This is a genomic window from Achromobacter anxifer, from assembly GCF_903652925.1.
GTDB lineage: Bacteria > Pseudomonadota > Gammaproteobacteria > Burkholderiales > Burkholderiaceae_B > Achromobacter > Achromobacter anxifer.
In genome coordinates, this window is sequence record NZ_CAHLAR010000004.1 from 165,356 (window position 1) to 277,641 (window position 112,286).

The 112,286-nt window shown below is 66.6% G+C and carries 103 protein-coding genes and 2 pseudogenes (2 of these 105 running past the window's edge); 68 read left to right on the top strand and 37 right to left on the bottom strand.

What is annotated here, in order from left to right; all coding sequences use genetic code 11:
* The 7 genes from HWY37_RS13825 to HWY37_RS13855 all read left to right on the top strand — a co-directional run.
* Positions 1–1,210, top strand: the 3' portion of a protein-coding gene (locus tag HWY37_RS13825; RefSeq protein WP_175205540.1) for an ABC-F family ATPase. Its footprint begins 395 nt before the window's first position; 1,210 of the gene's 1,605 nt are visible here — the last part of the coding sequence; its start codon lies off the left edge, out of view; its stop codon occupies positions 1,208–1,210.
* A gap of 157 nt (positions 1,211–1,367) precedes the next feature.
* Entirely contained in the window at positions 1,368–2,594 is a 1,227-nt protein-coding gene (locus HWY37_RS13830; RefSeq protein ID WP_176088869.1) for an MFS transporter, read from the top strand.
* 104 nt (positions 2,595–2,698) lie between these two features.
* The gene (locus HWY37_RS13835; RefSeq protein ID WP_176088870.1) at positions 2,699–3,469 is read left to right on the top strand and encodes an ABC transporter ATP-binding protein; all 771 of its coding nucleotides are present in this window, start codon (positions 2,699–2,701) and stop codon (positions 3,467–3,469) included.
* 62 nt (positions 3,470–3,531) lie between these two features.
* Entirely contained in the window at positions 3,532–4,530 is a 999-nt protein-coding gene (locus HWY37_RS13840) for an ABC transporter substrate-binding protein (RefSeq protein WP_176088871.1), read from the top strand.
* A complete protein-coding gene (locus HWY37_RS13845; RefSeq protein ID WP_175205544.1) occupies positions 4,527–5,300 on the top strand; it encodes an ABC transporter permease in 774 nt (257 codons plus the stop codon). Before HWY37_RS13840 ends, HWY37_RS13845 begins: the two co-directional genes overlap by 4 nt.
* A gap of 18 nt (positions 5,301–5,318) precedes the next feature.
* Positions 5,319–6,215: a substrate-binding periplasmic protein gene (locus tag HWY37_RS13850; protein WP_246302293.1), complete on the top strand. Its 897-nt coding sequence runs from the start codon at positions 5,319–5,321 to the stop codon at positions 6,213–6,215.
* 74 nt (positions 6,216–6,289) lie between these two features.
* On the top strand, positions 6,290–6,883 hold the full coding sequence (locus tag HWY37_RS13855) for an IMPACT family protein (protein ID WP_175205545.1): 594 nt from the start codon (positions 6,290–6,292) through the stop codon (positions 6,881–6,883).
* Between the two features lie 72 nt (positions 6,884–6,955).
* On the opposite strand, the gene HWY37_RS13860 is transcribed toward HWY37_RS13855, so the two are convergent.
* From HWY37_RS13860 to HWY37_RS13870, 3 genes are all read right to left on the bottom strand, one after another.
* Positions 6,956–7,330: a thioredoxin family protein gene (locus HWY37_RS13860; protein ID WP_175205546.1), complete on the bottom strand. Its 375-nt coding sequence runs from the start codon at positions 7,328–7,330 to the stop codon at positions 6,956–6,958.
* A gap of 171 nt (positions 7,331–7,501) precedes the next feature.
* A complete protein-coding gene (locus tag HWY37_RS13865) occupies positions 7,502–8,518 on the bottom strand; it encodes an LLM class flavin-dependent oxidoreductase (RefSeq protein ID WP_175205547.1) in 1,017 nt (338 codons plus the stop codon).
* Positions 8,519–8,727: 209 nt separating this feature from the next.
* Positions 8,728–10,020 carry an NCS2 family permease gene (locus HWY37_RS13870; RefSeq protein ID WP_175205548.1) on the bottom strand — a complete coding sequence of 431 codons (1,293 nt, stop codon included), beginning with the start codon at positions 10,018–10,020 and terminating at the stop codon, positions 8,728–8,730.
* 110 nt (positions 10,021–10,130) lie between these two features.
* Between HWY37_RS13870 and tsaD the strand changes: the two genes are divergently transcribed.
* Positions 10,131–11,162 carry a tRNA (adenosine(37)-N6)-threonylcarbamoyltransferase complex transferase subunit TsaD gene (gene tsaD, locus HWY37_RS13875; RefSeq protein ID WP_175205549.1) on the top strand — a complete coding sequence of 344 codons (1,032 nt, stop codon included), beginning with the start codon at positions 10,131–10,133 and terminating at the stop codon, positions 11,160–11,162.
* Positions 11,163–11,219: 57 nt separating this feature from the next.
* On the opposite strand, the gene plsY is transcribed toward tsaD, so the two are convergent.
* Entirely contained in the window at positions 11,220–11,861 is a 642-nt protein-coding gene (gene plsY / locus HWY37_RS13880; protein ID WP_175205550.1) for a glycerol-3-phosphate 1-O-acyltransferase PlsY, read from the bottom strand.
* A gap of 189 nt (positions 11,862–12,050) precedes the next feature.
* Here plsY and surE point away from each other — a divergent pair, with 189 nt between their 5' ends.
* The 9 genes and pseudogenes from surE (at position 12,051) to rlmD (ending at position 19,876) form a co-directional block, all read left to right on the top strand.
* Positions 12,051–12,809, top strand: coding sequence for a 5'/3'-nucleotidase SurE (surE, locus tag HWY37_RS13885; RefSeq protein WP_175205551.1), 759 nt, complete (start codon positions 12,051–12,053; stop codon positions 12,807–12,809).
* The gene (locus tag HWY37_RS13890; protein WP_246302294.1) at positions 12,794–13,618 is read left to right on the top strand and encodes a protein-L-isoaspartate(D-aspartate) O-methyltransferase; all 825 of its coding nucleotides are present in this window, start codon (positions 12,794–12,796) and stop codon (positions 13,616–13,618) included. The genes surE and HWY37_RS13890 overlap by 16 nt, the downstream gene beginning before the upstream one ends.
* 17 nt (positions 13,619–13,635) lie before the next feature.
* Positions 13,636–14,490 carry a peptidoglycan DD-metalloendopeptidase family protein gene (locus tag HWY37_RS13895; protein WP_176088872.1) on the top strand — a complete coding sequence of 285 codons (855 nt, stop codon included), beginning with the start codon at positions 13,636–13,638 and terminating at the stop codon, positions 14,488–14,490.
* Positions 14,487–15,266, top strand: coding sequence for a 3'-5' exonuclease (locus HWY37_RS13900; protein ID WP_175205553.1), 780 nt, complete (start codon positions 14,487–14,489; stop codon positions 15,264–15,266). Before HWY37_RS13895 ends, HWY37_RS13900 begins: the two co-directional genes overlap by 4 nt.
* 178 nt (positions 15,267–15,444) lie before the next feature.
* Positions 15,445–16,053 carry a hypothetical protein gene (locus tag HWY37_RS13905; protein WP_175205554.1) on the top strand — a complete coding sequence of 203 codons (609 nt, stop codon included), beginning with the start codon at positions 15,445–15,447 and terminating at the stop codon, positions 16,051–16,053.
* Positions 16,054–16,459: 406 nt separating this feature from the next.
* Positions 16,460–17,212, top strand: coding sequence for a TorF family putative porin (locus HWY37_RS13910; protein ID WP_176088873.1), 753 nt, complete (start codon positions 16,460–16,462; stop codon positions 17,210–17,212).
* Between the two features lie 146 nt (positions 17,213–17,358).
* Positions 17,359–17,484, top strand: a pseudogene (locus HWY37_RS34650) (LysR family transcriptional regulator); the annotation flags it as partial.
* Between the two features lie 184 nt (positions 17,485–17,668).
* Positions 17,669–18,283, top strand: coding sequence for a LysR family substrate-binding domain-containing protein (locus HWY37_RS13915; RefSeq protein WP_246302295.1), 615 nt, complete (start codon positions 17,669–17,671; stop codon positions 18,281–18,283).
* 105 nt (positions 18,284–18,388) lie between these two features.
* On the top strand, positions 18,389–19,876 hold the full coding sequence (gene rlmD, locus HWY37_RS13920) for a 23S rRNA (uracil(1939)-C(5))-methyltransferase RlmD (protein WP_175205556.1): 1,488 nt from the start codon (positions 18,389–18,391) through the stop codon (positions 19,874–19,876).
* A 125-nt stretch (positions 19,877–20,001) separates the two neighbouring features.
* On the opposite strand, the gene cueR is transcribed toward rlmD, so the two are convergent.
* A complete protein-coding gene (gene cueR / locus HWY37_RS13925; protein WP_175205557.1) occupies positions 20,002–20,394 on the bottom strand; it encodes a Cu(I)-responsive transcriptional regulator in 393 nt (130 codons plus the stop codon).
* A gap of 124 nt (positions 20,395–20,518) precedes the next feature.
* Here cueR and HWY37_RS13930 point away from each other — a divergent pair, with 124 nt between their 5' ends.
* From HWY37_RS13930 to HWY37_RS13940, 3 genes are all read left to right on the top strand, one after another.
* On the top strand, positions 20,519–20,719 hold the full coding sequence (locus HWY37_RS13930) for a heavy-metal-associated domain-containing protein (RefSeq protein ID WP_176088874.1): 201 nt from the start codon (positions 20,519–20,521) through the stop codon (positions 20,717–20,719).
* Positions 20,720–20,894: 175 nt separating this feature from the next.
* A complete protein-coding gene (locus HWY37_RS13935; protein ID WP_176088875.1) occupies positions 20,895–21,623 on the top strand; it encodes a glutathione peroxidase in 729 nt (242 codons plus the stop codon).
* Between the two features lie 250 nt (positions 21,624–21,873).
* Positions 21,874–23,310: a dihydrolipoyl dehydrogenase gene (locus HWY37_RS13940; RefSeq protein WP_175205560.1), complete on the top strand. Its 1,437-nt coding sequence runs from the start codon at positions 21,874–21,876 to the stop codon at positions 23,308–23,310.
* Between the two features lie 126 nt (positions 23,311–23,436).
* Here the strand turns inward: HWY37_RS13940 and HWY37_RS13945 are convergent, their stop codons facing one another.
* From HWY37_RS13945 to HWY37_RS13955, 3 genes are all read right to left on the bottom strand, one after another.
* Entirely contained in the window at positions 23,437–24,327 is an 891-nt protein-coding gene (locus HWY37_RS13945) for a 23S rRNA (adenine(2030)-N(6))-methyltransferase RlmJ (RefSeq protein ID WP_175205561.1), read from the bottom strand.
* A 12-nt stretch (positions 24,328–24,339) separates the two neighbouring features.
* Entirely contained in the window at positions 24,340–25,089 is a 750-nt protein-coding gene (ugpQ, locus tag HWY37_RS13950) for a glycerophosphodiester phosphodiesterase (RefSeq protein WP_175205562.1), read from the bottom strand.
* Positions 25,090–25,262: 173 nt separating this feature from the next.
* Positions 25,263–26,555 (bottom strand): M20/M25/M40 family metallo-hydrolase, encoded by a 1,293-nt coding sequence (locus HWY37_RS13955; protein WP_175205563.1) that lies wholly within the window; start codon positions 26,553–26,555, stop codon positions 25,263–25,265.
* Positions 26,556–26,900: 345 nt separating this feature from the next.
* On the opposite strand from HWY37_RS13955, the gene HWY37_RS13960 reads away from it, so the two are divergent.
* Positions 26,901–28,862, top strand: coding sequence for a SurA N-terminal domain-containing protein (locus HWY37_RS13960; protein ID WP_175205564.1), 1,962 nt, complete (start codon positions 26,901–26,903; stop codon positions 28,860–28,862).
* Positions 28,863–28,872: 10 nt separating this feature from the next.
* On the opposite strand, the gene HWY37_RS13965 is transcribed toward HWY37_RS13960, so the two are convergent.
* Positions 28,873–29,520, bottom strand: coding sequence for an arylesterase (locus tag HWY37_RS13965; protein ID WP_175205565.1), 648 nt, complete (start codon positions 29,518–29,520; stop codon positions 28,873–28,875).
* On the opposite strand from HWY37_RS13965, the gene HWY37_RS13970 reads away from it, so the two are divergent.
* Positions 29,519–30,196 (top strand): ABC transporter ATP-binding protein, encoded by a 678-nt coding sequence (locus HWY37_RS13970; RefSeq protein ID WP_175205566.1) that lies wholly within the window; start codon positions 29,519–29,521, stop codon positions 30,194–30,196. The two genes, HWY37_RS13965 and HWY37_RS13970, sit on opposite strands and share 2 nt — an antisense overlap.
* A 157-nt stretch (positions 30,197–30,353) precedes the next feature.
* Here the strand turns inward: HWY37_RS13970 and HWY37_RS13975 are convergent, their stop codons facing one another.
* The 3 genes from HWY37_RS13975 to HWY37_RS13985 are packed head-to-tail and all read right to left on the bottom strand — an operon-like array spanning position 30,354 to position 34,096.
* Complete coding sequence (locus HWY37_RS13975) at positions 30,354–31,337, bottom strand: ABC transporter substrate-binding protein (RefSeq protein WP_175205567.1); 984 nt, start codon at positions 31,335–31,337, stop codon at positions 30,354–30,356.
* 22 nt (positions 31,338–31,359) lie between these two features.
* Positions 31,360–33,006: an ABC transporter permease gene (locus HWY37_RS13980; protein ID WP_175205568.1), complete on the bottom strand. Its 1,647-nt coding sequence runs from the start codon at positions 33,004–33,006 to the stop codon at positions 31,360–31,362.
* Positions 33,007–33,019: 13 nt separating this feature from the next.
* A complete protein-coding gene (locus HWY37_RS13985; RefSeq protein WP_175205569.1) occupies positions 33,020–34,096 on the bottom strand; it encodes an ABC transporter ATP-binding protein in 1,077 nt (358 codons plus the stop codon).
* A 241-nt stretch (positions 34,097–34,337) separates the two neighbouring features.
* Between HWY37_RS13985 and HWY37_RS13990 the strand changes: the two genes are divergently transcribed.
* Positions 34,338–35,246: a LysR substrate-binding domain-containing protein gene (locus HWY37_RS13990; RefSeq protein WP_175205570.1), complete on the top strand. Its 909-nt coding sequence runs from the start codon at positions 34,338–34,340 to the stop codon at positions 35,244–35,246.
* A 13-nt stretch (positions 35,247–35,259) separates the two neighbouring features.
* Positions 35,260–35,973 carry a phosphoserine phosphatase SerB gene (serB, locus tag HWY37_RS13995; protein WP_175205571.1) on the top strand — a complete coding sequence of 238 codons (714 nt, stop codon included), beginning with the start codon at positions 35,260–35,262 and terminating at the stop codon, positions 35,971–35,973.
* Positions 35,974–35,981: 8 nt separating this feature from the next.
* On the opposite strand, the gene fabV is transcribed toward serB, so the two are convergent.
* On the bottom strand, positions 35,982–37,172 hold the full coding sequence (gene fabV / locus HWY37_RS14000) for an enoyl-ACP reductase FabV (protein WP_175205572.1): 1,191 nt from the start codon (positions 37,170–37,172) through the stop codon (positions 35,982–35,984).
* Between the two features lie 97 nt (positions 37,173–37,269).
* On the bottom strand, positions 37,270–38,229 hold the full coding sequence (locus tag HWY37_RS14005) for a DMT family transporter (protein ID WP_176088876.1): 960 nt from the start codon (positions 38,227–38,229) through the stop codon (positions 37,270–37,272).
* A gap of 85 nt (positions 38,230–38,314) precedes the next feature.
* On the opposite strand from HWY37_RS14005, the gene HWY37_RS14010 reads away from it, so the two are divergent.
* From HWY37_RS14010 to HWY37_RS14070, 13 genes are all read left to right on the top strand, one after another.
* A complete protein-coding gene (locus HWY37_RS14010; RefSeq protein ID WP_175205574.1) occupies positions 38,315–39,220 on the top strand; it encodes a LysR family transcriptional regulator in 906 nt (301 codons plus the stop codon).
* 422 nt (positions 39,221–39,642) lie between these two features.
* Positions 39,643–40,689: a TRAP transporter substrate-binding protein gene (locus HWY37_RS14015; protein WP_175205575.1), complete on the top strand. Its 1,047-nt coding sequence runs from the start codon at positions 39,643–39,645 to the stop codon at positions 40,687–40,689.
* 315 nt (positions 40,690–41,004) lie between these two features.
* On the top strand, positions 41,005–41,625 hold the full coding sequence (locus HWY37_RS14020; RefSeq protein WP_175205576.1) for a TRAP transporter small permease subunit: 621 nt from the start codon (positions 41,005–41,007) through the stop codon (positions 41,623–41,625).
* Positions 41,622–42,905, top strand: a complete 1,284-nt coding sequence (locus HWY37_RS14025; RefSeq protein ID WP_175205577.1) for a TRAP transporter large permease — start codon at positions 41,622–41,624, stop codon at positions 42,903–42,905. Before HWY37_RS14020 ends, HWY37_RS14025 begins: the two co-directional genes overlap by 4 nt.
* Before the next feature lie 71 nt (positions 42,906–42,976).
* On the top strand, positions 42,977–43,660 hold the full coding sequence (locus HWY37_RS14030; protein WP_175205578.1) for a DUF2848 domain-containing protein: 684 nt from the start codon (positions 42,977–42,979) through the stop codon (positions 43,658–43,660).
* Positions 43,661–43,744: 84 nt separating this feature from the next.
* Positions 43,745–45,088, top strand: coding sequence for an amidase (locus HWY37_RS14035; RefSeq protein WP_176088877.1), 1,344 nt, complete (start codon positions 43,745–43,747; stop codon positions 45,086–45,088).
* A gap of 84 nt (positions 45,089–45,172) precedes the next feature.
* Positions 45,173–46,078 carry a LysR family transcriptional regulator gene (locus HWY37_RS14040; RefSeq protein ID WP_176089083.1) on the top strand — a complete coding sequence of 302 codons (906 nt, stop codon included), beginning with the start codon at positions 45,173–45,175 and terminating at the stop codon, positions 46,076–46,078.
* Positions 46,079–46,185: 107 nt separating this feature from the next.
* Positions 46,186–46,992, top strand: coding sequence for a putative hydro-lyase (locus HWY37_RS14045; RefSeq protein ID WP_176088878.1), 807 nt, complete (start codon positions 46,186–46,188; stop codon positions 46,990–46,992).
* 263 nt (positions 46,993–47,255) lie between these two features.
* Positions 47,256–48,503, top strand: a complete 1,248-nt coding sequence (locus tag HWY37_RS14050) for an ABC transporter substrate-binding protein (RefSeq protein WP_175205581.1) — start codon at positions 47,256–47,258, stop codon at positions 48,501–48,503.
* Between the two features lie 48 nt (positions 48,504–48,551).
* Positions 48,552–49,403: a branched-chain amino acid ABC transporter permease gene (locus HWY37_RS14055; RefSeq protein WP_175205582.1), complete on the top strand. Its 852-nt coding sequence runs from the start codon at positions 48,552–48,554 to the stop codon at positions 49,401–49,403.
* A gap of 1 nt (position 49,404) precedes the next feature.
* The gene (locus HWY37_RS14060) at positions 49,405–50,394 is read left to right on the top strand and encodes a branched-chain amino acid ABC transporter permease (protein ID WP_176088879.1); all 990 of its coding nucleotides are present in this window, start codon (positions 49,405–49,407) and stop codon (positions 50,392–50,394) included.
* On the top strand, positions 50,375–51,097 hold the full coding sequence (locus HWY37_RS14065; protein ID WP_175205584.1) for an ABC transporter ATP-binding protein: 723 nt from the start codon (positions 50,375–50,377) through the stop codon (positions 51,095–51,097). Before HWY37_RS14060 ends, HWY37_RS14065 begins: the two co-directional genes overlap by 20 nt.
* Positions 51,098–51,101: 4 nt before the next feature.
* Positions 51,102–51,809 carry an ABC transporter ATP-binding protein gene (locus tag HWY37_RS14070; RefSeq protein ID WP_175205723.1) on the top strand — a complete coding sequence of 236 codons (708 nt, stop codon included), beginning with the start codon at positions 51,102–51,104 and terminating at the stop codon, positions 51,807–51,809.
* 44 nt (positions 51,810–51,853) lie between these two features.
* Here HWY37_RS14070 and HWY37_RS14075 read toward each other — a convergent pair whose 3' ends face one another.
* From HWY37_RS14075 to HWY37_RS14090, 4 genes are all read right to left on the bottom strand, one after another.
* Complete coding sequence (locus tag HWY37_RS14075; RefSeq protein WP_175205585.1) at positions 51,854–52,924, bottom strand: porin; 1,071 nt, start codon at positions 52,922–52,924, stop codon at positions 51,854–51,856.
* 340 nt (positions 52,925–53,264) lie between these two features.
* Complete coding sequence (locus HWY37_RS14080; RefSeq protein WP_175205586.1) at positions 53,265–54,566, bottom strand: TRAP transporter large permease; 1,302 nt, start codon at positions 54,564–54,566, stop codon at positions 53,265–53,267.
* Positions 54,559–55,059 carry a TRAP transporter small permease gene (locus HWY37_RS14085; RefSeq protein ID WP_175205587.1) on the bottom strand — a complete coding sequence of 167 codons (501 nt, stop codon included), beginning with the start codon at positions 55,057–55,059 and terminating at the stop codon, positions 54,559–54,561. The genes HWY37_RS14080 and HWY37_RS14085 overlap by 8 nt, the downstream gene beginning before the upstream one ends.
* Positions 55,060–55,066: 7 nt before the next feature.
* Positions 55,067–56,041, bottom strand: coding sequence for a TRAP transporter substrate-binding protein (locus HWY37_RS14090; protein WP_175205588.1), 975 nt, complete (start codon positions 56,039–56,041; stop codon positions 55,067–55,069).
* A 281-nt stretch (positions 56,042–56,322) separates the two neighbouring features.
* Here HWY37_RS14090 and nudC point away from each other — a divergent pair, with 281 nt between their 5' ends.
* From nudC to HWY37_RS14105, 3 genes are all read left to right on the top strand, one after another.
* The gene (nudC, locus tag HWY37_RS14095; protein WP_175205589.1) at positions 56,323–57,093 is read left to right on the top strand and encodes an NAD(+) diphosphatase; all 771 of its coding nucleotides are present in this window, start codon (positions 56,323–56,325) and stop codon (positions 57,091–57,093) included.
* 136 nt (positions 57,094–57,229) lie between these two features.
* On the top strand, positions 57,230–57,739 hold the full coding sequence (locus HWY37_RS14100) for a winged helix DNA-binding protein (RefSeq protein WP_175205590.1): 510 nt from the start codon (positions 57,230–57,232) through the stop codon (positions 57,737–57,739).
* Positions 57,740–57,799: 60 nt separating this feature from the next.
* Positions 57,800–61,423 (top strand): hydantoinase B/oxoprolinase family protein, encoded by a 3,624-nt coding sequence (locus tag HWY37_RS14105; RefSeq protein ID WP_176088880.1) that lies wholly within the window; start codon positions 57,800–57,802, stop codon positions 61,421–61,423.
* Positions 61,424–61,560: 137 nt separating this feature from the next.
* On the opposite strand, the gene HWY37_RS14110 is transcribed toward HWY37_RS14105, so the two are convergent.
* A complete protein-coding gene (locus HWY37_RS14110) occupies positions 61,561–62,595 on the bottom strand; it encodes a C45 family autoproteolytic acyltransferase/hydrolase (protein WP_175205592.1) in 1,035 nt (344 codons plus the stop codon).
* A 168-nt stretch (positions 62,596–62,763) separates the two neighbouring features.
* Between HWY37_RS14110 and glnH the strand changes: the two genes are divergently transcribed.
* From glnH to glnQ, 3 genes are all read left to right on the top strand, one after another.
* The gene (gene glnH, locus HWY37_RS14115; protein WP_054454063.1) at positions 62,764–63,516 is read left to right on the top strand and encodes a glutamine ABC transporter substrate-binding protein GlnH; all 753 of its coding nucleotides are present in this window, start codon (positions 62,764–62,766) and stop codon (positions 63,514–63,516) included.
* Between the two features lie 143 nt (positions 63,517–63,659).
* Positions 63,660–64,316 carry a glutamine ABC transporter permease GlnP gene (gene glnP / locus HWY37_RS14120; RefSeq protein WP_042793693.1) on the top strand — a complete coding sequence of 219 codons (657 nt, stop codon included), beginning with the start codon at positions 63,660–63,662 and terminating at the stop codon, positions 64,314–64,316.
* On the top strand, positions 64,313–65,041 hold the full coding sequence (gene glnQ, locus HWY37_RS14125) for a glutamine ABC transporter ATP-binding protein GlnQ (RefSeq protein WP_175205594.1): 729 nt from the start codon (positions 64,313–64,315) through the stop codon (positions 65,039–65,041). Before glnP ends, glnQ begins: the two co-directional genes overlap by 4 nt.
* 42 nt (positions 65,042–65,083) lie before the next feature.
* Here glnQ and HWY37_RS14130 read toward each other — a convergent pair whose 3' ends face one another.
* The 5 genes from HWY37_RS14130 to HWY37_RS14150 form a co-directional block, all read right to left on the bottom strand.
* Positions 65,084–67,378 (bottom strand): RelA/SpoT family protein, encoded by a 2,295-nt coding sequence (locus HWY37_RS14130; RefSeq protein WP_063959721.1) that lies wholly within the window; start codon positions 67,376–67,378, stop codon positions 65,084–65,086.
* Between the two features lie 21 nt (positions 67,379–67,399).
* Entirely contained in the window at positions 67,400–67,603 is a 204-nt protein-coding gene (rpoZ, locus tag HWY37_RS14135; protein WP_006219679.1) for a DNA-directed RNA polymerase subunit omega, read from the bottom strand.
* A 44-nt stretch (positions 67,604–67,647) separates the two neighbouring features.
* Complete coding sequence (gene gmk, locus HWY37_RS14140; protein WP_175205595.1) at positions 67,648–68,280, bottom strand: guanylate kinase; 633 nt, start codon at positions 68,278–68,280, stop codon at positions 67,648–67,650.
* Between the two features lie 103 nt (positions 68,281–68,383).
* Complete coding sequence (locus tag HWY37_RS14145; RefSeq protein ID WP_176088881.1) at positions 68,384–69,304, bottom strand: c-type cytochrome; 921 nt, start codon at positions 69,302–69,304, stop codon at positions 68,384–68,386.
* Entirely contained in the window at positions 69,301–70,005 is a 705-nt protein-coding gene (locus tag HWY37_RS14150; RefSeq protein ID WP_176088882.1) for a c-type cytochrome, read from the bottom strand. The genes HWY37_RS14145 and HWY37_RS14150 overlap by 4 nt, the downstream gene beginning before the upstream one ends.
* A gap of 344 nt (positions 70,006–70,349) precedes the next feature.
* Here HWY37_RS14150 and HWY37_RS14155 point away from each other — a divergent pair, with 344 nt between their 5' ends.
* Positions 70,350–71,120, top strand: a complete 771-nt coding sequence (locus HWY37_RS14155) for an SDR family oxidoreductase (protein ID WP_176088883.1) — start codon at positions 70,350–70,352, stop codon at positions 71,118–71,120.
* Between the two features lie 97 nt (positions 71,121–71,217).
* Here HWY37_RS14155 and HWY37_RS14160 read toward each other — a convergent pair whose 3' ends face one another.
* Positions 71,218–71,817, bottom strand: coding sequence for a C40 family peptidase (locus HWY37_RS14160; RefSeq protein WP_175205599.1), 600 nt, complete (start codon positions 71,815–71,817; stop codon positions 71,218–71,220).
* A gap of 310 nt (positions 71,818–72,127) precedes the next feature.
* On the opposite strand from HWY37_RS14160, the gene HWY37_RS14165 reads away from it, so the two are divergent.
* Together HWY37_RS14165 and HWY37_RS14170 are read left to right on the top strand one after the other, a co-directional pair.
* Entirely contained in the window at positions 72,128–73,627 is a 1,500-nt protein-coding gene (locus tag HWY37_RS14165; RefSeq protein WP_373418115.1) for an AMP nucleosidase, read from the top strand.
* 206 nt (positions 73,628–73,833) lie between these two features.
* The gene (locus HWY37_RS14170) at positions 73,834–75,321 is read left to right on the top strand and encodes an amino acid permease (RefSeq protein ID WP_176089084.1); all 1,488 of its coding nucleotides are present in this window, start codon (positions 73,834–73,836) and stop codon (positions 75,319–75,321) included.
* Between the two features lie 356 nt (positions 75,322–75,677).
* On the opposite strand, the gene HWY37_RS14175 is transcribed toward HWY37_RS14170, so the two are convergent.
* Positions 75,678–76,604: a YicC/YloC family endoribonuclease gene (locus HWY37_RS14175; protein ID WP_176088884.1), complete on the bottom strand. Its 927-nt coding sequence runs from the start codon at positions 76,602–76,604 to the stop codon at positions 75,678–75,680.
* Between the two features lie 185 nt (positions 76,605–76,789).
* On the opposite strand from HWY37_RS14175, the gene rph reads away from it, so the two are divergent.
* A complete protein-coding gene (gene rph / locus HWY37_RS14180) occupies positions 76,790–77,524 on the top strand; it encodes a ribonuclease PH (protein WP_281372227.1) in 735 nt (244 codons plus the stop codon).
* Positions 77,525–77,578: 54 nt separating this feature from the next.
* Here the strand turns inward: rph and HWY37_RS14185 are convergent, their stop codons facing one another.
* Complete coding sequence (locus HWY37_RS14185) at positions 77,579–78,955, bottom strand: MmgE/PrpD family protein (RefSeq protein ID WP_175205601.1); 1,377 nt, start codon at positions 78,953–78,955, stop codon at positions 77,579–77,581.
* Between the two features lie 16 nt (positions 78,956–78,971).
* The gene (locus HWY37_RS14190; protein ID WP_059375802.1) at positions 78,972–80,132 is read right to left on the bottom strand and encodes an acyl-CoA dehydrogenase family protein; all 1,161 of its coding nucleotides are present in this window, start codon (positions 80,130–80,132) and stop codon (positions 78,972–78,974) included.
* Between the two features lie 212 nt (positions 80,133–80,344).
* Between HWY37_RS14190 and HWY37_RS14195 the strand changes: the two are divergent.
* Positions 80,345–81,778 (top strand): annotated as a pseudogene (locus HWY37_RS14195) (methyl-accepting chemotaxis protein); the annotation flags it as partial.
* Between the two features lie 135 nt (positions 81,779–81,913).
* On the opposite strand, the gene HWY37_RS14200 reads toward HWY37_RS14195, so the two are convergent.
* Positions 81,914–83,767 carry an EAL domain-containing protein gene (locus tag HWY37_RS14200; protein WP_420872156.1) on the bottom strand — a complete coding sequence of 618 codons (1,854 nt, stop codon included), beginning with the start codon at positions 83,765–83,767 and terminating at the stop codon, positions 81,914–81,916.
* A 195-nt stretch (positions 83,768–83,962) separates the two neighbouring features.
* Here HWY37_RS14200 and rdgB point away from each other — a divergent pair, with 195 nt between their 5' ends.
* The 5 genes from rdgB to ntrC all read left to right on the top strand — a co-directional run bounded on the left by rdgB (position 83,963) and on the right by ntrC (position 90,182).
* Positions 83,963–84,586 carry an RdgB/HAM1 family non-canonical purine NTP pyrophosphatase gene (gene rdgB, locus HWY37_RS14205; RefSeq protein ID WP_175205603.1) on the top strand — a complete coding sequence of 208 codons (624 nt, stop codon included), beginning with the start codon at positions 83,963–83,965 and terminating at the stop codon, positions 84,584–84,586.
* 37 nt (positions 84,587–84,623) lie between these two features.
* Positions 84,624–85,844 (top strand): radical SAM family heme chaperone HemW, encoded by a 1,221-nt coding sequence (hemW, locus tag HWY37_RS14210; protein WP_175205604.1) that lies wholly within the window; start codon positions 84,624–84,626, stop codon positions 85,842–85,844.
* Positions 85,845–86,028: 184 nt separating this feature from the next.
* A complete protein-coding gene (gene glnA / locus HWY37_RS14215; RefSeq protein ID WP_175205605.1) occupies positions 86,029–87,441 on the top strand; it encodes a type I glutamate--ammonia ligase in 1,413 nt (470 codons plus the stop codon).
* 183 nt (positions 87,442–87,624) lie between these two features.
* On the top strand, positions 87,625–88,689 hold the full coding sequence (gene glnL, locus HWY37_RS14220) for a nitrogen regulation protein NR(II) (RefSeq protein WP_175205606.1): 1,065 nt from the start codon (positions 87,625–87,627) through the stop codon (positions 88,687–88,689).
* On the top strand, positions 88,689–90,182 hold the full coding sequence (gene ntrC, locus HWY37_RS14225; RefSeq protein WP_176088885.1) for a nitrogen regulation protein NR(I): 1,494 nt from the start codon (positions 88,689–88,691) through the stop codon (positions 90,180–90,182). Before glnL ends, ntrC begins: the two co-directional genes overlap by 1 nt.
* Positions 90,183–90,198: 16 nt before the next feature.
* Here ntrC and HWY37_RS14230 read toward each other — a convergent pair whose 3' ends face one another.
* Positions 90,199–91,113 (bottom strand): LysR family transcriptional regulator, encoded by a 915-nt coding sequence (locus HWY37_RS14230; RefSeq protein WP_176088886.1) that lies wholly within the window; start codon positions 91,111–91,113, stop codon positions 90,199–90,201.
* Between the two features lie 178 nt (positions 91,114–91,291).
* On the opposite strand from HWY37_RS14230, the gene HWY37_RS14235 reads away from it, so the two are divergent.
* The 3 genes from HWY37_RS14235 to HWY37_RS14245 all read left to right on the top strand — a co-directional run bounded on the left by HWY37_RS14235 (position 91,292) and on the right by HWY37_RS14245 (position 94,024).
* The gene (locus HWY37_RS14235; protein WP_175205609.1) at positions 91,292–91,990 is read left to right on the top strand and encodes a pirin family protein; all 699 of its coding nucleotides are present in this window, start codon (positions 91,292–91,294) and stop codon (positions 91,988–91,990) included.
* Positions 91,991–92,093: 103 nt separating this feature from the next.
* Entirely contained in the window at positions 92,094–92,999 is a 906-nt protein-coding gene (locus HWY37_RS14240) for a pirin family protein (RefSeq protein WP_176088887.1), read from the top strand.
* 47 nt (positions 93,000–93,046) lie between these two features.
* The gene (locus HWY37_RS14245) at positions 93,047–94,024 is read left to right on the top strand and encodes a Bug family tripartite tricarboxylate transporter substrate binding protein (RefSeq protein ID WP_176088888.1); all 978 of its coding nucleotides are present in this window, start codon (positions 93,047–93,049) and stop codon (positions 94,022–94,024) included.
* Between the two features lie 14 nt (positions 94,025–94,038).
* Here the strand turns inward: HWY37_RS14245 and HWY37_RS14250 are convergent, their stop codons facing one another.
* From HWY37_RS14250 to HWY37_RS14260, 3 genes are all read right to left on the bottom strand, one after another.
* Positions 94,039–94,815 carry an ABC transporter ATP-binding protein gene (locus HWY37_RS14250; RefSeq protein ID WP_176088889.1) on the bottom strand — a complete coding sequence of 259 codons (777 nt, stop codon included), beginning with the start codon at positions 94,813–94,815 and terminating at the stop codon, positions 94,039–94,041.
* A gap of 5 nt (positions 94,816–94,820) precedes the next feature.
* On the bottom strand, positions 94,821–96,491 hold the full coding sequence (locus HWY37_RS14255) for an ABC transporter permease (RefSeq protein WP_175205613.1): 1,671 nt from the start codon (positions 96,489–96,491) through the stop codon (positions 94,821–94,823).
* Positions 96,492–96,635: 144 nt separating this feature from the next.
* Positions 96,636–97,679 (bottom strand): Fe(3+) ABC transporter substrate-binding protein, encoded by a 1,044-nt coding sequence (locus HWY37_RS14260; RefSeq protein WP_175205614.1) that lies wholly within the window; start codon positions 97,677–97,679, stop codon positions 96,636–96,638.
* A 337-nt stretch (positions 97,680–98,016) separates the two neighbouring features.
* On the opposite strand from HWY37_RS14260, the gene HWY37_RS14265 reads away from it, so the two are divergent.
* The 6 genes from HWY37_RS14265 (at position 98,017) to HWY37_RS14290 (ending at position 103,009) form a co-directional block, all read left to right on the top strand.
* Positions 98,017–98,793 (top strand): ferredoxin--NADP reductase, encoded by a 777-nt coding sequence (locus tag HWY37_RS14265; protein ID WP_175205615.1) that lies wholly within the window; start codon positions 98,017–98,019, stop codon positions 98,791–98,793.
* A gap of 184 nt (positions 98,794–98,977) precedes the next feature.
* On the top strand, positions 98,978–99,505 hold the full coding sequence (locus tag HWY37_RS14270; RefSeq protein WP_175205616.1) for a 2,4'-dihydroxyacetophenone dioxygenase family protein: 528 nt from the start codon (positions 98,978–98,980) through the stop codon (positions 99,503–99,505).
* A gap of 48 nt (positions 99,506–99,553) precedes the next feature.
* Entirely contained in the window at positions 99,554–100,525 is a 972-nt protein-coding gene (locus HWY37_RS14275; RefSeq protein WP_175205617.1) for a tripartite tricarboxylate transporter substrate binding protein, read from the top strand.
* 28 nt (positions 100,526–100,553) lie between these two features.
* Entirely contained in the window at positions 100,554–101,345 is a 792-nt protein-coding gene (locus tag HWY37_RS14280) for an SDR family oxidoreductase (protein WP_175205618.1), read from the top strand.
* 10 nt (positions 101,346–101,355) lie between these two features.
* A complete protein-coding gene (locus HWY37_RS14285; RefSeq protein ID WP_175205619.1) occupies positions 101,356–102,075 on the top strand; it encodes an SDR family NAD(P)-dependent oxidoreductase in 720 nt (239 codons plus the stop codon).
* A gap of 103 nt (positions 102,076–102,178) precedes the next feature.
* On the top strand, positions 102,179–103,009 hold the full coding sequence (locus HWY37_RS14290; protein ID WP_175205727.1) for an IclR family transcriptional regulator: 831 nt from the start codon (positions 102,179–102,181) through the stop codon (positions 103,007–103,009).
* 31 nt (positions 103,010–103,040) lie between these two features.
* Here HWY37_RS14290 and HWY37_RS14295 read toward each other — a convergent pair whose 3' ends face one another.
* The 3 genes from HWY37_RS14295 to HWY37_RS14305 are packed head-to-tail and all read right to left on the bottom strand — an operon-like array spanning position 103,041 to position 105,777.
* Positions 103,041–104,003 (bottom strand): Bug family tripartite tricarboxylate transporter substrate binding protein, encoded by a 963-nt coding sequence (locus HWY37_RS14295; protein ID WP_175205620.1) that lies wholly within the window; start codon positions 104,001–104,003, stop codon positions 103,041–103,043.
* 35 nt (positions 104,004–104,038) lie between these two features.
* Entirely contained in the window at positions 104,039–104,422 is a 384-nt protein-coding gene (locus HWY37_RS14300) for an AtuA-related protein (RefSeq protein ID WP_175205621.1), read from the bottom strand.
* Positions 104,419–105,777 (bottom strand): acyclic terpene utilization AtuA family protein, encoded by a 1,359-nt coding sequence (locus tag HWY37_RS14305; RefSeq protein WP_175205622.1) that lies wholly within the window; start codon positions 105,775–105,777, stop codon positions 104,419–104,421. Before HWY37_RS14305 ends, HWY37_RS14300 begins: the two co-directional genes overlap by 4 nt.
* A 97-nt stretch (positions 105,778–105,874) precedes the next feature.
* Here HWY37_RS14305 and HWY37_RS14310 point away from each other — a divergent pair, with 97 nt between their 5' ends.
* From HWY37_RS14310 to HWY37_RS14330, 5 genes are all read left to right on the top strand, one after another.
* Positions 105,875–106,774, top strand: a complete 900-nt coding sequence (locus tag HWY37_RS14310) for a LysR family transcriptional regulator (RefSeq protein WP_176088890.1) — start codon at positions 105,875–105,877, stop codon at positions 106,772–106,774.
* An 85-nt stretch (positions 106,775–106,859) separates the two neighbouring features.
* Positions 106,860–107,246, top strand: coding sequence for a Rid family detoxifying hydrolase (locus HWY37_RS14315; protein ID WP_088158995.1), 387 nt, complete (start codon positions 106,860–106,862; stop codon positions 107,244–107,246).
* Positions 107,247–107,285: 39 nt separating this feature from the next.
* Complete coding sequence (gene recG, locus HWY37_RS14320) at positions 107,286–109,376, top strand: ATP-dependent DNA helicase RecG (RefSeq protein WP_175205624.1); 2,091 nt, start codon at positions 107,286–107,288, stop codon at positions 109,374–109,376.
* A gap of 79 nt (positions 109,377–109,455) precedes the next feature.
* Positions 109,456–110,406: a LysR substrate-binding domain-containing protein gene (locus HWY37_RS14325; RefSeq protein ID WP_175205625.1), complete on the top strand. Its 951-nt coding sequence runs from the start codon at positions 109,456–109,458 to the stop codon at positions 110,404–110,406.
* Positions 110,407–110,556: 150 nt separating this feature from the next.
* Positions 110,557–111,057, top strand: a complete 501-nt coding sequence (locus tag HWY37_RS14330) for a Dps family protein (RefSeq protein ID WP_054454138.1) — start codon at positions 110,557–110,559, stop codon at positions 111,055–111,057.
* 76 nt (positions 111,058–111,133) lie between these two features.
* Here the strand turns inward: HWY37_RS14330 and HWY37_RS14335 are convergent, their stop codons facing one another.
* Positions 111,134–111,739 (bottom strand): RBBP9/YdeN family alpha/beta hydrolase, encoded by a 606-nt coding sequence (locus tag HWY37_RS14335; RefSeq protein WP_175205626.1) that lies wholly within the window; start codon positions 111,737–111,739, stop codon positions 111,134–111,136.
* A gap of 316 nt (positions 111,740–112,055) precedes the next feature.
* Here HWY37_RS14335 and HWY37_RS14340 point away from each other — a divergent pair, with 316 nt between their 5' ends.
* Positions 112,056–112,286: the 5' end (the start) of a branched-chain amino acid ABC transporter substrate-binding protein gene (locus tag HWY37_RS14340; RefSeq protein ID WP_175205627.1), read on the top strand. Its footprint extends 897 nt past the window's final position; only the first 231 of its 1,128 coding nucleotides appear in the window; its start codon is at positions 112,056–112,058; its stop codon lies beyond the right edge, outside the window.

Here is a 112,286-nt window from a genome sequence, read left to right on the forward strand (position 1 = left end):
AGCCCGCGCCGGCGAACTGCTGCTGGGCCTGGAAATCGCGGTCGACCAGCACAACCTGCCCATGCGCGAAGTGGCGCCGGGCTGGAAGCTGCGCGTGCTGCTGGCGCAAGCCCTGTTCTCGAATCCGGACGTGCTGCTGCTGGACGAACCGACCAACAACCTGGATATCAACACCATCCGTTGGCTGGAAAACGTGCTCAACAGCTACCAGAGCACGATGATCATCATCAGCCACGACCGCCACTTCCTGAACCAGGTGTGCACGCACATGGCCGACGTGGACTACGGCGAGATCCGCATTTACCCGGGCAACTACGACGACTACATGCTGGCGTCGACCCAGGCCCGCGAGCGCCTGGTGGCCAACAACGCCAAGGCCAAGGAACGCGTCGCCGAACTGCAGGACTTCGTGCGCCGCTTCGCCGCCAACAAGTCCAAGTCGCGCCAGGCCACCTCGCGCCTGAAGCAGATCGACCGCATCAAGGCCGACCAGGTCGTGGTCAAGCCCTCGTCGCGCCAGAACCCGTATATCCGCTTCGAACAGAACAAGGTCATGCACCGCCTGGCGGTCACGGTCGAGAACCTGTCCAAGGCCTACGACGCGCCCGTCATCCGCAAGTTCTCGGCCATGGTCGACGCGGGCGAGAAGATCGCCATCATCGGTGCCAACGGCGTGGGCAAGACGACCTTGCTGCGTCTCCTGGCGACCGACCTGCAGCCCGATTCGGGCGAAGTGAAGTGGTCCGAAAACGCCGACCTCGGCTACATGGCCCAGGACGTGTCGGACCAGTTCCTGCAGACCGACATCAATTTGCTGGACTGGATGGGCGACCATCGCCAGCCGGGCGACGACGACCAGTCGATCCGCTCCGTGCTGGGCCGTCTGCTGTTCTCGGCGGACGACCTGCCCAAGGCGCCCAAAGTGCTGTCCGGCGGCGAAAAGAACCGCATGACCTTCGGCCGCCTGATGCTGGGCCGGCACAACGTCATGCTGCTCGACGAGCCGACCAACCACCTGGACATGGAATCGATCGAGTCGCTGCAGTTCGCGCTGGAAAAGTACGAAGGCACGCTGGTGTTCGTGTCCCATGACCGCGAATTCGTGTCCGGCCTGGCCACGCGCGTGATCGAAATCCTGCCCACGGGCGAGATCGTCGACTACCGCGGTGGCTACGAAGACTACCTGACCTCGCGCGGCATCGACGCCTGAGGTTCATGATCTGCCGGCGCGGCGCCTCTGACGGGGTGCCGCGTTTTCTTTTGCGGACGGAAACTCGCGAGCCGCATTCAGCGGGCTGCAATCTCGCCCGCGATATCATCCGGGTAAACCCTGGTGCCAGTCCGGCCAGGCATCCACTCCGTTTCCCATGTCTCCCACACCGCACACCGCGCCTGATGGCGCGCGCATCGGCGCGTTCACGCTGACGTTCCGCATCGTAGCCATCGCCTTCTTCACGTTCATCTGCTATCTGGCCATCGGCCTGCCGCTGGCGGTGCTGCCCGGCTACGTGCACGACAAGCTGGGCTACGGCTCCGTGCTGGCGGGGCTGGCGATCAGCGTGCAGTACGCCGCCACCTTGCTCAGCCGGTCGCATGCCGGGCGCATGGCGGACACGGTGGGGCCGAAGCAGACGGTCGTGATCGGCATGGCGGCCTGCGCCGCCAGCGGGGTGTTTCTGTTGCTGGCCTATGCCTTCGAGCGCAGCGCCTGGCTCAGCCTGGCCGCCATCATCGTCAGCCGGCTGGCCCTGGGCTTTGGCGAAAGCTGGGTGGGCACGGGCTCGGCCACCTGGGCCATCGCCCGCGTGGGGCCGCTGCATACGGCGCGCGTCATTTCGTGGAATGGCATCTGCACCTATGGCGGCCTGGCGCTGGGCGCGCCGTTGGGCGTGTACCTGGAGACCAAATGGAGCATGGGCGCCCTGGGCGGCGCGGTACTGCTGCTGGGGCTGGCCGGCCTGGGCATGGCGGTCTTGCGGGCTCCGGTGGCCATTGTTGGCGGCCACCGGATGGCGTTCAAGAGCGTGGTGCTGCGCGTGTTCCCGCATGGCATGGCGCTGGGCCTGGGCTCGGTGGGGTTCGGCACCCTGGCGGCGTTCGTGGCGCTGTACTACGCCAGCTTTTCCTGGGACGGCGCGGCGCATGCGCTGAGCGCGTTCGGTTGCGCCTTCATCGGCGTGCGCCTGCTGTTCGCCGGCACGATCACGCGCTTCGGCGGGTTCCGGGTCGCGCAGGTGTCGTTCCTGGTGGAGGCGGCCGGCTTGCTGTTGCTGTGGCTGGCGCCCAACCCGGGGGCGGCGCTGCTGGGCGCCGCGCTGACGGGTTGCGGCTTCGCTTTGGTGTTTCCGGCGATCGGCGTCGAGGCGGTGGCGCGGGTGCCGGCGGGCAGCCGGGGCGCGGCGCTGGGGGCGTATTCCGCCTTCCTGGACCTCGCCCTGGGTGTCACCGGTCCCATCGCCGGCTATATCTCTGGCGGCTTTGGCTTTCCGGCCATCTTCCTGGCCGCCGCCATTTCGGTGCTGGCAGGGGGGCTGATCGCCTTCGGCCTGCAGCGCCATTCGGCACGACAGGCGGCCCGCGCATCGGCCGCATGATTGTTATTACTAAAAGAAGTTAAGACATTCAATATTGATAGTTTGGATTCATATAACGAATTGTTAGATTTGAGGCTCACTTTCGGCCCGCGACGATACGTTCCATGAACCTGACCTTCGACCGCGTCCACAAGCACTTCGGCGATCTGCCCGTGGTGGACGGCTTTACCAGCGAATTCAAGACCGGTGAACTGGTCGCCCTGGTGGGGCCTTCGGGCTGCGGCAAGTCGACCTTGCTGCACCTGGCCGCCGGGCTGGAAAAGCCCACCCAGGGCGCCGTGCTGGCCGATGGCAAGGCGGTCGCGGGTCCGCATCCGAGCCGCACGCTGGTGTTCCAGGAACATGCGCTGTATCCCTGGCTGACGCTGGAAGGCAACGTGGCGCTGGCCCTGGAATTCCAGAAGATGCCCAAGGCCCGCGCCCGCGAAGCCGCCCGCCAGTGGCTGGCCCGCGTCAGCCTGGCGGGCTTCGAGCACTATTACCCCCACCAAGTGTCCGGCGGCATGCGGCAACGCGCGGCGCTGGCGCGCGCCTTCATCGCCCAGCCCCAGACCATGCTGATGGACGAGCCGTTCGGCGCGCTGGATGCGTTGACGCGCCTGAGCCTGCAGGACGTGCTGCGCCAGCTGATCGCACAGGAAAAGCCCACCGTGCTGCTGGTGACCCACGACGTCGACGAGGCCCTGTTCCTGGCCGACCGCATCATCGTCTTCAGCCCGCGTCCGGCCCGCGTGCTGCGCGAGTTCAACCTGGCGCACCGCGAAAAGACCCATGACCTGTCCGGCCTGGCCGTCGAGAAGCGCGAGATCCTGCGCCTGCTCGGCATTGCCGTGGACGGCGCGGGCGCACACGCCGACCTGGCCCTGGCCGCCTGAACCTGATTCCTGCTGGCGGCGCGTGCGCGCCGCCAGTCATGCATATCCCTGGAGCATCTCCCATGAAATTGAAGCAATGGCTGTCCTTGCCGCTGGCCGCGGCGCTGCTGGCGGCTGCCCCCGCCATGGCCGCCGAGAAATTCCGCGTGGGCTACCTGCGCGTCATGGACGACGCACAAGCCATCGTCGCGCAAGAGGGCGGCTATTACAAAAAGGCTGGCCTGGATTCCGAGCTGATCGAGTTCAAGTCGGGCACCGACCTGATCAAGGCCATCGTCGGCGGCCAGCTGGACATCGGCGTGCTGGGCTTCACCAACGCCGTGGCCTGGGCCTCCAAGGGCGCGGACCTGAAGGTGGTCGGCGGCGCGCAGCAGGGCTACCACTCGCTGATCGTGCGCGACGATTCCGGCATCAAGGACATCGCCGGGCTGAAGGGCAAGACCCTGGCCTCGCAAGCCGAAGGCAGCACGGCCGACGTGGTGTTGAAGGGTGTGGTGCTCAAGCAGGGCAACCTGGCCGCGGACGACGTCAACGTCATGGGCGTGAGCCCGGCCGTGGCGGTGCAGTCGCTGGTGGGCAAGCGCGTGGACGCGGCCTTCCTGTTCGAACCGTATGACCGCATCGCCCAGCTGGTGGCGCCGGTCAAGCAGATCTACGAAGTGGGCCAGGCCTGGCCGTTCCCCTGCATGGTGGTGATCACCTCGGGCAAAACGCTGGCCAAGCGCAAGGACGACGTCTGGAAGGCGCTGGACGCGCAGAACCAAGCCATCCAGCTGCTGCAGAAGGAACCGGCGCAGGCTTCCAAGCTGATCGCCTCCTACTTCATTGCCGAGCCCACGCTCAAGACCCTTACCCGCGGCGAGCTGCCGCGCGAGACCGTCATCGCCGAAGCCATCGGCACCCAGGTCTTCACGCCCAAGCTGACCGACAAGGATACGCGCCGCATGCAGGAAATCGCCGACATCCTGCAGGCCCAGGGTTCGCTGAAGACGCGCGACGGCAAGCCGTATGACGTCTCCAGCATCGTCGACCTGTCCTGGCAAGAGGCTCGCAAGCTTTGAGCGCATCTACCCGAGTCACCGGCGCCCGCAAGCATCTGGCGGGCGTGCTGGGCGTTCTGTTCATCCTCGCGTTGTGGCAACTGGCGTCGTTCGCGCTGCCGGACTTCCTGATGCCGGGTGTGCCCGCCGTGGTCGAGCGCTTGTTCGAGGACCTGGGCAAGCAGTCGTTCCACCAGAGCCTCCTGGGCACGCTGGGGCGGCTGGGCGCGGGCTACGGCCTGGCGCTGACCGCCGGCATCGGCTTCGGGCTGGTGGCGGCGGTGCTGTTCTTCTTTCGCGAAGTTCTGCGCAGCGCCATCGTCATCCTGCAATCGATTCCGTCCATCGCCTGGGTACCGCTGTTCCTGATCGTGATGGGCTTCGGCAATACGCCCATCATCGTGGTGGTGGCGCTGTCGGCCTTCTTCCCGGCCGCGCTCAGCGTGATGAACGCCACCGAATCCGTGCAGCGCGTGCACGTGTCGGCGGCGCGCGTCATGGGCGCCACGCCCTGGGGCCTGGTCAAGCGGGTCTACCTGCCGGCCGTCATGCCCGAACTCATCACGGGCGCGCAACTGGCGTTCGGCAATGCCTGGCGCGCGCTGATCTCGGCGGAAATGCTGATCGGCTTCGGCAAGGGCCTGGGTCGTTCGCTGGCCTATTCGGGCGAGATCGCCGACATGACGGGCGTCATGACCAACATCCTGGTCATCGCCGTGCTGGCCGCGCTGATCGATCAGTTCGTGCTTGAGAACCTCAAGCATCGCCTGTTGCGCTACCAGTACGTCTGAGCGCTTCCGGAGTTCCGCATGATCCGCCGCATCCGAGTCGTTGTTCTTGGCGCCTGCATGGCGGCCTGCGGCCTTGCGCAAGCGCAGTCGCAACAGTTGTCGCAACAGCCGCCGCAGTCGCAGCAGCCGTCGGGGCAGCAACAACAGCCGCCGCAACTGCAACAGCCGCAGCAGCAGCCACAGGCGTTCGCGGCGGCGCGGGCGCGCGGCGAGCTGGTGGTGGGCGTGCCGTATCTGGCGCCGCCACCCGCGGCCGGCGCCAAGATCCGCACGCCGGACGGCCTGGATGCCGCAATGGCCGACAGGCTGGGGCAGAGCCTGGGATTGCCGGTGCGCCTGGTGCAACTGCCGCGGGAACAGGCCGCCGCGGCGCTGGCGGCGGGGCAGGTCGATCTGGCCCTCGCTGATGGCGCCTCGGGCCAGCCGGATGGCGTCGCGGCGCAAGGCACGGGCTATGCCGCGCGCCCCAAGGCCGTGATCCGCAGCGACACGAGCCTGCGCCGCCCCGCCGACGTGAGGGGCCGTAGCGTATGCGTGGCCGAGGCCGCGACCGCTTCCAAGGCTTTGGCGGAAAGCTGGGGCGCCGTGGTGCGCACCTACCGCGTGCCGTCCGATGCGCTGGTCGCGGTGCGCGAAGGCAGCTGCGACATCGGGCTGGTGGACGACGCGGTTTGGGAACCGCTGGTTCGTTTCCCGGAATGGAAGAAGTTTTCGTCGACGCTGGCGGCCGATGGCGCCAAGGCCGAACGCGTCTGGCTGTTGCCGGCGGGCGATGCCGCCAGCCGCGCCTGGCTGGGCCAGGAGATGCGCGCCTGGGACCGCGCCGGCGCCTGGAAGCAAATGACGGCGAAGTGGGCGCGCGACGTGGCGTTCGACGTGTACCTGGACCAGGAAGTGCCGGACTGCCACGGTTAAGGCGTATCTGGTTTTGGCGATACCTGCTTCTGGGACAAGCCGGTGGGCGCGGAGCCACAACGCCACCACATACAATGCCGGTCATGCACACGCTGACCGCTCCTTGCACCTACCAGGAAGACATCAAGAAAAGCCGCTTCGTCGCGTACGCCGCACCCGTGTCCGGCGTCGACGAAGCCATGCAGTTCTTTGCCCGGCACAGCGATCCGGAAGCCACCCACAACTGCTGGGCCTACCGCATCGGCCAGGAATACCGCTTCAACGACGACGGCGAACCCGGAGGCACGGCGGGCCGTCCCATCCTGCAGGCTATCGAGGGCCAGGACATGGACCGCGTGGCCGTGCTGGTAGTGCGCTGGTACGGGGGCATCAAGCTGGGCGCAGGCGGACTGGTGCGCGCTTACGGCGGCTGCGCCGCCAATTGCCTGAGGCTGGGAGAGCGGACCGAGATCGTGGACCTGGCGACCGTCGTCTGCGCTTGCGGCTTTGGCGAACTGGCGCTGCTCAAGTCGCGCCTGGCGCAGGCGGGCGCCGCGATCCTGCAGGAAGACTTCAATGAAGAGGGCGTTGCGCTGCGGTTCGCGGTGCCGCGCGCGGCGGTGGCGGACCTGGAAGTGACGGCGGCCAACATTACCCGCGGCCGCGCCAACTGGGAAGTCGTGTCCTGATTCCCGCAAGGCGCGCGTGCCCCTTCACAAGGCAATACGCGCGCCTTCCTTCACAAGCCTGGACGCCGGTACTCAGGCATCCTGCCCGTTCTGCGCCGCCGCGATCTCCTGGTGGACCTTTTCCATGTCCACTTCCTTGATCTTGGTCAGCAGCTCGTTGAGCTGGCCGCCAGACAGGGCGCCGGGTTGCGAGAACAGCAGGACCTTCTCGCGGAAGACCATCAGGGTCGGGATCGAGCGGATGCCCAGCGCGCCCGCCAGCTCCTGCTCCACGTCGGTATTGACCTTGGCGAAGGTGACGTCGGGATGCTCGGTCGCGGCCTGCTCGAAAACCGGCGCGAAACCGCGGCACGGGCCGCACCAGGGGGCCCAGAAGTCGACGATCAGGGTACCGTCCGGGGTGATGGCTTCCTGGAAGGTGTCTTTGGTGAGTTCAACAATACTCATTTTGAATCCTTGCCGTGTGAACGGCGTGAAAGGCAGTGTCAGAGGCCAGGGGTGTGCCGGTCCCGGACCCGATAAGGCGTGGCGGCGGCGTGCGGTGTTCCATGAGTCATAGTAGAGCGGGTGCCGGCCGCGTCGCAATGGTTGGCGCCCGGAGGGCGCGGTGGGCGGCGTTCAGGCCGCGGTCGTTGCCGGGGAGCCGCTCTTGAGCGACGCGACAATCTCGAAGGAGCGCAGGCGGTCCGCGATGTCGAAGAAATCCGAGACGATCATGACTTCGTCGGCCTCGGTTTCGGCGACCAGCGATTCCAATTCGCGCCGGACGGTGTCCGGGCCGCCAACGATGGCGGCGCCCAGTCTTTGATTGACCGCTTCGCGCTCCCATTCGTTCCACAATCCGTCCATGCTGTCCACGGGCGGCTGCAATTGCAGACGGTTGCCGCGCACCAGCGACAGGAACTTCAGCTGCTGGGTGGTGGCCTGGCGCCTTGCGGCTTCATCGGTTTCGGCGGCCACGACCGGCACGCCTATCATGGCGTAGGGACGGGCCAGCGTTGCCGACGGCTTGAACAGATGGCGGTACAGGCGCATCGCGGCCATGCCCTCGGGCGAGAAATGGCCCGCGAACGAAAAGGGCAGGCCCAATTCGGCGGCCAGCCGCGCGCTGAAATCGCTGGAGCCGAGCAGCCAGATCGGAATGTCCAGGCCTTCGCCCGGGATGGCTCGCACCGGCTGGCCGGGGCGCGAGGGCGCGAGAAAGCCGCGCAGCTCTTCCACCAGCGCCGGAAACTCCAATCCGCTGCGCGGGCCGCGGCGCAGGGCGTGCTGCGTGGCGCCGTCGCTGCCGGGCGCGCGGCCCAGGCCCAGGTCGATGCGGCCGGGATACAGCGTTTCCAGCGTGCCGAATTGTTCGGCGATGATCAGCGGCGCATGATTGGGCAGCATGATGCCGCCCGAGCCCACGCGCAGCGTGCTGGTGTGCGAGGCCACGTGGCCGATCAGCACGGCCGTGGCGCTGCTGGCCACGCCGTTGATGTTGTGATGTTCCGCCAGCCAGAAGCGCTTGTAGCCCAGGCGCTCCACGTGCTGCGCCACCGCGACGGTGTTGCGGAAGGCGTCAGCCGCGTCGCGGCCCTGCACAATCGGGGCCAGGTCCAGTACGGAAAAGGGGATGCGGGCCAGGCTGCTCATGCGGAAACCTCCGTGTTCGCGATGGAACAGGACAGCGGGGCGGGGACAAAGCGGGTAAGGCGCAAGGCGGACTCCATATGCCGTTATACATGGGGAGTGTATCGGTGAAATCAAGCGGACCCGCCAGCAACCTTATGGCGCGGCGGGTTGATTGATTTACGCTATTCCTGCGATTGATCCGCTCTGTCGAGCGGCCTTGCGGCCGGGCCCTAGCCCGGGAAGAAGGCGTAGCGGATCACGAACAACGCCGCGACCAGCCAGGTGGCCGGATGCACGTCGCGGATCTTGCCGGTGGCGGTCTTCAGCACCACATAGCTGATGAAGCCGAAGGCGATGCCGTTGGCGATCGAGTAGGTGAAGGGCATGACCAGCGCGGTCAGCGCGGCCGGCGTGGCCTCGCAGACGTCGTTCCAGTCGATGTCTATCAGTTCGCGCATCATCAGGCCGGCCACGTAGAGCAGGGCGGGCGCGGTGGCGTAGGCGGGCACGGCGCCGGCCAGCGGCGAAATGAACAGCGCGGCCAGGAACAGCAGGGCCACGACCAGCGCGGTCAGGCCGGTGCGGCCGCCGGCCTGCACGCCCGAGGCGCTTTCCACGTAGGCGGTGGTGCTGCTGGTGCCCAGCATCGAGCCGGCGACGATGGCCGTGCTGTCGGCGAACAGCGCGCGGCCCAGGCGGTTGGGCCGGTTTTCAGGCATCAGGCCGGCGCGCTTGGCCACGCCCACCAGCGTGCCGGTGGCGTCGAACACTTCGACCAGCACGAACACCAGGATCACGTGCACGAAGCCGCTGTGCAGCGCGCCCAGGATGTCCAGCTTGAACAGGGTGGGCGACAGGCTGGGCGGGGCCGCGAAGATGCCCTTGAACTCGTTGTAGCCCAGCGCCATCGACAGCAGCGTGACGACCAGGATGCCGATCAGGATCGCGCCGCGCACGCGCAGCGCATCCAGCGACGCGATGATGAAGAAACCCAGGATCGCGAACAGCGGGCCGGGCTGGGTCAGGTCGCCCAGCGTGACCTTGGTGGCCGGATGTGCGACGACGATGCCGGCGCTGGATAGCGCGATAATGGCAAGGAACAGCCCGATGCCGGCGGCGATGGCGCTGCGCAGCGAATGCGGAATGCCCTTGACCAGCCAGACCCGGATGCCCGAGAACGTCAGGAACAGGAAGATCACGCCCGAGATGAACACGGCGCCCAGCGCCTGCTCCCAGGTGTAGCCCATGGTCTTGACGACGGTGAATGCGAAGAAGGCGTTCAGGCCCATGCCGGGCGCCATGCCGATCGGCCAGTTGGCGATCAGCGCCATCACCAGCGAGCCCAGCGCGGCGGCCAGGCAGGTGGCCACGAACACGGCATTGCGGTCCATGCCCGTCGACGACAGGATGTCCGGATTGACGAAGATGATGTACGACATCGTCAGGAAGGTCGTCAGGCCGGCGACCAGTTCCGTGCGCGCTGTCGTGCCGTGTTCACGCAGCTTGAATAGCTTCTCGAGCATTCGAGTCCCCAATGTGTTTGCAGGATTGCGGGTTGTTGTAGGCGGGCCGGGTTGCCCGCCGGTTTTTCATTTAAGGGCGTATTTTCGCATCAGTTGTAAACTCTGCCGCCATGATTATTCTCGGCTTTGAAAGCTCCTGCGACGAAACCGGCGTCGCAGCCGTCTGTACCGAACGGGGCCTGCTCGCGCACGCGCTGCATACCCAGATCGCCATGCACCAGGAATACGGGGGCGTGGTGCCGGAACTCGCCTCGCGCGACCACATCCGCAGGGTGGTGCCGCTGACGCGCCAGGTGCTCGAGGAAGCGGGCCTGCAGATGTCCGATATCGGCGCCGTGGCCTATACCGCTGGCCCGGGGCTGGCGGGCGCCTTGCTGGTGGGCGCCAGCGTCGCGCAGTCCTTCGCGTGGTCGCGCCGTCTGCCGGCCATCGGCATCCATCACCTGGAAGGCCATCTGCTGTCGCCCATGCTGGCGGACCCGCGGCCGGACTTTCCCTTCGTGGCGCTGCTGGTATCGGGCGGCCATACGCAGCTGATGCGCGTGGACGGCGTGGGCCGCTATGAACTGCTGGGCGAAACCCTGGACGACGCCGCGGGCGAAGCCTTCGACAAGTCGGCCAAGCTGATGGGCCTGGGCTATCCCGGCGGCCCCGCGCTGTCCAGGCTGGCCGCCAGCGGCGACGCCTCGCGCTTTGACCTGCCGCGCCCCATGTTGCACAGCGGAGACCTGGATTTCAGCTTCAGCGGCCTGAAGACGGCCGTGCTGACCCGGGTCAAGGCGGCCGAAGCGGCGGGCGGGCTGGACGAACAGACCCGCGCCGATCTTGCCGCGGCGACCCAGGCGGCCATCGTGGAAGTGCTTGCCGCCAAGGCCATCAAGGCCCTGAAGCAGGCCGGCCTGAAGCGCCTGGTGGTGGCGGGCGGCGTGGGCGCCAACCAATTGCTGCGCGCCAAGCTGGATGCCGCGCTCAAGCCGCTGAAGGCGCGCGCCTATTTCCCGCCGCTGGAGCTGTGCACCGACAACGGCGCCATGATCGCCTTCGCGGCCGCCGAGCGGGTCAAGGCCGGCCTGGCGACCCTGGACCCGGATGCGCACAGCTTCACCGTGAAGCCGCGCTGGGACCTGGCCGACATAGGCTGAAAACGAAAAGGGCGGCCCTGGGGCCGCCCTGTTGCGCACCTGCGGTATAGGTGCCGCTTACTTCTTCTTGCCGCCGCCGATGCGGCTTTCGGTGCCCTGGATCAGGCGCGTGATGTTGGCCCGGTGACGGTAGAACAGCAGCACGCTGATGAGCGCCAGCGCCACGCCCATGGGCGCTTGCGCATACCAGGCCAGGCCGGAACCGAATACGTAGTACACGGGAGCGAAAAAGGCCGCCACCAGCGATGCCAGGGACGAATAGCGGAAGAACACGGCGATAATCAGCCAGGTCGCGGCGGTGGCGACCGCCAGCCAGGGCTGGATTGCCACCAGCACGCCCAGCGCGGTGGCCACGCCCTTGCCGCCCTTGAAGCCCAGGAATACTGGATACAGGTGGCCGACGAAGGCGGCCAGCGCCACCAGCGCCAGCGCCACGGGGGTGATGCCGGGGGCCAGCTTTTCGGCCAGCCAGATTGCGAACCAGCCCTTGGCGGCATCGCCCAGCAGCGTCAGCGCGGCGGCCGTCTTGTTGCCGGTGCGCAGCACATTGGTGGCGCCCGGATTCTTGGAACCATAGCTGCGGGGATCCTGCAGGCCCATCAGCTTGCTGACTACCACGGCGAACGGCACGGAGCCGATCAGGTAGGCCAGCAGGATGAGCGCGGCGCTGAATGCCAGGGAGGGATCGTTGATCGCCATGAAAAGGGGTCCGTTGTTGTTGTGTTGTAGTCGTAATGGCTGCGGATTCTACCGCGCCCCGGGCCGGGGCCGGCTACGGGTTATCGAGCGGGGCGCGGGCGGTCGGATGCCAGCCTGTCGCACGGATGCGCGCCGCGGACGGTACAATCCGACGCGTTCACCCGCGTTTTATTTTCTTTCGGATGCACAATGCGAATTCTGGTTTCGAACGATGATGGTTATTCGGCCCCTGGACTCGAGGCGCTGGTCGCGGCGCTGCAGGGCCTGGGCGATCTCACCGTCGTCGCGCCCGAGACCAACCACAGCGGCGCGTCCAACTCGTTGACGCTGAACCGGCCCCTGTCGGTGCGTACCGCCTCCAACGGCTTCATCGCCGTCAACGGCACGCCTTCCGACTGCGTGCATGTGGCGCTCACCGGCCTCATGGATACCCGGCCCGACCTGGTCGTGTCGGGCATCAACAACGGGGCCAACATGGGCGACGACACCCTGTACTCGGGCACCGTGGCCGCCGCCAGCGAAGGCTATCTGTTCGGCATTCCCGCCATCGCGTTCTCGCTGGCGGAGAAGGGCTGGGCCCACATCGATTCCGCGGCCCGCGCCGCGCGCCTGGTGGTCGAGCGCCACCTGGCCCAGCCGCTGGCCGCGCCGGTGTTGCTGAACGTCAATATTCCCAGCCGCCGCTTCGAGGACATGCACGGCTTCGCGGTCACGCGCCTGGGCAAGCGCCATCCCTCGCAGCCGGTGGTACGCACCACCACGCCTTATGGCGATACCGTCTATTGGATCGGGCCCGTGGGCACGGCGGCCGACGCCACCCCGGGCACGGACTTCCACGCCGTGGAGCAGGGCACCGTGTCGGTCACGCCGTTGCGGCTGGATCTCACCCAGCACAGCCAGCTCGACGAGATCCGTACCTGGGCGGAGCCGCTATGCGCAAACGCGTAAGCCAGCCTGACGTGACCCAGCCCGTGCCCGGGCGCACCGGCCCGGTGCGCTACGACTCGGGCCGGCTCAGTCCGGGCGTCACGCCCGCTAACAGCAATACCCGCATCTCGGCCGCCACGCTGCAGCGCCAAACGCAGGCGCCGGCGCCCGCGGCGGGCGGCAATCTGGGCCTGAACTCCGATCGTCTGCGCCAGGCCATGGTGGAGCGTCTGCGCGCCCAGGGCGTTACCGACGAGCGCGTGCTCAATGCCATGGGCGCGGTGCCGCGCCATCTGTTCGTCGACGAGGCGCTGGCCAGCCGCGCCTACGAAGATGCGGCGCTGCCCATCGGCCATTCGCAAACCATTTCCCAGCCCTGGGTGGTGGCGCGCATGATCGCGGCGGTCTGCGAGGACCGCTCGCCCACGCGCGTGTTGGAAGTCGGCGCGGGTTGCGGCTATCAGGCGGCGGTGCTCGCGCAGTTCGTGCGCGAGGTCCATACCATCGAACGGATCCGCGGGTTGTACGAGCTCGCGCGCGAGCATCTGCGCGCCTTGCGCCTTACCACCAGGATCCGCTTGATCTATGGCGACGGCATGCTGGGCCTGCCCGGCGTGGCGCCGTTCGATGCTATCGTTGTGGCTGCCGCTGGCCTCGCCATCCCGCAAGCCCTGCTTTCGCAGCTTGCGCCGGGTGGCCGCCTGATCGCTCCGGAAGGGGGCTCCAACCAGCGCCTGGTTCTGATCGAACGCACAGGCGCGGCCAGCTGGAAACGCACTGAATTAGAGGCCGTGCGCTTTGTGCCGCTACGGGCCGGAATACAATCTTGAGCAAACAGGAGAAGCGTATGCTCAACGGGCAGTTGCAACTGACCGATATCACCACGGGCGCGTCCATGACGCGCCTGCGTCGTCCGCTGTATATCGCGGGCGCGCTCAGCCTGGCCATTCTGGCCGGCTGCGCATCGAAAGGTACTCGTGCCCCGGTGGTCGACATGACCGGCGGGCAACCCGCGCCGGCGGCTCAACCCGGCGGCAGCTATGTCGTGAAGCCGGGCGATACGCTCTACAAGATCGCCCGCGCCAATAACGTGGACGTCGAGAACGTCAAGCGTTGGAACAACCTCAGCGACCCCAACCAGATTTCCGTCGGGCAGGTGCTGAAGATGTCCGGGAGCGCCGGCGGCGCGGCGCAGACCGCGCCGGTCGGGGGCGCCAAGGTGCAGCCGCGTCCGCTGGACCAGCCGGAAACGCTGCCGCCGCCCACGACCGAGACCACCACGCCGCCGCCCACGGCGCCGGTTGAAACCAAGCCCGCCACGCGCGCGGCCGACGCCGCTGTCATCAATTGGGCCTGGCCCGCCAGCGGCCAGATCGTGCAGGGCTTCAACAACAGCACCAAGGGCATAGACATCTCCGGCGCGCTGGGCGACCCGATCACCGCCGCGGCGGACGGACTGGTCAAGTACAGCGGCAACGGCGTGCGCGGCCTGGGCAACCTGATCATCGTCGAGCACCAGAACGGTTTCATCACCGCCTATGCGCACAACCGCGCGTTGCTGGTGAAGACGGGCCAGAACGTCAAGCGCGGCGCCAAGATCGCCGAACTCGGCCAGAGCGACGCCACGTCGCCGCGCCTGCACTTCGAGATCCGCCGCCAAGGCCAGCCGGTGGATCCCATGCAGTATCTGCCCGCCCGATGACGCCCACCCTCGTATTCGACCTGGAAACCATCCCCGACGCCGAGGGGCTGCGCAAGCTCAACGGCTGGGGACCGGATGTCTCCGACCAGGAAGTGGTCGAGCGCGCGCTAACGGCGCGCCGCGAGGCCGTGGGCCACGACTTCCTGCCGCTGCACCTGCATAAGGTGGCCGTGGTGGGCTGCGTGTTCCGCGACGACCAGGGCTTCCGCGTCAAGACGCTGGGCCAGCCCGACGATCCCGAAGCCGCCTTGCTGGCGGGTTTCTTCAAGACCATCGAGCGCTATACGCCCAAGCTCGTCAGCTGGAACGGTTCCGGCTTCGACCTGCCGGTGCTGCATTACCGCAGCCTGATCCAGGGCGTGCCCGCGCCGCGTTACTGGGACATGGGCGAGGAAGACCGCGATTTCAAGTTCAACAACTACATCTCGCGCTATCACTCCCGCCATCTGGACCTGATGGACCTGCTGGCCAAGTACAACGGCCGCGCCAATGCGCCGCTGGACGAACTCGCCAAGCTTTGCGGCTTTCCCGGCAAGCTGGGCATGGACGGCAGCAAGGTCTGGGAGGCCTGGAGCCAGGGCCGCGCCGACGAGGTGCGGGCCTATTGCGAAACGGACGTGGTCAACACCTGGCTGGTGTACTGCCGTTTCCGCTTCCTGCGCGGTGAGCTGGACCGCACTTCCTACGAGGCGGAAATCGCACTGGTGCGCGACACACTCAGCGCCAGCGACGCGCCGCACTGGAAGGAATACATGGCGGCCTGGGACGCCAGCTGAACATCCTGATGCCTGGAATCTCCACCTTCCAGGGTAGCAAGCAACGGAGCCCGCGCGGCTCCGTTGTCGCGTCTGGCGCAGGCGCAATCGACTGAAACATTGCTTGCGCCGGCGAAACCCGGATGAAACCGGGCGAATCGCACAATGGCCTCGCTTTCTTCACTTTCAGGAGACCTTCATGTCCCGATTCGCTATCCGCTCCAATCTGGCCGCTCTTGCACTTGTCGCCGCGACGGGCGGCCTGGTGGCCGGCTCCGCCATGGCTGCGCCTCCCCCCGCTGGTGACGGCGGTCCCGCCGCCATGCACGACGGCCAGCGCGGCGGCTTCCACAAAGGCATGCGTGACGGCCTCTTCATTCCGGGCCTGGGCCCCGTGTCCAAGGCGCAAGTTGCCGAGCTGAAGCTCGACGACAAGCAGCAGGCCCTGTTCAAGACCGCGCAGGACGGCCAGCGCAACCTGCATGAATCCATGCGCGCCGCCGGCGGCAAACGCCACGACTTGCTGAAGGCGCAGCTGGACAGCGGCAAACTGGATCCGCGCGCGCTGGTGGCTCAATCCGAGCAATCGCGCGACGCCTTCGGCGCCCAGGCCAAGCAGGTGCGCGACCAGTGGCTCGCCGTCTGGGATAGCCTGAACGACACGCAGCGCGGCCAGGTGACCAAGTTCGTCAAGGACCGCGAGGCCCGCATGCAGGAACGCCACGCCCGCATGGAAGCGCGCCATGGCGGCAAGGGCCGTGCGGAAGCCCCCGCGGCCGCGGCGCCCGCCGCGCCTGCCGCCAACTAAGTCTTGCGGCCGGTCCTGGGGACCGGCGCTGCAAGTCCCTTCGCGGGTCTTTCGAACCCAGTACGCAAATCTTCTCGCCGGTCCTCGGGCCGGCTCCGTCAGACGACCCCGGCCGCTCACGCGCGCCGGGGTTTTTCTTTGGGCGGCGCGCCGGAATTCGTCGCCCGTCATGCCAGGCCTTTTCCCTGTTTTGACGCATGCGGGCGTGCGCGCCGGCGAGGTCATGCACCGTCCTGGTGCGCACCGCGCCACGGCGCGGCCCGCTTCGGTCCGATCAGGCCCGTTTCAGTCCTGGCACGGACATTGCTTCATGAAAGGAAACCGGCAGCCGAACGCAGCAGCGCCGGTCCGAAGGATGCGCCCAGGCCATCCGCCTCCTCGTTAAATCCGATCAGGACTCCGCACCATGAAGAAGACGTTGCTAGCCTTGCCCCTGGCGCTTGCCGCTTGTTTCGCTGCGACGGCGCAAGCCGAACCGACCGACCTGGGCGGGGGATTCTCGCTCAGCGGCAACGCCGCCATCGTCAGCGACTACCGTTTCCGCGGCTATTCGCAGACCGACTTCCGGCCCGCGGTGCAACTGGGCTTCGACCTGACCCACAGTTCCGGCTTCTATCTGGGTAACTGGAACTCCAACGTTTCCAACTTCGTATTCACCGACGGCAATCTGGAAATGGATTTCTACGGTGGCTGGAAAGGCGATGTGGGCGGGGGCTTCACGCTGGATGCGGGCGTACTGCACTACTACTATCCGGGCTCCAGTTCGCCCAAGGGCGGCAACTACAACAACACCGACCTCTACCTGGGCGCGTCCTATGGCAACTACAGCCTCAAGTACTCGTACACGCCCAGCGATTTCTTCAGCACGCCCGACAGCAAGGGCACCTGGTATCTGGACGGCGCGGCCAACTTCGACCTGGGCGACGGCTGGGGCCTGGTGGGCCACCTGGGCTATCAGAAGCTCAAGAACCAGACCAATATGGATGGCGATTCCATTGGTCACTACGTCGACTACAAGCTCGGCGTGACCAAGGACCTGAAGGGCTGGGTCCTGGGGCTGGCCGCCGTCGGCGCGACCAAGGACAACTGGCTGCCGACCAAGTACGGCCATCCCTCGGGTCGCCTGGGTGCGGTCTTCTCGGTGGCGCGCTCTTTCTGAACCTTATCCGTGGCGGCGCCTGACCGCGCCGGCGTTTGGGCTTGCTGCGGGCGCCCGGCAAGGGCGTCCGTGGCAGGCCCTTTTTTATGCCAGGATCAAGATAAAAAATATACTGCGGGGAACGAATCAACACTCCAGGCGCTTCAATGATAGAAACCCGACTATTGCGCCAATTCATCGCGGTGGCCGAAACCCTGCATTTCAACCGCGCAGCGCAGCGCCTGCACATGGCGCAGCCTCCGCTAAGCCAGGCCATCCGGCGGCTGGAGGCCGAAATCGGCACGGCGCTGTTCGAGCGCAACAATCGTAGCGTCGCCCTGACGCCGGCCGGCACGGCCTTCCTGGAAACGGCGCGGCGCATCCTGGACGGACTGGAAGACGGCGTCGCGCGTACCAGGCGGGTGGCCCAGGGCATGGAAGGGCATCTGACGATGACCTTCATCAACATCGCGCCTTATGCGCCCTTGCTGCGCGCCTTGCGCGACTTCCGCGCCGCAAGCCCGGCCGTGGCGTTCACCTTGCGCGAGGCCACGACGCGGGAGCAGGTCGAGGCCGCTGGAAAGCGGGGCGGCGGATATCGGCTTCCTGCGGGCGCCGGGCGCCAGCGCCCCGGGCCTGCGTTTTCAAGCCTTGTTGCGCGAACCGGTATGCGTGGCGTTGCCCGCGAGCCATCCCCTGGCCACCCGGGCGTCGATCGAACTGGCCAGCCTCCGGGACCAGCCTTTTGTGGCTTCGGCCAGGGCGTTGGGGCAGGGCTTTCACGACCAGCTGGTCCAGCTCTGCCGGGCCGCCGGCTTCCAGCCCGCCGTGGCGCAGGAGGCGCGGCAGTTGCAGACGCTGATCGCGCTGGTGGCGGCGGGTTTCGGCATCGCCTTGCTGCCCGGATCGCTGGCCGCGCAACGCGGCGAGGACGTGGTGTTCCGCAGGATCGAGGTGGACGCGCCCGTGGGGCTGACGCACCTGGACCTGTTGATGGCCTGGAATCCGGGCCGGGCGTCGTCGGCGCGGGACCGCCTGGTCGCCACCATGCAGACCGTCTTTCCCGACGTGGAGCGCCTTGTCCCCGTTTGATCAAGGCGTTTGGCCGGGGGGAGGGGCAAGCTTCCTGTCCGACTTCCGTGATCGGCCGCAGTCCTTCTACAATAGCGGGTTGCGTGTAATTCTGGACTGCGTGAGATGTCTGACGTTTTGAGTATTGAATCCCTGGACCTGGAAGCCAGGGGTATCGCCCGCCGCGACGGGAAAGTCGTCTTCGTGGAAGGCGCCTTGCCGGGCGAACGGGTCACCGCGGTCACGGTGCGCCGCAAGCCGTCCTATGAGATTGCGCGGCTGGACGAAGTGCTGCGGCCTTCGTCGCAGCGCGTGGCGCCGCGCTGCCCGCACTTCGGCGTCTGTGGCGGCTGCGCCATGCAGCATCTGGAACCCAGCACGCAGGTCGCGATCAAGCAGCGTTCGCTGGAAGACACTTTCTGGCACGTCGGCAAGCTGCGCCCGGCGCGCATCTTGGCGCCGCTGCAAGGTCCGACCTGGGGCTACCGCTATCGCGCCCGTCTGTCGGTGCGCGTGGTGCCGAAAAAGGGCGGCGTGCTGGTCGGCTTCCATGAGCGCAAGAGCAGCTACGTGGCCGACATGCGCGAATGCCATGTGCTGCCGCGCCACGTCAGCGACCTGCTGATTCCGCTGCGCGAGATGATCGGCTCCATGTCCGCGCCGGACCGCATGCCGCAGATCGAGGTGTCGCTGGGCGAGGGCGTGACCGCGCTGGTGCTGCGCCATCTGCTGCCGCTGACCGACGGCGACATCGCCATCCTGCGCGCCTTTGCCGCCAAGCACGACGTGCAATGGTGGCTGCAGTCCAAGGGCCCGGAAACGGTGCATCCCCTGGAACGCGAGCACGGCGACACGCTGGCCTACACCATGCCGGAATTCGGCCTGCGCATGCCGTACCGGCCCACCGATTTCACGCAGGTCAACCACGCCATCAATCGCGCCATGGTGTCGCGCGCACTGAAGCTGCTTGAAGTGCAGCCGACCGACCGCGTGGCCGACCTGTTCTGCGGCCTGGGCAATTTCACGCTGCCGCTGGCGACGCAGGGCAGGGAAGCCGTGGGCGTCGAGGGCAGCAAGGCGCTGACCGACCGCGCCCACGACGCGGCCGCGCGCCATGGCCTGGGCGAGCGCACGAGCTTCGCCACCCTGAACCTGTTCGAGGTGGACGTGGAATGGCTGCGCGGCCTGGGTTACTTCGACCGCATGCTGATCGATCCGCCGCGCGAAGGCGCCCATGCGGTGGCGCAGGCCCTGTCGCTGCTGGAGGCGCACGAGCGTCCCGTGCGCATCGTCTACGTGTCCTGTAACCCGGCTACGCTGGCGCGCGACGCCGCCATCATGGCGCATGAAGGCGGCTACGTGCTCAAGAGCGCGGGCGTGATCAACATGTTCCCGCACACGGGCCACGTCGAATCCATCGCGGTGTTCGAGTCGCTGGACGCGGAAGGCATCGAGAAGGTGCGCGAGCGCGCGCGCCAGCTCGCCATCCAGGTCGCGGCGGAAGCGGCTGCCGCGGAAACCGCCAAGGCCGCCGCCGCGGCCGAGAAAGCCGCCGCCAAGCAGGCCGCCACCGAGGCTTATCACGCTCAGGTCGCCGCCACGCAGCAGGACTGACGCGGCAGCCGGCCTGGGTGCGGTCGGGCCGGGTGCGGTCGGGCCGGGTGCGGTCAGGCCGGGTGCGGTCAGGCCGGGTGCGGTCGGGCCCGGCCAAGTCAAATCAGGCCTGGGCAGCAAGCGCCTCAATGCTTGCAGCTCAGGCCTTCAAGAATGGGGCAGTCCGGCCTGTCGTCGCCCTGGCAGTTGGCGGCCAGATGCTTCAGCGTGGCCGCCATGTCGCGCAGGGCTTCGGCCTTGCGCTCCAGTTCCTGCACATGTTCCAGCGCGATGCGCTTGACGTCGGCGCTGGCGCGGCTGCGGTCCTTCCATAGCGCCAGCAGCTCGTTCATCTGTTCCACCGAAAAGCCCAGGTCGCGCGCGCGGCGCACGAAGCGCAGCGTGTGCAGATCATGGTCGCTGTATACGCGGTAGCCGGAATCTGTGCGCCCGGCAGGGCTGATCAGGCCGATGCTTTCGTAGTAGCGGATCATCTTGGCGGAGATGCCGGAACTCTTCGATGCTTCGCCGATATTCATTGCTCTGCTCCTGTGTAGCCTGATTCAGATTCTACGCTTGACCTTGCCATTATAGGAAGGTTTAAGCTGCTTTCCATGGTGGACGAAACGCCGTCCATCACCCTTGAATCCTATGGAGATAGCTATGAGCATCGAGTTCCAAGTGGCTGACATGACCTGCGGCCATTGCGCCAAGACCATCACTGCCGCAGTGACCCAGGCGGCGCCCGGCGCGACCGTCACGGTGGACCTGCCCACGCATCGCGTGACCGTGACCGGAGCCGATGACGCCGACAAGATCGAAGACGCGATCCGCGACGCCGGCTACCAGCCGCAGCCGGTGTAAAGCCCCAGGCGCGGGGCCAGGCTATGATAGACTCGGCCTCGCATCAGTTGTTTCTTCATTGCCAAAATCTATCGATTCATTTAATTTATTAAATTGGAATAATTGATAGTAAAGATTTATCATTCTTTCCATGGTGGTTAATCAAACAACCCCGCTACCCCAAGGAGAGATTTGAATGCTGCAAAACCGCGAAGGCCAACGTGTTCCGAACGTAACGTTCCCGGTCCGTCAGGACAACACCTGGAAGAAGGTCACTTCCGACGACCTGTTCAAGAACAAGACCGTCGTGGTCTTTTCGCTGCCCGGCGCCTTCACGCCGACCTGCTCGTCGACCCACCTGCCGCGCTACAACGAACTGGCTCCCGCCTTCTTCGCCGCCGGCGCGGATAGCATCGTCTGCGTGTCGGTCAACGACACCTTCGTCATGAACGAATGGGCCAAGGACCAGGAATCGGCCAACATCACGCTGCTGCCCGACGGCAACGGCGAGTTCACCGAAGGCATGGGCATGCTGGTCGACAAGAGCGACCTGGGCTTCGGCAAGCGCAGCTGGCGCTATTCCATGCTCGTCAAGGACGGCGTGGTCCAGAAGATGTTCATCGAGCCGGAAAAGGAAGGCGACCCGTTTGAAGTGTCGGACGCCGATACCATGCTGGCCTACTTCGCCCCGTCGGCCAAGAAGCCCGACCAGGTGGTCGTGTTCTCTAAGCCGGGCTGCCCGTTCTGCGTCGAAGCCAAGGCGCTGCTGGATGCCAAGGGCTACGCCCCGATCGAGATCCCGCTGGAAAACAAGGTCCGCGGCCGCGTGATCGGCGCCGTGTCCGGCAAGGGCACTGCCCCGCAGGTGTTCATCAACGGCACGCTGATCGGTGGCCTGGAAGACCTGAAGGCGCACTTCGCCTAAGCGTCTGCAAGCCTCCCAGGCCCGGGACTGTCCCGGGGCTGGGCAAGGTGGAGGGGCGGTCCGCCGCCTCTCGACGCCTCTCGCGAGTTTCCCTTTTTACGCACCTTTGCGCGCGGCCCCTGGCGGGCGCTGCGGGACGGCGTTCGTCACGACAGTGCTTGTCACGGATGACCATCGTCCAGAGGGTGCGCAACAAGGCGGAACCCGCCTTTGAATTCATGCTTCACGCCACATCGGGGGATACCCAGTCATGAAAACTCTGCATACCGATATCGCCGTCATCGGCGCTGGCACGGCCGGCCTGGCCGCCTACCGCGCCGCGAAGGCTGCGGGCCTGCGCGCGCTGCTCATCGAAGGCGGTCCCTACGGCACCACCTGCGCCCGGGTCGGCTGCATGCCGTCCAAGCTGCTGATCGCGGCCGCTGAAGCGGCCCACAGCGCGGCCCACACCGAGCCGTTCGGCGTGCATGTGAATGGCGAGATCACGGTTGACGGGGTTGAAGTGATGGACCGCGTCAAGCGCGAACGCGACCGCTTCGTCGGCTTCGTGCTGGAAGGCGTGGAGAACATTCCCGCCGAAGACAAGCTGCGCGGCTATGCGCGCTTCGTGTCCGACACGGTACTGCAGGTGGACGAGCACACCGAAGTGCGGGCGTCGCGCGTGGTGATCGCGACCGGCTCGCGTCCCGCGGTGCCGCCGCCGTTCCGCGCGCTGGGCGACCGGCTGGTGCTGAACGACGACGTCTTCGCCTGGGACGACCTGCCGCGCCGCGTGGCCGTGTTCGGCCCTGGCGTGATCGGGCTGGAACTGGGCCAGGCGCTGGCGCGCCTGGGCGTGGAGGTACGCGTGTTCGGCGTCAGCGGCAGCCTGGGCGGCATCAGCGACCCGCAGGTGCGCAGCACCGCCCGCAAGATCTTCCAGCGCGAGTTCTACCTGGATCCGGATGCCCGCGTGCTGGAAACGACCCGCGTCGGCGACGAAGTGGAAGTGCGCTACGTGGCGCTGGACAACAGCGAACGCACCGAGCGCTTCGACTATGCGCTGGTGGCCACCGGCCGCCGCGCCAACGTCGACGGCCTGGGCCTGGAAAACACCTCGCTGCAACTGGACAAGCACGGCGTGCCGCTGTTCGACCGTGAGACGATGCAAGCGGGCGATACGCCCATCTTCATCGCCGGCGATGCCAACGCCGATGCGCCCTTGCTGCATGAAGCCGCCGACGAAGGCCGCATCGCCGGCGAGAACGCGGCCCGCTATCCCGAAGTGCGCAAGGGTCTGCGCCGCGCGCCGCTGGCCGTGGTGTTCTCGGACCCGCAGATCGCCATGGCAGGGAAGGGTCATGCACGCCTGGTGCCGGGCACCTTCGTCACCGGCGAAGTGGATTTCAGCGACCAGGGCCGTTCGCGGGTCATGCTGAAGAACCGCGGCATGCTGCACGTCTATGCGGACATCGAGACGGGCCGCTTCCTGGGCGCGGAAATGGTCGGCCCCAGCGCCGAGCACATCGGCCACCTGCTGGCCTGGGCCGTGCAGCAGGAGCTGACCGTGGCGCGCATGCTGGAGATGCCGTTCTACCACCCCGTGATCGAGGAAGGCCTGCGCACCGCGCTGCGCGACGCGGCGGCCAAGCTGGCCCGGGCGCAAGAGGCGCTGCGCCGCGAAGCGCCGGAGAGCGAGCTGGTTTGACGCGGGCGAACGCGCCGGGAATCCGCGGCGTTGCGGGATGGATTGCGAGCGATGGGCGCCAAGCCCATCCTCCACATACAAAAAAGGCCGCGAGGGAAGTCGCGGCCTTGTCGTTGTGCGGACGTATCAGTCGTCCGACTGCTTCTTTGGAACCGGGAACGGATTCTCGCGGAATTGCAGCGTGAACCCGGCCCGCTCGTCCTGCCCCAGTGTGCGCGCCAGGTAGGGCATGGCCTGCTTCAAGGCGTCGTGCAGCGTCCACGGCGGATTGATCAGGAACATGCCGCTGCCATGCAGGCCATAGCCGTCGATGGCGGCCTTCTTCACGGTCAGGGTGGCGTGCAGCCAGCTCTTGACCTTCAGGTTCTCGAAATGGCGCGCCATTTCGCTGGCTTCGCGGCGTTGGACCAGCGGGTACCAGATGGCAAAAGTCCCGGTGGCGAAGCGCTTGACGCACTCCTTGACTGCGATGAGCGTGCGGCGGTAGTCGTTCTTGTCTTCGTACGACGGGTCGATCAGCACTATCCCGCGGCGGGTGGGCGGCGGCAGCAGCGCCTTCACGCCTTCAAAACCGTCGTCGCCGTAGATCGTGGTCTGGCGCTGCGCTGCGCGGCCCTGGTGCTCCAGGTTGCCGACCAGCGTGTCGATTTCGGTCGGGTGCATCTCGAACAGGCGCAGCCGGTCCGACGGACGCAGCGCGTCCAGCGCCAGCCAGGGCGAACCGGGATAGCGCCGCAGCCGGCCGTTGGTGTTGTAGTCGCGGATCCGGGCGACGTACTCCGCCAGGATCGGGGGCAGGTCTTCGGCCTCCCACAGGCGGCCGATGCCGTCTGCGAACTCCGAGGTCTTGGCGGCCCAGTCGCTGTCCAGGCTGTAGAGCCCGGCGCCGGCGTGGGTGTCCACGACCCAGTAGGGTGCGTCCTTTTTATTGAAGTAATCCAGGGTGTGGACCAGGATGGCGTGCTTGAGCACGTCGGCGTGGTTGCCGGCGTGGAAGGCGTGGCGGTAGCTGAACACGGGGGCTTTGCCTCAGGCGGCCGGCCGGATCGCGGCCAGCTCGTCGGTGAAAATGCCGTCGATGCCCCAGTCGAGCAGCAGGCGCGCGCGCTCCGGGTCGTTGACGGTCCAGGCCGCGATGCGATAGCCGGCGGCATGCACGGCATCGATCAGTTCGCGGGTTGCGTCTTTCTGGTTGATGTTCAGGGCGACGCAGTCATATTTGACCAGGCGCTCGCGCCAGTCGGCCGGAACCTTTTCCACCAGCAGCGCGCGCGGCAGCTCGGGAGCGGCTTCCAGCGCGGCCTGCAGCGCTTCCTCGGCAAACGAGGACAGCAGCGGCGGTTCGGCGGCGCCTTGCCACAATTGGCGCGCAGCCAATGCCACGGCGCGGCCGGTTTCGGCTTCGCGGCCCGGGCAGGGTTTGATCTCGACGTTGCTGGCGATGCCGTTGGCGACCGTGTAGCGGGCGACGGCGGCGAAGGTGGGCAGCGGCTCGCCGGCGTAGGCGGCCGAATGCCAGCTGCCGAAATCCAGCTGCGCCAGTTCGGCGAAGGTCTTGCTGGCTGCGGGGCCCTTGCCGTTCGAGGTACGGTCGACGTCGTCGTCGTGCATCAGCACCAGGACGTGGTCGCTGCTCAGCTTGACGTCGTACTCGAACATGGTGAAGCCATGTTCGGCGCCGACGCGCATGGCGGCCAGGGTGTTCTCCGGGGCCAGACGGCCGCCGCCGCGATGCGCGATGTAACGGGAGTAGGGCCAGGAGGGGAGTTTTGCGGTCATTTTCAGGTGTTGCGCCGGATTCTTTGGACAGGTTGCAAGGATACTCCTTCTGTATGAGGAATCCGGTCGCGCCGCGTAGGTCGGGCCGTGGAGCGCCGCGTTGTGCAGGCCGTCTGCGCCGCAGCCAGTCCACGGACCCGAGCCACGGCTGGCGCGGGTCCTCGCGCCGTAGCCTACTTCATCGGCGCCTTGTCCTGCGACACGTCCATGATCATCCGCGTCGCCAGGTACAGGCGCGGCACGATGCTGTTGATCTGGATGTATTCGGCGTCGTTGGAGTGGGCGCCAAAGCCGCTCAGGCCCATGCCCTCGATCACCGGGCCGCGCGCCTTCAGGGCGGCGAAGGCGGCATCCGTGCCGCCGCCGCTGGCGCGGTCCACGACCTTCATCGGCAGGTCCAGTTCCTTGTAGATCTGCACGCCGTGCTGGGCCAGGGCGCGCGAGGCCGGGGTGGCTTCGAGCGGCGGGCGGCGCACCTCGAACTTCACGCTGACCTTGGATTCGGGCAGCAGCTTCTTCTGCACCCGTTCTTCCAGGGTGCGCGCCAGCGCGTCGAAGTCGGACACGCGCAGCGCGCGGGCGTCGGCCTGGGCGGAGGCCTGGCCCGGAATGACGTTGCGGTTGGTGCCGGCCTGGGCCACGGTCCAATTCAGCTTCAGTCCTTCTTCAGGCTTGGACAGCTTGTCCAGCTGCAGCAGCTGGTGGGCCAGTTCATACAGCGCGTTGACGCCGCCTTCGGGCCGCGCGCCCGCATGCGAGGTCTTGCCCTGCACGGTCAGGTAGGCCGCGCCGATGCCGCTGGTGGCCAGCGTCAGGCGGGCTTCCGCGCCACCGCCCTCGAACGAGAACACGGCGTCCTGGTCCGCGCCCAGGCGGGTGATGGTGCTGCGCGCGCCGGGCGAGCTGATCTCTTCGTCGCCGTTGATCAGCACGGTCAGGGTGCCGTAGTCGTCAAAGCCCAGCTTCTGCAGCAGGGTCAGGGTATGGATGATGGTCGCCACGCCGTGCTTGTCGTCGGCAATGCCCAAGCCGTAGGCCTTGTCGCCGTCGATGCGGAAGGGCTGGTCCTTGAGCATGCCGTTGCGGTAGACGGTGTCCATGTGCGCGATCAGCATGATCTTCTTCTGGCCCTTGCCCTTGAACTCGGCATGGACCATGGGGCCGACCTTCTCGGGCGTGTCGTCCAGGCGGAAGACGTCGGTGGCCGGGATGATCTCGACCGTGCCGCCCAGCGCCTTCAGCCGGTCCCGGATCAGGACGGCGATGCGTTCCACGCCTTCTACGTCCTTGCTGCCCGACTCGATGCCGACCAGGTCGCGCATGGTGTCCAGCATGGCTTGCTTCTGGCCCTCGGCGGCCTCGTGGACGGCGGCCACCGGGGCGGCCAGCGCGGCATGGGCGCCGCCCAGGAAGGCCAGGGCGATGCAGGCGCGAAGAACATGCAGGCGGGGAGATGTGTACGGCATCAGTGATTACCTCTGTGCGTGCGTGGAAGGGGCCGCGTCCAGGCGGACGGGCATCGGGGCAGTACGGACTTACCCTGACAGGCCACGATACGGGGGGCGCAGGGGCGCGGAAATGGTGATTCCCCGGGTTGACGCCCTTGCTGGTTCCATGCCGCCGGGCGGGGGGAGCCACCCAGGATGGCGTCCGCTGCAGCCGCGGGCTCCGCGACGAATGAGAAATGCTAAAATCCCGCGGCTGATCCGGTTTTGACCGGGTATGGGAATAGGGCGAATCGGGTTCGCCTTTTTTTATGCGTTTTATTGCGGCTTCGGACCTGTGTTCCGGGGCGCGGCAACAGGGATTCCATGTTCGAATTTATTCGCAGCCATCGGCGCTGGATGCAGTTCATCCTGCTGCTTCTGATTGTGCCGTCCTTCTTCCTGGTCGGTATTCAAGGCTATGAGAGCTTCATGCGCGCCGAGCCTGAATTGGCCAAGGTCAACGGCCAGCCCGTCACGCGGGCCGAATTCGACCAGGCGCACCGCAACCAGCTGGAGCAGTTCCGCCAGCGGCTGGGCGCCCAGTTCGACGCGGCCGTCATCGACACGCCGGCCCTGCGCGAAGGTCTGCTGAACCAGCTGATCAACCAGCGCCTGCTGGCCAACGTCGCCGTGGACAACCGTTTCTCGGTGTCCGACGAAACGCTGCGCAATACCATTGCCGCGATTCCGGAAGTGCAGGACAACGGCCGCTTCTCGCCCGAGCGCTACCGCCAGGTGTTGGCCGCGCAAGGCATGTCGCCCACCTCGTTTGAAGCCGGCCTGCGCCGCGACCTGGCGGTCGCCCGCGTGCTGGAGCCCGTGGGCCAGTCGGCCCGCGTGCCCGGCGAGGTCGTGAACGCGCTGGAAACGGCGCTGACGCAGCAGCGCACCGTGCAGCTGCGCCGCTTTGCCGCTGCCGACTACCGCTCGCAGGTCAGCGTCACCCCGGCCGACATCCAGTCCTGGTATGACGCCAACAAGCAGCAGCTGCAGATCCCCGAACAGGTCCAGGTCCAGTACCTGGTGCTGGACGAGGCCGCCGCCACGCAAGGCGTGCAGGTCAAGGACGAGGACCTGGCCTCCTACTACGAGCAAAACAAGAACCGCTTCGGCCAGCCCGAACGCCGCCGCGCCAGCCACATCATGATCACCCTGGCCCCTGGCGCCTCGGAAGATGCCCGCAAGGCCGCCCGCGCCAAGGCCGAGGACCTGGCCAAGCAGGCTGCCGCCGATCCGGCTCAGTTCGCCGAGCTGGCGCGCAAGAACTCGCAGGACGCAGGCTCGGCCGCCAATGGCGGCGACCTGGGCTGGCTCGCGCCCGGCATGCTGACCGGTCCGCTGGAAAAGGCGATCTTCAGCCAGGCCAAGGACCAGGTTTCCGGCGTGATCGAAACCCCGTCCGGCCTGCACGTGGTCAAGGTCACTGAGATCCAGCCCGCGGCCATCAAGCCGCTGGCCGAGGTCAAGGACCAGATCACCGCCGAAGTCCGCAAGCAACTGGCCGCCGTGCGTTTCTCGGAAATGGCCAGTCAGTTGAACAAACAGGTCTATGACCAGCGCGACAGCCTGCAGCCCGCCGCCGATGCCGTCGGCCTGAAGCTGCGCACCGCGTCCGGCGTGACCCGCGAAGGCCTGCTGCCCGCCGACAAGGCCGGCCCGGGCTCCGCTGCCGCCAGCCCCGACGCCGCGCTGCTGGACAATCCGCGCGTGCGCCAGGTGCTGTTCTCGCCCGACGTGCTGCGTGAAAAGCAGAACTCCGGCGTGATCGAACTGTCGCCCGACACCATGCTGGCCGTGCGCGTCGCCGCGGTCGAGCCGGCCCATGTACCGCCGCTGGACAAGGTCACCGATTCGATCCGCGCCAAGCTGCTGGACGAGCGTTCCGCCGAAGCCGCCAAGAAGGCCGGCGAAGCCGCGCTGGCTGCCGATAAGGCCAATCCGGCTGCTACGCCGGAAGGCTTCTCGGAGCCCGTGACCGTGGCGCGCCAGGATCCCAAGGATCTGCCGCGTCAGGTGCTGGACGCCGTCATGCGCCTGCCCGCCACCACGCTGCCCGCCTACACGGGCGTGCAATCGGGTTCGGACTACACGCTGGTGCGCCTGGAGAAGGTCGAGGCCGGTCCGGTTGACCAGGCCGACAAGGAACGCCTGGCGCAGCAGCTGTCCGGCGCCTGGGGCCAGGCCGAGAACGAAGCCATGCTGCGCATGCTGCGCGATGAGTACAAGGTGCAGGTGATGCCGGCGGCTGCCGGCGTCATCCGCGGCGATCAGCCGGCAGCCGGCTGATCGGAATAAGTCAGTTCAACAGTGGCCGCAGCGTCGGCCACACGTTGTCCAGCAGTAGCGGCTGGGCATCCTCGTTCGGATGGATGCCGTCAGCCTGGAACATCGCCCGGTTCGTTGCGATTCCTTCCATCAGGAAGGGCACGAGCCGGGCGTTTTCGTCTTTGGCGACCGTGGGGAACACCTGGGCGAAGCGCTGGGTGTAGTCCCGCCCGTAGTTGGGAGGGATCTGCATGCCGACGATCAGCACTTGCGCGTCGGCCTTGCGGGCGGCCTGGGCCATGGTGCGCAGGTTCTGCTCCGTCATGTTCAGGGGCAAACCGCGCAGGGCGTCGTTGGAGCCCAGCTCCAGCACGACCACGGCCGGCGCATGCTGGCGCAGCAGCGCAGGCAGGCGGGCCACGCCGCCGCTGGTGGTGTCGCCGCTGATGCTGGCGTTGACTACCTGGTACTTGGGGTATTGTTCCGCTACGCGGGCCGAAAGCAGGGGCACCCAGCCCGTGCCGCGCTTGATGCCGTATTCGGCGGACAGGCTGTCGCCCAGAACCAGGACGGTGCGCGGCGCGGAACCCTGGGCCGCGGCAACGGTCTGAGCGTGGGCGGGCGCAACGATGGCGCTTGCCATGGCGGTCATGAGTAGCAGACGGGAAAATAGGCGCATGGATAGCAAGAATTCGATCGAGGTGAAAGGGCTGGGCAAGCAGGTGGCTGATGCCGGCGGGACGCTGTCCATCCTGGACGGTATCGATTTTACGGTCGAGGCCGGCAGCGCGGTGGCGATCACCGGCAGCTCCGGGTCGGGCAAGTCCACTCTATTGGGACTGCTGGCGGGCCTGGATGTTCCCAGCGCCGGCAGTGTGCGCCTGGCGGGACAGGACCTGTTCGCGCTGGACGAGGACGGCCGTGCGCGCCTGCGCGCCAATCATGTGGGATTCGTGTTCCAGTCGTTCCAGCTCCTGCCCAACCTTACCGCGCTGGAAAACGTGATGTTGCCGCTGGAGCTGGCCGGCCAGCCGGCGCGCGATGCCGCGCAGGCCATGCTGGAGCGGGTAGGGCTGGGCAAGCGCCTGCATCATTACCCGCGCACCCTGTCGGGCGGCGAGCAGCAGCGCGTGTCGCTGGCCCGCGCCTTCGTGGTGCAGCCGGACCTGCTGTTCGCGGATGAACCGACCGGCAGCCTGGACGCCGCCACGGGCGTTACGGTCATCGACCTGATGTTCGACCTGCACCGCGAACACGGCACCACGCTGGTGCTCGTGACCCACGATCCGCAGCTGGCGGCCCGTTGCGGGCGTCAGCTGGTGCTGGCTGCGGGGCGCATGGTCAACGGCGCCTGACGCCGCTACAGGCAGCCTCAGGCGGGCTGAGGCTCCGGAGGGCGGGTAGGCCCCCAGGGGCACGGCGTGGGGGTCTCGGGCCCAAAGGGGCCCAGCCCCAAAGCTGGCCAGCTCCCTTGGTGGGGCAGCTAGCCTCGCAGGGGCCTAGGGGCCTTTCCTACTTTGCCTTGGCCACAGCCTGATTCCAGGCCGACACCACCGCTTCATACTCCTTCGCCGCGGCATCCTGGCTGACCGGGTAGATCTTGATGGTCTTCAGGTCGGGCAGGGTGGTCAGGCTGGCCACGGCCACGTCCGTGCGCGTCGGGCGGCGGAAGTTCTTTACCAGTTGGGCTTCCTGCGATTCCTTGCTCAGCAGGCCTTCGTACAGCGCCTTGGCGGCGTCCATGTTCTTGGCGCCCTTGATGATGAACATGCCTTCAGGCGCCAGGTAGCTGCCCTCGGTCGGGTAGACCAGCTTGATTTCCTTCTGGCCGCCGGCTACGTATTCCTGCGCCGCGTATTCCAGCGTCAGGCCCGCGGCGTACTCGCCGGCTGCCACGCCCTTGTATGTGGTGCCCGAGGACGCGGTGACCACGGCGTTGGCCGCGATCTTGTCCAGGCCTTCCTGGCCGAACTGCTTGTACAGGCCGTACACCAGCATGTAGGCCGTGCCGCTTTTGGACGGATCGGTGATGGCGAACTTGTTCTTCCATTGCGGCTGCATCAGGTCCGACCAGGTGGCCGGGGCAGGCAGGCCCTTGAGCTGGCGCTCGTTGACCATCATCACCATGACGTGCACGTTGGTGCCTACCCACAGATCGTCCGGGCCGCGGAATTCGGTCGGGATCTTTTCCAGGTCGGTCGGGCGATAGGGTTGCAGGTGCTGGCGGTAGGCGCCCAGCGTGCCGAAGCCGCCGCTCCAGAACAGGTCGCCGCGCGGGTTCTGCGCTTCGGCCTCGATGCGCTTCATCATCGTGCCCGTGCCGCCGGTGACCGGCTGCACGTTCAGCTTGGGCGACTTCTGCTTCACCGCGTCCAACGCGGTTTCGATCGTTTCCGTGTTGTTGGACGAATAGAGCACGACGTTCTGGGCCTGGGCGGCGCCGGCGGCCAGGGCGGTGGCCAGGACGCTGTACTGAAGTAGATGCTTGAGTTGCATGGTTAGCCTCTGTGCGAGTGGGTTATTTACCGGAGAACAGCTTGATGCGGAACGCCTTGACCGACACGATGATGGGCAGCACGATGACCGTGACCAGCGCCGCGCCGTAGGCCGACGCCATGCCCAGTCTGCCGCCGTCCACCTGGCGGAAGATCGCGATGGGCATGGTCTCCAGGCCGCCGCTGTAGGCGACGATGGAGGCCGACAGTTCCGAGATGGTGGTGAGCCACATCAGGATGGCCGCCGAGATGATCGACGCCTTCATGGCGGGCAGGACCACCTTGAAGAAGGTCATGAGCGGCGACACGCCCAGGCTGATCGAAGCTTCTTCGATCGACTCGGGGATGTTGAACAGCACCGACGAGGCATTGCGCACCGCGAAGGGCAGGCGCCGCACCGTGTAGCACAGCACCATGATTCCCGAGGTGCCCGCCAGCACCAGCCAGCCGGTGTTGAAGGTCTGCACCAGCGCGATGCCCAGCACCGTGCCGGAAATGGTCAGGGGTAGCACCACGATGTAGTCCAGGACCTGGGTGGACGCGCTGCGTTTCTTGATCGTCAGGTAGCTGACCAGCACCGCGAAAGCCACGCCCAGCACCGTGGCCAGGGACGCGAACTTGAGCGAGTTCAGGATCGGTTCCGGCGCGCCGTGCAGCGCGCGCTGCATGCTGGCCAGGGACCATTGGCCCCATTGCATGACGGGCCCGCTGGTCTTGGTGAACGCGGCGATGAAGACCACGATCAGCGGCAGCATCGAAATGAAGATGATCAGGCCCACGCCGCTGGTGTAGAGCACGGCGGTCCAGGAGCGCACCCGCGTGGCGGCCGGTGCGCGCCCCTGCGTCATGGTGTAGACCTTGCGTTCGACCACGCGCTTCTGGATGAACAGCACGATGGCGACGATGGCGATGGACACCACCGACATCGCGCTCTGCAAGGTGGGGCTGCCGCCCATTTCGCTGACGAAGGTGTTGTACGTCATAACCGACAGCAGCGGCACGCGGCTGCCCAGCAGCATGGCCAGCGCGAAGTTGCCCACCACCAGCGTGAACACCACCAGCGCATTGACCAGCACCGCCGGCAGCAGCACCGGCACCAGCACGCGCAGCTTGGTCAAAAGCGGCGGCGTGCCCAGGCTCAGGCCCGCTTCTTCCAGCTGGCCGTCGAAGCCTCGCAGCGCGGCCAGCACGCCCAGGTAGATGTAGGTGTAGTAGACCAGCGTCATGGAGAACACCATGCCGGTCCAGCCGTAGAACGAAGGCAGCGAGATGCCGGCATCGCCCAGCAGATTGGTCAGGATGCCGTTGTTGCCCAGAATCAGCAGCCAGGACTGGCCCACGATGATCTCGGGAATCACGATGGTCAGCACCGGCAGGATCGCCACCAGGTTCTTCAGCGGGAAGTCGAAGCGCGCCACCATGTAGGCGAAGGGCACGCCCACCAGTACCGTGCAGGTCGTGACGGCCAGGCCCAGGATCAGCGTGTTGCCGAAGGCCTCCACGTACTGCGAATCGGCCAGCAGGGCCTTGAAGCCCTCCAGCGTGAAGCCGCCATCCTGTCCCGTGACGCTGTTGCTGAAGAGCACGCCCAGCGGATAGAGCACGAAGAACAGCAGCAGGACCAGGCTGATTGCCGTCAGGATGCCCCAGGGCCACCATTTGATTTTCATGGCTGGCGCATCCTCAGACGTTGACGACGCGGCTGTCGGCCGGGATCAGGACCTGCACGGCTTCGCCGGGCTGGAACTGCGCCACCATGTTGCCGGCGTGCAGTTCGACGCGGATCTCTGAGCCGTCGTCCAGCGCGATCCGGTAGGCGGTCTTGAAGCCGAGGTACTGCCGGCGCAGGACCTTGCCGGGCAGGGTGTTGGGCACGTAGGGAGCGGGCGCCATCAGCGCCAGTTCTTCGGGCCGCGCGATCAGCACGCCTTTGCCGTCCAGCTGGTCGCTGCCTTGCATGCCGTCGAAGCCCAGGCCGCAGATTTCATAACGCACATGGCCGGCGGGCGCGCCGGCCTGGCCGTTGCGGGCCGGCACGGGAATCACGTTGGCCGAGCCAATGAAGTCCGCCACGTAGGCGTTCACCGGCGTGCCGTAGAGCTCTTCGGGCGTGCCCAGCTGGGCGATGTTGCCGCGGTCCATGATGGCGATGCGGTCCGACATGGCCAGCGCTTCTTCCTGGTCGTGCGTCACGAACACGGTGGTGATGCCCGCTTCGCGCACCAGGTCCAGGATCACGTCGCGCATCTGCAGGCGCATCTTGGCGTCCAGGTTGGACAGCGGTTCGTCCATCAGCAGCACGCGCGGGCGGATCACCAGCGCGCGCGCCAGGGCCACGCGCTGGCGCTGCCCGCCGCTCATCTGCGCGGGGTAGCGGTCGGCCAGGGCCAGCAGCCCGACCTTGTCCAGCGCCTCGTTGGCGCGCCGCGTGGTCTCGGCGCGGTTGACACCGCGCGCGCGCAGGCCATAAGCCACGTTGTCGAAGGCAGTCTTGTCCGGGAACAGCGCATAGTCCTGGAACACCATGCCGATGTCGCGGCGGTGCGCGGACACATGGGTCACGTCGTCCTGGTCGAACAACAGGCGTCCGCCGTCGGGCGCATAGAAACCGGCAATGCAGCGCAGCAAGGTGGTCTTGCCGCAGCCGCTGGGTCCCAGCAGGGTATAGAACGCGCCGTCCGGGATGTGCAGGGACAGATTGCGCAGCACCTGCTGCCCGCCGAAGGTCTTGACGATGCCGTCTACTGTGATTGATGCCATTTTGGTTTCCTGCTTGAGGTTGTCGGCATCATAGGAATCGGCCCCGCGGCCGACCAGCAGTGTTTTTTAAGGGTAGTCGTTAGTTTTTCTAAGAGGTCACCGCACGGCCTATCACCTAGAATGCGGCTGGATAGGACAGGCGCGCGCCAGCCGCGCCGACAAAAATAGACGACAAGGGAAAACGTGGGAAAGAGCAGCACAGCGCGGCGCCAGGCTGGCGCGCGGGCGGACCGCAACTGAGATGGCGGGGCAGAGCCTGCCGCCGCTCAAGGCCTTGCGCGTGTTCGAAGCCGCGGCGCGCTTGCGCAGTTTCACCGCGGCCGCCGACGAACTGAGCATCACGCACAGCGCGGTCAGCCAGCAGATCCGCATTCTTGAAGAGTATGTGGGGCAGCCCCTGTTCGCGCGCGAGGCGCGTGGCGTGGCGTTGCTGCCTTGCGCCCAGGCGTATTTTCCGGAGATCCAGGCCAGCCTGGAACGCATCGCTGCGGCGACCGCCAAGTTGAAATCGCCCGCCTATGGCGGCGTGCTGCGTGTCTGCGCCACGCCGTCGCTGACCATGAAATGGCTGATCCCGCGCTTGTCCACGTTCCAGGCCCGCCATCCTGGCATAGACGTGCAGCTCACCACGCAAGGCCGTTCCTTCCTGGACCGCGGCGGCGATAGCGGCAGCGACGTGCTGATCCGCCATGGCTACATGGCGCATTCCGACCTGGCCTGCGTGCACTGCCTGGATGATTTCCACGTGCCGGTCGCCTCGCCGCGCTTCATCGAACGCAACCGCCTGGCCGCGCCAGCGGACTGCCTCGGGCATCCGCTGCTGAAGATTGCGGGCGGCATGGACCACTGGCCGCGCTGGTTCGCGCTGGCCCAGGTCGATGTGCCGGCGCAGTTGCCCGGCCCGGTGTTCGACCATCAGTTTCTCTGCATACAGGCCGCCATGAACGATCTGGGCATCGCGCTGGCACCCTGGTGCCTGCTGGAAGACGACATCCGCGCCGACCGGCTGCGCCCGCTATTCGATGGGCCGCAGCTGCCCAACGCCGGCATCCATGCGCTGTACCGGCAGGACGGCCCCGCCGCCGCCTCGGCGCTATTGTTCATCGAGTGGTTGCGCGAGCAAGGGCGCGACCCCTCCCGTACCGCATAGACAAGGATCCCTCATGCATTCCGCCTCCACGATTCCCGGCCTGCAATGGCGCGGCATTGCGCCTCCGCTCGCGCTCACGGACTACAAGCTCATTGCCTTCGACATGGATTCCACGCTGATCTCGATCGAGACGCTGGACGAGATGGCGGACCTGATGGGCAAGAAGGCCGAGGTCGCAGCGCTGACCGAGGCCGCCATGCGCGGCGAGATCAAGGACTACAAGCAGAGCCTGCGCGAGCGCGTGGCGCTGCTGGCGGGCATGCCGGAAGCGGCGCTGGATGAAGTCTACGAGCAGCGCGTGCGCATCAACCCCGGCGCCGAGACACTGATCGCCGCGTGCAAGGCCGCTGGCCTGACCTGCCTGCTGGTGACCGGCGGCTTTACCTGCTTCACCGACAGGCTGCGGGTGCGCCTGGGCCTGGACGACGTGCGCGCCAATGTGCTGGAAGTACGGGACGGCCGCTTGACGGGGCAGTTGCTGCCGCAGCCGTGGGGAGACATCTGCGACGGCGAGGAAAAGCGCCGCAAGCTGCTGGAAGTGTGCGCGGCGCTGGGCGTGGGGCCGGAGCGCGCCATCGCGGTGGGCGACGGCGCCAACGATCTGCCGATGATGCGCGCCGCCGGCCTGTCGGTGGGCTACCGCGCCAAGCCGGCCGTGCGCGAGGAGGTCAAGGTGGCGATCGACGAAGGCGGCCTGGACCGCCTGCTGGAGCTGATGGCGCGCTAGCGCCGGGATCAGGCCAGGCCGCGGATCTGCACGGCGGGATCGGTGTCGGCCTCGTAGTCGACGCCGTCGATCTCGAAGCCGAACAGGCGCAGGAAGTCCTGCTTGTAGCCCGCGAAATCGGTCAGCTCATAGATATTGTCGTTCGTGACCTTGTCCCACAGCGCGAGCACGCGCGCCTGCACCTCGGGGTCCAGTTCCTTGTAGTCGGCGCGCAGGCGGCCGTCCTGGTCCAGGATGGGCGCCGGGCCGCACAGGCTGTCGCGGTACAGCCCGTAGACCTGCTCGATGCAGCCTTCGTGCGTGCCGGCTTCCTTCATGGTCTTGAACAGCAGCGACAGGTACAGCGGCATCATGGGGATGGCCGAGCTGGCCTGCGTCACCACCGCCTTCAGCACCGACACGCGGGCGTCGCCGCCCCGCGCGGCCAGCTTGGCGCGGATCTCCAGCACCTTCTGGTCCAGGTCCTTCTTGGCCGCGCCGATGGAGCCGTTCCAGTAGATGTCGTGGGTGATCTTCTCGCCCAGGTAGGTGAACGCCGTGGTGGTGGCGCCTTCGGCCAGCACGCCGGCTTCCAGCAGCGCGTCGATCCACATCTGCCAGTCCTCGCCGCCCATGACGGCCACGGTGGCGTCGATCTCGGCCTGGGTGGCAGGTTCCAGCACGGACTCCTTGACCACTTCGCGGTCGGTGTCCAGGCCGCGCAGGTTCACCGCCTGGCCGATGGGCTTGAGCGTGGAGTTGAAGACTTCCCCGGTCTTGGGGTGCGTGCGGCGCGGCGCGGCCAGGCTGTAGATCACCTGGTCGACCTGGCCCAGGTCCTGCTTGATGAGATCTATGGTCTTGCGCTTGATCTCGTCGGAGAACGCGTCGCCATTGATGCTCTTGGCGTAAAGCCCGGCGGCGTGGGCCTGCTCGTGGAATTCCGCCGTGTTGTACCAGCCCGGCGTGCCTGCCTTGGCCGCGTCGCCGGGCCGCTCGAAGAACACGCCCAAGGTCTGCGCGCCGCAGCCGAAGGCCGCGCTGATCCGCGCGGCGAGGCCATAGCCGGTCGATGCGCCGAGCACCAGCACGCGCTTCGGTCCGCCCGCGATGGGGCCCTGGGCCTTGACGTAGTCGATCTGGTTGCGGACGTTGGCGGCGCAGCCGGCGGGATGGGTGGTGACGCAGATGAAGCCGCGCACACGGGGCTTGATGATCATGGGAGCCTCGAATCGGGGGAATGCCTGGATCGCCCATGCGCCAAAGCGCAAAAAGCGACCCGCATTGTACGGGAGGCGGCCCGGGCGCGCTGGCGGGTCAGCGCGCGTTGGCGCGCGCCAGCGGCGCGGCCTGGACCCGGCTGCGGCGCCATTCGATGAGGCCGATGCCGATGCCGCTGGCGCAGATGATGGCGATGCCGAGCCAGGTCAGCGGATCCGGGAAATGGCCCCAGACCAGCCAGCCCACCGAGGTGGCGCTGATGATCTGCAGATAGACGAAGGGCGCCAGGGTGGAAGCGGGCGCGCGGCGGTAGGCGGCGATCTGGAACAGGTGGCCCAGGCCGCCGGTGATACCGGTGGAGATCAGCACGATCCAGTCCAGCGGCGCCAGCGCCTTCAGGACGGGCAGGGCGGGCGGCAAGATGAAGGGCAGGGCCAGCGTCAGGCACAGGGTGCCGATGGCGCCGCTCCAGATCAGCGAAGTGAAGGGATCGTCGCCCGCCACGCGGCGCGTGGCGATGAACTGCACGGCGAAGCAACAGGCCGTGAGCAGACCGAACACCGTGCCCACGGGATCCAGACCGCCGCCCGGGCGGATCACGATGATGACGCCGATGAAGGCAATGCCCGCGGCCACGAAGCGCGAGAGGCGCGCGGGTTCCTTGAGGATCCAGGGCGCGGCCGACAGCACCAGCAGCGGCGCCAGGAAATTGATGGCGGTGGCCTCCGCCTGCGGGATGTAGCTGAGCGTGGTGAAGAACATCAGCGTGGCCAGGAACATGGACCCGCCCCGTAGGACCTGTTCGCGCGGCTTCTTGCTGCGCAGCACGCCCAGTCCGCGCGCCGGCAGCACCAGGGCCAGCACCAGCGCCAGGTGCACGGCATAACGGAACCACGACAGCACCAGCAGCGGCACGCCCGCGTTCATCACCCACTTGCCGCTGGCATCCAGGCACGACAGCGTCCACATCGACAGCACCAGCAACAGCACCCCCATCATCGGGCCACTGGAGGCGGGCGCTACAGGGCGCGTGCGACCGTTATCGGCCGGGGTCATCGACAAGCTCCTTGATCTTCGGGGCGCGGGTTGCGGGCATCAGGCGGCTGACATGATACGCTCATCGCGCCGGGGGAACAGGCTCATGATAGAACTACGCAACATCGAAACTTTTTTCTGGGTAGCCACGCTGGGCAGCTTTCGCGCAGCGTCGGAGAAACTCAACACCACGCAGCCAGCGGTATCGCAGCGCATCGCCTCGCTGGAGGCCGACCTGGGCGTGCGCCTGTTCGAGCGCGAGGCGCGCGGCGTCAAGCTCACCGCCAAGGGCCACGAACTGCTGTCGCACGCCGAACGCATGCTGCAGGTGCGGCGCGACATGTTCGAGGCCGCGCGCGAGCAGAACGTCATGAGCGGCACGGTGCGCATCGGCGTGGCCGAGACCATCGTGCAGACCTGGCTGCCCACGCTGATCGAACTGATCCATGCGAACTATCCGGCATTGGTGCTGGAGATCGAGGTCGACACGACCCACGTGTTGCGCTCGCACCTGATGTCGCGCCAGATCGACCTGGCCTTCCTGATGGGGCCGGTGCTGGAAGCGCGGGTCGAGAACCTGCCGTTGTGCACCTATCCGCTGGCCTGGGTGGCCAGTCCCTTGCTGGACCTGGGGCCGGAGCCGCTGACCCTGGAGCGCATCGGCAAGCTGCCCATCATCACGTATCCGTCCAATAGCGCGCCTTATCGCGTCGTGCGCGACATGCTGACGCGGGCCGGCGTGAATTCGCCGCGCATGTACGGCAGCGCGTCGATGTCGATGGTGGTGCGCATGACCCAGGATGCGATCGGCACCAGCGTCATCGCGCCGGTGTTCCTGGGCAAGGAGCTGGCGCGCGGCGAGTTGCGCATCCTGCGGGTGGAGGCCGATCCGCTGCCCGAACTGAGTTTCACGGCCACCTGGGTGCAAGGGCCCGATAGCCACGCCGTGCGCGTCATCGCGCAGATGGCGCAGAAGGTGGCGGAGCAGGCCGGAGACGGCGTGCTGCTGTAGGTGTTTACCCCAGCAAGTGTGGGGGAGACGGTCTGGCCCAGGGCTTGAAAGCACCCTGGCCGGGCTGACCCCGCTGCCCGCAAAGCCGCAGCCCCGCGTCGTTTGCGCGAAATGTGACACGCCACCGCAACGAGACCCAAGAAAAATTTATACCCCCGTATCGCAACATACGATTGGACGCTCCGCGCCCCGGCGGCTGCAATGGCGGCAAATCAATAACGATCGCCTGGATGCCTAAAGCGGGGGAAAGCATGAACCAGCGTATGTCCCATTCCCAGACCCGGGCGGCAAGCCATGCCGTGCAGGCGGCGCGTCCGCCACTGCGCGGCTGACCTACAGAATTTCCGATTGCCATCCGCGCGTAGCCAGGATAACGGGATCCTGCGCGCGGCATACCATCCCGCCAGCTAGGAGTTTTGTCCATGAAGAAGTCGCTAGTTTTCGCCGCCGTCGCTGCCAGCCTGCTGGCCGGCGCCGTCCAGGCGCAGGATCTGCCCAAGACCCAGTTGAAGGTCGTGGGCGGCCTGAGCAACCTGACTGCCTACAACGATTACGAAAAGCCGTTCTGGACCAAGACCATTCCCGAGCTGTCCAAGGGCCAGGTGACGGCCGACATCAAGGGCTTCAATGAAATGGGCCTCAAGGGCCCCGAGCTGCTGCGCCTGATGTCGCAAGGCGTGGTCGAGTTCGGCACCGCCACGCTGGCTTACTTCGCCAGCGACAACCCCATCAACGAAGCGATCGACCTGGCCGGCCTGGCGCCGGACGTCAAGACCGCGCGCGCCGTGACCGACGCGTTCGAGCCCGTCTACGCCAAGCTGTACGGCGAGGGCAACAACGTCAAGCTGCTGGGCATTTCGACCTATCCCGCCCAGGTGCTGTTCTGCAACGCCGAAATCAAGGGCCTGGCCGACATCAAGGGCAAGAAGGTGCGCACCAGCAGCCGCACTACCGCAGAGTTCGTCGAGGCGCTGGGCGGCTCCAGCGTGACCATGGCCTTCGGCGAAGTCGTGCCCGCGCTGCAGAACAAGGTGGTGGATTGCGCCATCACGGGTTCGCTGTCCGGCTACTCGGCCAAGTGGTATGAGGTGTCGACGCACCTGGTCGCGCTGCCGATCAACTGGAACCAGCAGATCCACGCCGTGAACCAGAAGGCCTGGGACAAGCTCGATCCCAAGGTCCGCACGTTCCTGCAGACCAACATCAAGACCCTGGTCGACAACATCTGGGACGCCGCCGCGCGCCAGACCCAGGAAGGCTACGACTGCAACACCGGCGCCGCCGCTTGCCCGTTCCCGGTCAAGGGCAAGATGGTCCTGGTCCAGCCCTCCGACGCCGACCGCGCCTTGCTGAAGAAAGTCACCGAAGAAGCGGTGCTGCCCAAGTGGGCCGCGCGCTGCTCGGCCCAGTGCGTGAAGGACTTCAACGCCACCGTCGGCAAGACGCTGGGTCTGACCGCTATGAAGTAATACCCCCCCCGAAGCGCTGCGCGCTTCCCCCCCGGGGGGGCATGCCTGCGGACCGGCGGAGCCGGATCCGCAAGGTGGACTCCCCCCGAAGCGCTCCGCGCTTCCCCCCGGGGGGCATGCCTGCGGACCGGCAGAGCCGGATCCGCGGCATCCCGATCGAGGGGGAGTCGCTGCAGATCGGCATGGCCGGCTTCGTGGCACCCCGATTGGGAGGAGTTGCTGCAGATGGCATAGCTGGCTTCGTGACATCCCTATGGGATCGTTCGTTAATAGCAGGGGCGGCGATGTTTGCCTGGTCCTGCAAAGGTTTTACTTATGACTCAATCTGAACACTTCCGCCTGCTCGGCGGGCTCTTGCGGCGCGCCGAGCATTTCTCGCGCTGGGCCGTGTGGGCCGGCGGCGGCTTGACGGTGGCCAGCGTGCTGCTGATTTCGTTTGATGTGCTGGCCCGCAAGTTCCTGGGCTTCACCACCGGCGGGGCGGACGAGCTGTCCAGCTATGCCTTCGCCATCAGCACCTCGTGGGCGCTGGCGTTTGCCACGCTGCAGCGCGCCAACGTGCGCGTGGACGTGGTCTACCAGTACATGCCGGTGCGCGTCGCGGCCGTGCTGGACTGGATTTCCATGGTGGCCCTGTCGGTCTTCATGGTGTACCTGACTTATTACGCGTTCGAGGTTGTGCAGACCTCCTGGGGGCAGAAATCCGCCGCCAATACGCCGCTGGCCACGCCCTTGTGGATTCCGCAGGGCTTGTGGGCGCTGGGTCTCGCCTGGATGTGCGTCACCGTCGCGCTGATGCTGGCGCGCGCCTCGGCCGCGCTGGTCACGGGCGACATCGAGCTGGTCAAGAGCATTTGCGGCGTGCGTTCGGCGCAGGAAGAGGCCGACGAGGAAGCCGCCGCCGGCGAGCGCATGGTGAAGGGAGAGGCCGCATGATTTCCACCGCATTGATTCTGCTACTGGTGCTGATCGGCCTGTCCATTCCGGTGGGCGCGGCGCTGGGCGTGCTGGGCCTGATCCTGGACCCGCTGTTCTCGATGTTGCCGCTGACGCGCGCCATCGGCGAAGTCTCGTGGAGCACCAACAACGAGTTCCTGCTGGTGGCGATTCCGCTGTTCATCATGCTGGGCGAAGTGCTGCTGCGCGCAGGTTTCGCCGAACGCATGTACGGCGCGATGAGCCTGTGGCTGTCGTGGCTGCCGGGCGGGCTGATGCACGCCAACATCGGCGCGTCGACGCTGTTCTCCGCCACCTCGGGCTCCAGCGTGGCGACCGCCGCGACGGTGGGCACCGTGGCGATCCCGCAGATCCGCAAGTACGGCTACAACGAGCCGCTGTTCCTGGGCAGCCTGGCCGCGGGCGGCACCCTGGGCATTCTGATTCCGCCTTCGATCAACCTGGTCATCTATGGCGTGCTGACGAATTCCTCGGTGCCCAAGCTGTACCTGGCCGGCATCATCCCGGGCTTCGCGATGGCCGCGCTGTTCATGCTGACGGTGGTCATTGCCTGCGTCGCCAAGCCGTCGTGGGGCGGCAAGAAGATCCAGGCCACCTGGGGCCAGCGCTTTGCCAGCCTGGTGCACCTGGCGCCGCCCATGGGGATCTTCTTCCTGGTGGTGGGCTCCATTTATGCCGGCCTGGCCACGCCGACCGAGGCAGCCGCGCTGGGCGTGCTGGGCGCCTTCATCCTGGCGGCCTGGTTCCGCCGCCTGACCTGGTCGATGCTGCGCGAGGTCATGGAAGGCACCATGCGTTCCACCGCCATGATCATGCTGATCGTGGTGGCGGCCAGCTTCCTGAACTTCGTCATGTCCGCCACCGGCTTGACCGACGCGCTGACCAAGTCGATCACCGGCCTGGGCCTGTCGCCGGGCTGGATGCTGCTGATCGTGGTGATTTTCTACCTGGTGCTGGGCTGCTTCATGGAAACGCTGTCCATGATGATCACGACCATCCCCATCGTGGCGCCCATCATGATCGGCCTGGGTTTCGACCCGATCTGGCTGGGCATCGTCATCATCATCCTGGTAGAAGCCGCCCTGATCACGCCGCCCGTGGGCCTGAACCTGTTCGTGGTGCAGAGCCTGCGCAAGAGCGGTTCCATGAGCGCGGTCATCGTCGGCAGCCTGCCGTTCGTGCTGGCCATGTTCGTGATGCTGGCCCTGCTGGCCTTCTGGCCGGACGTGGCGCTGTGGTTGCCGCGCGTGTTCGGCTGACCTTTATTCCTTAGACACTCCGGACGCGGCCAGCCGCCGCGTCCTTCACCTCCTATTTCCGCAGGACAGACATGAAAGCCGTATTCCAGATCGAAGACTCGCAGCCGCGCCAGGTGGAAGTCGAGTTCAACACCCTGATCGTCGCCGGCTGGGCCGGCCGCGACATGGCCGCGATCGAGCACCACATCGAAGAGCTGGCCGCCATCGGCGTGCCGCGTCCCAGCAGCGTGCCGCTGTACTACCGCATCGCCGACAACCAGCTGACCCAGGCCGAGACCGTGCAAGCCCTGGGCGAGGACTCCTCGGGCGAAGTCGAGACCTTCGTGTTCTCCGTGGACGGCGAAATGTACGTCAGCATCGCCTCCGACCATACCGACCGCAAGCTGGAAACCTACAGCGTGGCGATGTCCAAGCAGGTCTGCGTCAAGCCCGTGGCCGCCAGCGCCTGGCGCCTGGCCGATGTGGCGGACTACTGGGATGAGCTGATCATCCGTTCCTACATCGTCGAGAACGGCGTGGAAGTGCTGTACCAGGAAGGCCCGCTGGCGTCGCTGCGCACGCCGCAGGACCTGATCGCCGGCTACACCGGCGGCGCCACGGTGCTGCCGGCAGGCGCGGGCATGACCTGCGGCACGGTGGGCGCGATCGGCGGCATCCGCGCCGCGGCCGACTTCACCATGGAATTGCATGATCCGCGGCGCCAGCGCAGCCTGCGCCACCGCTATCATGTCGAGACGCTTCCGGTAGTGGCCTGATTCCGGCCCCCGGCGCCGATCGCCAGGCGCGCCCCAGGGGCGCGCCCGTTTGCATACAAGCCGCAAGGCGGCACTAGGATGATTATGGTTGCGACTCTGAATGATCTGACCCTGGCCCTGCAAGAGGGCCGCAGCACCTCCGTGGAGCTGACCCAGGCGGCGCTGGCCCGCGCCCAGGACGAGGCGGGCGAGGGCGCGCGCGCGTTCACCCGTTTGTACGCCGAGTCCGCGCTCGCGCAAGCCCAGGCTTCCGACACGCTGCGCGCCGCCGGCATCGTGCGTTCGGCCATCGAAGGCCTGCCCATCAGCATCAAGGATCTCTTCGACGTCGAAGGCGAGACCACGATGGCCGGCTCGGTGGCCCGCGAAGGCGAACCGGCGGCTGATGCCGACGCCGAAGTCGTGCGCCGCCTGATCGCCGCGGGCGCGGTCATCATCGGCCGCACCAACATGACCGAATTCGCCTATTCGGGCCTGGGCATCAACCCCCATTACGGCACGCCCCTGAACCCCTACGACCGCGCCACCGGCCGCATCCCCGGCGGCTCGTCCTCGGGCGCGGCCGTGTCCGTCGCCGACGGCATGTCGGCCGCGGCCATCGGCTCGGACACCGGCGGTTCCGTGCGCATTCCGGCCGCGCTCTGCGGCCTGACGGGCTTCAAGCCCAGCGCCTGGCGCGTTTCCATGGAAGGCGTGCTGCCCCTGTCGGCCAACCTGGACTCCATCGGCCCCATCGCCGCCAGCGTGCGCTGCTGCGCCGAGTTGGACGCCATCCTGTCCGGCGACGGCGGTCCGGTGCCGGAAGCCGCGACCCTGCGCGGCCTGCGCCTGGCCATTCCGACCACGCTGGCCCTGGACGCCATGGACAAGCACGTCGCCGACAGCTTCGCGGCCGCGGTCAGCCGCCTGAAGGAGGCCGGCGCCCTGGTCGAAGAGATCGCGATTCCGGAATTCGCCGAGCTGGCCGGCATCAACGCCAAGGGCGGCTTCACCGCCGCCGAGGCCTGGGCCTGGCACCGCGACCTGATCGCCCGCGCCGGCAAGCGCTACGATCCGCGCGTGGTGTCGCGCATCATGCGCGGCAAGGACATGAGCGCGGCCGACTACCTGGACCTGCTGGACGCGCGCGAAGCCTGGGTTGCGGCGGTGGATCGCCGCATCGCCGGCTACGACGCCCTGATCATGCCGACCACGCCCATCGTGGCGCCGGCCGTCGCCGACCTGCAAGCTTCCGACGAGGCCTACTACGCGGCCAATGGCCTGATCCTGCGCAACCCCACGCTGATCAATTTCCTGGATGGCTGCGCCTTGTCGCTGCCTTGCCACGCGTCGGGAACGGCGCCGGTGGGGCTGATGATCGCGGGCAGCAACGGCACGGACCGCCGCATCCTGGGCATCGGCCTGGCGGTGGAAGCGCTGTACGCCTGACGGTAACGCCGGACCGGGGCGGGCGGCAGCCGCCTTCCCGCCCCGGGGGCTAAGATGGCGGCTGCACAGCCGGACGCCGCCGCCATGATCGATCTGCGCAATATCGAAACGTTCTTCTGGGTTGCCACCCTGGGCGGGTTCCGGGCCGCGGCCGAGAAGCTCAACGCCACCCAGCCGGCAATTTCCCAGCGCATCGCCTCGCTGGAAACGGACCTGGGCGTGCGCCTGTTCGACCGCGACACCCGCGGCATCAAGCTGACGGGCAAGGGACGCGAACTGCTGTCGCATGCCGAGCGCATGCTGCAGATGCGGCGCGACATGCAGGAGGCGGCGCGCGCCAAGAGCGTGATGAGCGGGATGCTCCGGCTGGGCGTGTCGGAAACCATCGTCCACACCTGGCTGCCGACGCTGATGGAATACCTGCACGATGCCTATCCGGCGCTGATGGTCGAGATCCAGGTGGACACGACCACCGTGCTGAAGACTCAACTGGCCTCGCGCCAGATCGACCTGGCATTTCTGCTGGGACCGATGGAGGATCCTCGGATCGAGAACCTGTATCTTTGCAACTATCCCCTGAGCTGGCTGGCCAGCCCCAAGCTCAAGGTCGGACGCCAGCCCATCCCGCTCAAGCGGTTGGCGCAGTGGCCGGTCATCACCTATCCCTCCACGACGGATCCTCACCGCGCCGTGCGCCAGCTGCTGCAACAGGCCGGCGTGGAAGCACCGCGCATGTATGGCAGTTCGGCGCTGAGCGTCATCGTGCGGATGGCGCAAGACGGCATCGGCACCGCGGTGATCGCGCCCGTCATCCTGCGCCAGGAACTGGCGCGGGGCGACTTGCGCGTCCTGGACGTCAAGGCGCCGGTGCTGCCGCCGCTGCATTACACCGCCTGCTGGATGCAGGGGCCGGACAGCCAGGTGCCGCGCGCCGTGGCGGAGGCGGCGCAGCAGATTGCGCGCGAAGAGGCGTTGCGCCATCCGGCTTAACCCTGATAAATAATCTTGATCGGGGTCTATCGCAACATGTGATTGGACGCTGGCACGCGCTTCCTGTGCAATGTCCGCATATCGATATTGCCTTCAGAGGGAAGCACATGGACACGAAATCCGCAGCGCGCGCCAGCGTGGAATTGGCCCGGCAGGCGCGTCTGGACGCACGTAGCGGCAAGCTCACCGGCCCCACCGCCAACCTGGCGCCCGGCCACGTCCAGGCCAACCTGGCCATCCTTCCGCGCGCGCTGGCCGCGGACTTCCTGCACTTCTGCCAGCGCAACCCCAAGCCCTGTCCCTTGCTGGCCATGTCCGAGCCGGGCGATCCCTCCTTGCCGGAACTGGGCCAGGACATCGACATCCGCAGCGACATTCCGCGCTACCGGGTCTGGAAGAACGGCGAACTGGTGGCCGAGCCCACCGACGTGCGCGATATCTGGCGCGACGATCTGGTGTCGTTCCTGATCGGCTGCTCGTTCTCGTTCGAGGAAGCGATGCTGGACAACGGCCTGCCGGTGCGCCACATCGAGCAGGGTTGCAACGTGCCCATGTACCGCACCAGCATCCCGACCCACGCCGCGGGCGTCTTCAGCGGGCCGCTGGTTGTTTCCATGCGTCCCTTGAAGGCCGCCGACGCGATCCGCGCCATCCAGGTGACTTCGCGTTTTCCCTCGGTCCATGGCGCGCCGGTGCATATCGGCGACCCCGCGTTGATCGGGATTGCCGACATCAACCGCCCGGACTATGGTGATCCCGTGGAAATCCGGGAGGGCGAGATGCCGGTGTTCTGGGCTTGCGGCGTGACGCCGCAGTCCGTGGTCGCCGCGGTCCGGCCGGAGTTCTGCATTACCCACGCGCCGGGCCACATGCTGGTCACGGATCTCATCAACAGCAGGATGGCGGTGTTCTGACCGCTCCGTTCCCGGCTTATCAGTCGTGCGTAAGCGGGAAGCGGGTAAGAAGTCTTAATCGTGTAGCTGTACCGGTTGTGCCACCAAAACGATCCATCACAGGACAAGGGGAAATGGCGACAACGCTTTGAATCTGGAGCCTTCCGGCTTGCCGGAGGGCTTCGTGACGCCGCGAGCCGGCGCATTTCCTGCGGGGAGTGCCGCCGAAGCCCGCGTACTTGCAGTGCTTTCACACCTAGCCGGATCAATCCAGGAGTCTAGTTATGAAGATGAAGCTCATAGCGGGTGTCGCCGCGAGTCTGGCGCTGATGACCGCCGTGCCTGCCCAGGCGCAACAGGCGGTGCGCATCGGCGCGATCTATCCGCTGTCCGGCGCCTTGGCGTCGACAGGGGCGGAGATCAAGGCGGCCGTGGAGTTGGCGGTCGAGATCATCAACAACCCGCATCCCGAGCTTGAGGGTATTCCCCTGGCGGCGGGCAGCGGGCTGCCCGGCCTGGGCGGCGCCAAGATCGAAGTGGTGTTCGGCGATTCCCAGGGCAAGCCCGAGGTGGGCCTGGCAGACGCCCAGCGCCTGATCGACCAGGAAAAGGTGGTGGCCCTGACAGGCGCCTACCAATCGGCTGTGACCAAGACGGCCAGCCGTATCGCCGAGCAGCGCGGCATTCCCTACGTGAACGGCGAATCCAGCAGCCCGGACCTGACCGAGCGCGGCTACAAGTGGTTCTTCCGCACCTCGCCCAACGACGACACCTTCGTCGAGAACATGATGCAGTTCCTGGACGGCGTGAAGGCCGTGCCGACCGCCAAGATCGCGGTGGTGTACGAGAACACCGACTTCGGCGTGAACACCTACAAGGCCGTGGAGAAGTTCGCCAAGCAGTACAAGCGCGAGCTGGTGGCCAACATTGCCTATAGCGCGGGTTCGGCCTCGGTGACGGCGGAAGTGCAGAAGCTGGCCGCCGCCAAGGCTGACGTGGCGATCTTCGCCAGCTATACCTCGGACGCCATGCTGTTCGTGCGCACCATGCGCGAAAGCAAGTACGCGCCGCCGGTGCTGCTGGCCAACGACGCGGGCTTCATCGATTCGCGCTTCGTGCAGGAGGTGGGGCCGCAGGTGCAGGGCGTGCTGACGCGCGACGTCTGGGGCAATGACGTCGCCGCCTCCAAGGCGGGCTTGAAGAAGATCAACGACATGTACAAGGCCAAGACGGGCAAGGACCTGAACGGCAACAACGCGCGCTCGATGCAGGGCGTGCTGGTGCTGGCCGACGCGATCAACCGGGCCGGCTCGACCGATCCCGAGGCCATCCGCAAGGCGCTGGTCGCCACCGACCTGGGCGAAGCGCAGGTCGCCATGCCCTGGGCCGGCGTGCAGTTTGACGCCAAGGGCCAGAACACCAAGGGCTCGGGCCTGATCCTGGAACTGAAGGGCGCGTCCTACCAGACGGTGTGGCCGGAAAAATACCGCACGGACAAGAGCCTGCCCACGTTGCCGTTTGCCTGGAAGTAAACCGCTATCCGACACGGCGGGCCGCGGGGCCCGCCGCAGGAGCACTCCATGTTTGAAGCTCTCTCGGCAGGCCTGTTCAATGGCCTGATCTATGCCGCGGTGGCGGTGGGGCTGGCGCTGATCTGGGGCATTACCGACGTCATCAACTTCGCCCACGGCGAGTTCCTGATGCTGGGCATGTATGCCGCCTATTGGCTCTATACGCTGGGCCACATCGACCCCACGCTTTCGGCGCCGCTGGTGGCCATTGCGCTCGCCTTCGTCGGCTTCCTGACCTATGCGCTGATCATCCGGCGCCTGCAGAAGGGGCCGGCGATGGCCGTCATCCTGGCCACCTTCGGCCTGGGACTGGTATTGCGCCAGATCGCCTTCATCGCCTTCAGTCCCGACTACCGCAGCCTGCCGGACACTCTGGTGTCGGGCAGCGTCACGCTGGCCGGCATATCGCTGGGCCGGCCACAGGTCGTGACCGGCCTGATTGCGCTGGTGGTGGTGGCGGCGCTGTTCGTGCTGGTGTACCGCACGCGCTGGGGCCACGCCTTGCAGGCGGTGGCCGAGGACCGCCAGGTGGCGGCCCTGGTGGGCATTTCGCCCGACCGGGTCAACGCCCAGGTCTGGATGCTGGGCAGCGCCGCGGTGGGCCTGGCCGGCGCCTTGCTGACCACGTTCTTCTACGTGTTCCCTTCGGTGGGCACGGTATTCGGCCTGCTGGCGTTCGTGGCGGTGTGCATGGGTGGCTTCGGTTCGCTGCCAGGCGCCTTCATCGCCGGCATCCTGATCGGGATCATCGAGGCCATGACCGGCTACTTCGTCGCGCCGGCGCTGAAGACGGTGAGCGTCTTCATCCTGTTCATCCTGGTTCTCTGGTATCGGCCGCGCGGCCTGTTCGGGCGGTGGTGAGATGAACGACACTCGCAAACTCGACGCCGCATCCGCCGGCGTATCCAAATGGCCGGTAGCGGCGGCCGCCGTGGCCGCCATCCTGATGGCCCTGGTGCCGCTGGTGGTGAAGGATGCATTCACCCTGCAGGTGCTGCTGCTGGCGATCATGTTCGGCGCGCTCGGCGCGTGCTGGAACCTGGTCGGGGGCTTCCTGGGCCGGATTTCCTTCGGCCACAGCGTGTTCGTGGGGGTAGGGGGCTACACGACCCTGCTGCTGCTGCACCACCTGAAACTCACGCCGCTGCTGGGCATCCCGTTGGGCGGCCTGATCAGCGCGGCACTGGCCTGGCTGGTCGGCGGGCCCACGCTGCGGCTGTCCGGGCACTACTTCGCCATGGCCACCATCGCGCTGCTGCAGATCGGCCTGCTGCTGATGATCAACTGGGACTGGGCGGGCGGCGCGGTGGGCCTGGAGGCGCCCATCGGCGATGCGGCCTGGATGTTGCTGTTCCGAAGCAAGGTGCCGTACTACTGGATCGCCGTGGGCCTGGCATTCCTGACCTTTTGCGCCACCTTTTTCCTGGTGCATTCCAAGACCGGCTTCTACTGGCGCGCCATCAACGGCGACGAGGCGGCTTCACGCAGCCTGGGTGTGCCGGCGGACCGCTACAAGATGCTGGCGTTCGTGATGTCCGCCGGCATGACCGGCGTCTGGGGCGGCTTCTTCGCCATGTATGTGGGCTTCATCGATCCGGAGTCGATGTTCAACCTGACGATGTCGGTGCAGGTGGTGCTGGTGACCATCCTGGGCGGCGTCGGCACGCTGATCGGCCCGTGGCTGGGCGCGGCGGTGCTGCTGCCCCTGTCCGAGGGCACGCGGGTGCTGTGGGGCAGTTCAGGCCTGGGCCTGGACCTGCTGATCTTTGGCCTGGCCATTCTGCTGGTCACGCTGTTCCTGCCCGGTGGGCTGGTGACATTGAGGAGGCGTCGTGGCTCTGCTGGACGTTAAGAACCTGACCAAGCAATTCGGCGGCCTGGTCGCGAACAAGGACATTTCGCTGTCGGTCGACGCCGGCGAGATCGTCGCCATCATCGGCCCCAACGGCGCGGGCAAGAGCACGCTGTTCAACGGCCTGGTGGGGCATCACGAGCCCACCTCGGGCACGGTGACTTTCGACGGCCAGTCCATGATCGGACGCCGGCCCGAACAGGTTGCGGCCATGGGGCTGGTGCGCACCTACCAGATTCCACGCAGCTTCGGCCAGATGACGGTGCTGGAGAATGCCATGGTTGGCGCGCTGCTGCGCCATCCGCGTCTGCCGGACGCGCGCCGCGAATCCGCGCGGGTGCTGGAACTGGTGGGGCTGGCCGAGCGCGCCGACGTCAGGGCCGCCGAACTGAACGTGGCGGGGCAGAAGCGGGTGGAACTGGCGCGCGCGCTGGCGACCGAGCCACGCATGCTGCTGCTGGACGAGGTGGCGGGCGGCCTGAACCCGGCAGAGGCCATCGCGCTGGCCGAGATCCTGCGCGGCATCCATGCGTCCGGCGTCACGCTCATCATCGTGGAGCACGTGTTGGAAGTGGTCATGCGCCTGGCCCAGCGGGTGCTGGTGCTGAACTTCGGGCAGATGATCGCCGAAGGCGCGCCGCAGGACATCGTGCGCGATCCCGCCGTGATCGAAGCCTATCTGGGGAGAAAGCACCGTGCCTGATGCGATGCTGAAAGTCGAGGACCTGAGCGTGGCCTATGGCGGCGTGCAGGCGGTGCGCGGCTTGTCGCTGGAAGTGCGGCCGGGCGAAATCGCGGCCCTGCTTGGCGCCAACGGCGCGGGCAAGTCCAGCACCCTGATGGCGATCGTGGGCTCGGTCAAGCCCAAGGGAGGCCGGGTCTATTTCGAAGGCCGCGACATTACCGGCACGCCGCCGGACAGGCTGGTGACCCAGGGCATCTCCATGATTCCCGAAGGCGCGCGCGTGTTCGCGCGCCAGCCCGTGGAGCAGAACCTGCGCCTGGGGGCCTATACCGTGCGAGACGAACGGGTCTATGCCGAGCGTCTGGAGCGCGTGTATGCCTTGTTTCCGCGCCTGAAGGAACGCCGGGCGCAGCTGGCCGGCACCATGTCAGGGGGCGAACGCCAGATGCTGGCCATCGGCCGCGCGCTGATGAGCGGCCCGCGCCTGCTGTTGATCGACGAACCTAGTCTGGGCCTGTCGCCATTGCTGGTCGAACAGGTGTTCGACGCGCTGGCGGCGCTGAACCGGGACGACGGCTTGTCGGTGCTGCTGGTGGAGCAGAACATGGCGCAGGCGCTGGAAGTCGCGGCGCGCGCCTACGTGATGCAAAGCGGCCGCGTGGCGCTGTCGGGCGAGGCCGCGGAACTGGCGGCCTCGGACGAAGTGCGCAAGGCGTATCTGGGGATGTAAGGCGACGGGCGCCGGACGCGGTGCGCGTCCGGCCCGCCGTGCCATCAGAAGATGTGGCGGAAGCCCACTGCGGCGCCGACCTGGTTGGTCTTGCCGGCGATTTCGCCCGTGGCGGCGTCGCTGACCTTGTTCCAGTCCACGGTGCCGTACACCTGCGAGCGCTTGGACAGCGAGTATTCGGCCACGGCGACCAGCGCGTAGCGCTTGCCCTTGTCGCCGTCCACGACGATGTTCTTGCTCTGGTCGTAGTAGGCGGCGCCTGTGATGGCCCAGCGCGGCGTGGCTTGCCAGGTGACGCCGGCGAAGTAGCCGTTGTCCTTGCGGTCCAGATTGGCGGTGGTGGTCCCGCCCATGACGGCGTTGACCCAGCCGGTTTCGTCGCGGCCGTTGAAGTAGCCGGCGAACACCTTGGCGCCGTCGAACTGATAGGACGCGTTCAGGTTCCAGACGCGCTGGCGCAGATCGGAATCGGAGCCCGCGTAGGTCTGCTGGTAGGCAGCGCCCAGGCCCAGCTGGCCGACGGTGTAGCGCAAGCTGGCGCCGTATTGCTGGCCGGCCTTGTGGTCCTTCCAGTCTTCGCCGTTGGCCCAGGACAGCACGAACGCCAGGTCTCCAATGGTGTTGGAGTACTTGGTCATGTTGTTGGTGCGCACGCGCGACATGGCGGCGGGCAGCCAGGCGTTCTGGTCGTAGTTGCCCACGGTCAGCGGGTCGAAGTAGTCGGCCAGCAGGTCGAACATCGGAGTGTTCTGCAGGCCCAGGGTCAGGGCGCCGAGCTTGCCGCCGTCCAGGCCGAGGTAGGCCAGGCGGCTGAAGGTCTTGGCGGGGTCCGAGCCACGGCCGTTCTGCATGTTGAAGCCGTTTTCGAGGCGGAAGAAGGCGCGGTTGCCGTCGCCGAGATCTTCCGAGCCGCGCAGGCCCCAGCGGCTGTTGGAGATGGCGCCGTTTTCCATCGATACGCGGCTGCCGTCCTGGCCGACGCTGCCTGCGCTGGTGCTCAGGTAGCGGATGCTGACGTCGGCGATGCCGTAGAGCGTGACGCTGGTTTCGGCTTGGGCCGCGCCGGCGGCCAAGCCCAGGCCGGCAAGGGCGAGGGATGCTGTGATGCGTTTCATGCGGGGGGCTCCTCCTGGGTAGCGCTATTTTTTAGTCGCGCCGGGCTTTTGGCCCGGCTGGTTGCGCCTGGCGGATTGCCAGGCGCTGGGCCGCAGCGCCGACGCTTCTGGTAAGCGCGGGTCCGGGCGTTGGCCGCATATGCACATACACGCCGTAATATTGCAATTTATCGACGCCTGGGAATTCTAAAAAAACTGGGGCGCGAGCGGGACTCGGATTTTTTTGGCGTTTTCCCTGGTTTACAGGAAGCGAAAACAGGAAGTCCCCACATCGCCGGGGCGCGCGGGTCCAAAAAAAAGCCCCGTTCCGGGAACGGGGCTTTTTGGCGTTGCGGCGAGCCTACAGCGTCATGTGCAGAGGCAGCCACGTGGCGATGCCAGGCACGGCATAGAGCAGCAGCACGGCCAGGATCATCAGGAAGAACATCGGCAGCGAGGCGCGCGCGATGTAGGGCAATTCCCTGCCGCTCATGCCGGACAGCACGAACAGGTTGAACCCGACCGGCGGCGTGATTTGTGCCATTTCTACAACGAACACGATGAAGATGCCGAACCAGATCAGGTCGATGCCGGCGGCCTGCACCGTGGGCAACAGCACGCCCATGGTCAGCACGACGATGGAAATGCCGTCCAGGAAGCAGCCCAGGACGATGAAGAACACCATCAGCGCCATGATCAGGCCGAACTGCGACAGGCCCAGTCCGCCGATCCATTCGGCCAGCGCCCGCGGCAGACCGATATAGCCCATCGCCAGCGTCAGGAACTGCGCGCCCGCCAGGATCAGCGCGATCATGCAGTACAGCCGGGTCGCGCCCAGCAGCGACTGCATGAAGGTGGAGCGGTTGAGCGAGCCCTGCAGCGCCGACAGTATCAGCGCCCCGACCACGCCGACCGCCGCCGCCTCGGTGGCGGTGGCGATGCCGGTATAGATGGAACCCAGCACCGCGCCGATCAGCAGCATCACCGGGATCAGGTGCCGCGAACGCGACAGTTTTTGCATGAACGACAGGCCGGGATCCGCCGCCGGCACCTGGCCGGGATTGCGGATCGCCCACCAGGCGATGTAGCCCATGAACAGCAGGGCCAGCAGGATGCCTGGCACGATGCCCGCGATGAACAGCTTGGCGATGGAGACGTCCGCCGCCACGCCGTACACGATCATGATGATGGACGGCGGAATCAGCAGGCCCAGCGTGCCGGCTCCCGACAGCGTGCCCAGGATCTTGTCCTCGGGATAGCCGCGGCGTGTCAGCTCGGGGATGGTCATTTTGCCGACCGTTGCGCAGGTCGCCGCGGATGAGCCCGAGACCGCCGCGAAGATGGCGCAGCCGATCACGTTGGTGTGCAGCAGCCGGCCAGGCAGACGGTTGAGCCAGGGGGCGAGCCCCTTGAACAGGTCTTCCGACAGGCGCGTGCGGAACAGGATTTCACCCATCCACAGGAACAGGGGCAGGGCGGTCAGCGTCCAGCTGGAGGACGCGCCCCAGATGGTGACGGCCATGGCGTCGCCGGCCGGCCGGCTGGAGAAGATCTCCATGCCGATCCAGGCGGTGCCCGCCAGGGTCAGGCCGACCCAGACGCCGCAGCCCAGCAGCGCGAAGATCGAGACGACCAATAGGGTTATGACGAGAAGTTCATTCATGGGTTTGCTGCGAAGTGGCGGCGGAGATGCCGCGTGAGCGTCGGATCAGCTCGTCGATCAGGGCGACCAGGAACAGCACCGTGCCCACGGCCATGCTGAGCTGGGGAATCCAGAGCGGCGTGGCGTCGTTGGACGTGGAGATGTCGTTGAACTGCCAGGAGTCGTAGGTCAGCTTGATGCTGAAGAATGCGAAGGCGGCGGCAAGCAGGCAGCCGACCGCCAGGGCGAAGATATCCAACTTGCGGCTTGCCGCGGGCTTGAGCGAATTCAACAGCAGCGTCACGCGGATGTGCTCGCCGTGCTTGAACGTGCTGGCCAGGGCCAGGAAGCCGGCGGCGGCCATGAAGTACCCGGCATAGGCGTCCGTGCCGGGGATGTTCATGCTGAGCTGGCGCGCGATGATCGCGGCCAGCACCGACACCAGGACGCCGATCGTGCACAGGCCGGCCAGCAGGCCGGCCGCGCCGTATAGACCATCTAGAAAGCGGCGCATGGGGATATCACTGCTTCTTGTAGGCGTCGATCATGGCCTGGCCGTCCGCGCCGGCCTTCTTCAGCCAGTCGTCCAGCATGCGCTTGCCGATGACGGACAGGCCTTCCTTCAGCTCGACCGTGGGCTTGATCGTTTCCATGCCGTTCTTGGCCAGTTCTTCCTGATACCACTTGTTCTTTTCCTGCGACAGCTTCCAGCCGCGTTCCTCGGCTTGCGCGCCGGCCTTCTTCAAGGCGGCTTGCGTGGCCGGATCGAGCGCGTCGAACGCCTTCTTGTTGACGATCACGGCGTTCTTCGGCAACCAGGCCTGGGTGTCGTAGAACTTCTTGATGTACTCGTAGGTCTTGGTGTCGTAGCCGGTGGAAGCCGACGACATGTACGAGTCGATCACGCCGGTGGCCAGCGCCTGCGCCAGCTCTGCCTGCTGCACGGTGACTGGCTGCGCGCCGACCAGCTCGGCGATCTTCGCGGTCACGGGGCTGTAGGCGCGCCACTTCAGGCCCTTCATGTCCGCGACCTGCTTGATGTCGCGGTTGGCAAAGATGCCCTGGGGCGGCCACGCCACGGCGTACAGTAGCGTCATGCCCTGCGAGTTCAGCTTCTTTTCGAGGAAGGGCTTCTGCGCCTGGTAGAGCTTGAACGAAGCGTCATAGCCGGTGGCCAGGAAGGGCAGGCCGTCCAGTTCGTAGATAGGGTCTTCGTTGGCGAAGTTGGTCAGCAGGATTTCGCCGATCTGGGCCTGGTTGCCCTGCACGGCGCGCTTGATCTCGGGCGCCTTGTACAGCGAAGCGTTGTTGTGCAGCGTGATCTTCAGCTTGCCTTCGGACAGCGTGTCTACGTCCTTGATGAACGAAGTCAGGTTCTCGACGTGGAAGTTGCTGGCCGGGTAGGCGCTGGGCAGATCCCATTTGGTCTGGGCCTGTGCGCCCGCGCTGAACGCCAGGACGATAGTGCCGGCGAGCAGGGAGATTTTCTTGTGCATGGGTGGTCCTTCTTTGCGTATGGTGAAGCCGGGTTGTGCCCGATAGGCATTGCGAAAAGAGAGGGCTGCGGCAATGACGCGCAGCTGAAAAGCCGTGCCATTCTAAGTTGCACCGGGGCGCGCCAGCGCGCGAAATGGCCTCTTTACGGGTTATTCCTAACAGGCTCCAGCATCCCGGATGATTGAGGGTTCAATCTTTGCGCAGCTTGCCGCGGTGGCGCATTCGGCCGGCCGTTTTTCTTCTAACATTGCGCTATCGAAAGCAAGGTGCCGAGGCCTGTGTGAATTTCGTTTTTCGTCGCGATGAGTTGTTGGTTGAAGAAGAGTCCAGCGTATTGCCGGACACTGCCTTGTGCGCACAGATAGGTCTGGCGCCCGCGGCCTTGCAACCGATCTGGACATTGCCGGGCTCGCCGTACCGCACGGTGCACGTCGAGCCGGGCATGGACGCGCCCAAGGGCTATGCGTTCAAGAAGCTGCGCTCGCTGTTCGGCGTGCTGGACGACGAGAGCATGGCGCTGGCCGGCCGCGCCTACCAGATCGCGGAATGGGCGCGCACGCACAAATTCTGTGGCGTCTGCGGCACGCCGCCGGAACGCCTGCAGACCGAGTTCTGCATGCGTTGTCCGCAATGCGGTTTCTCGGCCTACCCGCGCATTTCTCCCGCCATGATGGTGCTGATCCGCAAGGGCGACAGCATCCTGCTGGCGCGCCACACCACGACCGCCACTTCGCGCTATACGGCGCTTGCGGGTTTCGTGGAGCCCGGCGAAAGCATCGAGCAGACTATCCACCGCGAGGTCCACGAGGAAGTCGGCCTGAAGGTCGGCAACCTGCAGTACTTCGGCAGCCAGTCCTGGCCGTTCCCGCATTCGCTGATGGTCGCGTTCACGGCGGACTATGTGTCCGGCGAGATCCGCGTCCAGGAAGACGAGATCGCCGACGCGCGCTGGTTCGGGCCGGGCGACGCCATGCCCGAGATCGCGCCGCGCATTTCCGTTGCCGGTTGGCTGATCCGGGCCAATCTGCCCATGGGTTGGTCGGCGCCTTAATCGCGGCTTCTTCTGGATTTGCCTAGGGGTATTCCCTCGAAAGAGGGCATTTTCTTTGTCTGGTTGTTATTTTTTATTGATGAAATATAGATAAATTATTAGTATTTCGATCAGATAAACTCGGCTTGCGTCTCCCATGACACCTGCTTTGATTGCGTCGTCGGCCCATCTGGCCGGCGGCAGCGCGCCCGACCTTTCCGAAGTGGAATTCGGTCTGATGATTGCCAGCCATGCCTTCGACCGCTGGACGGTGCGTTGCATGGCGGCGGCCGGCCTGCCGGACCTGACGCCCACGGACGTGATGGTGTTCCATCACGTTTATCACCGACAGCGGCCCAAGAAACTGGCGGACATCTGCTTCACGCTGAATGTCGAGGACACGCACATCGTCAGCTACGCGCTGAAGAAGCTGGAACGCCTGGGCGTGGTGCAGGGCGAGCGCAGCAGCAAGGAAGTCTTCTACAGCGTGACCGAGGATGGCGCGGCCATCCTCAAGCGCTACGCCGAGATCCGTGAGCAATGCCTGACCGCCGGCCTGGACGCGCCGGGCGGAGGCGGGCTGGAATACAGCCGCCAGCTGGCGCACACGCTGCGCGCCTTGTCCGGCCTGTACGACCAGGCCGCCCGCGCGGCCACCTCCCTCTGATTCCGTTTACCCGCGCGCGGCCTCAGGCGCCGCGGCGTACCTTTGTTTGCAAGGACACCTATGAAGTGGCAATTCTGGATTGATCGTGGGGGCACCTTTACCGACATCGTGGCGCGCCGCCCCGATGGCAGCACCACCACGGCCAAGATGCTGTCTGAGAACCCCGAGCAATATCGCGACGCGGCGGTCGCCGGCATCCGCAAGCTGCTGGGCATCGCGCCCGGCCAGCCCGTGCCCGCCGACCAGGTCGAATGCGTGAAGATGGGCACCACGGTGGCCACCAACGCGCTGCTGGAACGCAAGGGCGAACGCACCTTGCTGGTGACGACCCGCGGTTTCCGCGACGGCCTGCGCATCGCCTACCAGAACCGGCCGCGTCTGTTCGACCGCAATGTGGTCCTGCCCGAGATGCTGTACGAGTCCGTGGTGGAAGCCGACGAGCGCGTCGCGGCCGATGGCGAGGTGATCCGGAAGCTGGACGAAGCCGCGCTGCGCGCGGACATGCAGGCCGCCTATGACAGCGGCATCCGCGCGGTGGCCATTGTCTTCATGCATGCCTGGCACGCGCCGGAACACGAGCGCATTGCCGCGCGCATCGCGCGCGATATCGGCTTCCCGCAAGTGTCGGCCTCGCACGAGGTCAGCCCGCTCATCAAGTTCGTGTCGCGCGGCGACACCACGGTGGTGGATGCGTACCTGTCGCCCATTCTGATGCGCTATGTGGACCAGGTGGCTGGCGAACTGCCGGGCATCCGCCTCATGTTCATGCAATCCAGCGGCGGCCTGACCGATGCGCATCGCTTCCGCGGCAAGGACGCCATCCTGTCCGGACCGGCCGGCGGCATCGTCGGCATGGTCCGCACCAGCGAGACTGGGGGCTTTCCGAAGGTCATCGGCTTCGACATGGGCGGCACCTCGACCGACGTGTCGCACTACGCCGGCGAGTTCGAACGCGAGTTCGAGACCCAGGTGGCCGGCGTGCGCATGCGCGCGCCCATGATGAGCATCCACACCGTGGCGGCCGGCGGCGGTTCGATCCTGCATTTCGACGGCGCGCGGCTGCGTGTCGGTCCGGATTCGGCCGGCGCCAACCCCGGTCCGGCCTGCTATCGCCGCGGCGGCCCGCTGGCGGTGACGGACTGCAACGTCCTGCTGGGCAAGATCCAGCCCGATTTCTTCCCCAAGGTGTTCGGCCCCGAGGCCAACGAGCCCCTGGACCGCGATGCGGTCGTGGCGCGCTTTGCGGCCATGTCGGACGAAGTTCGCGCCGCCACCGGCCGCGAAATGAGCCCCGAGCAACTGGCCGAAGGCTTCCTGGAAATCGCCGTGGGCAACATGGCCGAGGCCATCAAGCGCATCTCGGTGCAGCGCGGCCATGACGTGACCGAGTATGCGCTGACCGTGTTCGGCGGCGCAGGCGGCCAGCATGCCTGCCTGGTCGCGGACGCGCTGGGCATGACCACGGTGTTCGCGCATCCGCTGGGCGGCGTGCTGTCGGCCTATGGCATGGGCCTGGCCGACCAGACCGACATGCGCCAGAAGACGGTCGAGAAGATCCTGGACGCCGAGCTGATGCAGGCGCTGAAGGGCGAACTCGACGAACTGGCCGGACAGGCCGTCGGCGAACTGCGCCGCCAGCATGTGGCCGAAAGCGACATCAGCGTGCAGCGCCGCCTGCACCTGAAGTACCGCGGCACGGATACCTCGCTGGAAGTGGCCTATACCGACCTGGAGCAGGCGCGCAGCGATTTCGAGGCGGCCTACCGCCAGCGCTATTCCTTCCTGATGCCCGACCGCGAGCTGGTGGTGGAGACCATTTCGGTCGAAGCCACGGGCGGCGGCGAGCGCGTCAGCGAGGTTTCCGCATCGCGCGTGCGCGAAGGCGCGCTGGCTCCCAGCCGCATCGTCAGCATGTACAGCGGCGGCGCCTGGCGCGACACGCCCCTGTACGTGCGCGAAGACATGGCGGGCGGCGACGTGGTGGCGGGACCCGCCATCATTTCCGAGCCCAACCAGACCACGGTCGTCGAGGCCGGCTGGCAGGCGGAACTCACGGCGCAGGACCACTTCGTGATTCGCCGCGTCGAAGCCCGTCCGGAACGCCGCGCCATCGGCACCCAGGCCGATCCGGTCATGCTGGAGGTGTTCAACAACCTCTTCATGTCGATCGCCGAGCAGATGGGCTACCGCCTGCAGAACACGGCTTATTCGGTCAACATCAAGGAACGCCTGGACTTCTCCTGCGCGATCTTTGATGCCCAGGCCCGTCTGATCGCCAACGCGCCGCATATGCCGGTGCATCTGGGCTCCATGGGCGAATCCGTGCGCACCGTCATGCGCGCCAACGCCGGCAACATGCAGCCTGGCGACGCCTATGTGGTGAACGATCCGTACCACGGCGGCACGCACTTGCCCGACGTCACGGTCATCACCCCGGTGTTCGGCCGCGACGGCAAGGAGATCCTGTTCTACGTGGGTTCGCGCGGCCACCATGCCGATATCGGCGGCACCACGCCGGGCTCCATGCCGCCCGACTCCAAGACGGTGGAAGACGAAGGCGTGCTCTTCACCAACTTTCAGCTGGTGAAGAACGGCGAATTCCGCGAGGCGGCCGCCCGCGGCATTCTGGGCTCCGGCCGCTGGCCGGCGCGCAATCCGGACCAGAACATCGCCGACATGCACGCGCAGATCGCCGCCAACGAAAAGGGCGTGCAGGAGCTGCTGCGCATGTGTGACCACTTCGGCCTGGACGTGGTGCGTGCCTACATGGGGCACGTGCAGGACAACGCCGAAGAGGCGGTGCGCCGCGTGATCTCGGTGCTGAAGGACGGCAGCTACGAGTATCCGCTGGACAATGGCGCGGTGATCCGGGTGGCCGTGAAGGTGGACACCGAGGCGCGTAGCGCCGTGGTGGACTTCACCGGCACATCGCAGCAGCTGGACAACAACTTCAACGCGCCGGGCGCCATCGCCGTGGCGGCGGTGCTGTATGTGTTCCGCACGCTGGTCAATGACGACATTCCGCTGAACGACGGCTGCCTCGTGCCGCTGTCCATCATCCTGCCGGAAGGCTCGATGCTGCGTCCGAACCCGCCGGCCTCGGTGGTGGCGGGCAACGTCGAAACCTCGATGTGCATCGTCAACGCGCTGTATGGCGCGCTGGGCGTCCTGGCCGCGAGCCAGGGCACGATGAACAACTTCACGTTCGGCAATGCGCGCCACCAGTACTACGAGACCATCTCGGGCGGTACCGGCGCCGGTCCCGTGCGCATCGACGCGGCGGGTCCGCACGACGAGGGCTTTGCCGGCACCTCGCTGGTGCAGGCGCACATGACCAACTCGCGCCTGACGGACCCCGAAGTGCTGGAGTTCCGTTTCCCGGTGCGGCTGGAATCCTACGAGATCCGCAAGGGCTCGGGCGGCGCCGGCCGTTATGCGGGCGGCGACGGCGGCGTGCGCCGCATCCGCTTCCTGGAGGAGATGACCGCGGCCATCCTGTCGAACAACCGGATGTATGCGCCGTTCGGCCTGGCGGGCGGCCAGCCCGGCGCGATGGGCCGCAACTCGGTCGAGCGCGCCGACGGCTCCATCCAGGAACTGGGCCCGCAGGATAGCGCCCAGCTGCTGCCGGGCGACATCTTTGTCGTCGAAACCCCGGGAGGCGGCGGGTACGGCGCGGCGTAAGTCGTCTGCGCCACAGGACAACGGCCGCGTCAGCAATGACGCGGCCGTTTTTTATTCAAGCGCCGTGAGCGTTGCGCGGATCGATCATGCACGCGCCCGGGTTGATCGCGCCTGGTCCGCTCCGAAGGAGACGCGGGTTACGGCGCGTCCGACATCACATCCAGCACGATGTCCGCCTTGTTCTTGCGGTCATAGACTCGCAGCGTCACTTCCTCGTCGCCGATTTCGAACACGGCCGTCGCCAGCGTGTTCTCGTCATCCGGATCGTCCGGCGAGGTCCGCAGGATGGGCAGTCCGCCCTCGGTGTCGTGCAGCGCGGCGAGCATGGCTGCGCTGCCGGTGCCGCCCGACCAGCCGTCCACGATGCCCTCGATGCGGTTCTGCCGCGCCCGCGACGAATCGGTGATGATCTGCGCCACGCCGCCCATGTCGGCATGCACCATGTGATTGGCATGGCCGTAGCGCGTGCCGATTTCCTGGATGGACGCTTCGCCCGGCGCGACTTCCGCGCTGAGCAGGCGCGGGTCGCCGGCGGCGCCCAGCGTGTGATGGAAGCCGCCCGAGTGCGGCAGGTCGCGCAGCTTGGCGACGGCCTCGTCCAGAGTGGCGCAGTCCAGCACCGCGCGTGCCATCAGCATGCGCGGCACGCCGGGGTGGCGTTGCCGGATGCGCAGGTTGTTGATGGTCTGCACCAGGCCGGCGCGATTGGCGCCGAAGGTGTGGCCGGGCAGGGAGCCCGGGTAATAGAAGCTGACATAGCCGGGCGCGTTGTCCAGCGCCACGTCGACCAGGTGGCAGCGGCCGCGCAAGTAGGGATCGCCGTCCTCGTTGTGCGCGATCCAGCGGGTGCCATCGGAGGCCTTCATCGCGACGGACGTGCAACCGTCCGTGGTGCTGTGCAGCAGGTCGCCGCGGCAGTTCCACAGCAGCACGTCCTCAAGCGGCATGCGCAGGCCTTCGGCCATGCCTTCCAGCTCTTCCCAGATCTCGGGCAGGGCCTGTTGCGCCTGCCGCGCCAGTTCATTCAGGAAGGCGTGGCCGCGCCATGGCCGCAGGGCATCCCAGGTGCGGCTTTGCTCCAGATAGGTGGACATCAGCGGGCGGGCCAGCTTGCCCAGCGCCACGCCAGTCTGGCGCCGGTTTCCGGCAATGCGTACATACTTGTAGGCCATGGGAATCCTCCGGGTGTCATGCGGATTGTAAATTTTCCGAGCCCTACCGGGTGGGGACGGATGCGGTTAAGATCGTCGGTAAGTTGTGCTGGAGACCCCGGCGCGGCCCAGGAATCATGCCCCTACAACAACCCCGGGGTGCCGACTGGTCCCCAAGAGGAGAGTTTCATGATCAAACGTAAAGTCGCCGCCGCGCTGGTCGGCCTGTCCGTGGCCATGTTCGGCGCCGTCTCCGGCGCCCATGCCCAAGGCAAGGAATTGGTGGTCGCCACCGATACCGCTTTCGTGCCGTTCGAGTTCAAGCAGGGTAATACCTACGTGGGCTTCGACGTGGATCTCTGGGCCGCCATCGCCAAGGAACTCAACCTCAAGTACAAGCTGCAGCCGATGGACTTCGCTGGCATCATCCCGGGCCTGCAGACCAAGAACATCGACGCGGCGCTCGCCGGCATCACGATCCGCGATGACCGCAAGAAGGTCATCGACTTCTCCGATCCCTACTATGAAAGCGGCCTGGCCATCCTGGTCGGTGAAAAGAACACCGACATCAAGGATGCCAAATCGCTGGCAGGCAAGACCGTCGCGGTCAAGACAGGCACCGCCACGGTGGACTTCCTGAAGGCCCAGGTGCCGGACGCCAAGCTCAAGCTGTTCCCCAACATCGACAACGCCTATCTGGAACTTGCCACTGGGCGCGTGGACGCGGCGGTGCATGACACGCCGAATGTCCAGTACTACGCCAACACCGCAGGCAAGGGCCGCGTGAAGGTGGTGGGCTCGGTCAAGAGCGGCGACTTCTACGGCATCGCCTTCCCCAAGGGCAGCGACCTGGTGCCGCAGGTGAACAAGGCGCTGGCCACGCTCAAGGCCAACGGCCAGTATGACGCGATCTACACCAAGTGGTTCGGCAAGAAGCCCTGAACGTCCGGGTTGGCATTGCATTCCGGGACCGCCCGGTAGCGGCCTGCGCCGGCTGAAGCCGGCCGCAACGCCGCTTGCCGGCAGACGGTCCCGCGCCGCTGCCGCCGTGATGCGTCGCGGCGCCGCGCCTTAGGGGGAATATCGTGGAGTTTGACTGGACTGTAATCAGGGACGCGCTACCCAATCTGCTCGAGGGTACGCTGATGACCATCAAGATCACGTTCTGGGGCTTGTTCGGCGGCTTTCTGCTGGGCGCGCTGTCCGGCGTGACACGGGCCTACGGCCATCCCATCCTGTCCGCCATCGCGCAGGTCTATGTCGCGGTCATCCGCGGCACGCCCATCGTGGTGCAGGTGATGTTCATCTATTTCGCCTTGCCGCTGCTGGCGAACATCAGGGTGGACGCGGAATGGGCGGCGATCGCCACGCTCATCATCAACTCCGGGGCCTACATTTCCGAGATCGTGCGCGGCGCCTTGCTCTCCGTGCACAAGGGCCTGAAGGAAGCGGGTCAGGCCATGGGCCTGCCGTTTCACAAGATCCTCTTCCACATCATCGGGCCGGTGGCCTTTCGCCGCATGATTCCGCCGCTGGGCAACCAGTGCATCATCAGCCTCAAGGATTCCTCGCTTTTCATCGTGATCGGCGTGGCGGAATTGACGCGGCAAGGCCAGGAAATCATGGCCAGCAACTTCCGCGCGGTCGAGATCTGGTCCGCGGTCGCGATCGTCTACCTGATCTTGACCGGCCTCATGGCGCTGGCCCTGCATCTGGTTGAAAGAAGGATGCGCATACTATGAGCATGGTTGAATTCCACAACGTCACCAAGACCTTCGGCGAGTCCGTGGTGCTCAACGGGATCTCGTTGAACATCGATGCGGGCGAGGTCGTGGTGGTGGTCGGGCCCTCGGGGTCAGGCAAGTCCACCTTCCTGCGCTGCATCAACGTGCTTGAGACCATCAATGACGGCGACTTGCTGGTCGATGGCCTGAGCGTGAAGGGCGGGGCGGCGCAGGTGCGCGAGATCCGGCGCGAGGCGGGCATGGTGTTCCAGCAGTTCAATCTGTTCCCGCAGATGACGGCGCTGGAAAACGTCATGTTCGGCCCGGTGCATACGCGCGGACAAAGCCGCGCCGAGGCGCGCGAGCTGGCCGAAAGCCTGCTGGCCAAGGTCGGCCTGGCCGAGCGCATGAAGCACTATCCTTCCGAGCTGTCCGGCGGCCAGCAGCAGCGCGTGGCGATCGCGCGGGCGCTGGCCATCAAACCCAAGCTGATGCTGTTCGACGAGCCCACGTCGGCGCTGGATCCGGAGCTGCGCCATGAAGTGCTCAAGGTCATGCGCGACCTGGCGGAAGAGGGCATGACCATGGTGGTGGTCACCCACGAAATGGAATTTGCGCGCAAGGTGGGCAGTCGCCTGATCTTCATCGACGCCGGCAAGATCGCCCACGACGGCCCGCCGGGCGAATTGCTCAGCAATCCGCCCAGCCAGCGGCTCAAGGATTTTCTACAGCACGTGACCTGAAGAGGCGGTGCAGGGCTGGCGTCCAGCCCTGCACTGAGGTTCCTAGCCCTTCACGCGCACGATCTTCTGCACCTGCGGCACGTGCCGGATGGCGCGGATGACCTGCGCCAGGTGTTTGCGGCTGTCGACCTGGATGGTCAAGTGCAGCGAGACCGTGGCCACCGCGTCGTCGTGCATGGTGACGTGCACGATGTTGGCGTCGGCCGCGGTGACCTCAGCGGCCAGCCGGCCCAGCACGCCCCGCTCGTTGCGCGTGACGATGTCCAGGCGGGTGGCCAGGTGCTTGGCGGTATGGGCGTCCCAGGCCACGTTGATCCAGCGTTCGGGCTCACGCAGGCGCTGGCGCATGGCCACCGGGCAATCGGCGGTATGCACCACCAGCCCGTGTCCCATGCGCATGCCGGCGATGATGGGATCGCCCGGCAGGGGGCCGCAGCAAGGCGCCAACTGCACAGCCTGGCCTTCGTTGCCCTGGATCAGGATGGGGGCGCTGCGGGCTGAGGTCAGCTCGTCCACCGCGGCGGCGGTGGTCGCCACCAATTGATGTTCCGGCGCGAAGCGGCGCGCCACCACGGCGGCGAGACGCTTGCCCAGGCCGATGTCGGCCAGGATTTCCTCGCGCGAGCTGGCGCCGGTGCTGCGCGCCAGCTTCTGCCAGGCCGGGTCGTCGGTGGCCGGCAGCGGCATGTGCAGTTCCTGCAGCGCCTGGCCCAGCAGGCGTTCGCCGAAAGCTACGGACTCTTCATACTTGACGGTGCGCAGGTAGTGGCGGATTTCGGAGCGGGCGCGCCCGGTGCGCACGTAGTTGAGCCATTGCGCGTTGGGGCGCGAGGCCGGCGAGGTGACGATTTCCACCGTGTCGCCGCTGTTGAGTTCGGTGCGCAGCGGCACGAATTCGCCGTTGACCTTGGCGGCCACCGCCTGGTTGCCGATGTCGGTGTGGATCGCGTAGGCGAAGTCCACCGGCGTGGCGCCGCGGGGCAGCGAGATGATCTTGCCGCGCGGGGTGAAGACGTAGACCGCGTCGGGGAACAGGTCGACCTTGACGTGCTCCAGGAATTCGCCGGAATCGCCGGTCTGGCTCTGGATGTCCAGCAGCGATTGCAGCCACTGGTGGGTGCGCTTCTGCAGGTCGTTCAGGGTCAGGTCGGCGCCCTTGTAGAGCCAGTGCGAGGCCACGCCTTCCTCCGCCACATGATGCATGTCGCGGGTGCGGAACTGGAATTCGACGGGCGTGCCGTAAGGGCCGACCAGGGTCGTGTGCAAGGACTGGTAGCCGTTCACCTTGGGAATGGCGATGTAGTCCTTGAACTTGCCCGGCACGGGGCGGTAGAGTTGATGCAGCGTGCCCAGCGCCAGGTAGCACTCGGGCAGGGTATGGACGATGACGCGGAAGCCGTAGATGTCCAGGACGTCGGAAAACGACTTCTTTTGGTCGACCATCTTGCGGTAGATGCCGTAAAGCGTCTTTTCGCGGCCGGTGACCTCGGCCTCGATGCCGGCGGCGGGCAGCGAAGCCCGCACCGAATCGGCGATCTTGGTGATGACTTCGCGGCGGTTGCCGCGCGCGGCCAGCACGGCCTTGTACAGCACCTGGTAGCGGTTCGGGTACATCGCCGCGAAGCACAAGTCCTGCAGTTCGCGGAACAGCAGGTTCAGGCCCAGGCGGTGCGCGATGGGGGCGTAGATGTCCAGCGTTTCGCGCGCGATGCGGCGGCGCTTTTCGGGATTGACCGCGTCCAGCGTGCGCATGTTGTGCAGGCGGTCGGCCAGCTTGATGAGGATGACGCGCACGTCGCGCGCCATCGCCAGCAGCATCTTGCGGAAGCTCTCGGCCTGCTGCTCGGCCTTGGTGGCGAAATCCAGGCGGTCGAGCTTGGACAGGCCGTCGACCAGCTCGGCGACTTCAGGGCCGAATTTCTCGGCAAGCTCGTGCTTGGCGATGCCCTGGTCTTCCATCACGTCGTGCAGCAGGGCGGCGGACAGCGCGTTGACGTCGAGCTTCCAGCCTGCGCAGATTTCCGTGACGGCGATGGGATGAGAGATGTAGGGCGAGCCGCTGGCGCGGAACTGGCCGAGGTGGGCCTGATCGGCGAAGCGATAGGCTTCGCGCACGCGCTCTACGTCTTTCTTGTCGAGATAGCTGCCGATGATTTCGGTCAGCGGCGCCAGCGAAGCGACCGGCGAGGCGGTCGCGTCCGCCGCTTCTTGCGCGGCGACGGACGGTGGCGTGGGGGGAGTCTTGTCTTTCTTGCCCGTGCGGCGCCCTAGACGGGAGCCGGCACGCAGTGCGGCAAGCAGACCTGATGAAGCGTACTTCAGCCCGGGAAAAGCCATGCTTGCCGCCCCCGGAGATTATCAGGTGGGTACTTTACGCAGCATTTCCACGCCGGTGAGGCCGCCCGCGATCTCGCGCAGGGCAGTGACCGTGGGCTTGTCTTTGCTGTCCAGGCGCGGGGCATGGCCCTGTGCCAACTCGCGGGCGCGGTACGTGGCGGCCAGCGTGAGCTTGAAACGATTGGGGATTTGATTCAGACAGTCTTCGACGGTAATGCGAGCCATTAGGACACCTGGTGCTGATGGAGGATAGGGAGAATGCTTTCGGCTCAGTGCTCGGCCGGGATGCCGAGTTGCGAGAACAACTGGCTGTGGCGGGCGGCCTGAGACGAAAAGCGCAGCCGTGCGGCGCTGACTATTTGAGTCAATTCCGACAAGGCCACGCTAAATTCTTGATTAATAATAACATATTCGCATTCAGGCGCGTGGGCGATTTCGCCGCCCGCGGCCATCAGGCGGCGCGCGATGACCTGCGGTTCGTCCTGTCCGCGCGCCTTGAGCCGGTTTTCGAGTTCGTCGATGGACGGCGGCAGCACGAACACGCCGATGGCGCCGGGGAAGCGCTGCTTCACCTGGCGAGCGCCTTGCCAATCGATTTCCAGCAGCACGTCGCGGCCGGCGCGCGTGGCTTCGTCGATGCGGTCCCTCGGCGTGCCATAGAAGTTGCCGTGCACTTCCGCCCATTCCAGCAGGTTGTTGCCTTCGCGCAGGAGCTTGAATTCGTCCGTGGACACGAAGCGGTATTCGCGGCCGTCTTCCTCGCCGGGGCGGGGCGCGCGGGTGGTGCAGGAAATGGAGAGCAGGATGGAGGGGTCTTGCTTGAGCAAGGCCTTGACCAGGCTGGACTTGCCGGCGCCGCTGGGCGCGACAACCATGAAGACGTTTCCGGGTTTGGCGGACATGAATGTGTGACTGGCGTGTGATGCTAAGACACGAAGAATAGCAAATCGCGCGGCCGGGCAGGGCGCAAACCCCGTCCCGGACCGCGCGATTTGCGCGCCGGACTCAGCCGCCGGTCTTGGCGGCGGCCTGGATCAGCTTGCCGCCCGGGGCGGGGGCATCGCTGCCCAGCAGATGGCCGTTGACCTCGATGCCGTACAGCGAATCGTCGGAGTCGTGGTACTTGGCGCGGGTCTTGGCGACCGATTCCGTGTAGCGCGGATCCTGCGGCCGTTCATGCGCGTTCATGAAGTAGGCGACGTCCCAGGCTTCCTGGTCGCTCAGCATCCCGGCCTGCCCCAGCGGCATGTTGGCCTTGATGAAGCCCGCCGCATTGCCGATCTGGTGCATGCCCGCGCCCCAGTTGAAGGAGTCGGCGCCCCACAGGGCGGGGAACACCCAGTGCTTGCCGTTCTTCTGGCCCTGGCCTTCGGCGCCGTGGCAGACCGCGCAATATTGCGCATAGACCTTGCCGCCGCGCACGTAGTCGGCTTTCTGCGCGGGCGCGGGCAGCTTGCGGTAGCCCTGGCCCTCCAGCACCACGCCGGTGGGCGCCTTGCTGGCCAGCCAGAACATATAGGTTTGCAGCGCGGTCAGCGTGGGGTCGTCGGCGGCGGGCGCCTTGCCGTTCATGCTGAAGCGGAAGCAGCCCTGCAGGCGTTCGGCCAGCGTGTTGACGTGACCATTCTTGGCGCGATAGGCCGGGTACAGCACGTAGGCGGCCCACATCGGCGCGGAATCGGCGCGCCGGCCGGCGTCCAGGTGGCAACTGGCGCAGTTCAGGTCGTTGCCGACGAACTTGCTGGCTTTCTGCGGCGTGTGCAGGAAGATCTGTTCGCCTTCGCGCACGACCTTGCCGAAGTCGTTGTCGGGAATGGAGGCAGCGGACGGCGGCGTGAAGGCAGGACGCGGTTCGGCGGCGAACGCGGCGGCGGATACCGCGAGGCAGGCGGCCGCGGACAGGAAGCGCAGGCTGGCGGCGGTCATTGCTTGGCTCCCGCGGTGGTGTTGGCTTGCGCGGCAAGCTGGTCGGCGGCTTTGGGCAGGCCGGCGTAGTAGGCGGACACGGCGTCGATTTCGGCGCTGCTGAGGCGGGTGGCGACGGCCGGCATCAGGCCCAGGGGGCCGGGCGGGCGCTGGCCTTGTTGCCAGGCGCGCAGCTGGCCGGCGATATAGGCAGCTGGCTGGCCAGCCAGGACCGGGAAATTGGCGCCCACGCCGATGCCGCCGGGGCCGTGGCATTGGTTGCAGGCGGGCACGTTCTTGTCCCACGCGCCGCGCGTGGCCAGCCAGGCGCCCGTGTCGGACGGCGCGACGGGATGCATGGCGGTGGCGGCGAGCTTGTCGGTATCCACGGTCGAGGGCAGGCTCGCGTAATACTCCGCCACGGCTTTGCGTTGGGCCGGATCCAGCGCCTTGGCGGTGGCGGCCATGATGGGGCTGACGCGCGAGCCGTTGGCCATGGCTTCGAGCTGCTCTTCCAGATAGGGGCCGCCCATGCCGGCCAGCTGCGGAAAGCCGCCGGCGGGATTGCCCTCGCCACGGGCGCCGTGGCAGGTCATACAGGCGGGCGCGCCGTTGGCGCCCTGGGTGCTGATCTGCTTGCCGTCAGGCGCGCCTTGCGCTCCGGCCGAGGCGGCATACAGGGCGCCCAGGATTAGCGCGCTGGATAGGGACCGTGGGGTCATGGAACCTGCTCCGTGAGTGTTATTGGATTTTTGGTAATAAGCTAATTTCTCGGAATTATATAAATACTTGTGACGGATCAACATGAGATTGTGGAATGCGTGGCAGGCGCGACGCCAACCTCCATCGCGTCGGCCGGCTAAAAATGCCGGCGCGGAAACGGGATCCGCGAACTCCGATTGTCCGCGGAAACAGGCGGAATTCATCGCGCCCGCGCGAGCGACCTTGCCGGGTAATCTTTGCTTGCGTGTGACGCCATGGAATGTGTCACCGCTGGAACCTTCGCTTGCAGCATGGCCAGATCGATTCGGGTAGCATTTCGCCGATCGATAACAAGGAGAATCCGATGCAGACGAACGAGATCGAACACCCGCGCGTAGCGCTGGTCACGGGCGCGGGTACCGGCATAGGCCGCGCGGTGGCGCTGGAATTTCTGGCGCAAGGTTATCGGGTCGTGCTGGCCGGACGCCGCCGCGAACCGCTGGAAGAGACCCGCACGGCGGCGGGCGAAGACGGCGTGAGGGCGCTGGTGGTGCCCACGGACGTGTCCGACGAGCAGGCGGTGCGCGAACTCTTCGACAGCGCGCAGCGCGAATATGGCCGGCTGGACGTGCTGTTCAACAATGCCGGACGCGGCGCGCCGGCGATGCCCATCGAAGAACTGCCCGTGTCCGTCTGGCGCGATGTGGTGGATACCAATCTGACCGGCATGTTCCTGTGCGCGCAGGCGGCCATCCGCGTGATGAAGGCGCAGAATCCGCGCGGCGGGCGCATCATCAACAACGGTTCGATCTCGGCGCATGCGCCGCGGCCGTTCTCCATTGCCTACACCGCCACCAAGCACGCGGTGACCGGGCTGACCAAGTCGATTTCGCTGGATTGCCGGCCCTACAACATCGCTTGCGGCCAGATCGACATCGGCAACGCCGCCACCGACATGACCGAGCGCATGGCGGCGGGCATCCTGCAGGCGGACGGCAGCACCAAGGTCGAGCCGCGCATGGACGTGGCGCATGTCGCGCAGGCGGTCGCCGCCATGGCGCGCCTGCCGCTGGAAGCCAATGTGCAGTTCATGACCATCATGGCGACCAACATGCCCTTCGTGGGCCGGGGCTGAAACGCAGCAAGCCTGCGGCGGCAGGTCCGTTGTGGACTGCCGCGGCAGGCTGTGGTGCCCCCCTGGGGCGCGCTTGCCGCGCCGCCCCGATTCCTTGCTAGCGCGGAGAGGCCTCGGCCAGCATCTGGCCCTGTTTCGTATCCAGGTAGCGCCGGGCGCCGACGTAGCGCTTGTTCCAGTAAGGATTCTTCATTTCATCCACACGCACCTTGGTGCCGCGGCGCGGGGCGTGGACGAACTTGTTCTGTCCGATGTAGATGCCCACGTGGGACGTCACGCCGCGGCCGCGGGTGGCGAAGAACACCAGGTCGCCGGGACGCAGTTCCTGCTTGCCGGCGACGGATTCGCCGGCGGTGCGCTGGGCGCGGGCGGTGCGGGGCAGTTCCAGGCCCGCGATTTCGCGGAACACGTACAGGACCAGTCCGCTGCAATCGAAGCCTTCGGCGTCGTCGCCGCCCCAGCTGTAGGGCGTGCCGATGGCTTCCAGGCCAGCTTGCACGACGCGTTCGCGCAGCGTGGGGACGGTGGGTTCCTGCGCGAGGCGCAGGCCGGTGAGCGAGGAACGGGCTTGCTCGGGGTGGATCGACGCCTGGGCGGCGTTGGGGATCCAGGAGAGGGTCAGGGCGATGATGGGCGCTGACAGGAATACGGGAATGCGTAGTTTGGCAGTTCGGGCTTTTCGCGTGGGCGGCGTCATTACGTCACTTCAAGAATCGGAGTGGGCGGCATGGCTTTGCCATGGGAGGCAAGCCGGCGGAAAGGGGGCAGGACCGGGACGCAAGACCCCGGGATGCCACGGTATTGTAATGGAATAATGTTTCATTACATTTGTAGTGCAATGCAGCATCCTTGTCGGCGGACGTTACCGGTTCCGAAAGGCTCCGAGGCCGGAATATGACACTTCATCTTCATCCGGCTCGGGCATAATCGTCGCCATCGGTCCTGCTGCACGGCAAGCCGGCAGCGGCCGCGGAAACAGATAAGATGAGAAAGCGGAGTAAAGCTCGATGATGAACGCAGTGCACCCTTTGTCTTCCATGCGCCGGCCCGAAGCCTTGCCCTTCGAGCCGTTCCAGGATGCGGTGGCGGCGGTGGAGCGCCTGATTGAAATCTATGCGCGCAACACCGCTTTCCTGCGCGCCGCCTTCCGCGAAGTCCTGAAAGGTTCGGCCAACGGCCGCGAACGCGCCCGCGCCTACTACCCGGCCATCCGTATCGTCGTCGAAACCTATGACCCGATCGATACGCGCCTGTCCTACGGCCATGTGGCCGAACCGGGCATCTACCAGACCACCGTCACCCAGCCCGCGCTGTTCCGCGACTACTTGATAGAGCAGGTGGGCCAGTTGCTGCAGAACCACCGCGTGGCGGTGGAAGTGGGCGAGTCCGACTCCCCGATCCCGCTGCACTTCGCCTTTCCCGAGGGCGCCTACGTCGAAGGCGAGCACCTGGAGGCGCTCAAGCGCCCCTTGCGCGACCTGTTCGACGTGCCCGACCTGGCGGTGACGGACGACGCCATCGTCAACGGTTCGTGGCGCGGCAAGGAAGGCGAGCCCAAGCCGCTGGCGCCGTTCACGGCCCAGCGGGTGGATTATTCACTGCACCGGCTGCAGCACTACACGGCGACCGCGCCGGCGCATTTCCAGAATTTCGTGCTGTTCACCAACTACCAGTTCTACGTCGATGAGTTCTGCGCCCGAGCCCGCGCGCTCATGGCGAGCGGCAACGAAGACTACGAAATGCTGGTGGAACCGGGTAACCGGATCACTCGCCGCGGCGAAAGCGGTCCCGGCGACGAGGACCAGGCGATCCGCCTGCCGCAGATGCCGGCCTACCACCTGGTGCGCGGGGACCATTCCGGCATCACGCTGGTGAACATCGGCGTGGGTCCGTCCAACGCCAAGACCATCACCGACCACATCGCCGTGCTGCGCCCGCATGCCTGGCTGATGCTGGGCCATTGCGCTGGGCTGCGCGATTCCCAGCGGCTGGGCGATTACGTGTTGGCGCACGGCTATGTGCGCGAAGACCATGTCCTGGACGACGACCTGCCGACCTGGGTGCCGGTGCCGGCGCTGGCCGAGGTGCAGGTGGCGCTGGAGCAGGCGGTGGAAGAGGTGGCGGGGCTGTCGGGCTGGGACCTGAAGCGCATCATGCGCACCGGCACGGTCGCCACCATCGACAACCGCAACTGGGAACTGCGCGACCACCTGGAACTGGTGGAGCGCTTCGCGCAGTCGCGCGCCATTGCGCTGGACATGGAGTCCGCCACCATCGCGGCCAATGGCTTCCGCTTCCGGGTGCCGTACGGCACCTTGCTGTGCGTGTCGGACAAGCCGCTGCATGGCGAACTGAAGCTACCCGGCATGGCCAGCGCTTTCTACCGCCGCCAGGTGAACCAGCATCTGGAAATCGGTATCCGCGCCCTGGAGCGCCTGCGCGACATGCCGCCGGAACGCCTGCATTCGCGCAAGCTGCGCACCTTCATGGAAACGGCGTTTCAGTAGATCCGTTGATCCGTCCCCGAGGCCCCGCGATTTCACCGTATGGGGCCTCTTGCGCTATTCTCGCCGGTTGCTTGGAAATCCCCAGGCACCTGGCGCGTCGCGCGGGTGCCTTCATGACCTGAAGGAAATGCATATTGGCACCATCGGAACACGATGAACGTCGCTCAGGCGGCACGCGCAAGGCGGGGGCGGAGCGGCCCTCCGAACTGCGCCGAACCCTGTCCGCGCGTCACCTGACCATGATCGCGGTGGGCGGGTCGATCGGCACCGGGCTGTTCGTGGCCTCGGGCGCGACCATCGCCAAGGCCGGCCCCGGCGGCGCGCTGCTGGGCTATGTGCTGATCGGCATCATGGTCTATTTCCTGATGACCAGCCTGGGCGAACTGGCCGCCGCCATGCCGGTGTCCGGATCCTTTTCCACCTATGGCGCCCGTTACGTCGAGGACGGCTTCGGCTTCGCCCTGGGCTGGAACTATTGGTACAACTGGGCCGTGACCGTGGCGGTCGACCTGGTGGCGGCGCAGCTGGTCATGGCTTACTGGTTTCCCGACGTGCCCGGTTTCTACTGGAGCGCCTTGTTCCTGGCGATCACGTTCGGGCTGAACGCCATGTCGGCGCGCGGCTTCGGCGAAGCGGAGTTCTGGTTTGCGCTGATCAAGGTCATCGCCGTGCTGGCTTTCGTGGCGATGGGCGTGATGATGCTGCTGGGCATCATCCGCGGCGGCGAAACCGGCGGCCTGGCCAACTGGACCGTGGGCGACGCGCCGTTCTCCGGCGGCTTTGCGGCGCTGATCGGCGTGGCCATGGTGGTGGGCTTTTCCTTCCAGGGCACGGAATTGATCGGCATTGCCGCCGGCGAATCCAAGGATCCGGCGCGCAACCTGCCGCGCGCCGTGCGCCAGGTGTTCTGGCGCATCCTGCTGTTCTATGTGGCGGCCATCCTGGTCATCGGTCTCTTGATCCCCTATACCGATCCGCATCTGTTGCGCAACGAGGTCGAGGACATCAGCGTCAGCCCGTTCGCCCTGATCTTCGAGCGCGCCGGGCTTCTGGGGGCGGCGTCGATCATGAACGCGGTGGTGTTGACCTCGGTCCTGTCGGCTGGCAATTCCGGCATGTACGCCGCCACGCGCATGCTCTACAGCCTGGCCCGCGAAGGCAAGGCGCCGCGCATTTTCGGCCGCATTTCGCGCAGCGGCGTGCCGCTGTGGGCGCTGCTGGCGACCACGGCCGTGGCCGCGCTGTGCTTCTTCACCTTCGTGTTCAGCCCCAACGCCGTCTACATCTGGTTGTTGAACACCTCGGGCATGACCGGTTTCATCGCCTGGCTGGGCATCGCCATCAGCCACTACCGGTTCCGCCGCGGCTACGTGAAGCAGGGCCACAACCTGGCCGATCTGCCCTATGTGTCGCCGTTCTTTCCGTTCGGGCCGATCTTCGCTTTCGTGCTGTGCCTGGTCATCACCCTGGGGCAGAACTACCAGGCGTTCCTGCAGGACAAGATCGATTGGGGCGGCGTGGTCGCGACCTACATCGGCATCCCGCTGTTCCTGCTGATCTGGGCCGGCTACCGGCTGACGCGCGGCTCGCGCTTCGTGAACTACCGCGACATGCATTTTCCGGATGCGAGGGCGCGCAGCGATTATCTGGATTCGGCGCTGCGGGGGGAGCCGGCGGCGGGCGAGGCGCGCTGATAGACCCGCGCGGGCGATGTCGACCAAGGCCGCACGTATCAGATTGCCGTCCCCTTGATCCTCCGCGAGGCAAGCGTCCAGATATCGGGCGGCATCGTCGTCCGTCTTGAGGGTGTCAACAGCATCCCAGCGGCAAAGTCCTTCTGGGATAGTGGCGAGAGGTGGCAGAGTGCTCATGGCATAGCGTGGATGAAGTCCAGAAGCCATATGAGCAGATTGTGACCAGTCCGGGGCTGTAATCCCTCGAAAACCAGACAAAAAGCAACCCTTACACACTGGATCATCCATCCAGCAGGTAAGGGCTGCTTTTTTGCGTCAGGATCCGGCGCCCGCCGGGAGCGCCGCCGGTAATCGCTTTACTCGATGTTCTGCGCCTGCTCGCGCATCTGTTCGATCAGCAGTTTCAGGTCCATGGCGGCGCGGGTGACTTCCATGCTGCCGGCCTTGGAGCCCAGCGTGTTGGCTTCGCGGTTCATTTCCTGGAACAGGAAGTCCAGGCGCTTGCCGGCGCTGCCGGCGTTCTTCTTGCCGGAGGCCTGCTTGCCGTCGCCCAGCAGGTGGCGCAGTTCTTCCAGGTGTGAGCGCAGGCGCGACAGCTCTTCGGCCACGTCGATGCGCAGCGCGAACAGGTTCGCTTCCTGCGACAGGCGTTCCGACAGCTCGGCGCCGGAAATGTGGGTGAAGCCGCCGGGGAAGGCGGATTCCACGCTTTCGCGCAGCTTGGCGGCCAGCTTGTCGCGGTGGTCGGCCAGCAGCTGGGGCAGGTGGGCCTGCACCAGTTCGACGATGCGCGCCACGCCGTCGGCGCATTCGCGCATCATGCCGGCCAGGCGCTCGCCTTCGCGTTCGCGGCCTTCCTGGAGCTGGATCAGGGCCTGCTGGGCGGCCTGCATGCAAGCCGCGCCCCAGACCTGCGGGTCGAGCGCGTCGTTGGCGCGCTGGCCGGGCCAGTTGAACAGTTCGACCAGGCGCGGGGCGGCGATGTCGGGCAGGATGCGGCGGGCGGCCTGCAATTGCTCGGCCAGGCTTTCGAGCCAGGAGGGTTCCAGCTTGGACAGGTCGGTGCTGGCATTGCGCGTGTACGAAACGCGGATCTCGACCTTGCCGCGCGCGAGATTGGCGGTCAGCAGCTCGCGCAGGGGAGTTTCCACGTGGCGCAGCTCGTCGGGCAGACGGAAATAGAGATCGAGGAAGCGGCTGTTGACGCTGCGGAATTCGAGCGCAAGCGTGCCTTGCTCCAGATCTGCGCGGGCGTTGCCGAAGGCGGTCATGCTGCGAATCATGATGTGCGTGTCCTGGTAATGCTTTTAATTGGGAACCGATGGCGCTTGAGTCCGCGCCAGCCGGTTTTTTGGCGCGGGTTCGGGGTTTCCAGCGGCTATATCGCGGCAGGATACTCCAAGCGGCGGTTTCCTGCGGCGGCAGCCCGTACAATGCGGCGGATCTAAGCCATGTCTGGAGTCTGCCTGTGACCACTACCCCCGCCATTGCCCGTCCCTCGGGCCGCGCCGTCAACGAATTGCGGCCGTTCAGCCTGGAGCGCGGCTTCACGCGCTATGCCGAAGGCTCGGTGCTGGTGAAGGCTGGCAATACCCATGTGCTGTGCACGGCCAGCGTATTGGAGAAGGTACCGCCTTTTCTGAAGGGCAAGGGGGAAGGCTGGGTAACGGCTGAATACGGCATGTTGCCGCGGGCCACTCACACGCGCGGCGACCGCGAGGCGGCGCGCGGCAAGCAGAGCGGCCGCACCCAGGAAATCCAACGCTTGATCGGACGCAGCCTGCGCGCGGTGTTCGACATGAAGGCCCTGGGCGAGCGCACCTTGCATCTGGACTGCGACGTGCTGCAAGCCGACGGTGGCACGCGCTGCGCCAGCATTACCGGCGCCTGGGTGGCGGCGGCCGACGCGGTCGCGCTGCTGATGAAGCGCGGCGATCTGGCCGCGAACCCGATCCGCGACGCGGTCGCGGCAGTGTCGGTCGGCCTGGTGCAGGGCCGCGCGGTGCTGGATCTGGATTACGAGGAAGATTCGGCCTGCGATGCCGACGTCAACGTGATCATGACTGGCAGCGGCGCGTTCGTGGAAGTGCAGGGCACCGGCGAAGGCGCCACGTTCACGCGGGCCGAGCTGGATACGATGCTGGTGCTGGCCGAAGGCGGGATCGCCGGGCTGGTGCGGGAACAGCGCGCAGCGCTGCTTTGAGTTTTTTGGGGGTGTGAAGGGCTGCGCGCAACTCTTCACACCCAGGCGCCGGTATCACCCCCGCGCCAGCAGCATCCCCAGCTTCTCCGCCTTCTCCAGATTCCAGATCGCATCGATCAGCCCGCGCAGCTCTTGCTCGGTCGCGGCGTCCGCGTAGCGGCCCAAGGTGAGCGTCTTGTCTTCGATCTCGGCGCGGCTCAGGGTGTTGCCCGGATCGCCCTTGGGTTCGTCGACGCGGCCATGCAGCTTGCGGCCGTCTCGGGTGTAGACGGTGACCTTGCCGATCCAGCGTTGCGGATAGGCGCCGTCGACTTCGGGATCCAGTTCCATTTCCACCTTGCCGCGGAACGTGGCGACGCCCGGGTCGTCCAGGCCGGCGTCGAACTCCGCCAGGCCGGCGCGGCCCTGGCGGGCGATGAGCGCCAGCACGGTGCCCATGGAGAACTTGGACTGGTGCACGGTTTGCGGATTGACCACCGGACCCAGCACGTCGATGGCACCCTGGTGGACGTGGGCCACGACCCGCTCGACGTCGGCCTCGGTCAGATCGTTGTCGCGCAGCGCCTGTTGCAGCGCGTCGGCGGCGGGATGCGTGTGGCGGCAGGACGCATGGAACTTGAACGAGGTCTCAGCCAGCGCCCAGCGTTCGCCCAGCCGGTCGCACAAACGGCTGGGATCGGCGTCGGTCGACATGCCGGCCGCCATGCCCTGCGGGCCTTCCAGGATATGGCGCGCGCCGGTGAAGCCTTCGCGGGCGAGATAGGCCGCGGTGATGCCGTCGGCCGCCGCCTTGGCGGTGTGCAACTGCTTGGAGTCAGCGGCGTCGCGCAGGAACTCCCAGAGGCCTGCGGCTTGGGTGCCGGCCGAACCCAGGGCGTGCAGCATTTCCTCGGGGGACAGGTTGAGCAGCCGGCCCGTGGTGACGGCGGCGGCCAGCGTGCCGGCGGTGCCTGTGGTGTGGAAGATCTTGTAGTGCGAGCGGCCCAGGAATTCGCCCACGCGGATGCCCACTTCGTAACCCGCCACGGCGGCCACCAGCAGGTCGCGGCCGGAGCGGCCCAGCGCCTGGGCCACCGCCAGCGCCGGCGGGAACACCACGGCGGCCGGGTGGAACACGGAACCGTTGTGCACGTCGTCCTGCTCGACCACGTGGGCCGCCGCCGCGTTGACCATGGCGGCAAACAGCGGCGTGGTGCGGCGGCGGGTGATCAGGACTTCGCTGGGACCGTCGGCCGGGCCCATGGCGGCGGCGTAGCGGTCGATGGCCTGCACGGCGCGCGCGGAGGCGCCCGCCAGGATGGAGGCCAGGCAGTCCAGCAGCAGGTCTTCGGCGCGGCGCAGGACGGGGGCGGGGATGTCCTCGTAGCGCAGATTGGCGGCGAAGGTTGCGAGCTGGGCGCTCAGGTGCGGGGTGTCTTTGGCTGCGGTCATGGTCGTCGGATTCGCGTCAGAAGGAACGGGGCAGGCCCAGGATGTGCTCCGCCACGTAGGACAGGATCAGGTTCGTCGAGATGGGCGCGACCTGGTACAGGCGGGTCTCGCGGAACTTGCGCTCGACGTCGTACTCGGTGGCGAAGCCGAAGCCGCCGTGGAATTGCAGGCAGGCGTTGGCCGCTTCCCAGGACGCGTCGGCCGCCAGCAGCTTGGCCATGTTGGCCTGGGCGCCGCAGGGCTCGTGCGCGTCGAACAGGCGGCAGGCTTCGTAGCGCATCAGGCTGGCCGCCTCGACGTTGATGTGGGCGCGGGCGATGGGGAACTGCACGCCCTGGTTCTGGCCGATGGGGCGGCCGAACACCATGCGCTCCTTGGCGTAGGCGGTGACCTTGTCCACGAACCAGTAGCCGTCGCCGATGCACTCGGCGGCGATCAGGGTGCGCTCGGCATTCAGGCCGTCCAGGATGTACTTGAATCCCTTGCCTTCCTCGCCGATCAGGTTTTCTTCCGGGATTTCCAGGTTGTCGAAGAACAGCTCGTTGGTCTCGTGGTTGACCATGTTGGGAATGGGGCGGATCGACATGCCGTGCTTGACCGCATGGTGCAGGTCCACCAGGAAGATGGACATGCCTTCCGACTTGCGCGTGACCTGGTCCAGCGGCGTGGTGCGCGCCAGCAGGATCATCAGGTCCGAGTGCTGCACGCGCGAGATCCAGACTTTCTGGCCGTTGATGACGTAGCGGTCGCCGCGCTTGACCGCGGTGGTCTTGATCTTGGTGGTGTCGGTGCCGGTGGTGGGCTCGGTGACGCCCATGGATTGCAGGCGCAGCTCGCCGGCGGCGATGCGCGGCAGGTATTCGCGCTTCTGGGCTTCGGAACCATGGCGCAGCAGGGTGCCCATGTTGTACATCTGGCCGTGGCAGGCGCCGGAGTTGCCGCCGCTGCGGTTGATTTCTTCCATGATGACCGAGGCTTCGGTCAGTCCCAGGCCCGAACCGCCGTACTCCTGCGGAATCAGCGCGGCCAGCCAGCCGGCCTCCGTCAGCGCGCGGACGAAGGCTTCGGGGTAGCCGCGCTCTTCGTCGACCTTGCGGAAATATTCGGAGGGGAACTGGGCGCAGAGGTCGCGCACGGCTTCGCGGATGTCCTGGTAGGCGTGGGAGGCGTTGGGCATGAGAGGGTTTTCTGTATGGGTAATGGATCGGTGCAGCGTTGAATGTGCCGCAAGCCGGCGCTTATGCCAATTCACGATTCCTTAATACGGGGTTCGGTTTCATGACGGGAGTTTTTCATTCGGCCGGCGGGGTTGTGTCAAGAAATTGCCAAACTGGATGTCCATAATCGTCGCGAACGCCGCCACAGGCGGCAGGTTTTGTATGGACGGATATGCGGAAAAACATCAGGGTCACCACGGCGGTGTCGGCCATTCTTGCGTTGTTTGTGGTGCTGTTCGCGATGGCGGCGGCGGCGGGCATCGTCGTGCTGCGCGAAAACCGCGCGGACATCGAGGCCCTGGGCCGGGGCAGCATCGAACGGGCCAGCGACCTGGCCGACATGACCAGCCGGCTGTTCCAGGCGCGCGCCGCGCTGACGGACGCCAAGACGGCCATGGAAGGCGGCCTGGAAGAGGCGCGCAACGAGGCGCTGACGCATGCCGAGGCGCTGTTCAAGCAGGCCGCGGCCAGCCTGGCGCGCCTGCGCGACAACCCGGACACGAGCGCCCAGGGCGCGCCGCTGTTCGACGGCGTGCTGGCGGCCTACGCCGCCTTTGCCGACAAGACCCTGGCGCCCATGCACGCGGCGATCAAGGGCTGGAACGGGATCGAGGTCAACCGCCTGGTCGACAAGGTGCTGCCGGGCAGCGGCGCGGCCTACGTGAAGCAGGCCGACGCCTACCAGACCTACGCCCGGGATCAGGGGCAAGCGGCGGTGGCCAGCGCCAGCGACACGCTGGAGCGGGTCATCGTGGTGGCGGCCGGCGTGCTGGCGTTGGTGCTGCTGCTGGCCGTGCTGATCCGGCTGGCGTTCCGCCGCGGCATCCTGCGGCCGCTGAACGAAGCCGGCGCGCACTTCGACCGCATCGCCGACGGCGACCTGACGGGCGCGATCGCCATGCGCGGCAACAACGAGATCGGCGTGCTGTACAGCGCCATGCGGCGCATGCAGACCGGCTTGTCGGCGGCGGTGGCGTCGGTGCGCCACGGCGTGGAGGAAATCCATACCGGTTCGGGCGAGATCGCCGCCGGCGGCGCCGACATGTCGGACCGCACGGCGCGCCAGGCGGGTTCGCTGCAGGAGGCCGCGGCCAACATGACGCAGCTGGCGCACACGGTGAACCTGACCGCGGGCAATGCCGACCTGGCCAGTCGCCAGGCGCTGGGCGCGACCCAGCTGGCGCAGCGCGGCGGCGCGGCCGTGGAGGAAGTGGTACAGAGCATGCAGGGCATTGCGGACAGCGCCCGCCGCATCGGCGAGATCGTCGGCGTGGTGGACAGCATCGCCTTCCAGACCAACATCCTGGCGCTCAACGCCGCGGTGGAAGCGGCGCGCGCGGGCGAGCAGGGCAAGGGTTTCGCGGTGGTGGCGGGCGAGGTCCGTTCACTGGCCCAGCGCAGCGCGCAGGCCGCCAAGGAAATCAAGGGCCTCATCGAGGATTCCGCCGCGCGCGTGCAGGCCGGCGTGCGCCAGGTCAGCCTGGCCGGCGACACCATGCGCGACATGGTCGAATCGGTGGGCCGGGTGACGCAGATCGTGGCCGAGATTTCCAGCGCCACGGCCGAGCAGGCCGCCGGCATTGCTTCCGTGAACGACGCGGTGGCCGACATCGAACGCGCCACCCAGGAAAACGCCGCCATGGTGGAGCAGACCGCGGCCGCGGCGGCGGCGCTGGAGGCCCAGGCGCAAGGTTTGCGCCGGGCGGTGGCCGTGTTCCAGATCGCCGAGTCGGCGCAGGGATCAGCTGTCGAGCTGCGGCAGGATGCCGCCGGTGTAGCGCTCGGCCACCAGCGACAGGTTCCCATGCTTGACCTTGTGCTTGACGTGGGCAGCGGCCGACGCAATGTCCTCAGGGCGGATGCGCTCGCATAACGAGGGCGTGACGGTGAGGGCGCCGACCCCCAGCGTCACGAAGGGAAAGAAGCGCGGCACGCCGTAGCGGTCCTCGGCCTCGATGCCGCCGTTGCGGCGGCCCTCTTCGTCGTACAGGGCTATGGCGCGGTCGTTGAATTCCGCGATGATGCGCCGGGCGCGCTCCATCCAGTCGGGGCTGCGCAGCAGGACTACGAAATCATCGCCGCCCACATGGCCGACGAAGTCGCGCTGCGGATCGCAATGGCGCTTGATGACCTCGGCGGTCAGCATGATCATGTCGTCGCCGCGCCAATAGCCGTAGACGTCGTTGAAGGGCTTGAAGTTGTTCAGGTCGCCATAGCAGATGGTGAAGTCGTCCGCGTCTTCCAGCAGCGTGGCGATGTGCCGGCTGATGGGGATGTTGCCGGGCAGCGAGGTCAGCGGGTTGGCATAGCGCGCCGCCTCGATCCGCATTTCGGTCACGGAGCGCACCAGCGTCTCGCCGGTGGCCAGGCCGTCGTAGCGGCCGTCGCGGGTGATGATCAGGCCGTCCATCAGGTAGCGCTGGTCTTCCGAGATCAGCACGTGGCTCAACTGGTCGATGGACACGTTCAGGTCCACCAGCACCGGCTGGGCATTCATGAAGGTCGAGCAGGCGTCGCGGCCGAACAGGTCGCGGGTATAGCGCTGCGCGTAATGCTCCGAGAAGTCGCGCCGGTTGATGATGCCGACCGGGCGGTTGTCGTCGTCGATCACCGCCACGGCATGCATTTCCTTGTGCTCGATGAATAGTCGGTGCACGTCGTCATTGGTGTGCCGCGTCAGCTGCACCGCGGGCGCCTCGACGCGCAGGCTGGCCGCCGTACCGCCAGCGCTGCGCTGCTGCATGGCGACGGGTTGGCGCAGCCGCAGTGAGTCGCGCAGCGGCTGGGCTACCTCGGTCAGCAGCATTTCCTCGGGCCGGCCCAGCAGCCAGCCTTGCGCGTAGCGGATGTCCAGTTCGCGCACCACGGCCAGGTCCTCGGCGGTCTCGATGCCTTCGGCGACGATGGTGGTGCCCAGGTGCTGCGCCACCTTCAAGATGGCGCGCACCATGTTTTGCTTGCGGTCGTCCTGGCCGATGCCGTCGAAGAAATAGCGGTCGATCTTGACCAGGTCGGGCTGCATTTCCGCCCACAGTTGCAGATTCGAGTTGCCCACTCCGTAGTCGTCCAGGGCGACGCGCATGCCGCGCTCGCGCAGGCAGGCGAAGGCGCTGGCCAGTTCGGCCATGTGCTCGGAAAGGGGATCCTGCTCGGTCAGCTCTACGATGATGCTGGACGGGGCCAGCGAGCAATTCTTGAGCAGGCGCTGGGGCATTTCATCGCCCCACAGCGTCCAATAATGGATCAGGGCGGAGCCGGACAGGTTCAGGAACAGCATGCCGGCGGCATCGTGCTGATGAAATCCCTGGGCGCCGGCGCGGAAACTGGCGAGTTCCAGCTGCGGATGCAGGCCTTGGCGGCGAGCCTCGGCGAACAGGGCGTCGGGAAAGTGCAGGGCGGTGTCGGCGGGGCCTCGGATCAGGCTTTCGTGGCCGTAGATGCGGCTGTGGGACAGGTCGACCACAGGTTGGAAGCGCGGGCGCAGCAGGCGTTCGCGCAGGATGCCGGCCAGGCTCACGTGCGCTGACGCGCTGTCCGGGGATGATGAGGGAGCGCGGGCCGCTACCGGCCGGGGCAAAGCGTGAGTGGGGTCCATCGCCGGTGCGTTCAGATACTATCAGTGACAAGTTTGACTATATTGACAACAAAATATGTCTGCGTTGTTGCGCCGACGACAGGCGCGCAATCTTCAGCCAGCCGCGTTGCGGCTGTCAACACCGGACCTGGTCATATCCATACGCCGCGCAGGGGGGATCGCGGCGGGCAGGCCGCGCCCTATACAATTTGCCCCATGACTGCTCCCAAGATTCCCGATTCCCTGCGCCGTGTCGTGCTGGCGTCCAACAATGCCGGCAAGCTGCGTGAATTTTCCGCCCTGTTCGCCCCCCTGGGCATCGAACTGGTGCCCCAAGGCGAGCTGGGGGTGCCCGAAGCCGAAGAACCGCACGTCACCTTCGTCGAGAACGCCCTGGCCAAGGCCCGCCATGCCAGCCGCCTGACCGGCCTGCCGGCGTTGGCCGACGACTCCGGCCTGTGCGTGGCCGCGCTGGACGGCGCACCCGGCGTGTATTCGGCGCGCTACGCCAAGATGCATGGCGGCGAGAAATCCGACCAGGCCAATAACGAACTGCTGGTTAGCAAGCTGGCCGGCGTGGCCGACCGCAGCGCCTGGTACGTGGCGGTGCTGGCCCTGGTTCGGTCCGAAAACGACCCCCGCCCGCTGATCGGCGAAGGCCTGTGGCATGGCGAGATCATCGACCAGCCCGAGGGCGCCAACGGCTTCGGCTACGACCCGCATTTCTACCTGCCCGACCAGGCCCTGACCGCCGCGGCGCTGGAACCCGAGGAAAAGAACCAGATCAGCCACCGGGCCCGCGCCTTGCGCGAACTGCTGAGCAAGCTGAGCCAGGCTTGAGGAGGGCGCCACGCGGCGCCCGGTCCAGGAATTACGCATGTCCATCATCATTCCCATCCGCAACGACATGGGCGCGACGCCGTCGCGCCTGAAGACGCCGCCCGGCGCCACGCTGAGCAGCCTGCCGCCGCTGTCGGTCTACGTGCACGTGCCCTGGTGCGTGCGCAAGTGTCCATATTGCGACTTCAATTCGCACGCCGCGCCCGGCGAGATTCCCGAACGCGCCTATCTGGACGCGCTGCGCAGCGACCTGGAACAGGCGCTGCCTTCGATCTGGGGCCGGCAGGTGGTGTCGGTCTTCATCGGCGGGGGCACGCCCAGCCTGCTGTCGTCCGCCGGGCTGGACGAGCTGCTGGCGATGCTGCGGGCCTGTCTGAACCTGTGGCCCGACGCCGAGATCACCATGGAAGCCAACCCCGGCACCGCCGAGGCCGGGCGCTTCCGCGATTACGCGGCCAGCGGCGTCACGCGCTTCTCGCTGGGCATCCAGAGCTTCGACGACGCCCAGCTGAAGAAGCTGGGCCGCATCCACGACAGCGCGCAGGCGAGGGCGGCCATCGAGATGGCGCAGCGCGCCGCGCCGCGCGTCAACCTGGACATGATGTTCGCCTTGCCGGGGCAGACGCTGGACGCCTGTGTGGCCGACTTGGGGCAGGCCGTGGCGTTCGGCACCGAGCATCTGTCGCTCTATCACCTGACGATGGAGCCCAACACGGTCTTCGCCAAGTTCCCGCCCGAGGACCTGCCCGACGTCGACACCAGCGCGGCCATGCAGGACGCGGTGGAAGCCGAACTGGCCGCCGCCGGCCTGGCCCGCTACGAGGTTTCGGCCTACGCCAAGCCCGGCGCGCGCTGCCGCCACAACCTGAATTACTGGGAGTTTGGCGACTACCTGGGGCTGGGGCCCGGCGCGCACGGCAAGCTGTCCTTCCATGACCGCATCGTGCGCGAGGCGCGCCTGCGCAGTCCGGAATCCTGGATGCAGGCGGCCATGGCGCGCGACGGCAGCCATATCGCCGAAAGCCGCCAGGTCGGTCCCGACGAGCTGCCGTTCGAGTTCATGCTGAACGCCTTGCGCCTGAAGGACGGCGTCGCCGCCACGGCCTTCAGCGAACGCACCGGCCTGTCCCTGGCGGCCATTGCGCACCAATTGGAGGCAGCGTCCAAGCGCGGCCTGCTGGACGCCGATCCGACCCGGCTGCGCGCCACGCCCCTGGGCTGGAGATTCCTCAACGACCTGCAGGAAATGTTCCTGTAGCGTTCATGCACCATAATGGGGCGGTCGTGCCCCACTATTTGCACCATTATGGTGCTACATTTTCCCATGACCGAGCCGACTTCCCCGGGGAATCCCGGAGGAAAAACCTGGCACGCTTATTGCTTCCCTCTTTTATGCCAGTCGACGGGCAAAGCCCTCGACCTTTTTATCTAATGGAGATGACATGGCAAGCCCGAAAGATGTCCTGAAACAGATCGCCGACAACGAAGTCAAATTCGTGGATTTCCGCTTTACCGATACGATTGGCCGTGAGCACCACATTTCGGTGCCGACCAGCCAGATCGACGAAGACAAGCTGGAAAGCGGGCAGGCCTTCGACGGTTCGTCGATCCCGGGCTGGAAGGGCATCGAAGCCTCCGACATGCTGCTCATCCCCGACCTGTCCACCGGCAACCTGGATCCGTTCCGCGAGGAGCCGACCCTGATCCTGTCGTGCGACGTGGTCGAACCGTCCGACCTGAAGGGCTATGACCGCGACCCGCGCTCGCTGGCCAAGCGGGCCGAAGCCTATCTGAAGTCCTCGGGCCTGGGCGACACCGCCTACTTCGGTCCGGAACCCGAATTCTTCGTCTTCGACGGCGTGACCTGGAACAGCGACATGTCCGGCACCTTCGTCAAGATCAAGTCCGAAGAAGCCCCCTGGTCCTCGGGCCTGGAATTCGAAGGCGGCAACACCGGCCACCGTCCCACCGTCAAGGGCGGCTACTTCCCCGTGCCCCCGGTCGATTCCTTCCAGGACATGCGTTCCGAAATGTGCCTGCTGATGGAACAGATGGGCGTGCCGGTCGAAGTGCACCACCATGAAGTGGCCGGCGCCGGCCAGCTGGAAATCGGCACCAAGTTCAGCACGCTGGTGCAGCGCGCCGACTGGACGCAGATCGTCAAGTACGTGATCCACAACGTGGCCCACGCCTACGGCAAGACCGCCACCTTCATGCCCAAGCCCATCGTCGGCGACAACGGCTCCGGCATGCACGTCCACCAGTCCATCTGGAAGGACGGCCAGAACCTGTTCGCGGGCAACGGCTACGCCGGCCTGTCCGAATTCGCGCTGTACTACATCGGCGGCATCATCAAGCACGCCCGCGCGCTGAACGCCATCACCAACCCCGGCACCAACTCGTACAAGCGCCTGGTTCCGCACTACGAAGCGCCCGTGAAGCTGGCCTACTCGGCCCGCAACCGTTCGGCCTCGATCCGCATTCCGTACGTCGGCAACCCGAAGGGCCGCCGCGTCGAAGCGCGCTTCCCGGACCCCCTGGCCAACCCGTACCTGGCTTTCTCGGCCCTGATGATGGCCGGCCTGGACGGCGTGCAGAACAAGATTCACCCCGGCGATCCCGCCGACAAGAACCTGTACGACCTGCCGCCGGAAGAAGACGCGAAGATCCCGACCGTCTGCGCATCGCTGGAACAGGCCCTGGAAGCCCTGGACAACGACCGCGAGTTCCTGACCCGCGGCGGCGTGTTCAGCAACGACATGCTCAACGCGTACATCGAACTCAAGATGGGCGACGTCAACCGTCTGCGCATGACGCCGCACCCGGTCGAGTTCGACATGTACTACAGCCTCTGATGTCTTGAGGCTGTGACTGGAGGCGGCGCGATGAGGCAGGCAGAAACCAGGGCCCGCAGCAAGCGCACCTCCAGTTCGCGGTTCGACGGATTGCCCGCCAGGCGCGATGCCTGGCGGACAGCGCGCCGGTTCCCGGCGCCGCCGTCGACTTCCGCCTTTCCCTCACATTCGGGTATGTAGAAAATGAATGTAGAAGCTCTCGATCTGCTAGCCACGTCCGTTTTCCTGGTCAACGAACGCGGTCATATCGAATATGCCAATGCGGCCGCCGAAGACCTGTTTGGCCGCTCGCGCAAGCAACTGAACGGCCATTCCGCCGCCACGCTGTTCGACAGTCCGGAAAACATCCAATCCTCCATCGACCGCGCCGCGGCCGGGCGCTATGCCGACGTCAGGCAACTGGCCTCCTTGCGCCGCGCCACCGAATCCGTGGAGGTTTCGGTGACGACGGTCGGACTGACGGGCCAGCGCTGGCCCGTGCTGATAGAAACCCGCGAGATCGAGCAGCGCGTGCTGGCCGACCGCAACCACCGGCTGGTTGACGAGATCGAAGCCCACCGCGAACTGCTGCGCAATCTTGCGCATGAAGTCAAGAATCCCCTGGGCGGCCTGCGCGGCGCGGCGCAATTGCTCGAAGCCGAGCTGCCCAGCGCGGCCCTGGCCGAGTACACCCAGGTCATCATTTCCGAAGCCGACCGCCTGCAGGCGCTGGTGGACCGCCTGAGCGGCCCGCAACGTGTGCCGCTGAACGCGCGTCCGGTGAATATCCATGAGATCTGCGAGCGCGTCTGCGCGCTGATCCAGGCCGAATTCCGCAACGACGTCACGCTGCTGCGCGACTACGACGCCTCCGTGCCTGACCTGAAGGGCGATGCCGCCCGCCTGATGCAAGCCGTACTGAACGTGGCGCGCAATGCCGCCCAGGAGCTGGTCGCGCGGCCGGTCGGCCCGCAGACCGAGCCCGGGGTGCTGACGCTGCGCACGCGCGTGGCGCGGCAGGTCATGCTGGCCCACCGCCAGCACCGCCTGGCGCTGGTGCTGTCCATCATCGACAACGGTCCCGGCGTGCCCGACCACATCCGTGACCGCATCTTCCACCCGCTGGTCACGGCGCGCGCCGGAGGCACGGGGCTGGGACTGAGCCTGGCCCAGGATTTCGTGCAGCAGCATGGCGGCATCATCGAATTTGAATCCCGGCCAGGCCGCACCGAGTTCCGCCTTGTCCTTCCGATGGAGCCTGCACACTGATGAAACCCGTATGGATCGTCGATGATGACCAGGCCATCCGCTGGGTCCTGGAAAAGGCCCTGGCGCGCGCTGGAGTCCCCACCCGCAGCTTTTCGCAGTCGGCCGATGTGCTGGATGCGCTGTCGCGCGAAGCGCCTGCCGCGCTGGTGTCCGATATCCGCATGCCGGGCGGCAACGGCCTGGAACTGCTGCGCCAGCTGAAGGAACGCAATCCCGGCCTGCCCGTGATCGTGATGACGGCGTTCGCCGATCTGGACAGCACCGTGTCCGCATTCCAGGGTGGCGCGTTCGACTATCTGGCCAAGCCGTTCGACGTCAACGAGGCGGTGGCGCTGATCCAGCGCGCCATGCAGGAATCGTCGCAACCCGAAAGCCCCGAAGGGCAGGGCGAGTCGGCGCAGAACAACGAGCGGTGGATGATGACGCAGTCCTCATCCACCGCCATGCAGGAAGTGTTCCGCGCCATCGGCCGGTTGGCCCAGTCCAAGGTCACGGTCTTGATCACGGGCGAGTCCGGCACCGGCAAGGAACTGGTGGCGCGCGCCTTGCACGGCCACGGCGTGCGTGCGAACGGCCCCTTCGTGGCGCTGAACGCCGCCGCCATTCCACGCGACCTGCTGGAGGCCGAGCTGTTCGGCCATGAACGCGGCGCGTTCACGGGCGCCAACAATCTGCGCCGCGGCCGCTTCGAGGAAGCGCACGGCGGCACCTTGTTCCTGGACGAAATCGGCGACATGCCGATCGAATTGCAGACGCGCCTGTTGCGCGTGCTGGCCGAAGGCAGCTTCTACCGCGTGGGTGGCGCCCAGCCGGTGCGCGTCGATGTGCGCATCGTCGCCGCCACTCACCAGCCGCTGGAGCAGCGGGTGGAGCAGGGCCTGTTCCGCGAGGATCTGTTCCATCGTCTGAACGTCATCCGGCTGCGCCTGCCGCCGCTGCGCGAACGGGTCGAGGACATTCCGGCCCTGGCCAGCCATTTCCTGACCGCCAGCGCCCGCGCGCTGGGGGTGCCGGTCAAGCGCTTGACGCCGGAAGCCTTGGCCGTGCTGTCCAGGTTCGACTTTCCCGGCAACGTGCGCCAGCTGGAGAACTTTTGCCACTGGCTGACGGTGATGGCGCCTGGCCAGACGGTGGAACGGGCCGACCTGCCGCCGGAAATCCGCGCCATGGAACACCAGCAGACGGGCTCGGCGCCGCCGCCGCGTCCCGTCGCGCCCATGGCCGGCGTGGGCACCGTGCTGCCGGCCGCGGCGCCGGCGGAAGAGGCCTCGCCGCGCAATTGGCAGGACTCCTTGCTGCGCGACGCCCAGTATCGGCTGGAGCGCGGCGAACCCGCGGTCATGGCCACGCTGACACGCCAGTTCGAGAAGATCCTGCTGCAAAGCGCGCTGGACGCCAGTCGCGGCCGCCGGGTGGAGGCCGCCTCGCGTCTGGGCATTGGCCGCAACACCATCACGCGCAAGCTGCGCGAGCTGGGGATTGAGGACGAGTGATGGGTTTCGCACTCCGTCATCCCATCCCCAACAGGCTCTCGCACAGGCGCGGCGACTTCAGTTTCTGCAGCCACCATTTCAGCGCCTCGCCCGGCGGTTCCGAGCGCCAGGCATAGGTCAGGTGTTCCGTCAGGGACATGCCTTCGTCCGTTTCGCACACCACCAGCAGGCCCTGGGCCAGATAAGGCGCGGCCAGCGTCAGCGGCAGGTAGCCGCAGCCCAGGCCGCGCACCTGGGCGTCTATCTTGGCCTGCATGGTCGGCATCACCAGTACGGCTTGTTCCGCCAGGATGCCGCGCGTCTGCGGCGCCAGGTTGCGCGAGGTATCGGCCACCACCACGGCGCAATAGCGCGTGATGTCGGCGCGGCTGAGGGGTTGGGGCAGGGACGCGAGCGGGTGGTGAGCGGCCACGCAGAAGCCGAATTGCGACTGTCCCATGGCTTGCGAGCGGTAGGGCCCGGTGGGTTCGCCCGCCGCGCCCGCGCCTATCACCAGATCGGCCCGCCCCGAGGTCAGGGCGTCCCAGTTGCCGCTCAGCACTTCGCTGGAAAAGCGTAGTGTGGTGGCGCTGCCCAGCGCCTGGAACTCTTCGATCAGGTCGTATAGCGGCCGCCACGGCAGGACCGCGCTGACCGCGATGCGCAATTCCACCTCCCAGCCCGTGGCGATGCGCTTGACCCGGCAGGCCAGGTCGTCCAGCGACTGCAGCACGTGGCGGCCTTCCTTCAGCAGCGTTTCGCCCGCCGGCGTCAGCAGCGCGCGGTGTCCGGAGCGGTCGAACAGCAGCACGTCCAGTCCGTCCTCCAGCTTGCGGATGGAGTAGGTGACGGCCGAGGGCACTTTGCCCAGCTCGCGGGCCGCCTTGGCAAAGCTGCCGTGGCGCGCGATGGCGTCGACCAGGATGAGCAGTTCGGGGGTGATGGCTTGCATGGAGGCGTCCGGAATGTACATTCAAAAAATTTGAATGGTTCCGTCAAAATATAACGCCGAACAGGCCACGCTGCACGCGCACAATATCACTCATGCCGGTAGTGCAGCGGCTTGGCCCACAGGGGCGAAAGCAACAAGGGCTGCACAACCATTCATATTATTGAAATAGGAGTCCGCAATGCTTACGATTCGCCGCGCCGCTGAACGGGGTCATGCCAACCACGGATGGCTGGACTCGTTCCATACCTTTTCCTTTGCCAACTACTACGACCCGGCCCACATGGGGTTCGGCGCGCTGCGCGTGATCAACGATGACCGCATCGCCGCCGGCCGCGGCTTCGGTACCCACGGCCACCGCGACATGGAGATCATCACCTATGTGCTGGACGGCGCGATCGCCCACAAGGACAGCATGGGCAGCGGCTCGACCATCCAGCCCGGCAACGTTCAGCGCATGAGCGCGGGCCGCGGGGTGATGCACTCGGAGTTCAACCCGCTGTCGGACCGTGAAACGCACATGCTGCAGATCTGGATTGAGCCCGACGTTGCCGGCATTGCGCCCGAGTACGAAGAGCGCAGCTTCAGCGATGAGCAAAAGCGTGGCCGCCTGCAGGCCCTGGTGTCGGCGGATGGCGTCGACGGTTCGATGAAGATCCATCAGGACGCGCGGCTGTACGGCGGGCTGTTCGATGGCGATGAGTCCGCGACGCTGGAGCTGGCGGCCGGCCGCCGCTCCTGGGTCCATGTGGCCCGCGGCAGCCTGACGGTCAACGGCGTTGAACTGTCGGCTGGCGACGCGCTCGCCATCACCGGCGAGCCCCGCGTCGAATTGTCGGGCGGCAAGAATGCCGAAGTCCTGGTGTTCGACCTGGCGTGAAGCGCCTGGCGGGCGGGCTGAAGAAGCCCGCCCGCCTTTGTTTTTTCCATGCAGGCGGCAGGGCTTAACATGGCCCTAGGCCCCACAACCCGGAGAGTCCGATATGTCCACCTTGTCCGAAGCAGGCGAAAGCCAGATTGAATCCGTCGTGGTGCCGCGCACCAGCGACCTGGGCGGCTTTTCCGTGCGCCGTGCCATTCCGTCCGCGCAGCGCCGCACGGTCGGACCCTTTGTGTTCCTGGATCACATGGGGCCGGTCGAGTTCGCGCCCGGCACGGGCATAGACGTGCGTCCGCATCCGCACATCGGCCTGTCCACCGTGACCTATCTGTACGAAGGTTCGATGGTGCACCGCGACGGCGCGGGCAACACCCAGACCATCCTGCCCGGAGAGGTCAATTGGATGACGGCCGGCCGCGGCATCGTACATTCCGAACGCTCCTCGCCCGAAAGCCGCCAGGCCGCGCAGCGCCTCTGTGGCCTGCAGATCTGGGTCGGGTTGCCGAAAGAGCACGAGGAAACCGATCCGGGCTTTACCCACTACGGCCTGAATGCGCAGCCGGTGATCGAAGGAGAGGGCGTGCGCGCCCAGGTGGTGGCAGGGTCGCTGTTCGGCAAGACTTCCACCGTGAAGACGCTGTCGCCGCTGTTCTATGGTGATCTGCAATTGCAGGCGGGCGCTACCACGGTGCTCCCGGCCGAGCATGAAGAACGCGCCGCCTATCTGGCGCAAGGCACGGTGGAGATCGACGGTCAGGAATTCGAAAGCGGCCGCCTGGTGGTGTTCGCGCCGGGCCGCCCGGTGCAGATCCGCGCCAAGACCGCGGCGCGCTTCGCCGTGATCGGCGGCGAACCCCTGGACGGGCCGCGCTTCGTGTGGTGGAACTTCGTTTCCAGCAACAAGGACCGCATCGAGCAGGCCAAGCAGGACTGGCAGCGCGATCGCTTCGACCAGGTGGTGCCGGGCGACGAGACTGAGTACATTCCGCTGCCGGAACCGCGGGTCTGAGTATGATGCGCCTCCTGACCCCTACAACAACACGGGATGGAGACAGCATGCATCGCCACACTCTCAACGCGCTGCGCGGCCTGGCCGCGCTGGCCCTGATCCAGGGCGCCTCGGCGGCGCTCGCCGCCGGTTATCCGGCCAAGCCCATCACCTTCATCGTGCCCTATACGGCCGGCGGCACCACCGACCTGGTGGCGCGCACGGCCGGACAGAAGGTGGCCGAGAAGCTGGGCCAGCCGGTGATCGTCGAGAACCGGCCCGGAGCCGGCGGCAACATCGGCATGGACGCCGTGGCCAAGGCCGCGCCGGACGGCTACACCATCGGCTTCGGCGCCATTTCCACCAATGCGTTGAATCCCTTCGTCTATCCCACCATGCCTTTCGATCCCACCAAGGATTTCACTGGCGTCAGCATGCTGGGGGCGTCCACCGTGGTGCTGGAAGTCGGTCCGGCCCTGAAGGTGGACAGCGTCAAGGACCTGGTCGCCTATGCCAAGCAGCATCCCGGCACCTCGTTCGGCACGCCCGGAACCGGCACTTCCATGCATCTGGCCGGCGTCATGTTCGACCAGCTGACCGGCGCGGGCATGCAACACATCCCCTACAAGGGCAGCGCCCAGGGCCTGAACGATCTGCTGGGCGGACACCTGCCGGTGATGTTCGACAACCTGCCGGCGTCGCTGCCGCACATCAAGGCCGGCAAGGTGCACGCGCTGGCGGTGACGGGCAGCAAGCGCGCGCCCGCCTTGCCGGACGTGCCGACGCTGGCGGAACTGGGCTACGAGGCCGCAGTGGTGGATCCGTGGTTCGCGGTGTATGGACCGGCGAAGATGTCGCCTGAAGTGACTCAGGCGTTGAGCGAGGCCTTCCAGTGGGCGCTGGCGCTGCCGGAAGTGAAGACCAAGCTGGAGCAGGCCGGCTTCATGCCTTACGGCTCCACCCCGCAGGAGGTGGAGCGCCTGACCCAAAGCCAGCACGAAGCCTTCAAGGCCTTGTCGCAGAAGGTGAAGTTGTCGGCCGATTGAGCGGCCGGCGCGGCTCAGCGGCCGCGGGCAAAGGCCTGCTCGCGCCGCTCTTCCAGCGCTTCGCGACGGATGAAATCGCGCACGAAGTCGCTGGCGGGATGGTGGTGCAGGTTATAGGGCGTGTCCCACTGCGCGATGCTGCCCTGGGACATGACGCCGATGCGGTCGGCGATGGCGAAGGCCTCGGCCTGGTTGTGCGTGACCAGGATGGCCGTATGGCCGGTGCTCTTCAGGATGTCGCGCACCTCGAAGGCCAGGCGCTCGCGCGTGTCCACGTCCAGGTTCGAGAACGGCTCGTCCAGCAGCAGCAGGTCGGGCGAGGGCGCCAGCGCGCGCGCCAGCGCCACGCGCTGTTGCTGGCCGCCGGAGATTTCGTGCGGGTAGCTGTTGGCGGCGTGCGCCAGGCCCACCAGTTCCAGCATCTCTTCGACGCGGCGGGCGCGTTCTGGCCGTGCCAGCTTGCGCAGGCCGAAGGCCACGTTCAGCGCCACCGACAGATGCGGGAACAGGGCATAGTCCTGGAACATCATGCCCACCCGGCGATGCTCGGGGGCCACCTGCACGGCGGGCGAGGAAATGACCGTGCCGTCCAGCAGGATGCGTCCGGCTCGCACCGGCTCGAAGCCGGCGATGGCGCGCAGCACGGTGGTCTTGCCGCAGCCGGATTCGCCCAGCAGGCAGCCGATGTGGCCGACGGGCAGGCCCAGCGTCAGGTCCTGCACCACGGGCTTGAGTCCCGCCGGCGTTTCATAGGCCAGGGAGAGGTGATCGAGTTCTAACAGATCGGGCACGATGATCAATGTCCCATTTTCAGATTGGTGCGCGCCAGCAGGATGACCGGAAGCAGGCCGGCCAGGACGATGGCCAGCGCCGCGACGGCGCCTTCTTCATAGGTGCCGCGGGCGGCTTCCGCGTATAGCCAGGTGGCGAGAGTGTCGAAATTCATGGGCCGCAACAGCAGCGTCGCGGGCAGTTCCTTCATGGCGTCCACGAACACCAGCAAGGCGCTGGCCGCGAGCGCGGGACGCAGGAGCGGCAGGTGCACGCGGCGCAGCGTGCCGGCCGAGCTCTCGCCCAGCAGGCGCGAGGCCTGTTCCAGCGACGGCGGAATGCGCGCCAGTCCGGCTTCCAGCGCGCCGGTGGAAATCGCCAGGAAGCGGATGGCGTAGGCGCAGACCAGCGCGCCCATCGATCCCATCAGGAACAGGCCCGTGCCGCCGAAAACCTTGGCGACCGCAGTGTCGATCCAGACGAAAGGCGTGAGCAGGCCGATGGCCAGCACGGTGCCGGGCACGGCATACCCCAGGCTGGCGATGCGCGCGCAGGCGCGGCCGGGATTGAAGCCCGAGCTTTCGCGCAGCGTGCGTCCGGCCCAGGCGACGATCAGCCCGCACAGCAGGGTGACGATGGTGGCGCTGAAGGCCACGATCAGGGTGTTGCTCAAGCCGTTCAGCAGCTGGTGCGACACGCCGCCCACGAGGTGCAGGCGCTTGTAGGTTTCATGCACCAGGTACAGCGCGGGGGCGACGAAGCCGATCAGCACCGGAATCCAGCCCAGCACCGCGGCCAGGGCCGCGGCCGGGCCGTGCAGGCGGCGCGGCTGCATCGGGCGCATGCGCTGGGTGTTGGCGTAGCGCTGGCGCTTGCGGCCGTGGCGCTCCAGCAGGATCAGGCCGATCACGATGGCCAGCATGGTCAGCGCGATCTGCGCCGCGCCGGCCAGGTCCGATCGCGTGACCCAGGTGGTGTAGACCGACACGGTCAGGGTCTGCACCCCGAGGAATTCGGAAGCGCCAATGTCGTTCAGCGTTTCCAGCAGCGCCAGGCTCACGCCAACCACGATGGCGGGCCGGGCCAGCGGCAGGGCCACGCGGAAGAACACGCCGACGCGGCCGGCGCCCAGCGTGCGGGCCGCTTCCAACAGGCTAGCGGCCTGTGTCATGAACATGACGCGGGTGCTCAGGTACACATAGGGGTACAGCACGAAGCCCAGCACGAAGATCGCGCCATAGATGGAGCGCAGGTCCGGCAGCCGGAACTGGCGCGGGCTGTCGTAACCCAGCAGCGTGCGGATCGCGCTCTGTATCGGGCCGATGGGATGCAGCAGGTCCAGGTAGGCGAAGGCGATGATGTAGGTCGGCACCGCCAGCGGCAGCAGCAGCGCCCAGGTCAGCACGCGGCGGGTAGGGAAGTCGTAGGCGGTCACCAGCCAGGCCGCGCCCGTGCCCAGCAGCGTGACCAGCACGCCCACGCCGGCCAGCAGCATGGCGGTATTGGCCAGCGCCTGGGGCAGTACGTAGCTGGCCAGATGTTGCCAATGCGAGAGTTCGCCGCCCAGCGCCCACCACCCCAGCGTCAGGAGGGGCGCCAATACGGCCAGCGCGATCAGGGCGGCGCCGGCCAGCCAGCCGGCCCCGCGTTCAGTCCAGCGCAGACGCAGCGGCCGGGGCAAAGAATCTGTGTGCATGCTTCAAAGTCGATTGCATCAATGGCAAGGCCTGCTCCCTCCAGAAAGGGAGCAGGCCCTACGCGCGGACCAGGGTGCGGTCCGAGCGTGTGTCACTGCCGCATGGTAGCGCCGCGCGGGAGGGCGGGGCGCGCCATGGGCTTATCAGTTGTCGAAACCGACCTTGTCCACCAGTTCGCTGGCTTGCTTGCGATGCTTGGCGATCTCGGTCAGCGGCAGCGGGTCCACCTTCAGTTCGCCAAAGCTGGCAATCACGGGGTCCAGCTTCACGCCCTTGCGGACGGGGTACTCATAATTGGCCTGTGCGTACAGGGCCTGGGCGGGCTCGGACACCAGGTAGTCCAGCAGCTTGACCGCGTTGGCCTTGTTGGGCGCGTGGGCCGCCACGGCGGCGCCGCTGACGTTCACGTGCGTGCCGCCGCTCTTGGCGTTGGCGAAGGTCGGGCGGATGACCTTGATGGCATCGCCCCATTTGCGCGCGTCGGTGCCGGGTTCCGCGTTCTTCATGTGTCCCACGTAATAGGCGTTGGCCAGGCCGATGTCGCAGATGCCGCCGAGGATGTCGCGAGCCACGTCGCGGTCGCCGCCGGCGGCCTTGCGGGCCAGGTTGGCCTTGACGCCGCGCAGCCATTTTTCGGTGGCTTCGGCGCCGTCATGCGCGATCATCGACGCGACCAGGGCGGTATTGTAGGGGTGCTGGCCCGAACGGATGCAGACCTTGCCCTTCCACTTCGGATCGGCCAGGTCTTCGTAGCGGAAGGCTTCCAGCTTCAGGTCCTTTTCCACGTACAGCACGCGGTCGCGCAGCGACAAGGCGTACCACTTGCCGTCGGCGCCGCGCAGGTTGGCGGGGATGACGGATTCCAGGGTTTCCGATTTGACCGACTGGGTCACGCCGCCGTCGACCAGATCCAGCAGATTGCCGATGTCCACGGTCATGAGCACGTCGGCGGGCGACTTGGCGCCTTCGGCCTTGACGCGTTCGAGCAGGCCGTCCTTGACGAAGACGGTGTTGACCTTGATGCCGCTTTCCTTGGTGAAGGCGTCCAGCAGCGGCTGGATCAGCTTGGGTTCCCGGGTGGTGTAGAGGCTGACTTCCTCGGCGGCGTTGGCCGACACGGTGAAGGCGGCGGCGCCGGCCAGCGCCAGGGCGCGCAGCAGCGAATTCAATTGGGGACGCTTGGTCATCAGGTAGTGCTCCGGGCTAGGGCTGCAGAGGGAAAACACGGGATTCCGGGTCTCCGCTCGCTCAAAACGGTCTGCTAACGAAAATGATTATCAAATGAGAGTGCGACGATAACAGGAAGCAAAGAGGCGTTCAACTACCAGTAAGTCAGATAGGGGTCAGGCTTGATCCCCATCAAAGCGGCATAAGGGTATTACGGAATAATGAGAGCAGTTATCATCGAGACCCTGTAGAATAGGGTCAACCCTAATGCCGGCCGCGTCTTTTGTGCGGCACGGAATGACCCAGCGGCACAAGCCGGGCCCAGCGCCCGGGGCGGTCGCCCTAAATAGATACGACATGGCTGCTTTCAACACTGAGCGCGTACTTAGCGTGCACCACTGGAACGACACCCTGTTTTCCTTCACCACGACGCGTGACTCGGCCTTGCGGTTCCACAATGGCCACTTCGTGATGATCGGACTGGAAGTTGAAGGCAAGCCCCTGCTGCGGGCCTACAGCATCGCCAGCGCCAACTACGAAGAGAACCTCGAGTTCCTCAGCATCAAGGTCCAGAACGGTCCGCTCACGTCGCGCCTGCAGCACCTGAAGGAAGGCGACACCATCCTGGTCAGCCGCAAGCCGGTGGGCACGCTGGTGGTCGACGACCTGAAGCCGGGCAAGCACCTGTTCCTGTTCGGCACGGGCACCGGCCTGGCGCCGTTCATGAGCATCATCAAGGACCCGGACGTCTACGAACGCTTCGACAAGGTCATCCTGGTGCACGGCGTGCGTTGGGTCAGCGAACTGGCCTACGCCGACTTCATCGAAAAGGAACTGCCGAACAACGAGTTCTTCGGCGACGTGGTGCGCGAGAAGCTCGTCTACTACCCGACGGTCACGCGCGAGCCTTTCCGCAACCAGGGCCGTATTACGGAACTGATGGAAAACGGCAAGCTGTGCCAGGACATCGGCATTCCCCAGATCAATCCCGAGACCGACCGCGCCATGATCTGCGGCAGTCCCCATATGCTGGCCGACATCAGCAGCATGCTGGACAAGCGCGGCTTCACGGTGTCGCCGGGCGTGGGGCAGCCGGGTGACTACGTGGTCGAGCGCGCGTTCGTGGACAAATAAGTCCCGTCGCCGGCTCCACGCCAAAAACCCATCGCAGCGATGCGATGGGTTTTTTGTTTTCTGGCGTCACACACTGCCGCGCTGCATTGCAGCTAAGGGTTAGCCCGCTGTAGCCACGGGCAGGGCTGTTCTTATAATTCGTCCATAAAGTAAACATATTGTCCATGATGTGGAAGAAATCGAGATGCCCTTAGACCAGGCGGATGCCGAACCCCTGACCCCTTACCAATATCCGAATCCCCGCGAGGCCTTGCCCGAAATCGTGATTCCGCACGCGATCCCGACGGACGAACGGCTGTGGGTGCCGCAAGCCGAGAACGTCTGGTTCCGCCCGCTCTGTCTGAACGCGAGCCAGGGCTACTGGATGAATCTGCTGCGGGTGCGCAAGTCGGGCGTGCTCAGCCGCCACCGCCATCCGCAGGCCGTGCACGGCTTCGTCCTGAAGGGCCGCTGGCGCTACCTGGAGCACGACTGGGAGGCGACGGAAGGCAGCTATGTCTTCGAACCCCCGGGCGAAACGCACACGCTCTACGTGCCGCCCGACGTCGAGGAAATGATCACGTACTTCCAGGTGAACGGCGTCATGTACTACACGGACCCCTGGGGCAAGGGCATGGGCTACGAAGACGTGTTCACCAAGATCGACATGTGCCGCAAGCATTTCACCGAGGTCGGCCTGGGCGAAGACTACGTGCAGCAGTTCATACGTTGAATCTCGGCATTCCAACCCGCAGCAAATAAAACATAAACCGGAGACACCATGAAACGTCGTTCGTTCAATCGCTGCATTTTTTCCGCGCTGCTGGGCGGCGCCATGCTGGCCGCGGGGCCGGCGGCGCAGGCGCAGCAGTTCCCCAGCAGGGCCATCGAAGTCGTGGTTCCGTTCGCCGCGGGCGGCGGCACGGACGCGATGGCGCGCGCCATGGGCGACGCCTCGCGCAAGCACCTGTCGCAGCCGCTGGTGGTGTTGAACAAACCTGGGGCGGCGGGCGGCATCGGCCTGACCGAAGTGGCGAACGCCAAGCCCGACGGCTACAAGCTGGCGCTGGTGACGGCCGACATGGTGATCATCCCCCACCTGGGCCTGACCAAGACCACCTACGAGAAATTCACGCCCATCATCCAGCTCAATGCGGATCCTTCGGCGATCACCGTGGCGGCCGATTCGCCCTACAACACCATAGAAGCGTTCCTGGAGGCGGCGCGCGCCAAGCCGGAAAGCATGCAGGTCGGCAACGCGGGCATAGGCTCGATCTGGCATCTGGCCGCCGCCGCGCTGGAAGACAAGACGGGCGCCAAGTTCAACCACATTCCGTTCAATGGCGGCAATCCCGCCGTGCTGGCCTTGCTGGGCGGCCATATCGACGCCGTGGCGGTCAGTCCGGCGGAAGTGATGCAGTACGTCAAGGCCGGCAAGCTCAAGCCGCTGGCGGTCATGGCCGATGCGCGCGTGCCGGGTTTCGAGAACGTGCCCACGCTGAAGGAACGCAATATCGATCTGTCCATCGGCACCTGGCGTGGCATCGCGGCGCCCAAGGGCACGCCGCAACCGGTGCTGGACGCGCTGGGCGCCGCGTTCCGCCAGGCGGCCGCCGAAGACAGCCTGAAGCGATTCATGGCGGAACAGAACCTGGGCTACGTCGTGGCGGACCAGCAGACCTTCACGGCCCTGATGGAGCGCGACAATGCAACCTTCAAGGGCCTGATCGAGAAGTTCGGCATGCGCCAGTAGGCTGGCCCGCAACAACGAGGAGCAAGAGATGGATTTGGGCATTACCGGCAGGACCGCACTGGTGGGCGGCGCGAGCAAGGGCCTGGGCTATGGCTGCGCGCTGGCCCTGGTGCGCGAAGGAGTGAACGTGGTGATCGTCGCGCGTGGCGCGCAGGCGCTGGAAGTTGCGCGTCAGCAGCTGCTGCAGGCGCGTTCCGACGAGACGAGCTTCGTCAAGGCGGTGGCGGCCGACATCACGACGCCGCAAGGCCGTGACGCGGTGTTTGCCGTTCACCGCGACTACGACATCGTGGTCACCAACGCGGGCGGGCCGCCGCCCGGCGATTTCCGCGACTGGGACCGGGAGCAATGGATCCGCGCAGTCGACGCCAATATGCTCACGCCGATCGAACTGATCAAGGCCACGGTGGACGGCATGGCCGAGCGCGGCTTCGGCCGCATCGTCAACATCACGTCCAGCGCGGTCAAGGCGCCGATCGACATACTGGGCCTGTCCAACGGCGCCCGCAGCGGCCTGACCGGCTTTGTGGCCGGGGTGGCGCGCAGCGCGGTCGCGGCCCGGGGCGTCACGATCAACAACCTGCTGCCCGGCGCGTTCGCAACGGACCGGTTGAGCTCGGCCCTGGCGGCGTCCGCGGCCAAGAGCGGACAGGACACGCAGGTCTTGCGGGCCGCGCGTGAAGCTGCCATCCCGGCCAGGCGCTTCGGCAACGCCGAGGAGTTCGGCGCCATCTGCGCATTCCTGTGCAGCGTCCACGCGGGCTACGTCACCGGCCAGAACGTACTGGCCGACGGCGGCGCCTATCCAGGCACTTTCTGAGCGAGCGGGCATGACATATCAAGCGGATCTGTTTGCCGGCAAGACGGCGCTCGTAACGGGCGCCACGCAGGGCATAGGCGCGGCCGTCGCCAACCGGCTGGCGGCGCTGGGCGCTCGCACGATCGCCGTGGGCCTGCAATCGGAGTCGGACGAACTGGCCCCGGGGATTGAAGTGCGCCTGGGCGACGTCAGCCAGGGCGCGGATGTCGAGCGCCTGTTGCAGGGCCTGGACGATCTGGACATCGTGGTCAATTGCGCCGGCATCATCCGCCGCGGGGCGGAGCACGATCCGGCCGTGTTCGAGCAGGTGGTGGCCATCAACCTGACCGGCACCATGCGCGTGTGCGGCGCGGCGCGTGAGCGCTTGGCGCGTCGCCGCGGCTGCATCGTGAACACGGCGTCGATGCTGAGCTTCTTCGGCGGGTCCCTGGTGCCGGCCTATGCGGCCAGCAAGGGCGGTGTGGCGCAACTGACCAAGTCGCTGGCGCTGGCCTATGCGTCCGAGGGCGTCCGCGTCAATGCGGTGGCGCCGGGCTGGATCGCCACGCCGCTCACGCAGGCTTTGCAGGACGACCCCGAACGCGCGGGCCCGATCCTGCAGCGCACGCCGCTGGGGCGCTGGGGCAAGCCCGAGGACGTGGCCGATGGGGTGGCCTTTCTGTGCGCGCCCGCGGCTTCGTTCATGACCGGCGTGATTCTGCCGGTGGACGGCGGCTACCTGGTGGCCTGACGGGCCGCCGCGCCGTGTACGCGGGCAGGCGTTTGCAGGGATAATGGCGGGGCCGCGCCGCAAGGGCGGCACCGCTCGTACCGTCAACGCCACGTTTTCCGCCATGTCAGAACTGCCGCCAGTCGCCAACCCTCCCGCCGCGCAGGTGGCGGGTACAGCCGCCTTTTCGAAGTTCATGCACGTGCTGCAGGTTGTGGCCGACACGCCCGAATCCATGACTGTGGCCGAACTCAGCAAGCGCAGCGGCTATCCACGGCCGACCGTGTACCGCACGGTGGCCGCGCTGGTGGCCGAGCGCCTGCTGGCCGAACATCCCGTCACTGGCAAGCTGAGCCTGGGGCCGCGGCTGATCCAGCTTGCCAGCCGCAGTTGGGGCCGTTCGGAGATGCGGCTGGCGGCGGTCGAGAACCTGAAGCAGTTGCGCGACGTCACGGGCGAGACCGTGCACCTGGCCGTGCCCAACGGCCAGCACATGGTCTATATCGAAAAGCTGGAAAGCCCGAGCGTGGTGCAGATGAATTCACGCATCGGCACCAACGTGTCCATGTACTCGACAGCGGTGGGCAAGGCCTACCTGGCCATGCTCGACGAGACGGCCCTGCAGGCCGCGTTGGACCTGCTGCCGCAGCCGTTCGCATGCCATACGCCCAACACCGTCAAGGACACTGCCGCGCTGCGGCGCCAGCTTGAATCGGTGCGCGCGCGCGGCTGGGCGGTGGATGATGAGGAGAACGAGGCAGGCATCTATTGTTTCGGCGCTCCGATCTTCGGGCAGAACGGCGTGCCGGTGGCGGCCATCAGCGTGAGCACGCTGCGGTTCCGTCAGAAGCCGGACCCGGAAGCGGCCTATGTGGCGCCGCTGCTGGCGGCCTGCCGCGCCATCACGCAGCGCATTGCCGGCACGCCGATGCTGGCCAGCAGCGATCTGCTGTAGCGCCAGCGGACGGCGAAGCCGGCGCTTTCGTTCACTCGGGCTGGATGCCAGCCTTCTTGATGATGTCGCCCCATTTCTTCGACTCTGCCTGCTGGAACTTGGCGAGTTCGTCCGGCGTGGACGTTGCGGGATCGGTGCCGGTCTGCGAGTAGAACTGTTTGGCGGGCGCGCTTTCCGTGGCCTTCACCAGCAGTTCGTTCAGGCGCTTGACGACATCCGGCGGCGTGCCGGCCGGTGCATAGGCAGCGAACCAGTAACCCATCTCGTAGCCCGGCACGCCGGCCTCGGCGATGGTGGGCACGTCCGGCGCCAGCGGCGAACGCGCCAGGCCGGTGACGCCCAGGGCGCGCAGCTTGCCCGACTTGACCTGGGGCAGGCCGGTGGCCGTGTCCGTGATCATCATGTCGATCTGGCCGCCCAGCAGGTCCGTGACCGCCAGCGGGTTGCTCTTGTACGGCACGTGCAGCAGCTGGACGCCGGCCATCTGCTGCAGCAGTTCGCCCGCGATGCGGCTGCTGGAGCTGCCGCTGCCAAAGCTCAGCTTGCCGGGCGATTGCTTGGCCTGGGCCAGGAAGTCGCCTACGGTCTTGGCCTGCGAGTTCGGATTGACCACCATGATCTGGCCGCCTTTGCCCAGCAGCGTCAGGGGCGCGTAGTCCTTGACCGGGTTGTAGGTCAGGGTCTTGTAGAGATGTTCGTTGGCGGCGTGCGTGGTGTTGGTAGTGATCAGCACCGTGTAGCCGTCGGGGGCCGCGCGGGCGCCAGCGGCGGCGCCTATCATCGCGCTGGCGCCGGGCTTGTTCTCGATCACCACCGCCTGGCCGGTCTGTTCCGTGACGCCCTGGCCGATGGCGCGGCCGATCTGGTCGGTGGCGCTGCCGGCCGCGAACGGCACGATGAAGGTGATGGGCTTGGCGGGGAATTGGGCCATCGCGCTCAAGGGCAGGGCGGCGGCCAGCAGCAAGGCCAGCCGGCCTTTGGAAGCAATGCGCATGTGTGTCTCCTGTGGGTTTTTTATAGGAATGGAAATCAGGCGGCCGCGGGGCGGTCGCCGGGTACGTCCGGCAGCCGGCCGGCCAGCGCGGGGCTGACTTCGACCGTCAGGTCCAGCAATCGGAAGGACAGGCTCTTGCCATGCGTGTCCAGGTTGAGGGCGTCGTTGACGCCGCCGTCCAGCACGCCTTCCAGCACGAAGTTCATGGCGTGCAGCGTGGGCAGCAGGTAGCGGGTCACGCGCGAGGGATGGCGGTAGGCGAACCACGCGGCGACGCGCGCCTCGGTGACCTGCGCGGCCAGCGCCTCGTAGCATTCCGGGTCCCAGGCGATCAGGCTCAGGTTGGAGATGTCGCCCTTGTCGCCGGAACGGCTGTGCGCCAGGCGGTACAAGGGGACGGCGATCAGCGGCGGGTTCATTGCGAGGCTTCCTCCAGGAAGGCCCAGCCGCTGGGCACGGCGTCGCGCGGCAAGGTGCAGGACATCATGTTCAGGCGCGGACGCAACGCCGTGCGCACGCCGCCGCCGCCGGCCGGGCCGCAGGTATAGAGCGCGTTGACTTCACGCAGCACGCTCTCGGCCAGCTTGCGGTCCATGTGTTCCGCCGCGATGCGCAGGCGCACGTCGCGCCCGTGGCCGGCCGGCAGGGCGGACAGCATCTCGCCCGCGTCGTCGCCCAGGATGCTGATGGCGCCGATCAGGTCGGCGCGCAGGCGCAGGGCCGGATCCAGCCGCTTACGCACGATGTCCGCCGCCAGGCGGGCGCGCGCCTCGGCCTGCACCCCCGCATAGGAGATCTCGGCCTCGGCCAGCCAGCCGCCGCGGTAGCAGACGTTGACCTTGAGCTCGTCAGGGCGGGCATGGCCGGTGATGCCGCGCACCGCCACGCGATCGCCGCTCAGCTCGGCCACGCTGGCGCGGCTCAGGTCGGCAATGACGTCGGGCGTCAGATAGCGCGCGGGGTCGTGCACCTCGTACAGTAGTTGTTCCTTGACTGTGCGTGCATCGACCATGCCGCCCGTGCCGTCGGCCTTGCCGATCACGAACTCGCCGTCGGCGTGGATCTCGGCGATGGGAAAGCCGGCGGCATGCACGTCCGGCACGTCCTTCAGACCGGGCACGCAGAAGTAGCCGCCAGTCACCTGCAGGCCGCACTCCAGCATGTGGCCCGCCATGGTGCCGCGGCCCAGGAGCGGCCAATCATCCATGGCCCAGCCGAAGTGGGCCAGTGCCGGCCCCAGCGTCAAGGAGGGATCCGACACGCGGCCCGCCACCACGACCTGGGCGCCGGCGGTGAGCGCCTGCGCGATCTCGGCCGCGCCCAGATAGGCGGTGGCGCTGACGACGTCCTGTCCGTCCAGCGCGCCGCCGAGGCGCTGGCGCAGCAGGTCCCGCTGCGCATCGCTGTTGAGGGCATCGCCGTGGACCACCGCAATGCGCGGGACGGGCAGGCCTTGCTGCCGCGCGAGCGCCGCGATGCGCCTGGCTGCGGCCTCTGGGTTGGCGGCGCCGAAATTGCCGACGATGGCGATGCCATGGCGCAGGCAGTCGGCCAGCACCGGGCCGACCAGTTCATCCAGCAGCGGCTCATAGCCGCGCTCGGGATCGTCGTTGCGCGCCAGTTGCGCCAGCGCGAGCGTGCGTTCGGCCAGGGTCTCGTAGATCAGCACGCCGCCGCCTCGGGCGATGAGCGTGCGCACCACGGCCGCGGCGCCGTCGCTGCGGTCGCCGGAAAAGCCGGAGGCGCAGCCTATGTACAGGGGAGATTGAGACATGCGGGATCTGGGCGGGAAGAGGGTGTCCGGACCCACTATAGGCATCGCTCGCTGATCAGTAAAATAGAAAGATCGGATCAATTCATAGAGAAAAGCCATGAATCTGTCAGCCCGGCAATTGCGCGCCTTCGTGGCCCTGGCCGAGGAAAGGCACTTCACTCGCGCGGCGCAGCGCTGCCATCTGACGCAGCCGGCCTTCAGCGCCCTGATCCGCCAGCTGGAGGACAGCGCGGGCGTGCGGCTGTTCGACCGCAACACGCGTCACGTGGAGTTGACGGCCGAGGGTCAGGTGCTGGATGCCACGGCGCGCAGGCTGCTGGCCGACATGGACCTGGTCATGGAAGACCTGCGCGACCACGCGGCGCGCAAGCGCGGGCGGGTGGCGCTGGCGGCGTTGCCTTCGCTGGCGGCCGGCTGGCTGCCGGGCCTGCTGGCGCGATTTCGCGACGCCTATCCCGGGATCACGGTGGACCTGCACGACGCCTTGCTTGATCCTTGCCTGGATCTGGTACAGGCGGGGCAGGTGGATTTCGCCGTGGCGTCGCGGCGGCCCGACATGAACGAACTGGATAGCGAGTTCCTGCACGCCGACCGCTATTTCCTGGTGTGCCGCGCCGATCATCCGCTGGCGGACGCGGGCAAGGCGCGCTTGCGCGACATCCTGCGCTACCCCATGATCCAGCTCGCGCGCGGCAGCAGCGTGCGCAAGCACCTGGAAGGGGCTCTGGGGGCCGACGCGCCGGCCCCCGTCTTCGAAGTCGAGCACCTGGCCACCGTCACCGGGCTGGTGCGCGCGGGCCTGGGCGTCTCGGTGGTGCCGGCCATGACGCTGTTCCATTTCGGCGGCGCCGATCTGCGCATCGTGCCGTTGGCCGGCAAGACCTTGACCAGGCCGCTATACCTGGTCCGCCGCAAGGGACGCACGCTGTCGGTGGCGGCGCAGGCCTTGTACGACCTGCTGCGGGAGCACCGGCAGGATATGGATGATCCTCCCTAAGGCGTTCAGCTACTTTCGCAAAAGTCTATTGCTGGATAAACTTCGATAGTTGTAGCTTCTATCCGTCAATCGAAGGATTCCGCTCATGAGCAAGCAAATCATTCATACCGACACCGCGCCCGCCGCGGTAGGCCCTTACTCGCAAGCGGTTGCCGTAAGCGGCACCAAGACTGTGTACCTTTCGGGCCAGATCGGCCTGGAGCCGGGCACCGGCGATCTGGTTTCCGAGAACTTTGACGCACAGGTGCGCCAGGCTTTCGCCAACATGCAGGAAGTCATCAAGGCCGCTGGCGGCACGCTGGACAATGTCGTCAAGCTCACGCTGTTCCTGACCGATCTGGGCAAGTTCGCGGCCGCCAACGCGATCATGGCCGAGATCATTCCCCAGCCGTTCCCGGCGCGTTCGACCATCGGCGTGGCCAGCCTGCCCAAGGGCGCGCAGTTCGAGGTCGAGGCCATTCTGGTCCTGTAAGGCCCACCCGGACTTTTCATTTCAGGGGTTCGTTTCTCCATGCCGGCCGCAGCCGCGGCTTCCAAGCGAGCCGGCGCCGATAACAAAGGCGCCGGCAAAGCGATGACGGATACGGAGCGCAAGCTCCGTAACCTGGGTCTGGTGCTGCCCGAGGACTTCGTGCTGCACCTGCCGCTGCGCTACGAAGACGAAACCCGCGTCATCCCGATCAGCGCCTTGCGGCCCGGCTTTGCCGGACAGGTCGAGGGCGAGATCACGAAATCCGAGGTGCTGTACCGGCCCCGGCGCCAGCTGACCGCCACCCTGGCGGACGACAGCGGCGAACTGCAATTGCGCTGGCTGAACTTCTATCCCAGCCAGCAGAAGCAAGTCACCGTGGGCAAGCGCCTGCGCGCGCGCGGCGAGGTCCGCGGCGGCATGTTCGGGCGCGAGATGGTGCATCCCCGCATGAGCAATGCCGATGCGCCGCTGCCCACCGCGCTGACCCCGGTCTATCCCAGCACCGAGGGCTTGCCCCAGCTGACCTTGCGCCGCGCCATCGCGCAGGCGCTGGACCGCGCCGACCTGTCCGATACCTTGCCCGACGAGGCGCGCGCGCGCTACGACCTGCCGCCGTTCGAGCCCGCCATCCGCGCGCTGCACACGCCCGCGCACGGCGAATCCGAGCAGGCCTTGCTGGACCGGGTGCATCCGGCGTGGCGCCGCATCAAGTTCGACGAGCTGCTGGCGCAGCAGCTGTCGCTGGCGGCCGCAAGGGCGGCCCGGCGCATCAAGGAGGCCGAATCGCTGCCGGCGCGCACGGAGCCAGGCGGGCTGGTCGCCAGGCTGTACGAAGCCTTGCCATTCAAGCTGACTGGCGCGCAGGAGCGCGTGGTGCAGGAAATATCGGCGGATCTGGCCAAGCCGTATCCCATGCATCGCCTGCTGCAAGGCGACGTGGGCAGCGGCAAGACCGTCGTGGCCGCGATCGCCGCGGCGCAGGCCATCGCCAGCGGCGCGCAGGTCGCGCTGATGGCGCCCACCGAAATCCTGGCGGAGCAGCACTTCCAGAAACTGGTGGCCTGGCTGCAGCCGCTGGGCGTGAACGTCGCCTGGCTGAGCGGCAGCCTGTCGGCCAAGGCGCGCCGCGAGGCCGTGGCCGCCGCGGCCGATGGCAGCGTGCAGTTGGTGGTGGGCACGCAGGCGCTGATCCAGGACCATGTCGAGTTCCACCGCCTGGGCTTGTCCATCGTCGACGAGCAACACCGCTTCGGCGTGGGCCAGCGCCTGGCGCTGACCCGCAAGGGCGAGACCGTGCGTGGCCGCATCGTGCCGCACCAGCTCAACATGAGCGCGACGCCGATTCCACGCACGCTGGCCATGACCTTCTTCGCCGACCTGGACGTCTCCGTCATCGACGAATTGCCGCCCGGGCGCAGCCCGGTCCTGACCAAGCTGGTGTCGGACGCGCGCCGCGAGGAAGTCATCGCCCACATCGCCCAGGCCGCGCGCGGCGGCCAGCAGGCCTACTGGGTCTGCCCGCTGGTCGAGGAAAGCGAGGCCCTGGAACTCCAAACCGCCGTGGATACCTACGAAGGCATGCGGGCCGACCTGCCGGACCTGCGCATCGGCCTGGTGCACGGGCGCCTGCCGCAAGCCGAGAAAGCCGCCGTGATGCAGGCCTTCCGCGATGGCGAGGTGGATCTGCTGGTGGCGACCACCGTCATCGAGGTCGGCGTGGACGTGCCGAACGCTTCGCTCATGGTCATCGAGCACGCCGAACGCTTCGGCCTGGCCCAGTTGCACCAATTGCGCGGCCGGGTGGGGCGGGGCACCGCCGAGTCGGTATGCGTGCTGCTCTACCAGACACCGCTGTCGCAGGTGGCGCGCGAACGCCTGCGGGCCATGTTTGAAACCTCCGACGGCTTTGAAATCGCGCGCCGCGATCTGGAGCAGCGCGGCCCCGGGGAGTTCCTGGGCACGCGCCAGTCCGGCATGGCGCTCCTGCGTTTCGCCGACCTGGAAACCGACGCCGCGATCGCGGAAGACGCGCGCGACGCCGCGGTCTGGCTGCGCGCCGAGCATCCGGCCGCGGTCGAGGCGCATCTGGCCCGCTGGATGCGCGGGCGCGAGGACTTCCTGCGCACCTGATCATGCAGCCAGCCGCGAACCTTTATCTAGCAAGCGCCAGCCACAGGGCTGGCGCGTAACCCCGGGGGCGTAGTCCACCATGACTCTCACCGAACTCAAGTACATCGTCGCCGTTGCGCGCGAGCGGCATTTCGGCCGCGCGGCCGAAGCCTGCTTCGTCAGCCAGCCCACGCTCTCGGTGGCGATACGCAAGCTGGAAGACGAACTCGGCGTGACGCTGTTCGAGCGCGGCGGCGCCGAAGTCGGGGTCACTCCCATCGGCCAGCGCATCGTCGCCCAGGCGCAGAAGGTGCTGGAGGAAAGCGCCAGCATCAAGGAAATCGCGCGCCAGGGGCACGACCCGCTGGCCGGTCCGCTGCGCGTGGGCGTGATCCACACCATCGGCCCCTACCTGCTGCCGCGTCTGGTGCCGGTGCAGATCGGCCGCACGCCCCAGATGCCGCTGCTGCTGCAAGAGAACTTCACGGTGCGCTTGGTCGAGCTGCTGCGCCAGGGCGAGATCGACTGCGCCATCATGGCCTTGCCGCTGCCGGAGGCCGGCCTGGTCATGCAGCCGCTGTACGACGAGCCCTTCATCGTCGCCGTGCCCAACGACCACGAACTGGCGCGGCGCGAATCGATCGATGCGCAGGACCTGAAGCAGCAGACCATGCTGCTGCTGGGCAGCGGCCATTGCTTCCGCGACCAGGTACTGGAAGTCTGTCCCGAGCTGTCGCGCTTTTCGGCCGCCAGCGACGGCATACAGCGCACCTTCGAAGGCTCGTCGCTGGAAACCATCCGGCACATGGTCGCCGCCGGCATCGGAGTGACCGTCCTGCCGGTGACCGCGGTGCCCGAGCAGCCGCCCTCCAACAGCCTGCTGCGCTATCTACCTTTCGAAGGCCATGTGCCGGAGCGCCGCGTGGTCCTGGCCTGGCGCCGCAGCTTCCCGCGCCTGGCCGCCATCGAGGCGCTGGCGCAGGCGGTCTATGCTTGCGATCTGCCGGGCGTGAAGATGCTGACCGACGAGGTCGCGGCCGTGCAGGACTGATTTTCGCCCGCCGCGTAAGGCTGCCGGGGCCGCGGTTTGCGCCGCGTCAAAAGGTCGCAGGACTGTTTGACCGTAGCGGCGGATATTGCGGCATTTCGCGGTATTTGCAGTGTTATCCTTGTTTCGCACATTCATCCTAAGGAGCTAGCAATGGCCAAGTCCCCCAAGAAGACCTCCAGCGTTCCGCGCATCAATATCGGTATCTCGGACAAGGACCGCGCCGCCGTCGCTGGCGAACTGTCCAAGTTGCTGGCCGATTCGTACACGCTGTACCTGATGACGCACAACTTCCACTGGAACGTCACGGGACCCATGTTCAACACGCTGCACCTGATGTTCATGACGCAGTACACGGAAGAATGGAACGCGTTGGACAGCATCGCCGAACGCATCCGTGCGCTAGGCCACTACGCGCCGGGCACCTACCGCGAATTCAGCAAGCTGTCCTCGATCGCCGAGCCCGACTCGGTGCCGGAAGCCCTGGAAATGGTGCGCCTGCTGGTGACCGCCAACGAGTCCGTCGCCAAGACCGCGCGCGCCGCGTTCGAGAAGGCCGATGCGGCCAACGACCAGCCCACGGCCGACCTGCTGACGCAGCGCCTGGACGTGCACGAGAAGAACGCCTGGATGCTGCGCAGCCTGCTGCAGTGATCGCAGCGGCGGTAGCCTGAAAAAAGCCGGAACCCAGAGGTTCCGGCTTTTTTTGCGCCCGTTGTCGAGCCGGCGGTCAGGTCTGGTGCGACAGCGGACGCGTGGGGATCGGGGCGATCCGTTCGGGCGGAGGAGAGACGCGCCATACCGCCCGGCGGCGCAGCGCGCCGAGCAGCTTGAGGCCCTGGGGCCAGTCTCCCAGGCCGCTGTCGGCGTTGATGTGGCCGCCGCCCGGGACAAGGACCAGCCGGCTGCCCCAGTCGCGCGCGAGGCCGCGGGCGCGTTCCAGCTGGCAATAGGGATCGTTATCGCTGGCGACCACCACGCTCTGGAAGGGCAGGGGTTGCCGGGCGATGGGAGCGAAGGCGCGCAGGCAGGCGGGCGCGCTGTCGCGTTCCACGTCGGCCGGCGCCACCAGCAGGGCGCCCGCCACCTTGGCCCGCAGCGGCACTGGCAAGGCGGCGCTGACCAGGCAGCCCAGGCTATGCGCGATCAGGAGGACGGGACTGCGCGCCTGGCTGACCTCGGCCGCCAGCGCCGCCATCCATTCTGCGGGAGCCGGATGCTCCCAGTCGCCTTGTTCGACGCGGCGCGCATGGGGCAGCAAGGCCATCCAGCGCGATTGCCAGTGTTGGGGTCCGGAGTTTTTCCATCCGGGAACGATGATCGGTTGGAGTCTCATGGCGGCCATGATGCCGCGCGGTCTTAGTAACGCAAACGAATAAATCGTCTTTTGCATATATCCCCGGGGGTATAAGCGCATCGCGCGGATCGATGCGGCGGCGCAATAAGAAGATGCATGCCCAAGCCGCCCGGAACAGGCCCGAAAGCCGCTATTTTTCAGTGTATGCTTGCCGTGCAATCGCAATGCAACCGGGCGTGACCAGGGCCGAATACCCTGCAATGAACAGTCTCGCGAGCGTGCTTGGCCCGGAAATGATCCGGCGTCCGCTACGGTGCACAAACTAACGATTACAAATCATTAGAGGAGTCCACACATGAAGCCAGTATTCCGTCTGACCCCGGTCATCGCAGCGCTCGGCGTCGCGGCCGGCCTGGCGTTTGCGTCGGGTGCGCAAGCGCAAACCATCAAGATCGGCGTGGTCGGCCCGACCACCGGCGCGGTCACGCAGTATGGCGATATGGTCCGTGAAGGGGTCGATACCGCGGTCGAGCGCATCAACGCCGCCGGCGGCGTGAACGGCAAGAAGCTGGAAACCGTGGTGATC

Bases quoted from the DNA above. Each gene is read 5' to 3' on its own strand.
- HWY37_RS13830 (WP_176088869.1), top strand. From the start codon at position 1,368: ATGTCTCCCACACCGCACACCGCGCCTGATGGCGCGCGCATCGGCGCG.
- HWY37_RS13835 (WP_176088870.1), top strand. From the start codon at position 2,699: ATGAACCTGACCTTCGACCGCGTCCACAAGCACTTCGGCGATCTGCCC.
- HWY37_RS13840 (WP_176088871.1), top strand. From the start codon at position 3,532: ATGAAATTGAAGCAATGGCTGTCCTTGCCGCTGGCCGCGGCGCTGCTG.
- HWY37_RS13850 (WP_246302293.1), top strand. From the start codon at position 5,319: ATGATCCGCCGCATCCGAGTCGTTGTTCTTGGCGCCTGCATGGCGGCC.
- HWY37_RS13855 (WP_175205545.1), top strand. From the start codon at position 6,290: ATGCCGGTCATGCACACGCTGACCGCTCCTTGCACCTACCAGGAAGAC.
- HWY37_RS13860 (WP_175205546.1), bottom strand. From the start codon at position 7,330: ATGAGTATTGTTGAACTCACCAAAGACACCTTCCAGGAAGCCATCACC.
- HWY37_RS13865 (WP_175205547.1), bottom strand. From the start codon at position 8,518: ATGAGCAGCCTGGCCCGCATCCCCTTTTCCGTACTGGACCTGGCCCCG.
- HWY37_RS13870 (WP_175205548.1), bottom strand. From the start codon at position 10,020: ATGCTCGAGAAGCTATTCAAGCTGCGTGAACACGGCACGACAGCGCGC.
- tsaD (WP_175205549.1), top strand. From the start codon at position 10,131: ATGATTATTCTCGGCTTTGAAAGCTCCTGCGACGAAACCGGCGTCGCA.
- plsY (WP_175205550.1), bottom strand. From the start codon at position 11,861: ATGGCGATCAACGATCCCTCCCTGGCATTCAGCGCCGCGCTCATCCTG.
- surE (WP_175205551.1), top strand. From the start codon at position 12,051: ATGCGAATTCTGGTTTCGAACGATGATGGTTATTCGGCCCCTGGACTC.
- HWY37_RS13890 (WP_246302294.1), top strand. From the start codon at position 12,794: ATGCGCAAACGCGTAAGCCAGCCTGACGTGACCCAGCCCGTGCCCGGG.
- HWY37_RS13895 (WP_176088872.1), top strand. From the start codon at position 13,636: ATGCTCAACGGGCAGTTGCAACTGACCGATATCACCACGGGCGCGTCC.
- HWY37_RS13900 (WP_175205553.1), top strand. From the start codon at position 14,487: ATGACGCCCACCCTCGTATTCGACCTGGAAACCATCCCCGACGCCGAG.
- HWY37_RS13905 (WP_175205554.1), top strand. From the start codon at position 15,445: ATGTCCCGATTCGCTATCCGCTCCAATCTGGCCGCTCTTGCACTTGTC.
- HWY37_RS13910 (WP_176088873.1), top strand. From the start codon at position 16,460: ATGAAGAAGACGTTGCTAGCCTTGCCCCTGGCGCTTGCCGCTTGTTTC.
- HWY37_RS13915 (WP_246302295.1), top strand. From the start codon at position 17,669: ATGCGCCCTTGCTGCGCGCCTTGCGCGACTTCCGCGCCGCAAGCCCGG.
- rlmD (WP_175205556.1), top strand. From the start codon at position 18,389: ATGTCTGACGTTTTGAGTATTGAATCCCTGGACCTGGAAGCCAGGGGT.
- cueR (WP_175205557.1), bottom strand. From the start codon at position 20,394: ATGAATATCGGCGAAGCATCGAAGAGTTCCGGCATCTCCGCCAAGATG.
- HWY37_RS13930 (WP_176088874.1), top strand. From the start codon at position 20,519: ATGAGCATCGAGTTCCAAGTGGCTGACATGACCTGCGGCCATTGCGCC.
- HWY37_RS13935 (WP_176088875.1), top strand. From the start codon at position 20,895: ATGCTGCAAAACCGCGAAGGCCAACGTGTTCCGAACGTAACGTTCCCG.
- HWY37_RS13940 (WP_175205560.1), top strand. From the start codon at position 21,874: ATGAAAACTCTGCATACCGATATCGCCGTCATCGGCGCTGGCACGGCC.
- ugpQ (WP_175205562.1), bottom strand. From the start codon at position 25,089: ATGACCGCAAAACTCCCCTCCTGGCCCTACTCCCGTTACATCGCGCAT.
- HWY37_RS13955 (WP_175205563.1), bottom strand. From the start codon at position 26,555: ATGCCGTACACATCTCCCCGCCTGCATGTTCTTCGCGCCTGCATCGCC.
- HWY37_RS13960 (WP_175205564.1), top strand. From the start codon at position 26,901: ATGTTCGAATTTATTCGCAGCCATCGGCGCTGGATGCAGTTCATCCTG.
- HWY37_RS13970 (WP_175205566.1), top strand. From the start codon at position 29,519: ATGGATAGCAAGAATTCGATCGAGGTGAAAGGGCTGGGCAAGCAGGTG.
- HWY37_RS13965 (WP_175205565.1), bottom strand. From the start codon at position 29,520: ATGCGCCTATTTTCCCGTCTGCTACTCATGACCGCCATGGCAAGCGCC.
- HWY37_RS13975 (WP_175205567.1), bottom strand. From the start codon at position 31,337: ATGCAACTCAAGCATCTACTTCAGTACAGCGTCCTGGCCACCGCCCTG.
- HWY37_RS13980 (WP_175205568.1), bottom strand. From the start codon at position 33,006: ATGAAAATCAAATGGTGGCCCTGGGGCATCCTGACGGCAATCAGCCTG.
- HWY37_RS13985 (WP_175205569.1), bottom strand. From the start codon at position 34,096: ATGGCATCAATCACAGTAGACGGCATCGTCAAGACCTTCGGCGGGCAG.
- HWY37_RS13990 (WP_175205570.1), top strand. From the start codon at position 34,338: ATGGCGGGGCAGAGCCTGCCGCCGCTCAAGGCCTTGCGCGTGTTCGAA.
- serB (WP_175205571.1), top strand. From the start codon at position 35,260: ATGCATTCCGCCTCCACGATTCCCGGCCTGCAATGGCGCGGCATTGCG.
- fabV (WP_175205572.1), bottom strand. From the start codon at position 37,172: ATGATCATCAAGCCCCGTGTGCGCGGCTTCATCTGCGTCACCACCCAT.
- HWY37_RS14005 (WP_176088876.1), bottom strand. From the start codon at position 38,229: ATGACCCCGGCCGATAACGGTCGCACGCGCCCTGTAGCGCCCGCCTCC.
- HWY37_RS14010 (WP_175205574.1), top strand. From the start codon at position 38,315: ATGATAGAACTACGCAACATCGAAACTTTTTTCTGGGTAGCCACGCTG.
- HWY37_RS14015 (WP_175205575.1), top strand. From the start codon at position 39,643: ATGAAGAAGTCGCTAGTTTTCGCCGCCGTCGCTGCCAGCCTGCTGGCC.
- HWY37_RS14020 (WP_175205576.1), top strand. From the start codon at position 41,005: ATGACTCAATCTGAACACTTCCGCCTGCTCGGCGGGCTCTTGCGGCGC.
- HWY37_RS14025 (WP_175205577.1), top strand. From the start codon at position 41,622: ATGATTTCCACCGCATTGATTCTGCTACTGGTGCTGATCGGCCTGTCC.
- HWY37_RS14030 (WP_175205578.1), top strand. From the start codon at position 42,977: ATGAAAGCCGTATTCCAGATCGAAGACTCGCAGCCGCGCCAGGTGGAA.
- HWY37_RS14035 (WP_176088877.1), top strand. From the start codon at position 43,745: ATGGTTGCGACTCTGAATGATCTGACCCTGGCCCTGCAAGAGGGCCGC.
- HWY37_RS14040 (WP_176089083.1), top strand. From the start codon at position 45,173: ATGATCGATCTGCGCAATATCGAAACGTTCTTCTGGGTTGCCACCCTG.
- HWY37_RS14045 (WP_176088878.1), top strand. From the start codon at position 46,186: ATGGACACGAAATCCGCAGCGCGCGCCAGCGTGGAATTGGCCCGGCAG.
- HWY37_RS14050 (WP_175205581.1), top strand. From the start codon at position 47,256: ATGAAGATGAAGCTCATAGCGGGTGTCGCCGCGAGTCTGGCGCTGATG.
- HWY37_RS14055 (WP_175205582.1), top strand. From the start codon at position 48,552: ATGTTTGAAGCTCTCTCGGCAGGCCTGTTCAATGGCCTGATCTATGCC.
- HWY37_RS14060 (WP_176088879.1), top strand. From the start codon at position 49,405: ATGAACGACACTCGCAAACTCGACGCCGCATCCGCCGGCGTATCCAAA.
- HWY37_RS14070 (WP_175205723.1), top strand. From the start codon at position 51,102: ATGCTGAAAGTCGAGGACCTGAGCGTGGCCTATGGCGGCGTGCAGGCG.
- HWY37_RS14075 (WP_175205585.1), bottom strand. From the start codon at position 52,924: ATGAAACGCATCACAGCATCCCTCGCCCTTGCCGGCCTGGGCTTGGCC.
- HWY37_RS14080 (WP_175205586.1), bottom strand. From the start codon at position 54,566: ATGAATGAACTTCTCGTCATAACCCTATTGGTCGTCTCGATCTTCGCG.
- HWY37_RS14085 (WP_175205587.1), bottom strand. From the start codon at position 55,059: ATGCGCCGCTTTCTAGATGGTCTATACGGCGCGGCCGGCCTGCTGGCC.
- HWY37_RS14090 (WP_175205588.1), bottom strand. From the start codon at position 56,041: ATGCACAAGAAAATCTCCCTGCTCGCCGGCACTATCGTCCTGGCGTTC.
- HWY37_RS14100 (WP_175205590.1), top strand. From the start codon at position 57,230: ATGACACCTGCTTTGATTGCGTCGTCGGCCCATCTGGCCGGCGGCAGC.
- HWY37_RS14105 (WP_176088880.1), top strand. From the start codon at position 57,800: ATGAAGTGGCAATTCTGGATTGATCGTGGGGGCACCTTTACCGACATC.
- HWY37_RS14110 (WP_175205592.1), bottom strand. From the start codon at position 62,595: ATGGCCTACAAGTATGTACGCATTGCCGGAAACCGGCGCCAGACTGGC.
- glnH (WP_054454063.1), top strand. From the start codon at position 62,764: ATGATCAAACGTAAAGTCGCCGCCGCGCTGGTCGGCCTGTCCGTGGCC.
- glnQ (WP_175205594.1), top strand. From the start codon at position 64,313: ATGAGCATGGTTGAATTCCACAACGTCACCAAGACCTTCGGCGAGTCC.
- HWY37_RS14130 (WP_063959721.1), bottom strand. From the start codon at position 67,378: ATGGCTTTTCCCGGGCTGAAGTACGCTTCATCAGGTCTGCTTGCCGCA.
- rpoZ (WP_006219679.1), bottom strand. From the start codon at position 67,603: ATGGCTCGCATTACCGTCGAAGACTGTCTGAATCAAATCCCCAATCGT.
- gmk (WP_175205595.1), bottom strand. From the start codon at position 68,280: ATGTCCGCCAAACCCGGAAACGTCTTCATGGTTGTCGCGCCCAGCGGC.
- HWY37_RS14145 (WP_176088881.1), bottom strand. From the start codon at position 69,304: ATGACCGCCGCCAGCCTGCGCTTCCTGTCCGCGGCCGCCTGCCTCGCG.
- HWY37_RS14150 (WP_176088882.1), bottom strand. From the start codon at position 70,005: ATGACCCCACGGTCCCTATCCAGCGCGCTAATCCTGGGCGCCCTGTAT.
- HWY37_RS14155 (WP_176088883.1), top strand. From the start codon at position 70,350: ATGCAGACGAACGAGATCGAACACCCGCGCGTAGCGCTGGTCACGGGC.
- HWY37_RS14160 (WP_175205599.1), bottom strand. From the start codon at position 71,817: ATGACGCCGCCCACGCGAAAAGCCCGAACTGCCAAACTACGCATTCCC.
- HWY37_RS14165 (WP_373418115.1), top strand. From the start codon at position 72,128: ATGATGAACGCAGTGCACCCTTTGTCTTCCATGCGCCGGCCCGAAGCC.
- HWY37_RS14175 (WP_176088884.1), bottom strand. From the start codon at position 76,604: ATGATTCGCAGCATGACCGCCTTCGGCAACGCCCGCGCAGATCTGGAG.
- HWY37_RS14185 (WP_175205601.1), bottom strand. From the start codon at position 78,955: ATGACCGCAGCCAAAGACACCCCGCACCTGAGCGCCCAGCTCGCAACC.
- HWY37_RS14190 (WP_059375802.1), bottom strand. From the start codon at position 80,132: ATGCCCAACGCCTCCCACGCCTACCAGGACATCCGCGAAGCCGTGCGC.
- HWY37_RS14200 (WP_420872156.1), bottom strand. From the start codon at position 83,767: ATGGACCCCACTCACGCTTTGCCCCGGCCGGTAGCGGCCCGCGCTCCC.
- rdgB (WP_175205603.1), top strand. From the start codon at position 83,963: ATGACTGCTCCCAAGATTCCCGATTCCCTGCGCCGTGTCGTGCTGGCG.
- hemW (WP_175205604.1), top strand. From the start codon at position 84,624: ATGTCCATCATCATTCCCATCCGCAACGACATGGGCGCGACGCCGTCG.
- glnA (WP_175205605.1), top strand. From the start codon at position 86,029: ATGGCAAGCCCGAAAGATGTCCTGAAACAGATCGCCGACAACGAAGTC.
- glnL (WP_175205606.1), top strand. From the start codon at position 87,625: ATGAATGTAGAAGCTCTCGATCTGCTAGCCACGTCCGTTTTCCTGGTC.
- ntrC (WP_176088885.1), top strand. From the start codon at position 88,689: ATGAAACCCGTATGGATCGTCGATGATGACCAGGCCATCCGCTGGGTC.
- HWY37_RS14230 (WP_176088886.1), bottom strand. From the start codon at position 91,113: ATGCAAGCCATCACCCCCGAACTGCTCATCCTGGTCGACGCCATCGCG.
- HWY37_RS14235 (WP_175205609.1), top strand. From the start codon at position 91,292: ATGCTTACGATTCGCCGCGCCGCTGAACGGGGTCATGCCAACCACGGA.
- HWY37_RS14240 (WP_176088887.1), top strand. From the start codon at position 92,094: ATGTCCACCTTGTCCGAAGCAGGCGAAAGCCAGATTGAATCCGTCGTG.
- HWY37_RS14245 (WP_176088888.1), top strand. From the start codon at position 93,047: ATGCATCGCCACACTCTCAACGCGCTGCGCGGCCTGGCCGCGCTGGCC.
- HWY37_RS14255 (WP_175205613.1), bottom strand. From the start codon at position 96,491: ATGCACACAGATTCTTTGCCCCGGCCGCTGCGTCTGCGCTGGACTGAA.
- HWY37_RS14260 (WP_175205614.1), bottom strand. From the start codon at position 97,679: ATGACCAAGCGTCCCCAATTGAATTCGCTGCTGCGCGCCCTGGCGCTG.
- HWY37_RS14265 (WP_175205615.1), top strand. From the start codon at position 98,017: ATGGCTGCTTTCAACACTGAGCGCGTACTTAGCGTGCACCACTGGAAC.
- HWY37_RS14270 (WP_175205616.1), top strand. From the start codon at position 98,978: ATGCCCTTAGACCAGGCGGATGCCGAACCCCTGACCCCTTACCAATAT.
- HWY37_RS14275 (WP_175205617.1), top strand. From the start codon at position 99,554: ATGAAACGTCGTTCGTTCAATCGCTGCATTTTTTCCGCGCTGCTGGGC.
- HWY37_RS14280 (WP_175205618.1), top strand. From the start codon at position 100,554: ATGGATTTGGGCATTACCGGCAGGACCGCACTGGTGGGCGGCGCGAGC.
- HWY37_RS14285 (WP_175205619.1), top strand. From the start codon at position 101,356: ATGACATATCAAGCGGATCTGTTTGCCGGCAAGACGGCGCTCGTAACG.
- HWY37_RS14290 (WP_175205727.1), top strand. From the start codon at position 102,179: ATGTCAGAACTGCCGCCAGTCGCCAACCCTCCCGCCGCGCAGGTGGCG.
- HWY37_RS14295 (WP_175205620.1), bottom strand. From the start codon at position 104,003: ATGCGCATTGCTTCCAAAGGCCGGCTGGCCTTGCTGCTGGCCGCCGCC.
- HWY37_RS14300 (WP_175205621.1), bottom strand. From the start codon at position 104,422: ATGAACCCGCCGCTGATCGCCGTCCCCTTGTACCGCCTGGCGCACAGC.
- HWY37_RS14305 (WP_175205622.1), bottom strand. From the start codon at position 105,777: ATGTCTCAATCTCCCCTGTACATAGGCTGCGCCTCCGGCTTTTCCGGC.
- HWY37_RS14310 (WP_176088890.1), top strand. From the start codon at position 105,875: ATGAATCTGTCAGCCCGGCAATTGCGCGCCTTCGTGGCCCTGGCCGAG.
- HWY37_RS14315 (WP_088158995.1), top strand. From the start codon at position 106,860: ATGAGCAAGCAAATCATTCATACCGACACCGCGCCCGCCGCGGTAGGC.
- recG (WP_175205624.1), top strand. From the start codon at position 107,286: ATGCCGGCCGCAGCCGCGGCTTCCAAGCGAGCCGGCGCCGATAACAAA.
- HWY37_RS14325 (WP_175205625.1), top strand. From the start codon at position 109,456: ATGACTCTCACCGAACTCAAGTACATCGTCGCCGTTGCGCGCGAGCGG.
- HWY37_RS14330 (WP_054454138.1), top strand. From the start codon at position 110,557: ATGGCCAAGTCCCCCAAGAAGACCTCCAGCGTTCCGCGCATCAATATC.
- HWY37_RS14335 (WP_175205626.1), bottom strand. From the start codon at position 111,739: ATGAGACTCCAACCGATCATCGTTCCCGGATGGAAAAACTCCGGACCC.